The organism is Paraburkholderia fungorum, from assembly GCF_900099835.1.
GTDB lineage: Bacteria > Pseudomonadota > Gammaproteobacteria > Burkholderiales > Burkholderiaceae > Paraburkholderia > Paraburkholderia fungorum_A.
On record NZ_FNKP01000001.1, the window covers coordinates 3394942 to 3510284 of the forward strand.

The following is a 115343-nucleotide window of genomic DNA, read 5'->3' on the forward strand; positions in this document are numbered from 1 at the left end:
ACGAAGCGGCCCTGACGGTCGCAACGCCCGTCGTTGACTCGCGTATGCAGGCCCGGTTCGACATCGACGACAGGACGGATTTCGCCGGTCGTCAGATTGAAAAACGCCAGTTGCGACGCGAGACCGAGCAGCACAAAACGCGGGTCTGCGCACAACGCGAAGCAGGCGAGCCGCTCGGGCATCGGCCACGACGCGTTGGTGCCGTCGACCGGATCGTAGCGCCACAAACGCGCGCCCTCGATATCCGTCCAGTAGAAGCGATCCGTGCTCGCGCACCAGGTCGCGCATTCGCCAAGCGTGCATTTCGTATCGAGCAGCAGCGTCGCCTTTTGCGAGGTCGAGCTGGAAGGCACGCCCGAACTCACGCCCAGCCTCCGTCGACCACGACGTCCTGCGCGGTGATCATGCGGCTGTCGTCGGCCGCGAGGAACAGCGCCATGCGCGCGAGGTCGGACGGCTCGAGTTCGGCGTCGATACACTGCCCTTCCTTGATCTGACGACGCCCTTCGTCGTCGAGCCACAGGCGCTTCTGCTTCTCCGTGATCACCCAGCCCGGCACCAGCGTATTCACGCGGATATTGAAATGGCCGAGGTCGCGGGCGAGACCGCGCGTCAAACCTTGCACCGCCGATTTCGACATCACGTAGACCGGGTAACCGCCGTTCTTCAGCATCCAGCTAATCGAGCCGAGATTGATGATCACGCCGCTGTTGGCCGCCTTCATGTCTTCCATCACCGCTTGTGCCGCGAAGAACTGGTGACGGATGTTGACCGCGATACCCGCGTCGAAAAACTCGCGCGTCACGTCGCCGATCTGATGACGCTTGTCGTTCGCGGCGTTGTTCACCAGCACCTGGATCGGGCCGAGCGCGGCCTTCACGTCGGCGATGGCTTTTTGCAGCGCGTCGATATCGGTCAGATCGCACGTCAGGAACAGCGGCTTGTGCTTCGAATCGCCGAGCTGGTCGGCGAGCGCTTCACCGGCGCTCGCGTCGATGTCGAAGAACGCGACGCGTGCGCCTTGCGCCGCGAAATGCTCGACGAACGATGCGCCGATTCCGGTCGCGCCGCCCGTGATCAACACCGTGCGGTCGACGAGACTCGGATAGCGCGCGAACGCGGTATCCGCGAGACGGGCGTTTGCATTGGCCGGAGACGACATCGTTCGATTCCTTTAAGAGCGGTTAGATAAGTGACGAGGTTCGGGGATCAGTCCCGCGAGCCACGGTTCTTCAACTGGTCGAGCAGCACGGCGGCGAGCAGGATCGCGCCACGCACGAGGTACTGATAGAACGCGTCGATGTTCAGCAGGTTCATCACGTTCTCGACCGTGCCCATGATCAGCACGCCGATCACGACGCCGGAAATCGTCGCGCGTCCGCCGAGCAGCGACACGCCGCCGAGCACACACGCCGAGATCACGTTCAACTCGAAACCTTCAGCGGCATTCGGCTGACCCGACGTAATACGCGACGCCAGAATCACACCGGCCAGCGCGGTCACCGCCCCCTGAATCAGGAAGATGTAGACGCGCGTGCGTTCGACGTTGATACCGGCCAGACGCGATGCTTCCGGGTTGCCGCCGATCGCCAGCGTGTTGCGGCCGTACACGGTCTGGTTGAGCATCACGCCGAACACGATGAAGCACAGCAGCGTGACCCAGATCGGCAGCGACACGCCGAAGAAGCTCAAACCGCCCAGCGCGATAAACGTATCCGACGACACGCCGACTGCCTGGCCGTGCGACACGATGAAACCGAAACCGCGCACGATTTCCATCGTCGCGAGCGTCGTGATCAGCGCGTTGATGCGCAGATACGCGATCACCGCGCCGTTGACGAAACCGATCACCGCACCCGCTGCAACAGCAGCAATGATCGCAATGAAGGTGTTGCCGGTCGCGTTCAGCACCATCGCGCACAGCACGCCCGCAAACGCGACCGTCGACCCTACCGACAAATCGAAATCGCGTGACGCCAGGCAGAACATCATCGTGCACGCGACCATGCCGATCTGCGAGATCGACAGTGCGAGGCCGAGCATGTTCTCGATCGAGAAGAAGTGATCGACGGTCAGCGACATCGTCACGAACATCACGACGAAAATCACGATCAGGCTGTACTCGGTGATCTGCTGCCACCATTTCGTCTTGTCGTTCGACGCTGGAATCAGCGCTTCCGCCGCGCCTTTGGCGGCTTGCTGCGCGAGGTTTTCTCTAGCTTGCATGATGAAGACTCCTCCCGTTCCCCACGGGTTGCCGGACTTGCGTCCGAATAATGTTCAGGCCGCCTGCTGGGCAGCGGTTTCAGTTCCGGTACCGGGCAGTGCAGTCGAGCTTTGCGGCAACGCGAGGCTCAACACCGCTTGTTCGTTTGCATCCTTGCGCGACAGTTCGCCGGAAATCCGGCCCTGACGCATCACGACGATCCGGTCGGATACGCCGAGCACTTCCGGCAACTCCGACGAAATCATCACGATTGCGCAGCCGCGTTCGGCAAGCTGATAGATCACGTTGTAGATTTCGTGCTTCGCGCCGACGTCGATCCCGCGCGTCGGTTCGTCGAGAATCACGACCTTCAGATCCGGTTCCGCGAGCCAGCGCGACAGAATCGCCTTCTGCTGATTCCCGCCCGACAGGAAGCGGATTTTCTGGCGACGGCTCGGCGTCTTGATCTTCAGCAGCTTGATGAAACGGTCGGCGGTTTCCGCTTCTTTCTTGCGATTGAGGAACATCCCTCCGCGCAGATAATGACGGCGGCAACTGATGTTGATGTTCTCCGACACCGTCGCCATCGCAACGATGCCCTCTTCCTTGCGGTCTTCCGGGCACAACACGATGCCGTGCCGGATCGCTTCGCCCGCGCTGCGCACCTTGATCGGCTTGCCGTCGAGCAGCAGTTCGCCGCCCTTCTTGCGATCCGCGCCATACACGAGGTGCATCAGTTCGCTGCGGCCTGCGCCAACCAGGCCGAAGAAGCCGACGATCTCGCCGCGCCGCACTTCGAAGCTGGCCGGTTGCGCGAGCGCGTGACCTTCGATCGCTTTCGCCGCGAAACGCACTTCGCCGAGCGGCCTTGGCGAATAGCTATAGATGTCCGAAATTTCCCGCCCCACCATCTCGCTGACGATGGTGTCGCGCGACACGCCTTCGAGCGTCGTGTGCGAAGCGATCTTGCGGCCGTCGCGGAAAATCGTGCAGGCATCGCACAACTCGTAGATCTCGTCCATCCGGTGCGAGATGTAGATCATTGCGCGGTTGTCGGCGCGCAGGTCGCGCACCAGCTTGAACAGCACTTCGGTCTCGCGGTGCGACAGCGAACTGGTCGGTTCATCGAGCGCGATCACGCGTGCATTGCGCAAAAGCGCCTTGCAGATTTCGACCATCTGCCGTTGTGCGATCGAGAGCTTGCGCAGCTTGGCGTTCGGATCGAGTCCGACGCCCATCGCTTCGAGGCGTTCGCGCACGAAGCGTTTTGCCTCGCGCTTGTTGACCCAGCCGAGCGAGTTGGGCAACTGGCCGAGCAGCAGGTTTTCCGCGACCGTCAGATCGGGGACGTACTGCAATTCCTGGTGAATCACCGCGATTCCCGCCGCGATCGAAGACGCCGCGCTCGTGAAGCGCACCTCGTTTCCGTCGATCATCACGCGGCCCGAATCGGGCTGATATTCACCGCCGAGAATCTTCAGCAGGGTCGACTTCCCTGCGCCGTTTTCGCCCATCAGACCGTGAACCTGGCCGACGTTGACGTCGAAGGACACACCGTCGAGCGCACGCACGCCTGGAAAGACTTTGCCGATATTGTCAAAACGTAGCGTCGCTGACACTTCGCCTCCTAGTAGACCGGAGTTTCTGGTGCGAAAGCACTGACTCCAATCCCATGCAGTTATTGCTGCTTCATATGAACCGCGTTGTGAAACGCCTCGTGGACGCACTCAACCCGGCCTGTCTCTACTGCTTCTTTTATTCCTGCCACCGACGCGCCGCTTTCAGAGATGTCCCCTGAAAATGACGCGCCGGCAGTTCACTTCATCTGCATTACAACCGCGTTACCCACCCGCTTAGTTCGCAGCCAGACCCATCTTCTGACGAACGTCGGCCACGTTGTCACGCGTCGCCAGCATGCCGGTGGTCAGCGTGAGCATCGGCGGTTCCTTGCCTTGCGTGATCCAGTCGTACATCAGCGTCGAAGTTTCTTCGCCGTGACGCTTCGGGCTGATGATGACCGTGCCGTAGAAGCCCGTCGGCGTCGGCTTCTTGAACTCGTTGAGTGCCGAGTCCGAACCGCCAATGCCGATACCGATCATGTTGTCCGCCTTAAAGCCGCGGCCTTCCGCTGCGCGCACCGCGCCGAGCACGCCTTCGTCGTTCAGCGCGTAAGCAACCCAGTGCTTGTACTGCGGGTTCTTCGTCAGCGCGATGTTGGCTGCGTTGAACGCGTTTTCCGTGTCGGTCTTCGCTTGCGGCGCCATGATGATGTTCGCCTTCGGGAAGCCGGCGGCGACCAGTGCGTCGGTCGCGCCCGACGTACGGTCATGCGCGGTCGGCAGTTGCTCGTAGGTCACGTCGATCGCGCCGACGTCCTTCATGTCCCAGCCGCGCTTCTTGATTTCCGCCGCCAGGCCGTCGCCGACCTGCTTGCCGATGTTGTACGCGGAGATGCCCATATGCGGCACCGAAGCGATCGGCTTGCCCGCGCCGTCGACCAGGCGGTCGTCGACCGTCATCATCTTCAGGCCGTCAGCTTTCGCTTTCGCAACGATGCCCGGCCCGAGCTTGACGTCCGGCGTGCAGATCACGAAGCCTTGCGCCTTCTGTGCCGACAGGTTGTCGATTGCGCTCATTACCTTCTCGCCCGACGGCGCGCCGATCTTCACCAGCGTGAAACCCTTCTCCTTGGCGGCGATTTCGGCGAACTTCCATTCGTCCTGGAACCACGGTTCTTCCGGCTGCTTCACGAGGAAGCCGATCTTCACCGGATCAGCAGCTTGCGCGGCCGTTGCGTTGAACAGCACACCCGTTGCGGCTGCCATCAGCGTGAGGAAAATTCTACGTTTCATGATGCTTGTCTCCTGACTAATTGATAACGAGAAGGTATCGGCCGCGTCTTCTTGTACCGGGTATGACACACGCGGCCAGCGCGTCGTCCGGTGTACTTTTTTGCCCTTCTACTTTCTTGTTGCGTGAAACGTGCTGCGTGAATCTGGTGCTTGAATCTGCTGAATGAATCAGTCGTGGTACAGCGCGGAGCGGCCGCCGTCCACGGTAATGCAACTGGCGTTGATGAACGGCGCTTCGTCCGATGCGAGGAACACCGCCGTCATCGCCACTTCTTCGGGGCGGCCGATACGCTTCATCGGCGGCAGAGCGAGTGTGGCCAGTTTCGCGGCGGCCGGATCGGGCTGCTCGTTCCACCAGTCGTGCGTCAGTTGGGTTTCGATATAGCCTGGCGCGATTGCGTTGACGCGCACGTTGCGCGGCGCGTATTCGATGCCGAGCGCGCGCGTCAGACCGATCACGCCATGCTTCGCCACCGGATACGGAAAGCAGCCCGGAATGATCTTGAACGAATGTGTCGACGCGATGTTCACGATGCTGCCCGCGCCACGTTCGACCATGCCCGGCAATGCCGCACGGCAACCGTTCCACACGCCGTCGAGATCGACCGCGAAGCAGCGCCGCCAGTCGTCGTCGGTCATGGTCAGCGGATCGCAGAACACGTTGATGCCAGCGTTGTTCACGAGCACGTCGAGCGGACCGAGGTTTTTTTCGGCCTCGCTCACGGCCTGCTGAACCGACGCCGACTGCGTCACGTCGGTATGCACCGCGAGCACCCGCGCGCCGGTTTGCGCGCGGATCGACTCGGCCGTTTGCTGCGCGGTGTCGATATCGAGTTCCGCCAGCACGACCGACGCGCCTTCACGCGCAAACGCAAGCGCGATCGCCGCGCCGATGCCGCGCCCGGCACCGGTGACCAGCGTGGTTTTGCCGGCGAGCCGCTTCATTTCTTCGCGCCCGCGCGGGCGATCCGCAAGCCGTTGATGTACGCCTTCGCATGCGACGCGGTCACGGCTGCGCTCTGACCCGGCTTGTACAGCGCCGAGCCGAGGCCGAAGCCATTCGCGCCCGCGCTGAGGAACGGCCCCATGTTGTCCGGCGTGATACCGCCGACCGGCACCAGCGGCACCTCGGCAGCGATCACCGCGCGCCATGCTTTCACGACCTGGCAGCCGAGCTGTTCGGCGGGGAACATCTTCAGCACGTCCGCGCCGTTCTTCAACGCGATGAACGCTTCGGTCGGCGTGGCGACGCCCGGCGCACAGGCCATGCCTTGCGCCTTGGCGGCGGCGACGACTTCCGGATCGCTATGCGGCATCACGATCAACTCGCCGCCCGCCGACTTCACATCGTTGACGAAGCTCGGATGCAGCACCGTGCCCGCACCGACGATCGCATCCGCCGGCAGCACCTTGCGGATCGCGGCGATGCTGTCGAACGGTTGCGGCGAATTCAGCGGCACTTCGACGATGCGAAACCCGGCTTCGTACAGAGCCTGGCCGTGTTCGGCGGCATCGGCGGGCGTCACGCCGCGCATGATCGCGACCAGCGGACAGGCTTCGAACGCCGCGATCAGACCCGCGTGCGGCATATACGGAGCGGGCAGATTGATGTGAGGTTGCATGTCGGTTCCTTGTTTCATAAGCGGCGGTGCGGCCGGTTAGCGGGCGAGCGCCGGTTGGGCGGCCGGATTGACGAGCCCCGCCTGCGAGGCGACGCGCCACAGACCGCGCTCGGTCGCCTGTTTGACCAGTTCAGTCTGCGTGCAGCCGAATTGCGCGAGCGCGAGGCGATAACGCTCGCACAGCGCTTCGTTGCCGATCAGACGCAGGCTTTGCCCGGCGAGTGAATCCTGTTGTTGCGCCAGCACGGCGTCGAGACCGGCCAGTTCGTGGCCGATCAGCAGGCCCGACAGATAATCCGGCTGCTTCTGCCCCGGCAACTGTCCGGTGAGACCGAGCGAGCGGGCGCTGAAAATGGTCGCCAGCACGCCAGCCTGGCCTTTTTCCCGCGCGATGTTCACGCCGTGCAAAAACGCTTCGGCATCCGGACGATCGGGCGTGACCATCGTGCGGCCGAGAATCGTGTGTTCGCGTAACGCCGCGAACACTTCGCCGGTCATGAAGGTATGAAATCGTTCGATCCGCCCTGCCTGCACCACCGCCCATTTCGCGTGGGTGCCGGGCAGGCCGATCAGTGCGCGGACGTTGCTGTCGGCGGGGTCCACTTCATTCGCGGCCTCGCCGAGCGCGCCAAAAATCTGCGTTTCTTCGCCACGCATCACATTGGGCAACTCGCCGCGTTGCAGCACGCCCGGCACGATATGCAGCGTCGCGCCGCACGCCGCCTTCACGCGGACAATACCCGCGACCAATGCGTCGGCATTGGCGGGCGCATCGACATACGGTGCTTCCAGCCAGCCTTGCGCGCTGCCGACCATGCCCGCAGCGATGGCCGGTACGTTCGGCGCGTCTTTGAGCCACTGGCCGCAGACGTCGTCGAACGCTGCATCGAAACCGCCCTGCTCGGCGCTGCGCGGCAAATTCATGATGCCGGCCGGCGACGAGCGCGTGGCCAGCACCTGGCCCGCTGCGTCGAACAGATACGCGCGCAGCGAACTCGTGCCCCAATCGAGCGCGATCAGCGCGGCGTCCGGGAAATGCGCGACGGCGTCGTTGGCGAGAGAAGTCGTTACCATTTGAGAAGAACCCGCTTGTGTCATCGTTTGATCCTGCGGGTTGCCGGTTGCGGTGCGCGCCAACCGAGTTCCTCCGAAATCGCGCGCGCTTCGCGCTGCACGACCGGAATCAGTTCGTCCATCCGTTCGAGCGACATGTACGGAATCGTGCTCGCCACCGACAGCGCCGCCACCACCGCACCCGACGCATCGCGCACGGGCGCCGCGACGCAACGGATCGCCGCTTCGTTTTCTTCGAGATCGAAGGTGTAGCCGCCGGCTGCATAGCCCGTCATGCGCTGCATGAAGGTCGGTGCGTCGGGACGGTTATCCGGCTTGAACGTGACGCCGGCCAGTGCGCGGCGCGATGCATCGAACAGCGACTGCCAGGTGTCCGGCGTGAGATCGAGCATCATCGCCTTGCCGATTCCCGTCGACGCCAGCGGCATCCGGTGACCGACGCGCGAGCGCATTTCGAGGCCACGTGTGCCCGGGATCTTGTCGATGTAGAGCACGTCGTCGCCGTCGCGCACGCCGAGGTGGATCGTGTCGAGCGTCTGCTCCGCCAGCGACTCGAGGTGCGGACGGGCAACCGCCGTGAGCGGCATCTGTTCGAGCGCGATGGTGCCCAGTTCGATCAGCTTCGGTCCGAGCAGATATCCGCCCTGCACCTGCCGCAGATAGCGCGCCTGCACGAGGCTGCTGACTAGCCGATGCGTGGTGCTGCGAGTCGTGCCGAGTGCCGCGCCGAAGGTGCGGAGATCGCGCACGCCGGCGGCGGCGGCTTCGAGAATCGCCAGGCCGCGCAGCAGCGTTTGCGTGCCGGCTTGTTGCGGCGTGATGTCCAGCAGGGTGCTCGGCAGCGCGATGGAGTCGACGGAAGCCGGTTGGACGCTGGCTCGCGGTGCTTTGACCGCGGAAACCGGACGCGGCGTGGCGCTAGTCGCGTGATCAGCTTCGGACGCGCTCGCGGCGTGGGTGGGCATCGCTTTGTTCATGGCGATTGGCTTTTGGATGGGTTTTTTGCGCTTACAGCGCGGGGCCGGAGATGCGGCTCGGGCTCGATGTGCTCGCGATGCTGCGGGCGCGGGGGTGCTGCCTCAAGCTATTGGGCATGGTTGGCCTTGTCTCCGATTTTTTTGCATGCGCTGTTTTTTCCGCGCCCTTTGATGCGCGCTTTTTTATGGCGCTGCTGGGGGGCGGTGCGTATTGGATTGGATTGTAGGAGGGTTTGTGAGAAATCACCAATATGTGAATGGTGGATTCATATATTGGGATTTTTGGTTGGCGTGGCTTGGGGTTGGGTGTGCTCTGTGCGGTTTTGGCCTTTCCTTGATGTCACGGTGGTCTATTAGCTCTGCCCCTGTGCGGGGCGGCACTCACTTTCTTTGCCGCCGCAAAGAAAGTAAGCAAAGAAAGCGGGCTCACACCGCTAGCTATGAAGTGGGTCCCCTGGCTTGGAGGGGGCAGTGGTGCATCTGGAATCGGTGCCTTCGCACACTCCGCGTTCGTGACAAGGCAGTCATGCTTCCCGACTCGCACTAGTGCTCGCCGGAATGGGTCGGTCCCCGCGTTGGTTGGTGTGCGATCGGGTTGCCTCGTGATGCTCTGCCGAATGCTTGTTCGATCAGGAACGCAGTGCGCCCCGTGCCGAAACGCGGGGGGCGCATAAACCACAATTCGATTGGATAGCGTGCCCTCAGAACGAGGTTGCACGAAGCATGAGCGCGGGGGTTTGATAACTACCGCGACGGCGCGCGAAGCGCCGCCGGAAGAATGACTGCCTTGTCACGAAGGCGGAGTGTGCGGGAGCACCGATTCCAGATGCACCACTGCCCCCTCCAAGCCAGGGGACCCGCTTAAGAGCTAGCGGTGTGAGCCCGCTTTCTTTGCTTACTTTCTTTGCGGCGGCAAAGAAAGTGAGTGCCGCCCCGCACAGGGGCAGAGCTAATAGACCACCGTGAAAACAAGGAAAGGCCAACATCGACAGAACACAGCCAACCCGCCGCAAAGGCAAAGACAAAAGCAAAAGCACCACCCTGCAAGGGCAAAACCAACCCCTTTAATCCGGCAATTCCGCCGCCCCCATCCGCCGCGCAATCACCCTCGCCCTCTGCACGAGATAAGCCGACCCGCGATGATCATCGAAATACTTGGGCCTCGGCAGCATCACCGCCAGGCGGGCCGACTGCCCCGCAGTCAACTTACCGGCCGACGTCTTGAAGTAATACTGCGCCGCCGCCTCGGCGCCATACACCCCATTACCCCACTCAACGGAATTGAGATAAATCTCAAAGATCCGCTCCTTGTCCATCAACGTCTCAAGCATCCACGTGATGATCAGTTCCTGGCCCTTGCGGATATAGCTCTTCTCACGCGATAAAAACAGATTCCGCGCGAGCTGCTGCGTAATCGTCGACCCGCCTCGGACAATCTTGCCCTTGGCTTTGTTGCGCTCCCAGGCCTGCAGGATCGCATCGGTTTCGTAGCCGTTGTTGTTGACGAAATTCGCGTCTTCGGAGGCGATGATCGCTCGCTTCAGGTTGTGCGAGATCTGGTCGTACGGCACCCACGTATGCTGCAACGAGATACCGGGCCGGTCTTTCGGCAAAGTCCACGCGTCCGAGCGCATGAACGCGGTCGACTGCGGATTGACGTAATTCCACACCGCGATCTGCGCAAAGTAATAAGCCTGCGTGGCAAGCCACGCAATCACCAGCATCGCGCCGAAGTAAAACACCCATCGCACCGGAGCCGGCCGGTTCGCACGCCGTGTCGCTGTCATCGTGCTTCCAGTCCTCGAATCGGAGAGTTCGGCCAGGTCGGAGATTTACGCGTGAGACGGCGCCGTCAGCAGCGCACGCAATTCGGCCAGCACTGGCGCGCCGTCGGGCCGCACGCCGCGCCACACGTAGAACGATTCGGCCGCCTGCTCGACCAGCATGCCCAAGCCGTCCGCACCGCGCGCGCCAAGCTTGCTCGCGTGCTCCATGAAAACGGTGGGATGCGCGCCGTACATCATGTCGTACGCGAGCGTGCCGTTGCCGAACGCGCGGTCGTCGCACTCGGGCAACGACGCGTCCAGACTGCCCGCCGTCGCGTTGACGATCACGTCGTAGGTGCCCGCGTCGATCGCGCGCGCGCTGCCGCCGGTCAACCGGCATGCGGCGTCGCGAGCGGCTTGCGCGAACTGGTCGACCAGCGCTTCAGCCTTCGCCGCCGTGCGATTGACGATAGTCAGCGTATGCGGCGCCCGGTCGAGCATCGGCAACACGACGCCGCGTGCCGCACCGCCCGCGCCCAGCAACAGAATGCGAGCGCCCTTCAGCGACACGCCGAGATTCACTTCGATATCGCGCACCAGGCCGAAACCGTCGGTGTTGTCGCCGTAAATTCCGGTCGAATCGATCCGCAACGTGTTCACCGCACCCGCCGCTGCCGCGCGCGGCGACAACGTGTCGGCAAATGCATGCGCGTCGAGCTTGAACGGTACGGTCACGTTCAGGCCGCGCCCGCCCGCGTCGATGAAGGCACGCACGTGCGGCACAAACGCATCGACGGGAGCCAGCAGGTGGCCGTAGTCGACCGGCTCACCGGTTTGCGCGGCAAAGCGTCCGTGGATGAACGGCGATTTGCTATGGCCGACCGGATTACCGATGACCGCATAGCGGTCGCGTGTTGCGTTCGTGCTCATCGTCCCGGCTCCGCGATGTGCTGATCGGCGGCGGCGCTCGTGGTGTCAGTGTCGGCTTCTTCGACTGCACCCGCCTCACCGTCGAGGTCGGCTTCGGCCTGCGCCTCGGCTTCGCCTTCGGCGCTGTCGTCGGCGGCGTCGATCAGCTCTTCTTCACTTTCGTCCGCTTCTTCAGCTTCTTCCGCTTCGTTGCCGCTCGTCACGGTCGGCGCGTCGAGCACGTGCAACAGACGAACGGAGGCTTCGACGGTCAACTCGTCGATCGACATCACTTCCATCTGCAAACGCGTGCCGCGTGCGTGTACGCCGAGGCCCGGCACATGCAGCAGCAGCGGAATCTCTTCGAGGCGCACCAGATCGCCCTTCACCACCGACGCCACCACCTGCTTGCGGTTTTCCTGTTTCAGCCAGCGCAGACACCAGAAATACTCCATGCGGCGCTGATGATCGGCATACGCGGTGTAGGTATCGTCGAAACCTTGCACGACGGCGAACAGGTCGGCGTCTTTCGGCTTGAACGGCGCGGCCAGCTTCGCGGTCACGCCATGCTGCACGCAGGCGATCAACTGCCACTGGTTCACGAGGTCGGTATAGCGGCGCAGCGGCGACGTGCTCCACGCGTACTGCGTGACGCCCAGGCCTTCGTGCGGCGCGGCGTTGGTCTGCATGCGGGTGCGCTTCGGACCGGTCGGAGCGCCGAACGCGCGCTGCGTGCGGTAGATGCCCGGCACGCCGTGGTCGTGCAGGAATGCGCCCCACGACGAGTTCGCGAGAATCGCCAGTTCGGCGACGATCGTGTCGAGCGGCGAACCGCGCCGACGCGGCGTGATCGTGATGTGCTCGCCTTCCACGTAAAAGTTGAAGTCGGTATTGCGCTGCACTTCGCGTCGCAGGCCGTAACCGGCGCGCGCGGTCTGACGCTTTTCGAACAACGCCTGCGCGAACGGCCACAACACGGCGATGTCGTCCTTGTGCGGATATTCGCCGGTGCCGTTGGCCAGAGCCTCTTCGGTGACGAGTTCGTCGAGCGTGTTGTGACGCAGATTATTCGCGACGAACACACGCTCGGCGCGCGTTTCGCTCGCGACGATCTCCTGCGTCTCGCGATTGATGATCACATACAGCGACAGCGCGGGACGCAAGCCGCCTTCGGCCAGCGTGAACGCCTCGACGACACTGTCGGGGAGCATCGTGATCTTGTCGCCGGGCATATACACGGTGGACAAACGCGTGCGCGCAATTGCGTCGACTTCGTCGCCGCGTTGAATGCCGAGCGCCGGTGCCGCGATGTGCACGCCGATCCGCACGCGGCCATCGGCCAGATGCTCGACGGAAAACGCATCGTCGATCTCGGTCGTGGTGATGTCGTCGATCGAGAACGCCTGCACGTTGGCTTCCGGCAGATCGTCCGGCAGGCTGCCCGCGGTGACTGCCGGGAAGCCGGTGCCGTGCGGGAAGAATTCGGAGAGGAATTTCGCCTCATGCAAAGCCCGCGCGGACGGAATCGCGCCGCATTCGAGCATCAGACGCGCCTGCGAAATGCCACGCGCGGCCGCCGCGTTTTCGAGCGCCTTGTATTCGATCGTGTTCTTGTCCGGCTTCGTCAGCAACGTGAGCGCGGTTTTACCGGCCAATGCGTCGGGCAGACGGCCAGCCTTCAACTCATCTTCGTAGCCCTGCTGCACCAGCGCCTGCTGACGCTTGCGCTCGAGCCCGGCCAGCGCCATCTTCAACTGTTCCTGCGGCGCGCGCTGATACATGCCGCGCCCCTTGCGGCGGAAATACACCGGCGCGCCATGCATGCGCAGCACCAACGCCGCACGCTCGATCGAACCGAAGCTTTCGCCGAAGTACTCGGCACCGAGTGTCGCAAACGGGAATTCATCTTCCGGCGCGCATTCCCACAGAAAGTCCAGATCGATGTCCTGCGCGATGGTGTCGGCCTGCTGCATCAACTCGGCCGCGCTCGGCTTTTCGAATTCGATCAGCACGTCTTTCGCGCGCACCTTGGCACGGCGGCCGCCCGGCAACTCGACCTGAAAAGCATCGCCCTGGCGCGACAGCACGCTGCCCGCCTTGAAACTGCCCGATTCCTCGAAGAAAACGTTCACTCAATACTCTCGTTCTGTCTTGCATCTGCCGGCGCGCCCGATCCTGTTCGGCGATCGGTCACTGCGTGCGCGGCACGGCAACGTGTTCGTGGTAGTGGATCCGCGGCGCGATACGCGCGCCTGCGGGTTGAATCTGGTGACGGGTGACAGATGACGGCTGGCTGGAGGCGGCTTGTGGTCGCTTCAATCACCATCAGTCATACCGATCTGGGTCCTTTTCTCATGTCGCACCCAGGTCGTCACCGGCTGCATCCAGGCCGTTCTGTTGTCCGTCAGCCGACGAAAACCGCTGAGGCCGTCTTTACCGCATGGCCACTCGTGTCGTCTTTCGTCGCCTTATGGTGTCTTTCGTCGCTTAAGGCTGCTTCACGCTGCTTCGCGCGGCGCGGGCGGCTCGACGTCTTCGGCGTCGCAAAACGCCAGGACGTCGTCGACGTACTGCGCGAATTCGCTGATCGCGTGGTCACTCCCTTCGATCAGCGTAGTGCGTGCGCCCGGATAGTGCGCGAGCATTTCGCGATAATCGAGCACTTCGTCGCCGGTGGCGGCCATCAAATAATAGCGTTCGGGCCGCGTGACCGACGCGACGCTCAACGCCCGCAGTTCGTCCAGATGATGCGGCTCGACGACGATACTGCCGCCGCCGTGCCACAACGGCTGCTCGCCGAGATACGCGCTCAGATCGCGCTGCGGCACGACCGCCGGGTTCAGCAGCACAGCCGGCCAGCCGTGCTTTTCGGCCAGATAGGTCGCGAAGTAGCCGCCGAGCGAACTACCGATCACCGTCACGTTCTTCGGTTTGGCTTGCGCCACCAGCGATTCGGCGAGCGCCACCGTTTCGAACGGCGAAACCGGCAGCATCGGGCAACACCATTCGTCGCCGCGCCCCAGTTCCAGCAGACGCGCCGCCAGCACGCGCGCCTTGAACGAATTCGGCGACGAGCGGAAGCCGTGCAGATAAAGAATCACGAAGCGCCTCGCGCGGAAAGGGCGTCGAGCAGTTTCTGATGCACGCCGCCGAAGCCGCCGTTGCTCATCACCAGAATCTGGTCGCCGGGGCGCGCTGCATGGACCACGGCTTTCACCAGCGCGTCGAGATTGTCGAAGGCTTGCGCTTTGCCGCCGAGCGGCGCGAGCGCTTCGCCGAGGTTCCAGCCGAGCGCGTCGCGGCCGTTCGGCGCGCCGTAGCCGAATACCAGGTCGGCGTCGGCGAGGCTGGCGGGCAGTTGCGCTTTCATCACGCCGAGCTTCATCGTGTTCGAACGCGGTTCCAGCACGGCGAGAATCCGCGTATTGTCGCGGCCGACGCGCGCGCGCAAGCCCGCCACGGTGGTGTCGATTGCGGTGGGATGATGCGCGAAGTCGTCGTACACGGTCACACCGTCGACGCTGCCGCGCACTTCCATGCGGCGCTTCACGTTGCGGAAGCTCGCCAGCGACTTCGCGGCCTGCGCGGGCGGTACGCCGACATGACGCGCGGCGGCGATTGCAGCGAGCGCGTTCATGCGGTTGTGCTCGCCCTGCACCTGCCAGTCGACCACGCCTACCCGCTCGCCGTTGTGATACACGGCAAATTGTTCGTCGACGGGAACGCCGTCTTCGGCGGGCTGGGTTTCCCAGCCGCCCTGCACGCCGAAACGCTCGACTTCGCTCCAGCAACCGCGCGTCAGCACGCGCTCGAGCGCGCCTTCACGGCCATTCGTCACGATCCGGCCGATGCCCGGCACCGTGCGGACCAAGTGATGAAACTGCGTCTCGATCGCTGCAAGATCCGGGAAGATGTCAGCGTGATCGAACTCGAGGTTGTTCAGCACCGCCGTTTTCGGCCGGTAATGGACAAACTTCGAGCGCTTGTCGAAGAACGCGGTGTCGTACTCGTCGGCTTCGATCACGAAGAAGCTCGAATCGGTCAGCCGCGCCGACACGCCGAAATTCAGCGGCACACCGCCGATCAGGAAGCCCGGATTGAGACCGGCGTCTTCGAGCAGCCAGGTCAGCATCGAACTGGTGGTGGTCTTGCCGTGCGTGCCCGCCACCGCCAGCACCCATTTGCCGTTCAGCACATGCTCGCCGAGCCATTGCGGGCCGGACACATACGGCAGACCGCGGTCGAGAATCGCTTCCATCAGCGGGTTGCCGCGTGAGACCACGTTGCCGATCACGAACAGGTCGGCGTTCAGGCCGTTTAGCTGATCGGCGTCATAACCTTCGATCAGACGAATGCCTTGTGCCTCGAGCTGCGTGCTCATCGGCGGATAGACGCCGGCGTCGCAGCCCGTCACGGTATGACCCGCGCCGCGCGCGAGAACCGCGAGACCGCCCATGAACGTGCCGCAGATACCGAGGATGTGGATATGCATAAGCCTGTCGTGCCGCGCGGGCGTTTTTTGCGAGGGATGGAGGTGCAAAAGCGGCCGGAACGACCGTCTGCAAAGGACGTTATTGTAACCGAGCCGCCCGGCTCTCCCCATCGAGCGTTGTCCACGCTGCGCCCGGCCTGTGGGTCGGGCGGCCCGCCTGGAAAGGCCTGTCATCAATCTCTAGTATGATTGGCGGATGGTTCGCAAATCACATTTCGATCCGCAGCGCGTGCGCGAGGAAATCGCCATAGCAGCTGCGCGCATGATCGCCGAAGACGGTCTGGACTACGCCACGGCCAAGCGCAAAGCGGCCCGACAGGTTGTCGGCGAGACGCGCGTTGCCGGCGAATGGCTGCCGGATAACGACCAGATAGAAGAAGAAATCCGCGAATATCAGACGCTCTTTCAGGGCGACAGCCAGCCGGCGCTCCTGCGACGGCTGCGCTGCATCGCGATTGACTGGATGGAGCGGCTCGCGGCCTTTCATCCCTATCTGACCGGCGCCGTGCTGGGCGGAACGGCCGGCGAGCATTCGGACATTCATCTGCAAGTGTTCTGCGACAACCCGAAAGAAGTCGCGATCTACTTTCTGAACGCCAACATTCAATATGACGTGTCCGAGACCCGGCATTTCGCGGGACGCGGCTACGTCGAAACGCTGAGCTTCCTGTGGCGCCCCCTGAACGAAGGGCGCGACGCCGAACCGGCGGGCATCCACGTCGCGCTGTACGAATCCGACGACCTGCGCGGCGCAGTCAAGGCCGACGCGCGCGGCCGCACGGCGCGGGCGAATCTGCAGGCGGTTCAGGCGCTGCTCGATAGCAGCGAAGCTGCCTCCCCCACTAATTAGACCGACCGACAATGAATACGAGACGGATTCTGGCAGGCGCAGTTGTGGCGATCGTCGCGGCGGGCGGCGGTGTGCTGGCCAATCACTGGATGAATGGCGACGCCGAAATTGCGCACGCCGCGCAGCCCGCTTCCCAGCAGAGCGCGGTCGACCAGCTGTGGGCCGCGGCAGTCACGAACGTGGACGGTAAGCCGCAATCGCTGAGCATGCTCAAGGGCCACCCGATCGTCGTCAACTTCTGGGCGTCGTGGTGCGGGCCGTGTGTCGAAGAAATGCCTGCTCTCTCGCAACTTCAACGCGAGTACAAGAAGAAAGGCATCCAGTTCGTCGGACTTGGTGTCGATTCGGACAAAAACGTACAGGCTTTCCTGCAGAAGGTGAAAGTGGCCTATCCGGTCTACGTCACCGGTTTCGGCGGCGCCGACCTTGCTCGCGCGTTTGGCAACAATGCAGGCGGCTTGCCCTTCACGGTTGTGATCGACGCCAAGGGTAACGTTCGGTCGACAAAATTGGGACAAATCGACCCTGCGACCCTTCGACAGACGCTCGACGCGCTTTAAATATCACATTCTTTTGACGCTCAGTTACCGTCGGAACGAGCAAAAATGCGCGCAAATCGCGCGAATTTGAGGGAAGATGCACGCCCGGCGACGTGACACGGTTATCGCATTAATGTTCCTTACCTCCGGAAAACTAGACAAGTTTCTCTAATCAGCGCTAAAGTGCGCCCAATTCCACGGAAAAAGAAGCGACCATGACGCGACTGCTGGTACTGCACGGACCCAACCTCAACCTTCTCGGCACCCGGGAACCCGAGGTCTACGGTCGCGTGACCTTGCCGCAGATCGATCAGGCGCTGGCGGACCGCGCAGCGGACGCAGGCGTCGAACTGGCGTCGTTCCAGAGTAACCACGAAGGCGCTCTGGTCGATCGCATCCAATCCGCCCGGACTGAACAAACCGATTTCATACTGATCAATCCCGCCGCGTACACGCACACCAGCGTGGCCATTCGGGACGCACTGGCGGGGGTCGGCATCCCGTTCGTCGAGATTCATCTGTCGAACGTGCATCGTCGCGAACCGTTCCGGCATCACTCGTATTTCTCCGACCAGGCTGAGGGCGTGATTTGCGGCCTCGGCTGGAAGGGATATATGTACGCGCTCGAATTCGCGCTCGACCGGCTCGCCGCCGGCTCGTCGCGCGGCTGAATCCAAACACGACTAATTTGAGCCGGCTCTCGCAAGCGCCGGCACTTTTTGCATTGAAAGGGGCTTCCTGATGGATCTTCGTAAACTGAAAACTCTGATCGACCTCGTCTCGGAGTCCGGTATTTCCGAACTCGAAGTGACCGAGGGCGAAGGCAAGGTGCGTATCGTCAAGAACGCGCCGCCGGTTTACGTCCAGCCGTCCGCCTCGTACGCGCCGCAATACGCGCAACCGGCCCCGCCGATGGGCGGCGAAGCGCCGGCTGCTGCGGCTCCGGCTACTCCGGCTGTCGCCGCGCCGCAAGGCCACGTGGTGACCTCGCCGATGGTCGGCACGTTCTACCGCGCGCCGTCGCCAGGCGCGGAGCCGTTCGTCCAGGTGGGCGACACGGTCAAGGAAGGCCAGACGATCTGCATCATCGAAGCGATGAAGCTGCTCAACGAAATCGAGTCGGACAAGTCCGGCGTGGTGAAGGAAATCCTCGTCGAAAACGGCCAGGCGGTCGAGTACGGCCAACCGTTGTTCGTGGTCGGCTAACGCGGCACGCTTTGCGCTTTTTGCGCCTGCCGCCCGCGTGCCCGCTGTCCGGGGTGCGCGACCGATCCTCAGAGGCAGCCGGTGTTGCATTCAACCCGGCGCCCATTGATGAGTCGAAAAACCGCTATGTTTGAAAAAATTCTCATTGCCAATCGTGGCGAGATCGCGCTTCGTATCCAGCGCGCCTGCCGCGAACTCGGCGTCAAGACGGTTGTCGTCTATTCAGAAGCCGATAAAGAAGCCAAGTACGTAAAGCTCGCCGACGAGGCGGTCTGTATCGGCCCGGCTCCGTCGAATCTGAGCTATCTGAACATGCCCGCGCTGATCAGCGCGGCTGAAGTGACCGACGCCGAAGCAATTCACCCCGGCTACGGCTTCCTGTCGGAGAACGCCGACTTCGCCGAGCGTGTCGAGCAGTCGGGCTTCACCTTCATCGGCCCGCGCCCGGAAACCATCCGCATGATGGGCGACAAGGTCACGGCCAAGCAGACCATGATCAAAACCGGCGTGCCTTGCGTGCCGGGTTCGGAAGGCGCGTTGCCGGAAGATCCGAAAGAGATCGTGAAGATTGCCCGCCAGGTCGGCTATCCGGTCATCATCAAGGCCGCCGGCGGCGGTGGTGGCCGCGGCATGCGCGTGGTCCACACGGAAGCGGCGCTGGTCAACGCGGTCAACATGACGCGCGAAGAAGCCGGCCGTGCGTTCGGCAACCCGCAGGTCTACATGGAGAAATTCCTGGAGAACCCGCGGCACATCGAAATCCAGATTCTGGCCGACTCGTTCAAGAACGCGATCTGGCTCGGCGAGCGCGATTGCTCGATGCAGCGCCGTCACCAGAAGGTGATCGAAGAAGCGCCGGCGCCGGGTATCGCGCGTCGCCTGATCGACCGTATCGGCGATCGTTGCGCGGATGCGTGCAAGAAGATGGGCTATCTTGGCGCGGGTACGTTCGAGTTCCTGTACGAAAACGGCGAGTTCTACTTCATTGAAATGAACACGCGCGTGCAGGTCGAGCATCCGGTGACCGAACTGATTACGGGCGTCGACATCGTTCAGGAACAGATCCGCATCGCGGCTGGCGAGAAGCTCGCCTTCCGTCAGCGCGATATCCAGTTCAAGGGTCATGCGATCGAATGCCGGATCAACGCTGAAGATCCGTTCAAGTTCATTCCGTCGCCGGGCCGTTTGACGTCGTGGCATATGCCGGGCGGCCCCGGCATTCGCGTCGACTCGCATGCCTACAATGGCTATTTCGTGCCGCCGAACTATGATTCGATGATCGGCAAGCTGATCGCTTACGGCGCCACGCGCGAACAGGCGATCAAGCGGATGCGCATCGCGTTGTCGGAAATGGTGGTGGAAGGCATTCAGACCAACATCCCGTTGCACCGCGAACTGATGCTGGACGCGAAGTTCGTCGAAGGCGGCACCAGCATTCACTACCTCGAAAACCGGTTGGCCGCGAAGCTGCAGGCCGCGCCGGAAGAAGCGTAAGTCATGAGCTACCGGGAACTGATCGCCGAGCTGGCACGCGAGCACGCGGAAGAATTCTCCGACGCGTTGCTCGAGTTGGGCGCGTTGTCCGTGTCGGTTGAAGATGCGGACGCCGACACGCCCGACGAACAGCCGTTGTTCGGCGAGCCCGGTCTCACGCCGGATCGCACGGCGTGGCAGCGTTCGCGCGTGATCGCCTTGGTCGCGCCGGAACAGGAGCCTGCCGTGCTGCTGACTGCCGCGGCCAACGAGATTGGTCTGGAGAACGCACCGACGTTCACCGTGCGCGTCGTCGAAGACCAGGATTGGGTGCGGCTCACGCAGTCGCAATTCGATCCGATTCCGATCGGCGAACGCATCTGGGTCGTGCCGTCCTGGCACGACGCGCCGGACCCCGAAGCACTCGTGCTGGAACTGGACCCGGGCCTCGCGTTCGGCACCGGCAGCCATCCGACTACGCGGCTGTGCATGGAATGGCTCGAGCAATCGGTCAAGCCGGAACAGTCGGTGCTCGATTACGGTTGCGGCTCCGGCATCCTCGCGATCCTCGCGAAGAAGTGCGGCGCGAATCCGGTGTACGGCATCGATATCGACCCGCAAGCGGTCGAATCGGCGCGTCACAACAGCGAGCGTAATCGCGCTGACGTCACGTATGGTTTGCCTGACGAATGCCCGGCCGGCGAGTTCGATATCGTGGTCGCCAATATCCTGTCGAATCCGCTCAAACTGATGGCGTCGATGCTGGTGTCGAAGGTCAAACCGGGTGGACGAATCGCACTGTCCGGCATCCTGGCGCGCCAGGCCGACGAAGTCGCGCAGGTCTACGCGCAGTGGATCGATATCGGCGTATGGCGCGAACACGAAGGTTGGATATGTCTAACGGGAACGCGCCGCGAAAGCCATTAGAATAAGGCGTATTGTCAAACCACCGGCCTTCTGGCTTACCGGCTCAATATGCTCCTGGCGACGCGTTGCCCCTTTTGTGAAACCGTCTTTCGCCTGCAACCGGCGCAGCTCGCGCTGCGCCGCGGTCTTGTACGCTGCGGGCATTGCCAGGAAGTGTTCGATGCGTCGAGCAGCCTGTTCGATGTAACCGAAGGCGGCGACTTCTCCACCGCCAAACCGGTCGCCGCAGCCGCGGCGATCGAAGCGCTTTCCGGCGTCCGTCCGAAAGGTCCTGACTTCAGCGCCGAAGCGTGGGACCCCTGGGCTCCCGCCACCGACGCCGCGATCGACAACCGTCTGCGGCACAACGCCGGCAACCTCCCGCTCTCGCCTGTTTCCACCGACGCGGGCGTTGCCGTCACCCCGCGCCATGCTACTGAGCCGGAACTGCCGGCCAGCGCTTTCACTACACCTCCGCCCGCCGACGAAGAACCGGTACTGGCAGATGCACCGCTCGACCCCTTCGCCTATCCGGCCGACGAAGAGCCGCCCGCAGAGCCGTCCATCGACGAAGCGCCGCGTGTCTGGCACCGGACCGAGCGTCCTTCAGAAACGCCACCGGATGAGCCTTTGCTGAACCCGTCCGCGACATTCCACGGCATTGCCGATAACGAACCGCATTTCGGTGCTGCGGCCGCAGCCACTGCGGCTGAAATGGGTGGAGCGACAGCCTTCGGCGCCGCAGCTGCCGGTCTGGGCCCGACCGATCCCGCCGCGCGTACGGCCGCGTCGGGCGGAAGCGGCGGCAGTGGCGCAGGATTTCCTCCGTCTCCGGTTGCAGCCGGCGGCGAGCCCTTCTCCGTCAACCCGGTGAACGACGGCGACGATCCGTTCCCCGTGGTGCGCGAAACCCGTCCCGCCAAACCCCGTCGGATGGGCTGGGCGATTGCCGGCTCGGTGCTGCTCGTTCTGCTGCTCCTCGCTCTGCTCGTGCAACTCGCGTGGTGGCAGCGCGAAACAGTGCTTGTGTATGTTCCGCGTTCGCAGGCGCTCTACGTGAAAGTCTGCTCGGAGCTAGGCTGCCAGATCACGCCGCCGCATAACATCGAAGGATTGCTGGTCGAGCCGTCCGATCTGCGGCAGATCGACGGCCCGCACAAGCTCGAACTGAAGATGCCGCTGCACAACCGTCTCAACATCGCGCTCGCGTATCCGGCCATCGAACTCACCCTTCTCGACGACCAGAACAACGTAGCGATCCGGCGCGTGCTGTGGCCGCAAGACTATGTGCCGCCCGGCACGCTGATCGCGGCGGGTCTGCCAGCGCATGCCACGCAAACCATGATCGTGCATCTCGACACGGGCGCCGCGGTCGCTTCCAATTTCCGCGTACAGATTTTTTATCCGTAACGCATCCTCGCGCGCCCGGCGACGACCGGGCGCGTTCACCGTCATTCCTGACGAATTTTCGGAGCACATCAACATGAGCCAAGTCACGCTGGGTGGTAACCCGATCGAAGTAGCCGGCACGTTCCCGTCGGTTGGCAGCAGCGCCCCTGCTTTCTCCCTGGTGGGTAAGGATCTGAAGCCGCTGTCGCTCGCCGATTTCGCCGGCAAGCGCAAAGTGCTGAACATCGTGCCGAGCCTCGACACGCCGACCTGCGCAACGTCGACCCGCAAGTTCAACGAAGCCGCTGCGAAGCTGACCAACACGGCTGTCATCGTCGTGTCGGGCGACCTGCCGTTCGCGGCATCGCGCTTCTGCACGACCGAAGGCATCGAGAACGTCGTCACGGCCTCCACGTTCCGCGGCCACGAGTTCGCGCAGGCGTACGGCGTCGACGTGACGAGCGGCCCGCTGACCGGCCTGACGGCGCGCGCCGTCGTGGTCGTCGACGAAAACGACAAGGTCGTGCACGCTGAGCTCGTCAGCGAAATCAAGAACGAACCGAATTACGACGCAGCACTCGCCGCGCTCAAGTAAGCCCTTCCGGGCGAACGCGGCGCCGCGCTTCGCGTGCGGCGCCGCCTGATCGCCACTCTTTTCCCTTCATTGTTTTTTACAGGAACGTTCGCCTTGGCTACGCTCATTTGCGGCTCGCTCGCCTACGACAACATCATGACTTTCGAGGGCCGCTTCCGGGAGCACATCCTGCCGGATCAGGTCCACATCCTGAACGTGAGCTTTCTCGTACCGACCATGCGCCGCGAATTCGGCGGCTGCGCGGGCAACATCGCCTACTCGCTGAAGCTGCTGGGCGGCGACGCGCGCATCATGGGCACGCTCGGCTCGGTCGACGCGCAGCCGTACATGGACCGCTTCGAGAAACTCGGCCTGTCGACGGAAAGCGTGCTGGTCGTGCCCGACACCCACACGGCGCAGGCAATGATCACCACCGACCTGGAAAACAATCAGATCGCCGCGTTCCACCCGGGCGCGATGATGCAGTCGCATCTGAACCGCGCCGACGAAGCGAAGGGCATCACGCTCGGCATCGTCGCGCCGGACGGCTACGACGGCATGATTCAGCATTCCGAACATCTGGCGGCGGCTGGCATCCCGTTCATCTTCGACGTAGGCCAGGGCTTGCCTCTATTCGACGGCGACACGCTGCGGCGCATGATTGAACTTGCCACGTATGTAGCTGTCAACGATTACGAAGCCAAGCTGGTGAGCAACAAGACCGGCTGGTCGATCGAAGAGATCGCCGGCAAGGTCGACGCGCTGATCATCACGCTCGGCGAGCAAGGCGCACAGATCCATCACGCCGACGGCATCGAAGAGATTCCGGTAGTGAAAGCGAAGCAGGTGCTCGATCCGACAGGTTGCGGTGACGCGTTCCGCGGCGGTCTGCTGTACGGCATCGAGAACAAGCTCGGCTGGGCGACCACGGGCCGTCTTGCGAGTCTGATGGGTGCGTTGAAGATCGAGCAACAGGGGCCGCAAAATTACGCGCCCACCCGGGCGGAGATCAACGAACGGTTCAAGCAGGCGTTCGGATACGACCTGCCGTGAGCTGAGCAATGGGAGCGAAGTAATGAGAACGACGAGTCGCCTGATAGTAGCCACCCTGATTGCCGGTTCAGTGGCCATGACGGGGTGCGCGGTTAACAGTAGTTCTCCCGACGTCTTCACTTCGTCGCAGGCACAGCGCGAACAGACGGTGCGTATGGGCACCGTCGACAGCGTGCGCATGGTGCGAATCAGCACCAACAACGGCCAGCCTAGCGGGCTGGGCGCGGTTGGCGGCGGTGCGCTTGGTGCGCTGGCGGGCAGTTCGATCGGCGGCGGCCGCGGCTCGGTGGCCACGGGCATCATCGGCGGTATCGGCGGTGCGGTCGCGGGTAACGCGATCGAGAACAACGTCGCGATGCGCGACGGCCTCGAAATTACCGTGCGGCTCGACAATGGCGACCTTCGCGCGATTACCCAAACCGCCACCGGCGAAACCTTCCGTGCCGGCGACCGTGTGCGGATTCTGTCGAGCGGCGGCGTCTCGCGTGTCACGCGATAGTCGCGCGCAGATCACGCTCTAACCATTTCCCCTCTCGCGCGGCCGGCTGAAACGCCACCGCGACGACCTCAGACGCATGCCCTCCCCTGTGCATGCGTCTTTTTTCGTCTGCAGGTTTTGTGCGCTCTGCACTCTTCGCGCTTTGTCCGCGCGCCTGCAACTCGATCCTTCCTGAACAACATGCGTCGTCGCGATATATGACGCCTGACGCTATGTAAGCACCGCGCAAAAAAAATCCCGTCGCCGGAAACCAGCAACGGGATCATGACCGGGTAGCGCTCGCTAAGACGGGAGTGCTACCCGGTCATCGGACACATCGTGCGACGTGTCGAACTACTTCTACTGCTAACTACTGCCTGACTAAGGCTTACGGACGGCTGCCCGTCGGGAACGGCCATGCCGCTGCCGGGTTCAGCGCGGTCTTCACCGTTGCTGCCGGTGCGCTCGAGACAGAAGTCGCAGCGGGTGCAGGCGCAGCCTTCTTGGCAACAGCCTTCTTCGCAGGTGCAGCCTTCTTGGCAGGTGCAGCAGCCTTCTTCGCCGGAGCAGCAGCTTTCTTCGCGGGAGCAGCAGCCTTCTTCGCAGCAGGAGCCTTCTTTGCAGCAGGAGCCTTTTTCGCAGCGGGCGCAGCCTTCTTCGCAGCAGCCTTTTTCGCAGGCGCAGCCTTCTTGGCAGCAGCCTTCTTGGCCGGTGCTGCCTTCTTAGCCGGTGCTGCCTTCTTCGCTGCAGCCTTCTTTGCCGGCGCTGCCTTCTTCGCCGCAACCTTCTTCACTGCAACTTTCTTTGCAGCGACTTTCTTCGCCGGAGCGGCCTTCTTGGCCGGTGCTGCCTTCTTCGCCGCGACCTTCTTCACTGCGACTTTCTTGGCTGCAACCTTCTTAGCCGGAGCAGCTTTCTGCGCTGCAACCTTCTTCGCCGGTGCTGCCTTCTTTGCTGCAACCTTCTTCACTGCGACTTTCTTGGCAGCGACTTTCTTAGCCGGAGCGGCCTTCTTTGCCGGCGCAGCTTTCTTAGCTACAACCTTCTTCGCTGCGGGCTTCTTAGCGGCGGCTTTCTTTGCAGTTGCCATCATTTTCTCCTTCAGGTTTTCAGATGAGAGTCAGTTCAAACTACACCCTTCGTCAAAACCCGCTTCCCGCGGACGCTTCTCAGGGCGCGCGCTACGAAGCGGGCTATTCATCGGCGTACGCAGGTGCCGCGCGCTTACGCTAATGAATGCGGTAAGGCGCGCCGTGCCACAAGGCACCGCGCGCCAGATCTGTTCGGCATCGAATCTCAATGCCGGCAATTGCTTGATCGAGCCGCTGGCGACAACGCCAACGGCTTTTTCCGGGGGGAAGTTTGCCCATCCCACTGAAGGGTCCGCAAAGTGCCAGTCATATTTGTGGGCCGCGAAGGCACGCGACGCACCGGGCAAGCTTTGCATCAGGCGGTTAAGCTCCTAGCCAAAATTGCCGCGGCCGAAGCCGACGGCATCCCCATCGATATTGCGTCTGCGACACGAACCCGGATCACTCCCAGGTCAGCGCGCCGCCAGTTTGATATTCGATCACTCGCGTCTCGAAGAAGTTGCGTTCCTTCTTCAGGTCGATCATCTCGCTCATCCACGGGAACGGGTTTTCCTCGTTCGGGTACAGCGGATCGAGACCGATCTGCTGGCAACGGCGGTTGCAGATGAAGCGCAGATAGCTCTTGAACATCGACGCGTTGAGGCCGAGCACCCCGCGCGGCATCGTGTCTTCTGCGTAACGATATTCAAGTTCGACCGCTTGCTGGAAGATCTCGCGGATTTCCGCGCGGAACTCAGCCGTCCAGAGTTGCGGGTTTTCGAGTTTGATCTGGTTGATCAGGTCGATGCCGAAGTTGCAGTGCATCGACTCGTCGCGCAGGATGTACTGGTACTGTTCCGCCGCGCCGGTCATCTTGTTCTGACGGCCGAGCGCCAGGATTTGTGTAAAGCCGACGTAGAAGAACAGGCCTTCCATCACGCAGGCGAACACGATCAGCGAGCGAAGCAGCGTCTGGTCAGTCTCGAGCGTGCCGGTCTTGAAGCCTGGATCGGTCAGCACGTTGATGTACGGAATCAGGAATTCGTCTTTCGCGCGGATCGAGGCAACCTCGTGATACGCGTTGAAGATTTCGCCTTCGTCGAGACCCAGCGATTCGACGATGTACTGGTAAGCGTGCGTGTGGATCGCCTCTTCGAACGCCTGGCGCAGCAGGAACTGACGGCATTCGGGCGCCGTGATGTGGCGGTAGGTGCCCAGCACGATGTTGTTGGCGGCGAGCGAGTCGGCCGTCACGAAGAAGCCCAAGTTGCGCTTGACGATGCGGCGCTCGTCTTCGGTCAGACCGTTCGGGTCTTTCCAGAGGGCGATGTCGCGCGACATGTTCACTTCTTGCGGCATCCAGTGGTTGGCGCAACCAGCCAGATACTTTTCCCAGGCCCACTTGTATTTGAACGGCACCAACTGATTGACGTCGGTCTGGCCGTTGATGATGCGCTTGTCGGCGACATTGACTCGCGCTTCAGAAACCGCTGCCGTTCCGGCAGCGTGAGCAGCGGCAATGCCTTTTTCGAAAACGTCTTGAGACGCGAAGACGTTTCGGTCCGAGGGAGCATGAGGAGCGGAACGCGTTCCGATTTGCGAACCGACAGCCGGTCCCGCTGCGTTGCGCAACGCATTCTGTTGCGCGCCGCTCGAGGGAGTTACGGCAGTGATCTCGTCATCCCAGTTGAGCATAAATGTCACCATCAATTTAGAACGGTTTGTACCATCTTTTCACGAGCGATAAAAGAGTTCGTTCGCGAAAAATCCTGTTTTCGATTCGCGTTGCTACGTTCATACAACACTTTGTTCAACCTACTGTGTGTGACGCCTCAGATGAAGCGTGTTGAACGTGTGTCGTCGACGTGCTTCGCGAGCTCGAAGAGCAACGTGTCGCGATGACGTTTCGCTGCTCTATCTATCTGTATTGCGGAGCGTGTTCGCAACGTCTTGCGATTGCTGGAGCGTTGCGTTTGCGATGCTCTGCGCGGTGGTCCGCGCTCGCTTCGCAGTTGCTTTGCGTTGCCTGACACATGCCTCGCGTTTGCCTGTTCGTCAGTGGAAGCGAGGTGAAGTTCAATGTCATGTCGAGCGATGCTTGCGGTCGATTCCGTTGATCGACCCACCACTCGAAGCGTTTGCTGAGCGCCCTGTGTCGCGCGCTTGGTAGTGATGCCGGCTGCTGACTGCGTGCTGCTGCTCTGCGTCGCTGATGTCGCTACCGACGATGAACGGCGCGCTTCCAATTCCACTCGCCGTTCATCGTCTTCCCTTCTTCCACTACGACCAACTTTTGCTGATCGTTACCTGCGGGTACTGCTGCGGGTCATTACCTACACCCGTCAGCAAGCAGCGATCCTGCTGCTCGCTGACTGCTTGCCGACAACTTACTGGCAAGCCTCGCACTCTTCGAAACCAGGATCGCCCGGACGCATCATGCAGACCGGACCATCCGCTTCCGGCGCTGCTTCAACCCCGACTGCTGGCGTGGACGCTGAAGCCTGAAAGCCGCCTGCGGCACCACCAACCGCGCCGTTGTTCGTACCGAATCCACCCGCCGCGCCACCTGCTGCACCGCCCGAACCTTCGCTGCCACCTGAGCTCACCGCGTTCAGCGCGCCGTGCGCAACCGTCGACTTCTCGACGTGCGTCGCCGCCATCGTGCGGAGGTAGTACGTAGTCTTCAGACCGCGCACCCATGCGAGCTTGTAGATCTCGTCGAGCTTCTTACCCGACGCACCGCCCATGTAGATGTTCAGCGACTGAGCCTGGTCGATCCACTTCTGACGACGCGACGCAGCTTCCACCAGCCATACCGGATCGAGTTCGAACGCGGTCGCGTAGATCGCGCGCAGGTCGGCCGGAATGCGGTCGATGCGCGACAGCGTGCCGTCGAAGTACTTCAGGTCGGCGACCATCACTTCGTCCCACAGACCGCGTGCTTTCAGGTCGCGCACCAGGTAGTCGTTGACCACCGTGAATTCGCCCGACAGATTCGACTTCACATACAGGTTCTGGAACGTCGGTTCGATACAGGCCGACACGCCGATGATGTTCGAGATCGTCGCCGTCGGCGCGATCGCCACGCAGTTCGAGTTGCGCATGCCGTACTGGGCGATACGCGAACGCAGTTCGGTCCAGTCCATCGATTCGCTCGAATCGACTTCGACGTAACCGCCGCGTGCATCGGCCAGCAGTTTCACCGAGTCTTGCGGGAGGATGCCGCGATCCCACAGCGAGCCGCGGTAGGTGGAGTAACGGCCGCGCTCCTGCGCCAGTTCCGTCGACGCGTAGTAGGCGTAGTAGCAAACCGCTTCCATCGACGTATCGGCGAACTTGACCGCTTCTTCCGACGCGTACGGCGTGCGCAGCAGGTGCAGGCAATCCTGGAAGCCCATGATGCCCATGCCGACCGGACGATGCTTCAGGTTCGAGTTACGTGCCTTGGCGACCGCGTAGTAATTGATGTCGATCACGTTGTCGAGCATGCGCATTGCCACGCTGATGGTGCGCTTCAACTTGTCGTGGTCGAGCACGAGCGTGCCGTCGGCCTGTTCCTTCAGGTGAGCGACGAGGTTCACCGAACCCAGGTTGCAGACGGCGATTTCGGCGTCGCTGGTGTTCAGCGTGATTTCCGTGCACAGGTTCGACGAGTGGACGACACCGACGTGCTGTTGCGGCGAACGCACATTGCACGGATCCTTGAACGTGATCCACGGGTGGCCGGTTTCGAACAGCATGCCCAGCATCTTGCGCCACAGTTGCGCCGCCGGCACCTTCTTGAACAGCTTGATCTCGCCGCGCGCGACCTTCGCTTCGTAAGCCGTGTAAGCCGTTTCGAATTCCGCGCCGAACAGGTCGTGCAGATCCGGGCAGGTGGACGGCGAGAACAGCGTCCAGTCGCCGCCTTCCATCACGCGCTTCATGAACAGGTCGGGAATCCAGTTCGCCGTGTTCATGTCGTGCGTGCGGCGACGGTCGTCGCCCGTGTTCTTACGCAGCTCGAGGAATTCTTCGATGTCCAGGTGCCACGTTTCCAGGTACGCGCACACCGCGCCCTTGCGCTTGCCGCCCTGGTTCACCGCGACTGCCGTGTCGTTGACGACCTTCAGGAACGGTACGACGCCTTGCGACTTGCCGTTGGTGCCCTTGATGTGCGAACCGAGTGCACGCACACGCGTCCAGTCGTTGCCCAGACCGCCGGCGAATTTCGACAGCAGCGCGTTTTCCTTCAGCGCTTCATAGATACCGTCGAGGTCGTCTTCGACCGTCGTCAGGTAGCACGACGACAGTTGCGAGCGATGCGTGCCCGAGTTGAACAGCGTCGGCGTGGACGACATGAAGTCGAAGCTCGACAGGATGTTGTAGAACTCGATGGCGCGCGCTTCGCGGTCGATCTCGTTCAGCGACAGGCCCATTGCGACACGCATAAAGAATGCCTGCGGCATTTCGATGCGGACATTGTCGTGATGCAGGAAGTAGCGGTCATACAGCGTTTGCAGACCGAGGTAGCCGAATTGCAGGTCGCGGCTGTTGTCGAGCGCAGCGCCCAGGCGCTTCAGGTCGAATTGCTGGAGCTTGTCGTCGAGCAGGCCGGCGCCGATACCGCGCTTGATGAACTTCGGGAAGTACTCGGCGTAGCGCTCGGCCATTTCGCCTTGCGTGACTTCTTCTTCGAGGATCTCGCGGCGGATCGTGTGCAGCAGGATGCGCGCGGTGACCTGGCTGTACGCCGGGTCTTTTTCGATCATCGTGCGGGCAGCGAGAATGGCCGAGTCGTAGACCTGCGTCATCGGCACGCCGTCGTACAGGTTCTTCACCGTTTCCGCGATGATCGGGTCGGCGCTCACCGCGTCGCCCAGGTTCGCGCAGGCGGATTCGATCACGTTGCGCAGTGCAACCAGATCGAGCGGACGCGTGACGCCGTTGTCGGTTACGTTCAGACCCGGCGCGCTGGCCGCGACGAGCTCGTCATGACCGCGAGCCTGCGTACGCTTCTCGCGATACAGCACGTAAGCACGCGCGACGTTGTGCTCGCCGCCGCGCATCAGCGCGAGTTCGACCTGGTCCTGAATGTCTTCGATATGGAACGTGCCGCCGTTCGGACGGCTGCGCAGCAGCGCGCGCACCACGCTCGCCGTGAGTTGTTCGACCAGTTCGCGCACACGCGCCGACGCCGCACCTTGACCACCGTTGACGGCCAGAAATGCCTTCGTCACAGCGATGGCGATTTTCGACGGTTCGAACGACACCACGCTGCCGTTACGACGGATCACCTTGTAGTCGGCGTAAGTCGCCTGCGGCGCGAGCGACTGGGCGTCTTGAGCCTGGCCGAACGCCTGGCCAGTCGATGAGCCCTCGTAGCGGGTCGTCGCGTTGTCGGTGGTTTGCATGTGCAAAGCTCCTGGTTCTGGAAATGGTGCGGCGAGTGCCGCGGATTAAAACGAACGCTGCGCAGACATGTACGCAAGCAATGGGGCGCGGGAAAAAGGCCGGCTGGGCCGGGTGGCGGGATGCGACTGCGATGAAGCCTGATTCGAATTGAAAACGGTCTTCATGGTGTGTGTCGCGATCACTTGCTGTGCCCTTTTCCCGAATGTTGCTGGATGACGCCGGAGGTCTCTACCGGCTCCACCACAGGGATATTTCACTGCCTTGGAATGCTTGCGGCGCCATGCTCGGAGAGCGGGGCGCCGCGGACTTATACACTCGGTTATTCACAGAGTTATGCACAGACCACACAAGATATAGTGCACAACCCGGTTTGTGGCACCAAGTATAGTGGAGAATCAAAACAGATCAAATGGTTTTATTTGCTCTGGAAGTCTTGACTTTTCGGATCGCACGGCGCGAAGCGGCCTCCCCGAAGAACACGGCTGCGCCGCGCTTTCGTCGGGTTCTGCGATATCACGCAAAGGGGTGTTTACCGCGTCCCGGAAAACTTGAGATAGGGGAAGTACCGAGCGTCGAGCGTGGTGTCGGCCTGCAGACGCGACCACTCGAAATGGGGTCCGGGATCGGTCTTGCGACCAGGTGCGATGTCCGAGTGACCGGCCAGCGCTTCGACCGGATAGCGCGCCTTCAACGCGCTCACGAGTGCCGCGAGCGTGCGGTATTGCGCCGCGTCGAAGGCAGTGGTGTCGCTGCCTTCCAGCTCGATGCCGATCGAGAAATCATTGCAGCGCTCGCGGCCGAAGAAATTCGACGCGCCCGCATGCCACGCGCGTTCGTTGCACGACACGAACTGTTCGAGCGTGCCGTCGCGAAGAATCACGAAATGCGCGGACACCCGCACGCCGCGCAGATGCGCGTCGTAGTACGGATGCGCGTCGCAGTCGAGCGTGTTCTGGAATAGCTCGGCGATCGCCGTGCCGCCGAACTCATTGGGCGGCAGGCTGATGTTGTGGACCACGACCAGCGTCGGCACGACCCCTTCGGGCCGCGCTTCAAAATTCGGCGATGGCAGTTTGCGTGCGGCGGCGACCCAACCGTCTGCATCGACGGTGAATTCGACCCTCATCGAGCGTCGCGGCCCGACGGACGCGCGCCGTGACGTTGCGCATGCGCGGCGCTGCAGAACGGCTGGCCGGCTACCACAACGGAGTCGCTCTTCGGCGCATGCACGCCGCACTCGACGCAACGGATCATCGGCTCGGCGAGCTTCGGTGCTTCCGCCGGACGCGCGCCGCCATTTGCACCTTTGGCACCCGCGCCGTTCGCATTGTTCGCGCCGGCGCTCCCGGTGCGTTGCGCGGATTGTGCGTCATGACGACGCAGTGCCTTCACCAGCCATTGGCCGACGATAAACAGGAGGATCAGCAGAAAAATTTGTCGCATGGGGACACGCTCACACTACAGCACGGTGCAACAGCACCTCGAAAACAAAACGGCTGCCGACGTACGCCAGCAACAGCGCGACGAACGACGCCAGCACCCAGCGCAATGCCGCACGGCCGCGCCAGCCGGATACCTTGCGCGCAGTCAGCAGCGCGCCGAACATGACCCACGAAAGAATCGCGAACACGGTCTTGTGATCGAGCCGCAACGCGCGGTCGACCAGTTGCTCGCTGAACAGGATGCCCGATACGAGCGTCAACGTCAGCAGAACAAAACCTGCGCCGATCAGACGGAACAGCAGTTTCTCCAGCGTCAGCAGCGGCGGCAGCGTATCGAGCCAGCTCGACAGCCAGCCGTTGCTCGCGGCGGCCACGTTTCGTTGCGCGAGCCCCCCGCGCATGGCATGCAGACGACGCTCGACCAGCAGCATCAGGATTGCGTGCAGCGCCGCGATCGCGAACAGACCATACGCGATGTTGGCGATCAGGAAGTGCAGCTTGAACATCGGCGCGGCCGAATACGGCAACACGCGGACGCCGCCGAACGCGAGCGGCATCAGCGAGGCGATGCAGGCGAGCGGCAACACCAGCAGACGCAAGCCGTCGAGCGGAAAGAAAAAGCTCTCGATCCAGTAGATGCCCGAGCCGAGCCAGAACATCGCCGACAGCGCGAACGCGAAGCCGAACACCATCGCGTTCTGCGGAAAGATGGTGGTGTGCAGCAGCACGCCATGCGCAAGCAGCGCGACGAATAGCAACGCGCGTCCCGGCGTGCTCATGCCCGACGCCGCGGAAACCGATGTCGGGTCCGTCGCGGCGGGCACCGGCGGCACGCTCTCGAGCATGGGGCGCACGGCGGCGTGCCGGTGCGAGCGCCAGCCAGCCACGGCGAGACCGCCATAGAGGAGCGCAGTGAGGGCATACAGTACAATATCCATATTCGAAGTTTACACTAGGCCCCTACTCCACGACGTCTCCTCGTCGCGTGCTGCGCGGGCCGCACCACCGTTCATCGCTCCCCATGCTCGACAATCTGACTCAACGGATGGCGCGCGTCGTCAAGACGCTGCGCGGCGAAGCCCGGCTCACCGAGGCGAACACCCAGGAAATGCTGCGCGAAGTTCGCCTCGCGCTCCTCGAGGCCGACGTGGCGCTGCCCGTCGTGCGCGAGTTCATCGCCAAGGTGAAGGAAAAGGCCCTCGGTGAGGAAGTCATCAGCAGCCTGTCGCCGGGTCAGGCGCTGGTCGGCGTGGTGCAGCGCGAGCTGACCGCGGTGATCGGTGGCGACTACGAAGGCAAGGCCGTCGAACTGAATCTCGCCGTCACGCCGCCGGCCGTCATCCTGATGGCGGGTCTGCAAGGCGCCGGTAAGACGACCACGGTCGGCAAGCTCGCGAAGCTGCTGCGCGAAAAGTACAAGAAGAAGGTTCTGACCGTTTCGTGCGACGTCTACCGCCCCGCTGCTATCGCGCAGTTGAAGACGGTGACCGAGCAGGTCGGCGCAGACTTCTTCCCGTCGGAACCCGATCAGAAGCCGGTCGACATCGCGCGCGCCGCGGTGGATTGGGCCAAGCGCCACTACCACGACGTGCTGCTGGTCGACACGGCCGGCCGTCTCGGTATCGACGAAGCGATGATGGCGGAAATCACCGCGCTGCACGGCGAACTGAAGCCGGCGGAAACGCTGTTCGTGGTCGACGCGATGCTCGGTCAGGACGCGGTCAACACCGCGAAAGCGTTTAGCGACGCGCTGCCGCTCACCGGCGTGGTCCTCACCAAGCTCGACGGCGATTCGCGTGGTGGCGCGGCGCTTTCCGTGCGTCACGTGACGGGCAAGCCGATCAAGTTCGTCGGTGTCGCCGAAAAGCTCGACGGTCTCGAGATTTTCTACCCGGACCGGATGGCGAACCGGATTCTTGGCATGGGCGACATTCTCGCCCTCGTCGAAGAAGCGCAGAAGGGCGTCGACGTCCAGGCCGCGCAGAAGCTCGCCGACAAGGTCAAGAAAGGCGGCGACTTCGATCTGAACGATTTCCGCGCGCAACTCACGCAAATGAAGGGCATGGGCGGTCTGTCGTCGCTGATGGACAAGCTGCCCGCGCAATTCCAGCAAGCCGCCGCCGGTGCCGACATGGGCCAGGCCGAAAAGCAGATGCGCCGCATGGAAGGCATCATCAATTCGATGACGCCACTCGAGCGCGCGAAGCCCGATCTGATCAAGGCCACCCGCAAGCGCCGTATCGCTGCGGGCGCGGGCGTGCAGGTGCAGGAAGTCAACCGCATGCTGAACCAGTACGACCAGATGCGCACCATGATGAAAAAGCTCAAGGGCGGCAATCTGCAGAAGATGATGCGCGGCATGAAGGGCATGTTGCCCGGCATGCGCTAAGCTTGAACAGGATGGCGGACGCGCGTTCTGGTAGATGCATCACGGAACGCGCGGCAACTTTCAGATTCATGCGGGTTTGTTCTGTACCGCGTGCCGCCCTTCTCACCCACACTATGTATACAGTCACCGCCCGTCAGACGTCATGAACCGCGAAGAAGCTCTCCACATTTTTAGCCACTCCGAAGAAATCGTTTCGGCCGACGACGTCAACGCGTCGATCAGCGGCATGGCGTCCGCCATCCGCGACGAGATGAGCGAGGACTTCCCGCTCGTGCTGTCGGTCATGGGCGGAGCGGCGGTGTTCACCGGCATGCTGTTGCCGCACCTCGATTTCCCGCTCGAGTTCGACTACATCCACCTGACCCGCTACCGCAACACCACCAAGGGCGGCAACGAGATGCAATGGCGCGTGGCGCCGGCCGAGTCGGTGAAGGATCGCGTCGTGCTGGTGCTCGACGACATTCTCGACGAAGGCGAGACAATGGCCGCGATCCGCGACCGCATCATGGCCATGGGCGCGAAGCGTTTCCTGAGCGCGGTGCTGTGCGAGAAGATCATTCCGAAGGCGAAGCCGCTGCGTCCGGATTACTGCGGTTTTGAAGTGCCAGACCGCTATGTGTTCGGCTGCGGGATGGACGCGAAGGGTTACTGGCGCAACCTGCCGACTATCCGCGCGCTGACCGAAGGCGCGTGAAGTTAAAGCGTCTACGCGAGTAGCGATAGATGTAAAAAAGCGGCCCAGATGGCCCGCTTTTTTATTGGTCGCGTTGCTCTCGATTCAAAGCTGATGCACGAAGGAGCGGATGCCGCCGAGCATCATTTCCACTGCGATCGCCACCAGCACCAGGCCCATCAGGCGTTCGAACGCGGCCATCGCACGCTCGCCCAGCCACGCCTGAATGCGCTCGGCCAGCATCAGTACGATCGCGCAGACAATCATCGTGACGGTCAGCGCACCGATCCATTCGAGCGTCTTGCCGGGCGCCTGCGACGTCAGCAGCATCACCGTTGCCAATGCCGACGGACCCGCGAGCGCGGGAATCGCGAGCGGCACGATCAGCGGCTCGCCGCCGCGTGAATCGCCGCCAAACGGACCGTCCGGATGCGGAAACACCATCCGCAGCGCGATCAGAAACAGCACGATCCCACCACCGATCCGCAGCGACTGGTCGGTCAGGCTCATTGCGCGCAAAAAGCCCTGACCGAGCACCATGAACACCAGCAGGATCGCAAACGCGATCGCCACCTCACGGAGAATGACGATCGTGCGACGCTCCGGCGACACGCTGCGCAGGCAGCTGATGAACAGCGGAATATTGCCGAGCGGATCAGTGATCAGAATCAGCAGGATGGTCGCGGACAGGAAGGTGTACTCCACCGTCCGCTCCGCTTAGCGAGCCAACGCTGCGCGGACTTTTCCGATCACCGTTTGGGCGGCGTCTTCGACCGGCAGCAGCGTTGCTTCAGCGTCGCGACGGCCCTGGTATTCAAGCTTGCCGTCCTTCAGCCCGCGGTCGCCGATCACCAGACGATGCGGCACGCCGATCAGTTCCCAGTCGGCGAACATCACGCCGGGGCGCTCGCCACGATCGTCGAGAATTACGTCGACGCCCGCTTCGACCAGTTCCGCGTACAGCTTGTCGGCCTGCTCGCGCACGGCTTCGCTGCGGTCATAGCCCATCGGGCACAGCACGACTTCGAACGGTGCAATCGATTCCGGCCAGATGATGCCCTTGTCGTCGAAATTCTGTTCGATCGCGGCGCCGAGAATGCGCGTGATGCCGATGCCGTAGCAGCCCATTTCCATCGGCTTCGGCTTGCCGTTCTCGTCGAGGCAATTCGCGTTCATCGCTTCTGAATACTTCGTGCCGAGCTGGAACACGTGGCCCACTTCGATACCGCGGCAGATGTCGATCACGCCCTTGCCGTCCGGCGACGGATCTCCCTTCTTCACGTTGCGGATGTCGGCGACGACCGGTTCCGGCAGATCACGGCCCCAGTTCACACCGGTGATGTGGAAATCCACCTCGTTCGCGCCGACCACGAAGTCGCTCATGTTCGCGACGGTGCGATCCGCGACGACCTTGACCGGCTTTTTCGTGTTGATCGGGCCGAGGTAACCCGGCGGCGTACCGAACGTCTCGACGATTTCGGCTTCGGTTGCCATGCGGAAGTCGGCCAGACCCGGCAGCTTGCTTGCCTTGATCTCGTTCAGATCGTGGTCGCCGCGCAGCATCAGCAACCAGATGGTCGGCTCGGCGCCTTCGTTTTCGGTAGCGAGGATGATCGACTTGATCGTGCGTTCGAGCGGAATGTTCAGCAACTCGGCGACAGCCTCGCACTTCGCCTTACCCGGCGTGGCAGTCTTCTTCATGTCTTCGGCAGCGGCCGCACGTTCCGCGTACAGCGGCAGCGCTTCAGCCGCTTCGACGTTCGCCGCGAACTCCGACGTCGGGCAATAGGCGATCGCGTCCTCACCGGTATCGGCGATCACGTGAAACTCATGCGAACCGCTGCCGCCGATCGAACCGTTGTCCGCCGCCACCGCACGGAAGTCCAGACCGAGGCGCGTGAAAATACGCACGTACGCGTCGTACATCTTGCGATACGACTCGCGCAGACCGTCCGCGTCCTTGTCGAACGAGTACGCGTCTTTCATGATGAACTCGCGGCCGCGCATCACGCCGAAACGCGGACGGATTTCGTCGCGGAACTTGGTCTGCACCTGGTAGAAGTTGACCGGCAACTGACGATAGCTCTTGATCTGGTTCCGCGCGATGTCCGTCACCACTTCTTCGTGCGTCGGCCCGAGCACGAAGTCGGATTGCCTGCGGTCCTTGAAGCGCAGCAGTTCAGGACCGTATTTTTCCCAGCGGCCCGATTCCTGCCACAACTCGGCCGGCTGCACCGACGGCATCAGCAGTTCGATCCCGCCTGCCCGGTTCATTTCTTCGCGCACGATGTTTTCCACCTTGCGGATCGAGCGCAGGCCGACCGGCAGGTAGTTATAGATACCGCCGGCCACGCGACGGATCATGCCGGCGCGCACCATGAGCTTATGGCTGACGATCTCGGCGTCGGCCGGAGCTTCTTTCAGGGTGCCGATAAAGAAACGGGAAGCTTTCATTCAGATTTTCCAAAAGCGGCGGCTCCGGAGGGACCGCCCGAAAGGTGAAAACGGTGGGGAAATCGACACAGACCCGGCGCGAGCCGGCACGGTTTGTCCGACAACCGGTACGCATACCGTTCGCGGCGCCGCTGGCTGGACAAACCGCGCCGCGCAAAGCCTTTTGCACAAGGGATAAGGCACGGAAAGACTGACAGGCTACCGCAAACGCTGCCCTTTTGCGGCGAATCGTTCCATTCTGGGCCGATTCGGTGCGTCGGGACCGTTATCTGTTTATAATCAAAGCAATTTTAAAGGATTCGAAGGTGGTTGTATGCTGGATCGTGAAGGCTTTCGCCCGAACGTCGGCATCATCCTCTTGAACGCGCACAACGAGGTGTTTTGGGGCAAACGGCTCCGTGAACATTCCTGGCAGTTTCCGCAAGGGGGCATCAAGTACGGAGAGACCCCCGTGCAAGCGATGTATCGGGAGTTACACGAAGAAACCGGGCTGCTTCCTGAGCACGTCAAGGTGATCGGTCGCACGCGCGACTGGTTGCGTTACGAGGTGCCTGACAAGTTCATCAAGCGCGAAGTACGCGGTCATTACCGCGGCCAGAAACAAATCTGGTTCTTGCTCCGGATGGTAGGACGCGATTGCGACATCTGCTTGCGCGCCACCGACCACCCTGAGTTCGATGCCTGGCGTTGGAACGAGTACTGGGTGCCGCTCGACTGTGTGATCGAGTTCAAGCGGGATGTGTATCAGTTGGCGCTGACGGAGCTATCCCGTTTCATGCGCCGGGCTGCGCCGCGTGCGGAAAAACCTGGCGGGCACCATGGGCCTCGTTATCCCCGGATAGCGTCGTCAATGGAAAGTCCACCGGATTCCACGGTAATGACGGTGACTTCGATAACCACCGTCAGCATCGAAACATCGGTTCACGTCACGATCGCATCCGATTGCGGTCCGGGCTCCGGGTCAGCGGCTGAAGTAGACGCCGAGTCGGAACACGAAGACGAATCGGCCAGCGAAACCCTCGGCTCGCTGTACCGCCCGGGCGTGCGCAATTAACAACTTCATGCGGCTGTCCAGGCCGTCTCTGCTGGCGCGGCTCCTCGAGCCGCGCCAGTATTTCGAGGAAACCATATTGAAAGCAATTGCACTCGTCGTGGCGTGCGTCGCCACCGGCGCCCTGCTGGCTGGTTGCGCCAGCAAACCCACCAATAAAGACGACAGCACATTCGTTTATCTGCTGGACCGGAAAGGCACCTGGGTTGAAAACAAGGTGGACACGTTGCCGCCGCTGCCGCAAGAATCGAATTTGCTGCCTTTCGAAGTGTCGGGCAATACGCCGCTGCAATTCGCAATCGACCGGACCTCAGTTAGCGTCGGTTCCGACGGCGTGGTGCGCTATGTCGTGGTGGTGACCAGCCCGAGCGGCGCGCGCAACGTGAATTACGAAGGGATTCGCTGCGATACGTATGAGACACGTCAGTACGCGGGTTTGAACGCGGACCACGATGGCTGGGACACGACCGTCGCGAACGAATTCAGGCGCATTGAGAACGGCACGCTGAATGCATATCAGGCGTCGCTCTATCAGGATTACATGTGCGCGAACAAGATGCCGACAGGCAACGCGCAGCAGATCGTTGAGAACATTCGCTACAAACGCACGGCAGCTTCGTTGATCCATTGAGACGCCGGCAGGTTGGCCTGATGCGAATCCGAACACGCGTTGAATATAAAAAAGCCGCTCCACCGAAAGTTGGAGCGGCTTTTTTTACGTACTCTTCGCGAGGGTCAGGCAGTGACTAAACCAGTACCAGGTTGTCGCGATGGATCAATTCAGGTTCCAGCATGTAGCCGAGCACCGATTCAATCTCGCCACTCGGACGCCGTTGGATCAGCTTCGTCTCCGCGCTGCTGTAGTTGGTCAGGCCGCGCGCCACTTCGAGCCCCGCCGCGTTCAGGCAGGCAATAACCTCACCGCGCGCAAACGCGCCATGCACGCCGACAATACCGATCGGCAGCAAACTCTTGCCACCACCGGTCAGCTTTTCAACCGCGCCGTCGTCGATAACCACGTGGCCGCGCACCTGCAGGTGGTCGGTCATCCATTGTTTGCGGGCGGCCATCCGCGCCGTGCGTGCAATCAATTGCGTGCCGATTGCTTCACCCGATGCGAGTCGGGACAACACATCCGCCTCACGCCCACTCGCTATCACCGTATTCGCGCCGCTGTGAGCGGCGCGTTTGGCGGCGAGAATCTTGGTCAGCATGCCGCCCCGGCCAAGGCTCGAACCCGCACCACCCGCCATGGCTTCGAGTTCCGGCGCACCAGCATCGGCCTCCTGAACCAGCGTGGCGTTCGGATCCTTGCGCGGATCAGCGGTGAAAAGACCTTGCTGATCGGTAAGGATGATGAGCGCATCGCCTTCGATCAGATTGGCGACCAGCGCACCTAGCGTGTCGTTGTCGCCGAACTTGATTTCGTCGGTAACGACCGTGTCGTTTTCATTGATGATTGGCACCACGCCGAGACGCAACAGCGTCAGCAACGTGGAGCGCGCGTTCAGATAACGTTCGCGGTCGGCAAGATCGGCGTGCGTCAGCAGAATCTGCGCGGTTTGAATGGAGTGTTCGGCAAAGCGGCTTTCGTAGACCTGCGCGAGGCCCATTTGACCGACAGCCGCGGCCGCCTGCAATTCGTCGATTTCGCGCGGCCTTTTGGTCCAGCCGAGCCGCTGCATTCCTTCAGCGATGGCGCCCGAGCTAACCAGCACCACTTCCTTGCCTTGTGCACGCAGCGCGGCAATCTGCGCGGCCCAGCGGCCGATCGCAGCATGATCGAGGCCGCGCCCGTCATTCGTGACAAGGCTCGAACCGACTTTCACTACCAATCGCCGTGAATCTGCGATGACGGAACGCATTGTGCGCAGTCTCCCAAGATAACGCGTGATGCAAGCCGGCAGCACGCAGAGGCTGCCGGCGCTCGAGCTTTTTATTCCTGCGGATCGACGCTGGACTCGTCTGCCGCAGCCGCTGCTTCCGGCTTTTCGCGGAAACGCACGTCGGCGGCGAGATCTTCGGCTTCCGCCTGGCGCTGTGCATCCGAATGCGCGGCGATGTGGTCGAACACTGCATAGCAAAGGTTTTCACAACCCTGGCCGGTCAGCGCCGAGATTTCGAACACCGGACCTTCCCAGCCGAAGCCTTCGAGGAACGCCGAAACACGTGCTTCGCGTTCGTCTTCGGGCACCATATCGAGCTTGTTCAGCACGAGCCAGCGCGTTTTTTCATACAGCAGTTCGTCGTACTTGCGCAGTTCGTTGACGATCGCCTTGGCTTCCGCGACCGGATCGACCGCCTCGTCGAACGGTGCGAGGTCGATGATGTGCAGCAACAAGCCCGTGCGTTGCAGATGTCGCAAGAACTGGTGACCAAGACCCGCGCCTTCTGCCGCGCCTTCGATCAGACCAGGAATGTCGGCGATCACGAAGCTGCGGCTCGGCCCGACGCGAACCACGCCGAGGTTCGGCGCAAGCGTCGTAAACGGGTAGTCGGCGATCTTCGGCTTCGCATTCGACACCGACGAAATGAAGGTCGACTTGCCTGCGTTCGGCATGCCGAGCAGACCGACGTCGGCCAGCACCTTCAACTCGAGGCGCACCATGCGGCGCTCGCCCGGCTTGCCGTCGGTCTTCTGACGCGGCGCGCGGTTCGTACTGGATTTGAAATGCAGGTTACCGAGACCGCCCGCACCGCCTTGCGCGATTTGCACGCTCTGGTTGTGCTCGGTCAGGTCGGCGATCAGCTCGCCCGTTTCCATGTCGGTGATGGTCGTGCCAACCGGCATGCGCAGCGTGATGTCATCACCGCCCTTGCCGTAGCAGTCCGCGCCACGGCCGTTTTCGCCGTTGCGCGCCAGATGTTTTTTCGCGTACCGGTAGTCGATCAGCGTGTTGATGTTGCGGTCTGCGATCGCGATCACGCTGCCGCCCCGGCCGCCATCGCCACCATCAGGGCCGCCGAACGGAACGAACTTCTCGCGGCGCATCGACGCGCTGCCATCCCCTCCGTCGCCGGCGATGACTTCAATCCTCGCTTCGTCAATGAACTTCATGCGTAACTCCGTCCCGTGGTGTACTGCCAGATGGTGCTGCTAGATTTAATGCTGCTTTGTGTTGCCAGATGCTTGAAATGCTATTTTGCCGCGCCCGCCGCACGTTGATCAATTGGCCGAACGGCATAGGACCGAAGGCAATCGACCGTCGCGAATCCGGCAAAGCGCTGCAATAAAAAAAAGCCCCGCTAACTTCGCGGGGCCTTTTTTCGGTCCTGAAGCCCGTGCCTGACTAAACTCAGACTGCTGCCGGGACGACGTTGACCATGTGCTTCTTCGCTGCGCCTTTCGTCGAGAAATTGACGTGGCCGTCCGTCAGCGCGAACAAGGTGTGATCCTTGCCGATGCCGACGTTTTCGCCCGGGTGCATACGCGTGCCACGTTGACGAACGATGATGCCGCCAGCGTTGATAGCCTGACCGCCATAAACCTTCACGCCGAGACGCTTCGATTCAGAGTCGCGGCCGTTGCGGGATGATCCGCCTGCCTTTTTGTGTGCCATTTGATTTGCTCCTTAACCGGTGCGCTTACGCGTTGATCGCGTCGATGCGCAGTTCGGTATAGTTCTGGCGGTGGCCGCCATGCTTCTGGTAGTGCTTCCGGCGACGCATCTTGAAGATGGTCACTTTTGCGTGACGACCTTGCGACACGACGGTAGCCTTGACGGAAGCCCCACTGACCAGCGGCGTACCGAACTTAATCGATTCGCCTTCGCCCACTGCGAGAACCTGGTCGAGCGTGATTTCAGCGTCAATGTCTGCCGGTATCTGTTCTACTTTAAGTTTTTCGCCGACGGCAACTTTATACTGCTTGCCACCGGTTTTTATGACCGCGTACATTGAGAACCTCACTCTGTGTTCATTTTTTCCACGCACCGCGCGCGGAAACCCGTGATTATACATAGAGTTAGCTGCTCGGTCAAAACTCATTGCAAGCCGCCGTGCATAATGCCCGCACCCTGCCGCACAGCCCGGCGCGCGGGTTCTGACGCGGCTTCGAACGCACCGCGCCGCAGCCTGCGACCCGGAACTGTCGCGATTCGCCTTATAATTCGCGGCACTACCCAATTCAGCCATCATGTCGTCGACTGCCACCCCCTCCTCAAACGCCGCCAGCCTGCTCGCTCCGATCGCCGAAGACATGCAGCAGGTCAATCGCGTCATCAGGCACCGTCTCGCGTCCGACGTGATGCTGATCAATCAGATTTCCGAGTACATCATCAGCGCCGGCGGCAAGCGGCTGCGGCCAGCGCTGCTGTTGCTGGTGGCCGGTGCGCTGGGTGAAACCACGGGACATCGCCATGAACTGGCCGCTGTCGTCGAATTCATTCACACGGCGACTCTGCTGCACGACGACGTTGTCGACGAATCCGATCTGCGGCGCGGCCGTCAGACCGCCAATGCGCTGTTCGGCAACGCCGCGAGCGTGCTGGTCGGCGACTTTTTGTACTCGCGCTCCTTCCAGATGATGGTCGGCGTGGGCAAGATGCGGGTCATGGAGATTTTGTCCGAGGCGACCAACGTCATCTCCGAAGGCGAAGTTCTGCAACTGCTGAACATGCATGACGCCGATGTCGACGAAGCCCGCTATATGCAGGTGATCCGCTACAAGACTGCCAAGCTGTTCGAGGCCGCGGCCCAACTCGGTGCGGTGCTGGCCGGTTCGGACGCGAAAATCGAGGCAGCCGCAGCGGAGTTCGGCCGCCGGATCGGTACAGCTTTCCAGATCATGGACGACTGGCTCGACTACACGGGCACGGCTGAATCCATGGGCAAGAATGCCGGCGACGATCTTCGTGAAGGCAAACCCACGCTCCCGCTGATCTATCTGATCGAACGCGGCACGCCGGAACAGTCGGCGCTGGCGCGCGAAGCCATCGAACAAGGCGGCACGGATCGCTTCGACACGATTTTCGAGGCGATCACCCGTTCAGGCGCCCTGGATCACACGCTCGAATGCGCAAAACAGGAAGCTCAAGCAGCCGCAGCAGCAATTTCTTCATTTCCTGATTCCATTTTTAAAGATACCCTGCTAGAATTATGTTCTTACTCGACGGCAAGACAGTCTTGAACGAGACTGAAACACCGTAAGAGTCCAGCAGTAGAAATCGGGGTGTAGCTTAGCCTGGTAGAGCGCTACGTTCGGGACGTAGAGGCCGGAGGTTCGAATCCTCTCACCCCGACCAGATTTTCCTTGTTAGTTCAAGGCTCGAAAAACCGCCCAGCTTGCTCGGCGGTTTTTTGTTTTTCAGCGCAGCTTTTGCGTCGGCCGCACATGCGCTCGGCGAGCAATGCTGTTTGGCCGCCGCCGCCCGCTCAGGCGGCTCGCGCAGCCCCCTCTGCTATATTCTCTCCATCCTCTCCCCTATCCTTCACGACGCGTGGAACAACTTCCCTTATGGGCGCAGATTGGCGCCGTCTTTCTGCTGCTTGTCTGTTCGAGCTTCTTCTCGATTTCCGAAACGGCGATGATGGCGATCAACCGCCATCGCCTGAAACACCTTGCAAGTAAGAACGCACTTGGCGCCAAGACCACTCAAGGTCTGCTTGCGCATACCGATCAACTGTTGAGCGTCGTGCTGATCGGCAACAATCTGTTCAATACGATCATTCCGGTACTGACTACGTCGATCGCATTGCATACGTTCGGACGCAACAACGTAGTGCTGTCGATCGCGACCGGCATCGTCGCGTTCCTGATCATCGTGTTCGCGGAAATCACGCCGAAGATCGTCGGCGCAACGTTCCCTGAGAAAATCGCGCTGCCGGCGAGCCTGTTGATCGCGCCGATGATGCGAGTCGCCAAACCGCTCGTCTGGATCGTCAATCTGTTCGCGAACGGCATTCTGCGTGTGCTGCACATCAACACGAAAGGCGCACGCGACCAGCGTCTCTCGACCGAAGAATTGCGCTCCATCGTGCTCGAATCCGGCAGCTTCATGCCGACCAAGCACCGCAGCATTCTGCTGAACCTGTTCGACCTCGAAAACATTTCCGTCGACGACGTGATGATTCCGCGTCGCCGTATCGAGGCACTCGATTTCGATGCGCCGTTCGAACAGATCCTCCATCAACTCGAAACCTGCTATCACAACAAGCTGATCGTCTATCAAGGCGACATCGACCGGGTGCTGGGCGTGCTGCATGTTCGCAAGACGTTGGCCGCCTTGCATAACCAGGAGCTTGAGCGCGAAACACTGCGCGAACTATTGGCCGAACCGTATTTCGTTCCGTCCGGCACGCCCGTATTCCAGCAACTTCAATACTTCCAGGAGAGCCGTCATCGCACGGCGCTGGTCGTCAACGAATATGGCGAACTTCAGGGTCTCGTCACGCCTGAAGACATCATCGAAGAACTGATCGGTGAGTTCACGACGTCGATTCCCCGTAGCGCCAATTCACGCGGCGGCTGGAACGAGAGCGGCGAATGCATCGTCGCGGGCAGCATGCCGTTGCGCGAACTGAATCGCTGGCTGCAAATCACGCTGCCGACCGACGGGCCGAAAACGCTCAACGGCCTGATCCTCGAAATTCTCGAAGACATTCCCGACGGTGACGTGTGCGTGCAGATCGGCGATATCAAACTCGAAGTCATGCGCAGCGACGATCAGGCGATTCGCACCGTCAAGCTGTTCAAGCCGCCGGCACGCGCAAAGGCCGGTAAGGCGCTGCTGGGCTAGCTTCCCGGCTTGGGGCCACGACTGATTCGCCCAGCTTCGCATAGCGGCGAGACTCGCGCCATTAGCCGAATGGCCGAGTGGCACTAAGCCACCTCCTCGCCGGAAGATGACGCCATCGTGTTCAACAGGCGGCTCATCACCGGTCTCTCATGCAAACGTCTTTTCCTAACGCAGCTGCCTCGCCGCGGTCGAGCGCGCTCGACCGCGAAGGCGCGGCCAGGCCGAAACCCCATGCGTTCGCGGGCGAGGCCAATGCGGCGAATCCTGCCGCGAATCGCGCCGTAGCCAACCCATCCGCCAATTCAGCTAGCAACGCGGACCCCGACAACGCCCCCGCCGTCCGTCTCCTGACCGACACCTTGCAGGAAGCCACCCGTCGCAACGCATCCGATCTACATATTGAACCGGCGGAACACGGCTGGCGCGTGCGCCTGCGAATCGACGGCGTGCTGCATGAAATTCCGCAGCCGCCCGCGCATCTGCGAGACGCATTTATTACGCGTGTGAAAGTGCTGGCGCGCATGGATATCGCCGAGCGGCGAGTGCCGCAAGACGGGCGGTTGCGCATCGCCACGTCGCCGGGTCGCGTCGAGGACTATCGTGTCAATTCGCTGCCCACGCTGTTTGGTGAAAAGCTGGTGTTGCGCCGTCTCGACGCACTACCGGCAGATCTTTCACTCGACACGCTCGGTCTGAATCCGCGCCAACGCGAGACGCTTGATGCCGCGATTCGTGCGCCTCACGGTCTGGTGCTAGTCACTGGCCCTACTGGCAGCGGCAAAACGTTGTCGTTGTACTGCTTCCTGAATCTTCTGAATGGTGAAGCGACCAATCTGTGTTCGGTGGAAGATCCAGCGGAAATTCAGCTCGCCGGCATCAATCAGGTCAGTGTGCGCGAAAAGGCCGGACTGACTTTCGCGGTAGCGCTCCGCGCGTTTTTGCGGCAGGACCCCGACGTGATCATGGTCGGCGAAATCCGTGACCACGAAACTGCGGACGTCGCCGTAAAAGCCGCTCAAACCGGCCACCTCGTGCTGTCGACTTTGCATACGAACGACGCACCCGCAGCGGTCGCCCGTCTGATCGATATCGGCGTCGAACCGTACAACCTGGCGGCCGCACTGAGGATGGTGACGGCGCAGCGGCTGGTCCGGCGCCTGTGCGTCGCTTGCCGTGCGCCCGCGTCACAATCGTCGGCCGCGCTGCGAGCGGCAGGCTTCGACGAAGACCAGCTCGAAGGCTGGCAGCCCTACGCGGCGGTCGGCTGCGCGGCCTGCCACGGTATCGGCTACCGTGGACGCATCGGCGTTCATCAGGTGATGCCCGTCTCCGATGCCATGCGTGAACTGATCGTGGCAAGCGCCGGCTCGCATGAGCTTGCACGGCTCGCCCGAACCGAACAGGTCGACACTTTGCGCGACGCCGCGTTGGCGCGAGTGCGCGACGGCACTACCAGTCTCTCCGAGGCATTGGCTGCCACCGAGGTCGCATGAGCCCAACGACAACACATCGACCGTCCATTGCCGATACGCACTTCAAATGGCGAGGCGCCAACGCTGACGGCATCCACAAGAACGGCACGCTCATAGCGCCGGACGCTGCCGCCGCGCGCGCCATGCTCAAGCGCGACCATCTGTTCGTCATTGAACTGACCGCGCACGGAACGGCATCGAGTCCGAAAGCACGCGCCACAGAGGTCACCCTGTTCACGCATCAACTCGCGAGTTTGTTGCGAGCGGGTTTGCCGCTTGCGCCCGCGCTGGATCTGCTAGCGCAAGCGCAGTCTTCGAACCGGCAAGGCATGCCGCGAATAGTCGGCGCGTTGGCCCGCGACATCACCGGCGGCTTGCGTTTCTCGGCGGCATTGCAGCGGCACCCGGGGCAATTCAACGTGCTGTATTGCCAGCTTGTCGAAGTTGGTGAAGCAGCCGGCGCACTCGCCGCCGTTCTCGCCCGTATCGCGGAAGACCGCGAGCGCGCCGCCGCGCAACGCGCAAAAGTGCGCGCGGCACTCACCTATCCTGCTGCGATTCTGTTGCTGGCAATGGCGATTACCGCGGCATTGCTCGTGTGGGTGGTGCCGACTTTCAAACAGATCTTCGACGGATTCGGCGCAAAGCTTCCGGCGCCGACACAGTTCGTGCTCGCGTTATCGGCGGGCGCGGCGCGCTGGAGCGTGCCGTTGTTCGTCATGATCTTCGCATTGTCTTCGGCCGTGACGTTTCTGCTCCGGCGTTCCGAAATGGCACGTATCCGGTTCGCGCGTCTGTCGCTCAAAATGCCTGTTGCTGGCCCGTTGCTGAGCACGTTGTGCGCGGCACGCTGGAGCCGCGCGCTGGGCACGTTGCTGTCGGCGGGAACGCCTTTGGCCGATGCATTCGACTCGTTGACTCATGCCACCGGCAACGCTTTTTTCGATCGCGCCACCACGGAAATCGCCGCGCGCTTGCGGCGCGGCGAGCGGCTAGCTGCAGCGATGCGTGCGGAGCGCTGTTTTCCGCCGGAGGTCGTGCAGCCGGTCGCCGTCGCCGAAGAGTCCGGTGCGCTCGACACCATGCTGATCGACATAGCATCGCTCGCAGATCGTCAGGTAGATGAAAAGATTGGCACACTGGCCAGCTTGTGCGAACCGCTTGTCATCGTGGTGCTGGGCGCGCTGGTCGGCGGGCTTGTAATCGCGATGTATCTTCCCATTATTCAACTCGGCAACGTGGTGTAGGATCGCAGCCGAATCCATCCCTTATCTATGCGGGCTCCTCTTTCATTCGTGCCAGAAACCTCTTCCAGCCTGCTCTCGGGCTTATTGCCCGAGCACTTCACAAGCGCTCTCGGCGCGGCGTTCGGCAGCTTGCCTAGCGGCCTGCAATTTGCGTTCGCGATCGTGTTCGGCCTTGTGATCGGCAGCTTCCTGAATGTGGTCGTGCATCGTCTGCCGATCATGCTGGAGCGTGCCTGGCGCGATGAAATCCGCGAGTCCACTGAACAGCCGCCCGAAGACGACGGTCTGCCGGAGCGTTATAACCTGTCTGTGCCGCGCAGTGCATGTCCTCATTGCGGCCACGTTCTGAGCGCGTGGGAAAATTTGCCGGTACTGAGTTACGTGCTCTTGCGCGGGCGTTGCTCGGCTTGCAAAACACGCGTGAGCCTGCGCTACCCGTTGCTTGAAATCGCAACCGCAGCGCTTGCCGCCGGTTCGCTCGTGACGTTCGGTCCAACTCTAACCGCGCTCGCCGCTTTCGGCCTCTGCGCGACGTTGCTTGCGATGAGCGCGATCGATATCGACACCCATCTGCTGCCCGACTCGATGACGCTGCCACTCCTCTGGGCTGGTCTCATCGTCAATTTCGGCGGCACGTTTGCGAACCTGCACGATGCCGTGCTCGGCGCTATCTTCGGCTACCTGGTGCTGTGGGCCGTGCATTGGCTATTCAAGCTGGTGCGTGGTGTTGAAGGCATGGGTTATGGCGACTTCAAATTACTGGCGGCACTCGGCGCGTGGCTCGGTTGGGCCGCGCTCCCGCAGATAGTTCTGGTCGCGGCAGTGACCGGCGCAGTCGTGGGCCTCGCGGCAACATGGAGAGGCCGCATGCGCTTCGAAGAACCGTTGCCATTCGGACCGTTTCTCGCTGCGGGTGGCGCGCTCACGCTGTTCTTCGGCACGCCGCTTTACCTGGCTCTGGGAGGCTGAACCATGTTTGTCGTGGGACTGACCGGTGGCATCGGCAGCGGCAAATCGACCGTTGCAGACCTGTTCGCCGCGCGCGGTGTACCGCTCGTCGACACCGACCTGATCGCGCATCGCATCACCGCGCCGCGTGGTCTTGCAATGCCGCAGATTGCCGCCGAATTCGGCGAGGCGTTCGTTGCTCCAGACGGCTCGCTCGATCGCGCCCAGATGCGTGCGCTTGTCTTCAGCGACGAGGGCGCGCGCAAACGCCTCGAAGCCATCACACATCCACTGATTCGTGCAGAGACCGAACGCGAACAGCACGAAGCGCAAGGACCGTACGTGATCATCGTGGTGCCGCTGCTGGTCGAATCCGGTAGCTGGAAAAATCGCGTGAACCGCGTGCTCACCGTCGATTGCAGTGTAGAAACACAAATTGCGCGCGTGATGAATCGCAACGGCTTCAGCCGCGAACAGGTGCTAGCTATCATCGCCCGTCAGGCTACACGTGAAGCCCGTCTCGCCGCCGCCGACGACGTGATCGATAACGACAACGCCCCGCTCGAATTGCTGGAAACGCAGGTCGAAGCGCAGCATCGCGTGTACCTGTCGCTCGCGAATACGTGAAAGCCGCTGCTGCGTTTTGCGACAGCGCACGAATCGAAAGGTGAATCGAAGCACGCGCCGAAGCACGCAGAAACCGCTAGAAACAGGAGAAAAAAGTTGCAAAAGCGCGCGGAAAAAGTGCGTGATTGCTAGGGTAGTCTCACGGCATTAGAATGTTCTGCATTCCCGTCACCGACCACGCCCGAGGCGAGCCCGCTTGATCCTTTACGAGTATCCCTTCAACGAGCGAATCCGGACGCTATTGCGCCTCGAAGACCTGTTTGAGCGCTTCACGTTCTTTCTGACTCAGGAAGACGCCAGAGAGCATCACGTCGCACTGACAACGTTGTTCGAAATCTCAGAGGTCGCGGGTCGCGCAGATCTGAAGTCCGATCTGATGAAGGAACTCGAGCGTCAACGGCAAACACTGGCGCCGTTTCGCGGCAATCCGGGAATCGAGCAGAACGCCCTCGAAGCGGTGCTCGGTGAAATCGAACAGACCCTGGCGGGACTTTCGCAGATGCAGGGCAAGACCGGCCAGCATCTTGCAGACAACGAGTGGCTCGCCAGCATTCGCAGCCGCGCAATTATTCCCGGTGGCACCTGCAAGTTTGACTTGCCGTCCTACTACGCGTGGCAGCAGATCCATCCCGATCAGCGTCGTCAGGACATCGCGAAGTGGGTCACTCCGCTTCTGCCGTTGCGCGACGCGGCCATCATCGTGCTGCGGCTCGCGCGTGAGTCCGGTCAGGCGTCGAAAGTCATGGCAATGCAGGGCAGCTATCAGCAAATGCTGTCCGGCCGCTCGTATCAACTGATGCAGGTTCGCGTGTCGCCCGAGTTGCGGGTGATTCCCGAGGCAAGCGCCAACAAGTACATGCTGTGGGTGCGTTTCACTGTGCAGGACGGCGATCTGCGTCCGCGTGCCGTGGATGTCGACGTGCCTTTCCAGCTCACGCTTTGTAGCCTGTAAGCTGGGCGTCAGCGCGCGCCGCAGACTCGCTTCGCATGGGGCGCGCCTTTAAACCGACGCGAAAAGCCCCTATATTCGTTACTTGTTCCGTTTGCGATTGATTGCCTGACCGTATGCCTACTGTCGTCAAATGCCCTACATGCGGCAAGGATGTCCGCTGGACCCCTGAAAACCGCTTTCGTCCGTTCTGCTCCGACCGTTGCAAGCAGATCGATCTCGGCGCCTGGGCCGCTGAGAAATACAAGATTGGCGGGACCGATCAGGAAGCGTCGTCGGATGAGACGCCTGATGGGGATTTCCACCCGCATTGAGTTCGGCCCTGATCTGGCTGCTACCGTGGCAGCCAGATACCGTGCGGGCAGGCGCTGCTGATGCATGCGCCAGCAAACGCCCACTACCGCGCGGATCAACCTTTCAGCTTTTTTCAGCCGCGAGCCATTCCAGCACAGGAATAGTCGCCGGCAATAGCGGCTCGACGTCCGCCGGCAACGTCTGCCAGACAAAAGCCTGACCTTCGCGACCGTGCGGCTCGCCGGACCACTGCGTCACCTTGCAGAAAAACAGCCGCACATACGCGTGCGGGTAATCGTGTTCGAGCGTATGCCACAGGTGGCTCGCCTTCACGTCGATACCCAGTTCCTCGTGCAACTCACGAGCAAGCGCGGCTTCGACTGACTCGCCCGCCTCCAGCTTGCCGCCCGGAAACTCCCAGTAGCCTTCATATGGCTTGCCAACCGGGCGCTGCGCCAACAGATAGCGCCCATCCGGCTGAACCAGCACGCCGACAGCCACTTCCGTCACCTTGCGGCCGGCGGCGTTTTTCTGCGTGTCGCTCATACCGGGTTCTTCCGGCCGGACCAGTCGCGTGCGAACTGCCACGCCACGCGCCCCGAACGCGAACCGCGTTCGAGCGCCCATACCAGCGCATCGCCGCGCGCCGCTTCGACTTCAGCGTCGTCGCAACCAAAATGCTTCAGCCAATGGCCGATGATCGACAGGTAATCGTCCTGCTTGAACGGATAGAAGCTGACCCACAGCCCGAAGCGCTCGGACAGCGAAATCTTTTCTTCGACCAGTTCGCCAGGGTGAATTTCGCCGTCTGACGTGTGCTTGTACGTCTCGTTGTCGCTCATGTATTCGGGCAACAGGTGACGGCGGTTCGATGTCGCGTAGATCAGCACGTTGTCGGACTGCGCGGCGATCGAGCCGTCGAGCGCGACCTTCAGCGCCTTGTAGCCCGACTCGCCGTCTTCAAACGACAGGTCGTCGCAGAACACCACGAAGCGCTCCGGCCGCTGCGCGATCAGATCGACGATATCGCCGAGATCGTGCAGATCGTCTTTATCGACTTCGATCAGACGCAGGCCGTCTTTCGCGTACGCGTTCAGGCACGCCTTGATCAGCGACGACTTGCCGGTACCGCGCGCACCCGTCAGCAGCACATTATTGGCCGGCTGCTTGTGCACGAATTGACGCGTGTTTTGCTCGATCAGACCTTTCTGGCGATCGATGTTCTGCAGGTCGTCAAGCGTGATCGACGAAATGGCGGGTACCGGTTGCAGGTAGCCCCGCCCTTGGCGCTTGCGCCAGCGAAACGCCACCGCCGCCGACCAGTCGATTTCCGGCGCGGCAGGCGGAAGCATCGCTTCCAGGCGGACGAGCACAGCTTCGGCCCGGGTCAAAAACTGTTCGAGTTTGTCCATGACAGTGAAGTAAGCGGCCGAAGCCGCGTATTAAACCTGATTACGAACGATAGTCGGCGTTGATGCTCACGTAGTCGTGCGACAGATCGCAAGTCCAGATCGTGGCTTGCGCATCGCCGCGGCCGAGTACGACGCGAATGCCGATCTCGCTCTTCTTCATGACGCGCTGACCGTCTTCTTCACGGTAGGCCGGATTGCGGCCGCCAGCAGTGGCAACCAGCACGTCGTCCAGATACAGATCGATCTTGCCGACGTCGAGATCGTCCACGCCGGCATAGCCGATGGCCGCCAGAATGCGGCCGAGATTGGGGTCCGATGCGTAGAAGGCCGTCTTCACGAGCGGCGAGTGGCCGATCGCATAGGCGATCTTGCGGCATTCGTCCACGTTCGAGCCGCCTTCGACATGCACGGTCATGAATTTCGTCGCGCCTTCGCCGTCGCGCACGATCAGCTGAGCGAGGGTCTGGGCGACGTCGGTCACCGCGTCGCGCAACGCTGCATAAGCGGGCGAATCGGTGGAGGTGATCGCCGGCAGGCTCGATTTGCCCGACGCGATCAGGATGAACGAATCGTTGGTCGAGGTATCGCCATCGATCGTGATGCAGTTGAACGAGCGGTCCGCGACGTGCTTGACCAGCGCGTCGAGCACCGGCTGCGCGACAGCCGCGTCGAACGCGAGGAAGCCGAGCATGGTCGCCATGTTCGGCTTGATCATGCCCGCACCCTTGCTGATCCCGGTCAGCGTGACCGTGTGGCCGTCGATCGTGACCTGACGCGAGGTGGCTTTGGGCAGCGTGTCCGTGGTCATGATCGCCTGCGCGGCGTCGTACCAGTTCGCTTCCTTGCGGTTAGCCAGCGCGGCCGGCAAACCCGCCTTCAGACGGTCGACCGGCAGCGGCTCCAGAATCACGCCTGTCGAAAACGGCAGCACCTGTTCCGGCGCGATGTCCGCGAGACGTGCGAGTTCGGCGCAGGTTTCGCGCGCCGCCAGCATGCCCGGCTCACCCGTGCCCGCGTTCGCGTTGCCGGTGTTGATCACCAGCGCGCGGATCGGCTTGCCGCCCCCGCGCACGCGCTCCAGATTCTCACGGCAAACCGTCACCGGCGCCGCGCAAAAACGGTTCAACGTGAACGCACCGGCTACGGTCGCGCTTTCGTCGACGGTAATGACGAGCACGTCCTTGCGGTTCGGCTTGCGGATATTCGCCTCTGCCCAGCCAAGCGAAACGCCGGCGACAGGGTGGAGTTGAGCGGGATCGATCGAAGGGAAATTGACAGCCATGGTCGCGACCTGTCGAAGAAAATGCCGGCAGGCGCCGGCATTAGGGAAACGGAAACTGATGGCTCGGGCAGGTTGCCGAACCACCGCGAAATCTGATGCGAAACTACAGCGAAGCACAGGATGAAACGACGCGGCGCGCTCGGGAGCGCGCCGCTTTCGGCATTACACGATCTTGCCGTGGCACTGCTTGTACTTCTTGCCGCTGCCGCATGGGCACGGGTCGTTACGGCCGACCTTCGGCACGTTGTCCGCGCTCACGTTGGCTGTGACTTGCGACGACGAGCCGTGGCTCATCGCGTCGCCGATCATCGCAGCGGTCGCTGCTTCTGCCGCAACCGGCACGGCCGCTGCGGCTGCCGCTTCAGCGAACTCGGCGTGGCGAAACTCGACGTTCTCGAGATGGCCGCCCTGCTCTTCCAACTGATCGGCTACGTCTTCCAACTGTTCCGGCGACTGGATCTGCACGTTCATCACCACGCGGGTGACTTCGAGCTTCACGGCGTCGAGCATCGCGGCGAACAGTTCGAACGCCTCGCGCTTGTATTCCTGCTTCGGATTCTTCTGCGCGTAACCGCGCAGATGGATGCCCTGACGCAGGTGGTCGAGCGCAGCCAGATGTTCGCGCCAGCTACGGTCCAGCGTTTGCAGCATGATCGAGCGTTCGAACGAGCTGAACGACTCGCGGCCGACCAGTTCGACCTTTGCTTCGTACGCTTCGTCCGCTGCGGCTTCGACTGCTTCGAGAATTTCGTCCGCGCTGATCGAATTCGACTCGTTGATCATTTCCTGGATCGCGAGGTCGAGCTGCCATTCGTTGCGCAGCACTTCTTCGAGTTCAGGCACGTCCCACTGTTCTTCGATGCTGCCTGCCGGCACGAACTGATGAACGATATCGGCGATCACGCCATGACGCATTGCGCCGATGGTTTCCGTGATGTCGTTCGCTTCGAGCAATTCATTGCGCTGCTGGTAGATCACCTTGCGCTGATCGTTCGACACATCGTCGTATTCGAGCAATTGCTTGCGAACGTCGAAGTTGCGCGCTTCAACTTTACGCTGCGCCGATTCGATGGAGCGCGACACGATGCCCGCTTCGATCGCCTCGCCTTCCGGCATCTTCAGGCGATCCATGATTGCGCGCACGCGGTCGCCCGCGAAAATGCGCAGCAGCGGATCTTCCAGCGAAAGATAGAAGCGCGACGAACCCGGGTCGCCCTGACGGCCGGCACGGCCGCGCAGCTGGTTGTCGATGCGGCGCGATTCGTGACGTTCGGTGCCGATAATGTGCAGACCGCCAGCGGCCTTCACCTGATCGTGCAGCGCTTGCCACTCGTCGTGAATCTTCGCGATACGGCGCTGCTTTTCGTCGTCGGAGAGCGTTTCGTCCTTTTCGAGGAACGACGCCTGCTTTTCTGCATTGCCGCCGAGCACGATGTCCGTACCGCGACCGGCCATGTTGGTAGCGATCGTGATGCGTTTCGGACGGCCCGCTTCGGCAACGATTTCCGCTTCACGTGCGTGCTGCTTCGCGTTCAGCACCTCGTGCGACAAACCGGCCTGCTTCAGCAGATGCGACAGCAGTTCCGAGTTTTCAATCGACGTCGTACCGACCAGCACCGGCTGACCGCGCTCATAGCAGTCGCGAATGTCGCGGATCACCGCGTCATAACGCTCTTTGGCGGTCTTGTAGATCTGATCCTGCTTGTCGATCCGCTTCGGAGGACGATTGGTCGGGATCACGACCGTTTCGAGACCGTAGATCTCGTTGAATTCGTACGCTTCCGTATCCGCCGTACCGGTCATGCCGGACAGCTTCGCGTACATGCGGAAGTAGTTCTGGAACGTGATCGACGCGAGCGTCTGATTCTCGCTCTGGATCTTGACGTGTTCCTTCGCCTCGACGGCCTGGTGCAGGCCATCCGACCAGCGACGACCCGACATCAGACGGCCGGTGAATTCGTCGACGATCACCACTTCGTTGTTCTGCACCACGTAATGCTGGTCTTTGAAGAACAGCGTGTGTGCGCGCAATGCTGCGTACACGTGGTGCATCAGCGTGATGTTTTGCGGCGCGTAAAGGCTCTCGCCTTCGCCGATCAGGCCCCACTCGGCGAGCAGACGCTCGGCCTTTTCGTGGCCCGATTCGGTCAGGAAAACCTGACGGCCTTTCTCGTCCAGCGTGTAATCGCCCGGCTTTTCGACGCCGGTGCCGTCCGCCTTTTCTTCGCCGATCTGGCGTTCGAGCAGCGGCGGCAGCGCATTCATGCGCACGTAGAGTTCGGTGTGATCTTCGGCCTGGCCGGAGATGATCAGCGGCGTACGGGCTTCGTCGATCAGGATCGAGTCGACCTCGTCGACCACCGCGAAATTCAGCGCTCGCTGCACGCGCGCGTCGGTCTCGTAGACCATGTTGTCGCGCAGGTAGTCGAAGCCGAATTCGTTATTCGTGCCGTACGTGATGTCGGCAGCGTAGGCCTGCTGCTTCGCCTCGTGGTCCATCTGCGACAGGTTGATACCCACCGACAGACCGAGGAAGTTGTACAGACGCGCCATCCATTCGGCGTCGCGCTGTGCCAGGTAATCGTTGACCGTGACGACGTGCACGCCGCGGCCCGACAACGCATTCAGATACACCGGCAGCGTAGCGACAAGGGTCTTGCCCTCGCCCGTGCGCATTTCGCCGATCTTGCCGTAGTGCAGGACCATGCCGCCGATCAGCTGCACGTCGAAGTGGCGCATTTTCAGCACCCGCTTGCTGGCCTCGCGGCAGACCGCAAAGGCTTCCGGCAACAGCTTGTCGAGCGATTCGCCGCTCGCGACGCGCTGGCGGAATTCACCCGTTTTGGCGCGCAGTTGATCGTCCGTCAATTGCTCGATCTGCGGTTCGAGCGCATTGATCGCCGCGACGGTCTTTTGATATTGCTTGACTAGCCGCTGGTTGCGGCTGCCAAAAATCTTCTGTAGAAAACCGGTGGTCATCGGATCGGTGTCTGCGTCGCGGCTTCGGCTGGGTTGCGCGGTGCCGATCGTACGGATCATGCACTGCGCTCCGGGGTCGGAAGGGCCTCGGCGGCTTAGTCCAAGAGTGAATTCGAATCGGGCATTTTAGCACGCGCCCCCGGCCGCGCCTGTGTCAGAGGCGCTACGTTGGCCTTGTGGACAATGCCCGCTGCGTCGGCTTGTGACCGTACGACTCGAGCCGGGCTGGCGTGCATCCCGCGCGGTACAATCGCGGCGTGAACGCGCAATAGGGTGCGAACACGCCCTTATTTACAAACATGAGCCGTTTTCCGTCCTTTTCAAGGCCGCCGCCGCAGCAGTTCAAAGCGCGCCGCCCGCAGCCCGTCGCCGAAGTGCTGAATCGCACGGATGCGTACGCGGCGCTGCGCGCGGGCGTCGAGCAAATTGCCGCGCTGGAAAAGGATTTGCGCTCGCTGCTGCCCGATTATCTGGCGACGAGCGTGGAGCCGGGCTTTATCAAGGACGGCGTGCTGGCGCTGTTTGCCGCGCACAACGCGCTCGCTGCGCGGCTGCGACATCTTGAACCACGGCTGCTGTCGGATTTGCAGCAGCGCGGCTGGCCGGTCAATGCGCTGCGAATTCGCGTGCGGCCTCAGCCGGTCAAGGAGCCGCCGCCGGTCAAGCAGGCACGCATGACGCCGGTCGGTGCCGATGCGCTGCATGCGTTGAGCGAATCGCTCGAACCGTCGCCGTTGCAGGAGGCGCTGGCGCGAATGGCGGCCCGGCATCGGAGAAATCGCTAAGGTTGTCGAAGTCGCGCTGAAAACAAAAACGGCCCCTAAGGGCCGTTTTTTCATGCTTGCTACTACCTGAAGACGTTACGCAAACGCCGTTTGCGTCTCGTACGCAAAGCCGCGCGGTGCCTTCTGCGTGTCGTCGAACGTGACGATTTCGTACGAATCTTCGTGCGCCAGCAGTTCGCGCAGCAATGCGTTGTTCAGACCGTGGCCCGACTTGTACGCGTCGTACGATGCCAGCAACGGATGACCGACCACATACAGGTCGCCGATCGCATCGAGCATCTTGTGCTTCACGAACTCGTCGTCGTAACGCAGACCATCGTTGTTCAGAATGCGGTATTCGTCGAGCACGATCGCGTTGTCCATGCTGCCGCCGCGTGCCAGACCGAGTTCACGCATCATTTCCACTTCGTGCGCGAAACCGAACGTGCGAGCGCGGGCAATTTCGCGCACGTAAGACGTGTTCGCGAAATCCACTTCCAGCGCCTGGCCGGTCTTATCCACAGCCGGATGACGGAAGTCGATCGTGAACTTGAGCTTGAAACCGAAGTACGGGTCCAGACGCGCGAACTTGTCGCCGTCACGAATTTCGACCGGCTTGGTGACCTTGATGAACTTCTTCGCAGCGTTCTGCTGCTCGATTCCGGCCGACTGGATCAGGAACACGAACGAACCCGCGCTGCCGTCCATGATCGGAATTTCTTCAGCGGTGACGTCGACGTAAAGATTGTCGATGCCAAGACCGGCGCAGGCGGACATCAAATGTTCGATGGTCGACACGCGCGCGCCGTCTTTCTGCAACACGGAAGCCAGACGCGTATCACCAATCGCCATCGCCGACGCAGGAATGTCCACCGGCGTGGGCAAATCCACGCGCGAAAAGACGATGCCAGTGTCTGGCGCCGCCGGGCGAAGCGTCAAATTGACCTTCCGACCCGAGTGCAGGCCGATGCCAACTGTCTTGACGATTGTTTTGATAGTGCGCTGCTTCAGCATGGTGATCTTCTATTCGATTGAAAATCCCAATCGGGACTTTTTATTCCATAGCACGAATTATACTCCAATACCCTTGGGGTCGTCGTTGCACGGAACGTATCAATCTGTTTCGCTACATTACCCAATGGGCGCCCGTCAGGGAAAGCGTGACGGGCCGACGTCCCGGAACGGAGGCGTTTCCGGTCGTCGGCCCGCGTAACGGCCTGTCACAAAAGCGTCTTACCACCCGTTGCCCTCGTACAACGCGACAAAACCGCGCGCTGCCAAGGTGAAGGGCGACGCCCGCGCAACTAGCTCAACGTGGCAAGAACGCTTGCTGCATCGCTCACTTCGAATTTGCCGGCAGCCTCGACGTTCAACGTCTTGACCACGCCGTCGTCGACCACCATCGCGTAGCGCTGGGAACGGATTCCCATGCCGCGCGCCGACAAATCCTGCTCCAGACCAAGCGCCCGTGTGAAAGCCGCACTGCCGTCCGCCATCATGCGCACCTTGCCCGAGGCGTGCTGATCGCGTCCCCACGCGCCCATTACGAACGCGTCGTTGACGGACACGCACCAGATCTCGTCGATGCCCGCAGCGCGCAACTGCCCGGCGTGCTCGATATAACCCGGTACATGTTTGGCCGAACAGGTCGGCGTGAACGCGCCCGGCAATCCGAAGATCACCACGCGCCTGCCCGCCGTCTGCTCGCGCACGTCGAAGCTGTTCGGCCCCAACGTGCAGCCCGCCCGCTCATCTTCGACGAATTCGAAGAGCGTTGCGTCGGGCAGCTTGTCACCTGCTTGAATCATGCTCAGTCCTTTGCATCGATGCGAAGCACGCTCGCACGTCGTCGTGTCGCAGTGAAATTGGCATGCAGCCCGTTAAGGCTACGCCGTTCGGCGACAGTCGCCCAATCCGCTTCGCGAATCCGAAGAGGGCAGTTGTCCTTGCCGCGAATCTGACGATACGCGACCTGTTCGCCGTTCACCCGCCACGCTCGTGCATTCGTCCGCCAGCGCTGCACTGCAAAACAACTGCAGCGCGGCAACGAAAGCCTGCTCGCGCGCTCAGTCCGCCTGCTTGCGCAGGAATGCCGGAATGTCGTACGTGTCGACGCCCTTTTCCTGCAGCGCCTGCACATGCGACGCAGCCGTATCGCGCGACGTGCGCCACACAGCCGGCGTGTCCAGCGCGCCGTAGTCGGCCGTAGCCGCGTGCGACGTTGCCGGTGCGTAAGCCGCGTGTTGCATCGTGCCGATCGGCTGATTGTCGGTGCCGGTGCGCAGCAGCGTCATCGGTGCCGATTGCTGCTTCTTCGCCGCACGGCCCAGACCCGTTGCGACGACCGTCACGCGCAGCGCGTCGCCCATTGCATCGTCGTACACCGCGCCGAAAATCACCGTTGCGTCTTCTGCTGCGTAGCTCTTGATCGTGTTCATCACTTCGCGCGTTTCCGACAGACGCAGCGAACGGCTCGACGTGATGTTCACCAGCACGCCACGCGCGCCCGACAGATCCACACCTTCCAGCAGCGGGCTGGCCACAGCCTGCTCGGCGGCCAGACGCGCGCGATCGACACCGGCAACCGTCGCCGTGCCCATCATCGCCTTGCCTTGCTCGCCCATCACCGTTTTCACGTCTTCGAAGTCGACGTTCACCAGACCGTCGACGTTGATGATTTCCGCGATACCGGCCACTGCGTTGTTCAGAACGTCGTCAGCGCACTGGAAGCACTTGTCCATCTCGGCGTCGTCGCCCATCACCTCGAACAGCTTGTCGTTCAGAACGACGATCAGCGAGTCGACGTGATCCTCCAGTTGCTGCGAACCGGCTTCTGCAACGCGCATGCGCTTGCCGCCTTCGAATTCGAACGGCTTGCTGACCACGCCAACAGTCAAGATACCCATTTCCTTGGCGATCTGCGCGACCACGGGTGCTGCGCCCGTGCCCGTACCGCCGCCCATACCGGCCGTGATGAAGACCATGTGCGCGCCGCGCAGTGCGTCGGCGATGCGCTCACGTGCTTCTTCCGCTGCGGCGCGGCCCATTTCCGGCTTGGCGCCAGCGCCCAGACCCGTGTTGCCGAGCTGGATCACCGCGGTGGCGCGCGAACGCGACAGAGCCTGCGCGTCCGTGTTCATCACGATGAAGTCGACGCCTTGCACGCCTTTGTTGATCATGTGCTGAACGGCATTGCCGCCAGCGCCACCTACTCCGACCACCTTGATGATGGTGCCGTTCGTTTCGGTTTCCAGCATCTGGAATTCCATGTTGCCTCCGTCAAGATAGAAAAGTACAGCCACTCGGCCGTTATCCGGCAGGAGATCGGGCAACCTCCTGTCGCGCGCTGGTCGCCGGCACCTGCGCGTGTTTGTTCAAACCTGCTTTGAATCCGACTGCTTGTTTCACTGCTTGTTCGATTGCTTATCCGACTACTTGTGCCACTGCAAAACCGTTAGAAGTTGCCGAGGAACCAGTCTTTCATGCGCGTGAAAACCTGTCCCATCGAGCCCGACTGCACCGCGACCTTGCGGCCACGCATACGTTGCGAGCGTCCTTCGACGAGCAGGCCCATTGCCGTCGAATAACGCGGATTACGCACGACGTCCGCAAGGCCGCCCGCGTATTCCGGCACGCCGATTCGCACCGGCTTCAGGAAAATGTCTTCACCCAGTTCGACCATGCCGAGCATCATCGACGCGCCGCCGGTCAGCACCACGCCGGAACTCAGCAGTTCCTCGTAACCCGACTCGCGCACCACCTGCTGCACGAGCGAGAACAGTTCTTCGACACGCGGCTCGACCACTGCCGCCAGCGCCTGGCGCGACAACGTGCGCGGACCGCGCTCGCCGAGACCCGGCACTTCGATCATCTCGTCCGGATCGGCAAGCGCCTGCTTGGCGATGCCGTAGTCGACCTTGATGTCTTCGGCATCCGGCGTCGGCGTGCGCAACGCCATCGCGATGTCGCTCGTGATCTGGTCGCCGGCAATCGGAATCACTGCCGTGTGACGGATCGCGCCTTCGCTGAAAATTGCGATGTCGGTCGTGCCGCCGCCGATATCGACCAGCACCACGCCGAGTTCCTTCTCGTCTTCCGTCAGCACCGCGAGCGACGACGCGAGCGGCTGCAGAATCAGATCGTTCACTTCGAGCCCGCAACGGCGCACGCACTTCACGATGTTCTGCGCCGCGCTCACCGCGCCGGTGACGATATGTACCTTCACTTCGAGGCGGATACCGCTCATACCGATCGGCTCGCGCACATCTTCCTGACCGTCGATGATGAATTCCTGCGTGAGGATATGCAGCACCTGCTGATCGGTCGGGATGTTGATTGCCTTCGCCGTTTCGATCACGCGCGCCACGTCCGTCTGCGTGACTTCCTTTTCCTTGATCGCCACCATGCCGCTCGAATTGAAGCTGCGGATATGGCTGCCGGCGATTCCGGTGAACACGTTCGTAATCTTGCAGTCGGCCATCAGCTCGGCTTCTTCGAGCGCGCGCTGAATGGACTGCACGGTGGCTTCGATATTCACCACCACGCCTTTCTTGAGCCCCTTCGATTCGCTCTGGCCAAGGCCGATCACCTCGTAGTGACCTTCGCCCTTCAACTCGGCGACGATGGCCACGACCTTCGACGTCCCGATGTCGAGGGCGACCAGCAGATCTTTATAGTCTTTACTCATAGAGTGCTCATTGCGTGTGATGTCCGTTTACTTCTTGCCCTTGTCGGGTTCGCTGATAAAGCGCATGCCAGCGGCACGAATCGCGAAACCGTTCGGATAGCGCAAGTCCGCATACTCGATATCCTTTCCCCAACGTTGCGTCACTGCGCCCCACGCCGCCGTCAGGCGCTTGCTGCGATCCAGCAGCGTGTCCTGATTGCGTTCGCGCCCAAGTTCAACCTGCGTACCGTTCGACAACTTCACCGTCCACGCGTAACGCGGCGACAGCGTCACTTCGTCGGGCGTCGCGCCCAGCGGCGCAAACCACTTCTGAAAGTCGTGATAACGCGCGACCACTTCTTTCGCCGAACCGTCGGGGCCGTCGAACGCGGGCAGATCCTGCTCGAGTTCGCCCTGATTCGCGGTGAACAGCTCGCCATCGGTGCTCACCAACTGATCGCTGCCCCACGTTCCCAGCGGTTTGTACTCCTCCAGCGTGACAGCCAATGCATTCGGCCAGACCCGGCGCACACTTGCATGACGCACCCATGGCATCTGCTCGAACGCCTGACGCGCAACGTCGAGATCGACCGTGAAAAAGTTGCCCTTCAACCGCCCTACTACACCGGCGCGCACCGTCGGCGAATTGATGTGCTCCGTATCGCCGCCGATCTGGATTTCGCGCAGTGCGAAATTCGGACGCTGGATCAGCCAGTCAGCGCCTGCCGCCAGCAGCACGAGCACCAGCAACACATGCAATGTGTTGGCGGCGAGATTGAGCTGGCGAACGTTGTTCCACATGGTGTTGCTTTCGGGTCACCCCGGTTAGTCCTTAAGCGTCAGCGCCAACACGCCGACAACCAGTTCCTGATAGCTGATGCCCACCGCGCGCGCCGCTTTCGGCGGCAGCGAGTGATCGGTCATGCCAGGCGCCGTGTTCACTTCCAGGAAGTACGGGTTGCCGTCTGCGTCGAGCATGAAATCGGCACGGCCCCAGTCGGTGCAGCCGAGCACCTCGAACGCGCGGCGCGCCAGCACTTTCAGACGCGCTTCTTCTTCCGCCGCGATACCGCACGGAATCAGATACTGCGTGTCGTCGGCGATGTACTTCGCGTGATAGTCGTAGAACTCACCGGCCGGCACGATGCGGATCACCGGCAGGTCCAGATCGCCCGCGATGCACGCGGTAAATTCGCCGCCGCCTTCGATGCTCTTTTCGACCACGACGATCTTGTCGAACTTCGCGGCTTCGATCAGCGCAGCCGGCAACGCGTCGGCCGTCTTCACCTTGATCACCGCCACGCTCGAGCCTTCGCTCGCGGGCTTCACGAACAGCGGCAAGCCGAGCTTCGCGACGATGTCTTTCGCGCGCGCTTCGTAGTCGTCGCCACGCATGACCGCTTCGAACGGCGGCGTCGGAATACCGAGTTGCTGCCACACGAGCTTGGTGCGGAACTTGTCCAGACCCAGCGCCGAACCGAGCACGCCGCTGCCGTTGTACTTGATGCCGTAGAAATCGAGCGCGCCCTGAATCTGGCCGTTCTCGCCATAGCCGCCATGCAACGCGATGAACGCGCGATCGAAGCCTTCCGCCTTCAACTCAGCGAGCGGACGCTCGGACGGGTCGAACGGATGCGCGTCGATGCCGGCGTCGCGCAGGCCTTGCAGCACGAGGCGGCCGGACGTGAGGGACACCTCGCGCTCAGCGGATTCACCGCCGAGCAGCACTGCTACCTTGCCGAATTGTTTTGGATCAATACTGCTCATCTCACACCTTGGTTTCCTGCGCGAGGCGACCCGGCACGCCGCCGATCGAACCCGCGCCCATCGTAATCACCACATCGCCGTCGCGCACCACTGCTGCGAGCGCGTCCGGCACTTCATCCACCGTATCGACAAATACCGGCTCGACCTTGCCCGCCACCCGCAGCGCGCGCGCCAATGCGCGGCCGTCAGCGGCGACGATCGGCGCTTCGCCGGCCGAATAGACTTCCGTCAGCACAAGAGCGTCGACGGTCGACAGCACTTTCACGAAATCTTCGAAGCAGTCACGCGTGCGCGTGAAGCGGTGCGGCTGGAACGCCAGCACCAGACGACGCCCCGGGAATGCACCGCGCGCCGCCGCGACCGTCGCCGCCATTTCGACCGGGTGATGACCGTAGTCGTCGACCAGCGTGTAGGCGCCCGTCGCTTTGCCTTCGGCCGCGACCGGCACTTCGCCGTAACGCTGGAAGCGTCGGCCAACACCGTTGAAATCCGCCAGCGCTCGCTGGATATCGGCATCTTTCACTTCAAGTTCAGTCGCAATCGCGATGGCGGCCAGCGCGTTCTGCACGTTGTGCTCGCCCGGCAGATTCAACACGATGTCGAGCGGCGCCGCGTCTTCGCGCAGCGCGGTGAAGTGCATCTTGCCGTCCTGCGCTTTCACGTTGACCGCGCGCACCTGCGCGTCCGCTGCGAGACCGTAGCGGATGATCGGCTTCGACACGAACGGCAGGATTTCCTTCACGTTCGGATCGTCGACGCACAGCACCGCGATGCCGTAAAACGGCAAACGATGCGTGAATTCGATGAACGCCTGCTTGAGCCGCGCGAAGTCGTGGCCATAGGTGTCCATGTGATCGGCGTCGATGTTCGTGATGACTTCGATCACCGGGAACAGGTTCAGGAACGACGCGTCCGACTCGTCTGCTTCGGCGACGATGAAATCGCCCGTGCCCAGCCGCGCATTCGCACCCGCGCTGATCAACCGGCCGCCGATCACGAAGGTCGGATCGAGGCCGCCCGCCGCCAGCACGCTCGCTACCAGCGAGGTGGTCGTGGTCTTGCCGTGCGTACCGGCAATCGCGATGCCCTGCTTCAGGCGCATCAATTCCGCGAGCATCACCGCGCGCGGCACGATCGGAATGCGGCGATGACGCGCGGCCAGCACTTCCGGGTTGTCGCTACGCACTGCCGTGGAAACGACCACTGCGTTCGCGCCTTCGATGTTCTCCGCCGCGTGACCGATCGCGATCCGCGCGCCGAGTTTCGCGAGACGGTCGGTGATTGCGTTGCTCGACAGATCCGAGCCGCTCACCTGATAGCCGAGATTGACCAGCACCTCCGCGATGCCGCTCATGCCGACACCGCCGATGCCGACAAAATGAATATGTTTGACGATGTGTTTCATTGCTTTCCTTCTGGGCTCGCGCCCGAAATCGAACCCGCCACGGTGGCGCAAATCTGCGCCACCTGTTCCGTGGCGTCGGGTTTCGCGAGCGAGCGCGAACGCTCCGCCATCTCCGCGAGAGTTTCTCGCGTCTGGCTGCGCAACCAGTCAGCGAGTTTTTCCGCCGACAGGTCACGTTGCTGCACGACCAGCGCCGCGCCGTTGTCGGCGAGGAACGCTGCATTGGTTGTTTGATGATCGTCTACTGCATACGGGAACGGCACGAAAAACGCTGCCACGCCCACCGCCGAAATCTCCGACACCGTCATCGCGCCCGAGCGGCAGATCACCAGATCGGCCTTCGCGTACGCGCTCGTCATGTCGTCGATGAAAGGCACGAGTTCAACATCCGCGCCCGTTTGCAAACCCGCTGCCGCGTAGTTCTCGCGCAGCGCCTCAATATGCTTCGCGCCCGCCTGATGCACGATGCGCGGACGTTCGTTCGGCGCGAGCATGGCGACGGCACGCGGCACCACTTCGTTCAGTGCAGCCGCACCGAGACTGCCGCCCACGACGAGCACATTTAGCGGACCGTTGCGTTGCGCGTAGCGTGCTTTGGGTGCAATCGCGCGCGCAAGTTCCTCACGAATCGGATTACCGGTCCATTCACCGTGCGGCAGTGCATTCGGAAACGCGACCAGCACGCGCTTCGCGACTTTCGCGAGCACCTTGTTCGCGAGACCTGCAATCGAATTCTGCTCATGCAGCACCAGCGGACGGCCGCTCAACGCAGTCATCAAACCCGCCGGGAACGTGATGTAGCCGCCCATGCCGAGCACCACATCCGGCTTCACGCGACGCAATACCGACAGGCTCTGCGTACACGCACGCAGCAGATTCAGCGGCAGCATCAGCTTGGTCTTCATGCCCTTGCCGCGCAGTCCGCCGAAACGCACGTACTCCATCGGAATGCCGTGCTTCGGCACCAGCGTGGCTTCCATACCGGCAGGGTTGCCGAGCCAGACGACCTTCCAGCCCCACGCCTGCATCAGATGAGCGACCGCAAGCCCCGGGAACACATGTCCCCCGGTGCCACCAGCCATCACCATCAGCGTGCGTTGCGGCACAGCGGTCATACCTTGCCTCCGCGCATCAGCAGAAAGAAAAATCGGTTTTGGCTTCGGCCGCTGCGCTTAACTTCGTGCGCGTTGCGCACGAAGTTAGCCTTCGCCGAAATCGTGTACCGCTGCGTGGGGGTCATACCTTCCCCCCACGCATCAGCACACGATTTTCATAATCCACGCGCATCAATACCGCCACCGCGACGCAGTTCAGCAAAATGCCCGAGCCGCCGTAACTCACCAGCGGCAACGTGAGACCTTTGGTCGGCAACAAACCGAGGTTCACGCCCATGTTGATGAAGGTCTGCGCGCCGAACCAGATGCCGACGCCCTTCGCCACCAGACCCGCAAACGTGCGATCGAGTGCGAGCGCCTGACGGCCGATTTCGAACGAACGGCGCACGATCCAGTAGAACATCAGGATCACGACCAGCACGCCGACAAAACCGAGTTCCTCGCCGATCACCGCGAGGATGAAGTCGGTATGCGCTTCCGGCAGATAGTTGAGCTTCTCGACGCTGCCGCCGAGACCCACGCCGAACCACTCGCCGCGGCCGAATGCGATCAGCGAGTGCGTCAATTGATAGGCCTTGCCTTGCGCGTAACGGTCGTCCCACGGATCGAGGTAAGCGAAGATCCGCTCGCGACGCCACGGCGATGCCCACACCAGCAAGCTGAACGTGCCCACTGCGGTGGCCACCAGCCCGCCGAACAGCTTGCCGTTCACGCCGCCGAGGAACAGCACGCCCATCGCGATCGCTGCGATCACCATGAACGCGCCCATGTCAGGTTCAAGCAGCAGCAACGCGCCGACCACGCCGACGGCAAACGCCATCGGCAGAAAGCCTTTGGCGAAGCTGTGCATGTATTCCTGCTTGCGCACCGTGTAGTTCGCCGCATAGATCGTCACGGCGAGCTTCATGATTTCCGACGGCTGCATGTTCGTGATGCCGAGCGGAATCCACCGACGCGCGCCGTTCACGCCCTTGCCGATGTGCGGGATCAGCACGATCACGAGCGCGACGAGCGAGATCAGGAACAGCTTGGGTGCGTACTTGTCCCACGTCGAAATCGGAATCCGGAACGACACGACGCCGACCACCGCGCCCATGGTCACGAAAATGATCTGGCGCACGAGGAACGCCCAATCACGATACGACGAGTACTTCGGCGAATCGGGCATCGCGATCGACGCCGAATACACCATCACGACGCCGAGGCCGAGCAGCGCGACGACCACCCACAGCAGCGAGTGATCGTAGTCGAGCATCCGCGAGCGCAACGGACGCACGCCGTTGACCGCGCTCGCCAGCCCGCTGCCGCCCGTGCGGCCACTCGAGACGCGCGCGCCGCCGCCCGCATCGCCTGCGGTTGCCTCGCGCGAACCGAAACGTTCCGACCAGCTCATATCATCGTCCCCCGTTCGGCCGCGATATCTTCGACCGTGCTGCGGAATACGGCCGCACGGTGCCCATAATTCTTGAACATGTCGAAGCTGGCGCAAGCCGGCGACAGCAGCACGGCGTCGCCCGGTTCAGCCAATGCGGTCGCTGCGCGCGTCGCTTCTTCGAGCGTCGCGTGATCGGTCATCGCGACGCCGCTATGTTCCAGCGCCGCGCGAATCAATGGCGCGTCGCGGCCGATCAACATCACGGCGCGGCACCAGCGCGTAACCGGCGCGGCGAGCGGGTCGAAATCCTGGCCCTTGCCTTCGCCGCCGACGATCAGCACCACGCGTTGCGCGAGGCCGTCGAGCGCGGCGACCGTGGCGCCGACATTGGTGCCCTTGCTGTCGTCAACGTAATCGACGCCTTCGATCGACGCGATCAATTCCACGCGATGCGGCTCGCCATGGTATTCACGCAAGCCGTGCAACAACGGTGCGCCGGGCAAACCAACTGCGCGGGCCAGCGCATACGCGGCCAGCGCGTTTGCCGCGTTGTGCAGGCCGCGTATGCGCAGCGCGTCCGCCGGCATCAGGCGCTTGAACGCGATGTCCGGCGCGCTCACCACTTCATTCTTCCGGCGACGTTTCGGCGCAGGTTCGTCGCTCGCGTCACGATCGTGCGCTTCGACGAGCCACACCATGCCGTTATCGCGCAGCAAGCCGTAATCGCCGTCGTTCTTCGGCTCGGTGACGCCGAACGTGATGACTTCCGCTTCCGCATCCGCCGAGTTGGCGAGCGACATGACCCGCGAGTCGTCGCGATTCAGCACACGCACGGTCTGTGTACCGAAGATGCGCCCCTTCGCGGCCGCATATGCATCGAGCCCACCGTGCCAGTCGAGGTGATCTTGCGTGATGTTCAGCACCACGGCTGCATCCGGTGCAAACGTGTGTGCGGTTTCAAGCTGGAAGCTCGACAGTTCGAGCACCCAAACGTCCGGCAGTGCGGTCTGATCGATGGCTTCGGTGAGCTTGTCGAGCAGCGACGGGCTGATATTGCCCGCTACCGCCACCTTCTTCCCGGCGCGTTCGCACAGCAGGCCGGTCAGGCTCGTCGTCGTGGTCTTGCCGTTGGTGCCGGTAATCGCGATCACCTTCGGCGCGTAGCCGCTTTCGCCGAGCGTCTTCAATGCCTGCGAAAACAGTTCGAGTTCGCCCCACACCGGAATGCCCTGCTCGCGCGCTGCCGTAATCAACGGCAGTAAATCGGCGGCAAGCGGCGACAAACCCGGGCTGATCGCCACGAGTTCGACGCCTTCGAGCAGCACCGGCGAAAACGGTCCGCCGACGAAATCGGCTGCGACGCCGTGCGCTTCGAGCGCGGGCAGATTCGGCGGCACCTCGCGCGTATCGGCCACACGCAGCCGACAGCCGTGCCGCGCGCACCAGCGCGCCATCGCGAGACCGGATTCACCCAGTCCCAGCACGAGCACCATCGGCTTTTGCCGATCCCGAAACTTCTCGCCGAACATCGCTTGCTTTCCTATTACCCGTTTAACGCAACTTGAGCGTGGACAAACCGAACAGACACAACATCAACGTGATGATCCAGAAACGCACGACCACCTGCGTTTCCTTCCAGCCCGACAATTCGAAATGGTGATGCAACGGCGCCATCTTGAAGAGACGCCGCCCTTCGCCGAAACGGCGCTTGGTGAACTTGAACCAGGTGACCTGCAACATCACCGACAACGTCTCGGCGACAAAAATGCCGCCCATGATGAACAGCACGATTTCCTGACGCACGATCACCGCGACTGTGCCGAGCGCGCCGCCGAGTGCGAGCGCGCCGACGTCGCCCATGAACATCTGCGCCGGGTGCGTGTTGAACCACAGGAATGCGAGCCCTGCCCCGCCCATCGCCGAACAGAAAATCAGCAATTCGCCGGCGCCCGCGATATGCGGGAACAGCAGATATTTCGAATAGACCGAACTGCCCATCACGTACGCGAACACGCCGAGCGACGCGCCGACCAGCACGACCGGCATGATCACGAGACCGTCGAGGCCATCGGTGAGGTTGACTGCGTTGCTCGCGCCGACGATCACCAGATACGTCAGCACGATGAAGCCCCACACGCCGAGCGGATAGCTGATCGACTTGACGAACGGCAGCATCAGGTCGGCGCGCGCGGGCAGACTCATCGACAAACCGCTCTTCACCCACGCCATGAACAGGTCGAACACGCGCACGTTGGTCGCTTCGGACACGCTGAACGCGAGATACACCGCAGCGAACAGGCCGATCACCGACTGCCAGAAATACTTCTCGCGCGAGGACATGCCACGCGGGTCCTTGTAGACCACCTTGCGGTAATCGTCGACCCAGCCGATCACGCCGAAGCCGAACGTGACGAGCATCACGATCCAGATAAAGCGATTGGTCAGGTCGGCCCACAACAGCGTCGCCACGGCGATGCCGAGCAGAATCAGCACACCGCCCATGGTCGGCGTGCCCGACTTGACGAGGTGAGTTTGCGGTCCATCTTTACGGACTGCCTGGCCGACCTTCATCGCGGCCAGCTTGCGAATCACCGCCGGGCCGCAGACGAGCCCGATCAGCAGCGCAGTGATGGTCGCCATCACTGCACGGAATGTCAGATAACTGAACACGCGCAAGAAGCTTGCGTCATTCTGCAGCCATTGCGCCAGCGCCAGTAGCATGCTTCGGTCCTTCTATTTCAATGTGCGGCGGGCGTCGAGCCCGCTGCGTTGGGTTGTGGACTCGTTACGGCGTCCACCACGCGCTCCATTTGCATGAAGCGCGAGCCTTTCACGAGAAGCGTTGCAGCAGCACCGAAACCGGCCTGCTGCAATTGCGCGATCAGCGTGCCAACGTCGGCCACGTGATGCGCGCCCGCGCCGTAAGCGGTGCAGGCGTCGCGAGATGCGTCGCCCAGCGCGTACAGCGCGTCGATACCGCGCTCCTTGGCGTAGGCGCCAATTTCGCGGTGGAATACGGGACCGTTGTCGCCGACTTCGCCCATGTCGCCCATCACCAGCACGCGCGGTGACGTGCGCGACGCGAGCACGTCGATTGCGGCGCGCATCGAGTCGGGATTGGCGTTGTAGGTGTCGTCGATCACGGTCGCGCCAGCGAGCGTGCCGAGCACGGCCTGCTTCACCTGCAAGCGGCCTTTGACTGCACCGAACGATTCGAGACCGCGTTTGATCGCGTCGAGCGACACGCCGGCTGCCAATGCCGCCGATGTCGCGGCCAGCGCGTTGTGCGCGTTGTGGTCGCCGAGCACTCGCAGCGTGACGTCGATGTGGCCTTCCGGCGTGTCGATGGCGAGCTGGTTGCCGTCGAACGTGCCGGTGACTGCGGCTTCCGTGACCCGGTCGTCGTGATTCAATGCGAAGTCGATGATGCGATTGCCTGTTGCCGCCACGCGCCAGATGCTCGCGTACGCGTCGTCGGCGGGAAATACGGCGATGCCTTCCGGCGTCAGTGCATGAATCACGCTCGCATGTTCGAGCGCGACCGCTTCGACGGTCGCCATGAATTCCTGATGCTCGCGCTGCGCGTTGTTCACCACGGCCACCGTCGGCTCGGCGATTTTCGCGAGCAACGAGGTTTCGCCGGGATGGTTCATGCCGAGTTCGACCACGGCCAATTCATGCGCAGCGTGCAGACGGAACAGCGTGAGCGGCAAGCCAATGTCGTTGTTGAAATTGCCAGCGGTTGCAAGACGCGCTTCCGCACCGACCGCGGCGGCAAAGATCGACGCGATCATTTCCTTGACCGTGGTCTTGCCATTGCTGCCCGTCACGGCGACCAGCGGCATGCTGAACCGACGACGCCAGCCGCGAGCCAGCGCGCCCAATCCGACGCGCGTGTCGTTCACGCGAATCGCGGGCACGTTCCAGCCTTCCGGCGTACGCGTGACGATTGCAGCGGCGACATTGCGCGCCGCGACTTCCGGCAAAAAGTCGTGCGCGTCGAAACGATCACCCTTGATCGCGACGAACAGATCGCCGGGACCTGCACTGCGGCTGTCGGTCGACACGCGATCGAATGCAATGCTGTCGTCGCCGGTCACGGTTGCGCCGGGAATCAGTGCGGCGGCATCACGCAGCGTGAACATGCTCATTCGCCACCTCCGCGTGTGTGCGTCGCACGCGCGGCGAGCGCGAGGCGGGCGTGATCCTGATCGGAGAAAGCGCGTTTCTTGCCCATGATTTCCTGTGTTGCTTCGTGCCCCTTGCCGGCCAGCACGATGACGTCCTCGCGCGCGGCGCCGCGAATGGCCTGCAGAATCGCGCTCGCGCGGTCTTCGATACGACGCGCCTTCGACGCGTCTTTCATGCCGCCCGCAATCTGCTCGATGATCGATTGCGGATCTTCGCTGCGCGGGTTGTCGCTCGTGACGACCACGCCGTCCGCAAGCTTTTCGACAATCGCGCCCATCAACGGACGCTTGGTCGCGTCGCGATCGCCGCCGCAACCGAACATGCAGATGAGTTCGCCGCCGCGTGCTTCCGCCATCGGGCGCAGTGCTTCGAGCGTCTTTTCCAGCGCATCGGGTGTGTGGGCGTAATCGATTACAACCAGCGGCTCGTCGTTCTGCAGACGGCCACCGAGACGTTGCATGCGGCCGTTCACCGATTCGAGCTTCGCCAGTTCGGCGAGTGCGGCGTGGAACGGCACGTCGGCGGCGAGCAATGCGCCAAGCACGCCCAGCAGATTGCTGACGTTGAACGCGCCGAGCGTTTGCACTTCGACGTCGGCGTCGCCCCAATCCGATGTGCTCAAATGAAACGCGGTGCCCGTGGCCGTTGCCCGCACCTTCGACGCGAGCAGCAACGCGTCGGCTTGCGGCGCGTCCTGCAAGGTTGCGTCGAGGCCGTAAGCAATGGTGCGCGCGTGGCCTTGCGTGCTTTCCAGCAAACGGCGGCCAGCGGCATCGTCGCGATTGATCACGGCTGCGCGCAGTTCCGGCCACGCGAACAGACGCGCTTTGGCCGCTTCATACGCGTCGAACGTACCGTGGTAGTCGAGGTGATCCTGCGTGAGATTCGTGAACACGGCGATGTCGAACGCGGTGCCGTTCACGCGCCCCTGATGCAACGCGTGCGACGACACTTCCATTGCCACCGCCTGAGCACCCGCGTCGCGCAATTGGGCGAGACTGCGTTGCAGTTGCGGCGCGTCGGGCGTCGTGAAACCGGTGTGCACGAGTTGACCGGGCAAGCCGGTGCCGAGCGTGCCGATGATCGCGCAACGCTTGCCCAGCGCGGTCAGCGCTGCCGAAATCCACTGGCTGCACGAGGTCTTGCCGTTCGTGCCGGTGACGCCGACCGTCAACATGCTGTCGCTCGGATCGTCGTACCAGCCGCTCGCAATCGAGCCGGCGAGTTCGTTCAACGCCGGCACGGCGAGCGTGTTCGACGGATCGATTGCACCGTTGAAGCCCTCGGGCTGAACCAGCACCGCCGCCGCGCCACGTTCAAGCGCGCCGTCGATAAACGCGCGGTTATCTGCGCCATCGACCGCGTAGGCGAAAAACACATCGCCTGCTGCGAGCGAGCGGGTGTCGGCGTGCAGATGCGCACCTGGCTGCACGCGAGCGTGCAGCCAGGTGAGGGCGTCGGCGATCTGCCGGTGCGCGGGATGTTGCTTGCGCAGCGCGCTCATCGCACCACTCCGGGGTGATTCCTGGCGTCGGCGGAAATCGTCAACTTCTTCGCGCTGGCGCTGGTGGAAAGTTTCTTTGCGGCAGTCGGCGTGGACGGCGTGGCTGAATTGCCGGCGCCGCCTGGCGCAGCGTTTGCCGAATCGTCCGACACGACCATCTGCTTGACCGGCATGTCGGGCGGCACGTTAAGCGAGCGCAGCGTATCGCCGACGATGCTGGAGAACACCGGACCCGACACCTGACCGCCGAAGTGGCTACCCGCCGTCGGTTCATCGACCGACACGGCCACGACGATGCGCGGATTCGGCATCGGCGCCATGCCGACGAACGAAGCGCGGTATTTGGAGTGGTCGTACCCGTGAGCGCCGTGTTTATAAGCCGTACCGCTCTTGCCGCCGACGCGATAACCCGGCACGGCCGCATCCGGCGACGTGCCGCCAGGCGCGACCACGGTTTCGAGCATCGCGCGCACTTCGCGCGCGGTAGTCGGCGCGAAAATTTGCGGACCGGTAGCCGGTTGATCGCCAGGCGTGCGGAAAATCGACACCGGCATGATCTCGCCGTCGTGCGCGATCGCGGTGTACGCGCGGCCCAGCTGGAACAGCGACACCGACAGACCATAGCCATACGACATGGTGGCCTGCTCGATCCGGCGCCAGCTTCTCCACGGACGCAAGCGGCCCGCCGCCGCGCCGGGGAACCCGACCTTCGGCGCCTGACCGAGACCGATGCTGGTGTACATGTTCCACATCTCTTCGGGCTTGAGCTGCATCGCGATCTTCGTCGCGCCGATGTTGCTCGACTTCTGGATCACGCCGCCCACCGTCAACACGCCGAAGCCGCTGTCGTCGGTAATCGGTGCACCGTCGAGCACGAAGCGGCCGCCCCCCGTATCTACCAGTGTAGTCGGCGTGACGCGGTGCAGATCGAGCGCGAGCGAAACCGTGAACGGCTTCATGATCGAGCCGGGCTCGAACGTGTCGGTCAGGATGCGGTTGCGCAACTGGTCGCCGGTCAGGTGCGAGCGGTCGTTCGGGTTGTAGGTCGGGTAATTGACGAGCGCCAGCACTTCACCGGTACGCACGTCGATCACCATCGCCGCCCCGGCCTTCGCCTTGAACTTCTCGACGGCGGCTTTCAGGTTCGTGTAGGCGATGTACTGGATCTTGCTGTCGATAGAAAGATCGACGTCCTGGCCGTTATGCGGCACGACCTGCTCGTCCACGTCCTCGATGATGTGGCCCATGCGGTCTTTAATTACGCGGCGGCTGCCCGACATACCGGCGAGCAGCTTCTGGTCGCCCAGTTCGACGCCTTCCTGGCCCTCGTCTTCGACGTTAGTGAAGCCGATCAGGTGAGCCGTGATCTCGCCTTCCGGGTAGAAGCGCTTGTACTCGTCGCGCGCATAAATGCCGGGGATGTCGAGCGCGGCCACTTTCTCGGCGACGTCGACCGGAACCTGGCGCTTCACGTAGACGAAGTTTTTATCTTCGGACAGCTTCGTGCGCAGTTCCTTGTTGCTCATGCCGAGCAATTGCCCAAGCGAATTCAGCTTGTCTGCGCCGAGGTCGTCCGGCACCGATTCGGGAATCGCCCAGATGGCGCGCACCGGCAGACTCGTGGCGAGCACGAGACCGTTGCGGTCGAGAATCTTGCCGCGCGTGGCCGGCAATTCAAGCCGGCGCTGATAGCGGATTTCGCCCTGCTTCTGATAGAACGCGTTGCCCGGCCCCTGAATCCAGAACGCGCGACCAGCCAGCGCGAGGAACGCCATGAACAGCAGGAACACGACGAGCTTGGAGCGCCACATCGGCAGACGCACCGACAGGATCGGATTGGCCGAAAAAGCCACGCTCTTGCGAGCCGACGATTTTTTCATCGCACGCCTCCGCGACCTTTCGCTGCCGGTGCCGACGCCGGAGCGGACGTGGGGATCGGCGCATCTTCAGCCTTCACGGCGCCCGGGTCGAGCGTCAGGTATTGGGTGCGGCCGGTGGTGACCGATTGCATCTTCAGCGAGTCGGTGGCGAGTTGCTCGATACGCGAGGTTTTCGACAGCGCGCTCTGCTGATATTGAAGCTGGGAATAGTCCTGCTGCAGCTGGCGCTCCTGCGATTGAGCGCGCTGCAACTGGATAAATATCTGCCGCTGCTGATTGGTCGCGTTAACGACCGACAAAGCACAACCCATCACGATAATCAGCAGGAAGATGTTGAGGCGATTCATGGCGCGATTCGCTCCGCCACACGCATCACGGCAGAACGGGCGCGCGGATTCGCGGCGACTTCAGCGTCGCTCGCGAACACACGGCCGATGATTTTGAGCGGAGGGCTCGGCAGGTCGACGGCGCGAATCGGCAGACGACGATCGATTGCAGGCGTACTGGCGTGCGCCTGCAGGAATCGTTTGACGATCCGGTCTTCGAGCGAATGAAAGCTGATGACCACCAGCCGCCCCCCTTGCTCCAACAGCGACAACGCTGCTTCTAAAACGACTTGCAGCTCCGCAAGCTCTTGATTGATGTGAATCCGTATAGCCTGAAAGGTGCGGGTTGCCGGATCCTTGCCCTTCTCACGGGTTTTGACGACGTTAGCCACGATTTGGGCAAGCTCGCCCGTGCTGACGAGAGGCCCAAGACGGTCGGACTCTGCCCGGCGAGCAACAAGCGCCTTTGCAATCTGAAAAGCAAACCGTTCTTCCCCATAATCTCGTATCACCTCCGTCAGTTCCTGCACCGTGGCCCGCGCCAGCCAGTCAGCGGCAGACTCGCCGCGCGTCGGGTCCATCCGCATGTCGAGCGGGCCGTCGGCGCGGAAGCTGAAGCCCCGCTCCGGATCGTCGATTTGCGGCGACGAAATGCCCAGATCCAGTAACACGCCCGACACCCGCCCAACTCCACGCTCGTCGATTGCCGAGCGCAGTGAAGCAAAACTCTCGTGCACGATCTCGAAGCGCGGATCGGCGATCTGCTGAGCCGTGGCGATGGCGAGCGGGTCTTTGTCGAACGCGATCAGACGCGCCGATTCACCGAGCTTCTCCAGCACCAGGCGGCTGTGACCACCGCGCCCGAACGTACCGTCCACATAAACGCCGTCCGCGCGATTAACCAGCGCGTCGACCGCTTCATCCAGCAGCACCGTGCGATGCTGCAATTCGTTTCCCATCGCAGGTGCCATATATGTATGCCGCGATCAGAACGTGAAATTCTTCAGCGCTTCGGGCATGCCCTCGGCGATCGCCGCCTGTTCCTTCGCGGCGTAAGTTTGTGCGTCCCATAACTCGAAGTGACGGCCCATTCCGAGCAGGTTCACTTCTTTTTCCAACCCACCAGCCATGCGCAACTCCGGCGACACCAGCACGCGGCCTGCGCCGTCCATATCTACATCCATTGCATTACCGAGAAAAATGCGTTTCCACCAAGCCGCGTTCATGGGCAGCTTGTCGACTTTGTCGCGAAAGATTTCCCACTCCGGGCGAGGAAAGAGCAACAGGCAGCCGTCCGGGTGCTTGGTGATCGTCACCCGGCCCTCTGCCTGTGTTTGCAGCGCATCCCGATAGCGAGAAGGGATCGACATCCGCCCTTTCGCATCGAGCGTCAGCGCCGACGCCCCTTGGAACACTTCGCTCTCCCCTGTCGACCGGATTCGGCGCTTTTAGCGCCTGCTCCGCTCCCCATGCATCTGGTTGCTCGCGGCACGTTTTGCGCCGGCTGCCCGATTCGTGAAAATCTACCCGAAACTGCTTGTGAGATCACACAAAAATACACTTTCTCACACTGTCTCCCACTTTAGAGTAACGCTAAACAGGGGTCAAGGGAGACCGGCGCTTTTCGAGAGGATTTTGTTTGTTAGAACAAGGACTTAGCGCGACTCCTTCACATCATGCATAAAACGGAAAACCGTTATAAATGAATGAGCTAGTGCAACTTGTGAAGGTGATACGTGAAAAGTGCGGGGGAACAGCGCGGAATGAAAGAGATCGTTAAGCGGATTTAGGAAATGCTTGAGGGTATTTGAGGGGCATTGAGAGGACGACGCACGCGGCGCCGTCCCACTTGAGAATAGATAAGAACGAGCGGGTTAAACGCTATATGTAATAGGCGGTTTTCGTCATCACTTTCGATACAGCACGCATCAACGCGCGCGCCGGAAACGGCAGTTCGATACCGCCCGCGTCGATCGCGGCTTTGCCGTGCTCCGCTTCGTCCGTCCGCATTTGCTGGACGATGGCGCGCGACTCGTGGTCGGCGGCCGGCAACTCATCCAGATGACTGTCGAGATGCTGCTCCACCTGACGCTCTGTTTCAGCCATGAAACCGAGGCTGACACGGTCGCCCAAACGCCCTGCAGCGAGACCAATGGCCAGCGCGCCGGAATACCAGAGCGGGTTCAGCAGACTGGGACGCGAGTCGAGTGCTTCGAGGCGTTTCGCGGTCCACGCGAGGTGATCTTCTTCTTCAATGGCGGCATGATTGAAAACGGCGCGCAGCGAAGGAGATTTCGTGGCGAGTTTCTGAGCCTGATAAAGCGCCTGTGCGCAAACCTCGCCGACATGGTTCACGCGCATCAAACCTGCGGAATGCGCGCGCTCGGCTGGCGACAATTCGGGCGCCTCCGCCGTTGCCGCCGATTCTTGCGGAACCGGCAACGGTCGACTCATTCGCGACACGCCGGTCATTGAGCGTAAACCCCGATCAAACTCGCTAATCAACTCGTCCAGAAACATTAAGCACTCCCTGATTCAACAACTGCCTCGCCGAACCGGCAGGTCCGCGCGACAAGGCTTTGCGACGCAAAACCGGCTTCGCGAGAGCCTCTATTTCGCATGAAATCGGCAGCTAATTCAAGATTTTAGACCATGTTGCGTAAACGAAACAGGAGCCTTCCAGGCCATCTCCTTTTTCTTTGTGCCATGTATGCCTTTTGTTACATTACGTGCAACTTCTCGCGAAGTTGGAATAGCAAGGCCCCTAGAGCCACACAAAATATTCGCCTTGTATAAAAGATTCGTAATCCTTGGAGATCATTCGATGAAAAAGTCGCTTCTCGCTCTCGCAGCACTGGGCGCATTCGCGGGCGTCGCACATGCTCAGAGCAGCGTGACCCTGTACGGCATTATTGATGTTGGTATCAACATGAATACCAACGCAGGTGGCTATCACAAGTACGACATGTCCAGCGGCGTGCTGCAGGGTTCGCGTTTCGGCCTGCGCGGTACGGAAGATCTGGGCGGCGGTCTGAAGGCAATCTTCGTGTTGGAAAACGGCTTTGACGTCACGAACGGCAAGCTCGGTCAAGGTGGTCTGATGTTCGGCCGTCAGGCTTACGTCGGTCTGTCGAGCCAGGCTGGTACGGTCACGTTGGGTCGTCAGTACGACTCCGTCGTCGACTACGTCGGTCCGTTTGAGGTAGGTGATCAGTGGGGCGGCTACATTGCCGCTCACCCGGGCGACCTCGACAACTTCAACAACGCATACCGCACGAACAACACGGTCAAGTACACGAGCAGCAACTACGGCGGCCTGACGTTCGGCGGCACGTATAGCTTCGGCGGCAAGGCTGGTGACTTCACGAGCAACCAGATCTGGTCGTTGGGTGCTGGCTACAACAACGGCCCCCTGGCATTGGGCGTCGGTTATTTGAACGCACGCACGCCGGCAGCTTCGGGCGGCCTGTTCAACAACGGCGGCTCGATCGCAACGAACACGCCGGCGACGGGCACGGCCGCTGCCAGCTACGCAGTGACGTCGGCGATCTACACGGGCTTCGCGTCGGCGAACACGTACCAGGTCGTTGGCGCAGGTGGCGCTTACACGCTGGGCGCAGCAACGATCGGTGCAACGTACTCGAACGTTCGCTTCGGCAACCTGGGTGCGTCGTACGCATCGCCGTTCGCAGGCCAGACGGCTACGTTCAACAACGGCGAAATCAACTTCAAGTATCAGTTGACCCCGGCATTGCTGGTCGGCGCAGCGTATGACTACACGCGCGGCACGCAAATCGAAGGCAACTCCCGCGCTCAGTACCACCAGGGCGCAGTGGGCGTGGACTACTTCCTGTCCAAGCGTACCGACGTGTACATCACCGGCGTGTATCAGCACGCTGTTGGCGACACGCTGAACGCAGCAGGTCAGGTTGTCGAAGCACACGCAGCGATCAACGGTCTGTCCAATTCGTCGACGAACAATCAGTTCACGGCGCGCGTTGGTATCCGTCACAAGTTCTAATAAGTCGTAAAAAAGCAGTTTGTCTCAAAGGCGCCTTCGGGCGCCTTTTTTTGCCTATCGCTGCTCCACCTCTTCAGTTGGCTCAGCGCATTCAATAAAGCAAAAGGCCCCGGCAAACTTCCGTTTGCCGGGGCCTTCTTCACTTTGTGGCTACTGCTTACACGCGTCCGTCACGCAGTTCGCGGCGCAAAATCTTGCCGACATTGCTCTTCGGCAGCTCCGTGCGAAATTCGACGATTTTCGGTCGTTTATAGCCGGTCAATTGCGTCTTACAGTAAGCGAGGATATCGGCGTCGGTCAGCGCCTGATCTTTCTTCACAACGAAGATCTTCACCGCTTCGCCCGAGTGCTGATCCGGCACGCCCACCGCGGCAACTTCAAACACGCCCGGCAACTTCGCGACCACGTCCTCGATTTCATTCGGATAAACGTTGAAGCCGGACACCAGAATCATGTCCTTCTTCCGGTCGACGATTTTCACGTAGCCGCTTTCATTCATCAGGCCGACATCACCGGATTTGAAGAAGCCGTCCGGCGTCATCACCTTGGCGGTTTCGTCGGGTCGCTTCCAGTAGCCCGCCATCACTTGCGGTCCGCGAATGCAAATCTCGCCAGGCTGGCCGAGCGGTACTTCGTTGCCTTCGTCGTCGCGGATCGAAATTTCGGTGGACGGCAGCGGCAAGCCGATCGTCCCGCTGTACTCGGTGACCGTGGCCGGATTGCAGGTCACGCACGGCGACGTTTCCGACAGACCGTAGCCTTCGATAATCGGCGTATGCGTCTGTTCGAACCAGCGTTTGGCCACCGCTTCCTGCACGGCCATGCCGCCGCCGTTCGCGGCGAGCAGCTTCGAGAAGTTGAGCTTGTGGAAGTCCGGGCTATTTAGAAACGCGTTGTACAGCGTGTTCACGGCCGGAAAGGTGGTGATCGCATAACCCTCGAGCGCCTTGATCGTGCCGGGAATGTCACGCGGATTCGGAATCAGCACGCCGAGGCCGCCGGTACGCATGGTCAGCAGCCCGCACACGGTCAGCGCAAACACGTGATACAGCGGCAACGCGACCACGGTGATGAACTGATCGATGTCAGGACGATTCGCGCGAACCGGATTGAGCCAGACTTCAGACTGCAACACGTTCGCGATCAGGTTCCGATGCAACAGCGTCGCGCCCTTCGCCACGCCGGTTGTGCCGCCCGTGTACTGGAGAAACGCGACGTCGTCCGGACCTTGCTGGACCGGCTTGAAACTCTGGCGCGCGCCCTCGGCAATCGCGGTGTTGAACGGCACGTGACCCGGCAGGCTCCACGCCGGCACCATTTTCTTCACCTTGCGCACGACGAAGTTCACGAGCGCGCCCTTGACGCCCATCAGGTCGCCCATCGCCGCCACGACGACATGCTTGACCGACGTGTTGCGCACAATCTGCTGCAACGTCACCGCGAAGTTTTCGAGCAGGATGATCGCTTCCGCGCCACTGTCCTTGAGTTGATGTTCAAGCTCGCGCGGCGTGTACAGCGGGTTCACGTTCACCACCACATAACCCGCGCGCAGGATGGCGGCGATCGCCACCGGATATTGCAGCACGTTCGGCATCATGATCGCGATGCGCGCGCCGCGGGCGATTCCCTTTGACTGGAACCAGGCTCCGAGCTTCTGCGACAACGTGTCGAGTTCACCGTAGCTGATTTCCTTACCCATGCAGACGAACGCCGGTTTCGCGCGATGTTCGCGGAAAGCTTCCTCGAGCAGTTCGGCAACCGAGGAATAGCGATTCGTGTCGATTTCTGCGGGAACGCCGGGCGGATAAGATTTCAGCCAGATTTTGTCCATGCAGCGTCTCCTGATTTATTTTCGAATGGTCGTGCTAAAAACGCATCGTAGCATGGGCACCTCATTGCTATTCGCGAAAAGCAGCTTGGTTAGACTGCAGCCTCGAACCGGCCCCGGACGAGCGCTGCAGGGATTTTTTCCGTCTTTTCAAACGCGTTCGACTTCGACGAGGCAGTCGTAGAAAGTCGCCGATCCGCCGAGGTCGGTCAGCGCCTGACTCGTCACCTGATTGGCGTTGCGGCCGTCCGGCGCAAGTTTCTTCCACCAGATCGACAGCCCGACAACGAGCCCTTCACGTGCTTTATCGGTGACCCGAGCGCGCGCCTGCATCGAACCGCGATCATTGAAAATACGCACCTGGTTTCCGTCGACGATCTCGCGTGAATGCGCGTCGGCCGGATGAATATCGAGGTGCGGCTCGCCTTCCGTCGAACGCAGGCTCTCGATATTCACGAACGTGCTGTTCAGGAAATTGCGGGCGGGCGGCGAAATCATCGCGAGCGGATAGCGGGCCGCGAGTTCGGGCGCGCCGTCTGCGGATTCGTACGGCGGCAGATAGTCCGGCAGCGGGTCGAGGCCCTGCTGCGCGAGGCGCTCGCTGTAGAACTCACACTTCCCCGACGGCGTTCTGAAGCCGCCCTCCGCGAACGGTGCGTCGGGCAGGTTCAGCTGGATCCAACCCGTGTTCTTTAGCGTGTCCCAGTCAGCGCCTTCGAGCGTTTTGTCTTCCCAGCGGAATGCGGCCTGCGCGACGGCTTCGTCCGTTTCGAACAGCGCGGGTTCGTCGAGTCCCATCTGACGCGCAAGGCCGCGGAAAATCTCGGTATTCGCACGCACGTCGGCAGCGGGGGCGATGGCCGGCTGGTTGAGCATCACGTGCGTGTGTCCGTATGATTTGTGCACGTCGAGGTGTTCGAGTTGCGTCGTCGCGGGGAGCAGCAGGTCGGCGTAGTCTGCGGTATCGGTCTGGAAATGTTCGAGGACGATCGTGAAGAGATCGTCGCGCGCGAAGCCTGCCGCGACCCGTTCCGAATCCGGCGCGACGGCGACGGGATTCGAGTTGTAGACGACGATCGCTTCGACCTTGGGTCCGAACGCCGCGTCGCCCGGATGCAGCAACGCATCGCCAATCGCATTCATATTGATGACGCGGCTGAGCTTGGATGGCCAACCGGGCATCAGATCCGGGCGCTGAAGCGCGTGCGAGTCGACCGGCGCCCAGCCCCCCGACGACAGCAGCGCACCGCCCGCCCGATCCCGCCATGCGCCGGTCAGCGACGGCAGACAGGCGATTGCGCGCACGGCATTGCCGCCGCCGCGAACCCGTTGCAGCCCGTAGTTCATGCGAATCGCGGCTTTTTTCGTGCTGCCGTAAAGTCGTGCAAGTTCGATGATTTCCTGCTCTTCGACACCGCAAATTTCACTAACACGCGACGGCGAATAGCTCAGCGCACGCTCCTTCAATTCGTCGAAGCCCAACGTGTGGTCGGCAATGTACGCGTGATCCAGCAGATCCTCATTGATCAGCACATTGATCATGCCCAACGCTAAAGCGCCGTCCGTGCCGGGTTTCGGCGCAATATGCTGGTGGCATTTTTCAGCGGTCAACGAGCGATACGGGTCGATTGCGATCAGACGCGCGCCGCGACGTTTGGCTTCCTGCGCGCGCGTCCAGAAATGAAGATTCGACGCGATCGGATTCGATCCCCAGATCAAAATCACTTCGCTCTCGGCAAAAAACTCGGTGAGCATGCCGACGCTCGCGCCGTAGGTGTACTTCAGGCCCGCAGCACCCGCCGCAGCGCAGATCGTGCGATCCAGTTGCGACGCGCCGAGCTTGTGAAAAAACCGTTGCGCGATGCTGTCACCTTGCACGAGACCCATCGTGCCGGCGTAGCTGTACGGCAGGATCGCTTCCGGCGCGCGGCTCGCGATCTCCGATAGACGCGTTGCCGCCAGTTCCAATGCCTCATCCCAACTGATCGGCTCGAAGCGGCCCTCACCCTTTTTGCCGACCCGCTTCATCGGCGTAGTCAGCCGGTTCGGATGGTACACACGCTCGGGATAGCGCGTAACTTTGGTACACAACGCACCTTGCGTCGGCGGATGATCGGGATCGCCGGCGACCTTGATCGCGCGTCCATTCTCGACGGTCACACGCATCGCGCAGGTATCAGGGCAATCGTGCGGGCACACAGCACGCGCGAATTCAGTCGGAGCATTCATGGGTATGGATCAGCGGGAGCGAGAAGCGGTGGAGCAATGCGGGATTTTACGTCCATTGGGGTTCGGCCTGGACGGTGCCGCCAAAAAGGCCTTCGGCGTAGAATCGATTATCACGTGCCCGGGTCAATGTGACCCCGAGCGATCCCTCGCAAGTCAAAGCACCAGCGCATCAATCACTCCATCATGAAACTGATTCCCGAAATTCAAGCCGCTCACGGCGAAATTCAGACCCTTCGACGAACGATCCACGCTCACCCGGAGTTGCGCTACGAAGAAACGGCGACGTCCGATCTTGTTGCTAAAACCCTTGAGTCGTGGGGTATTGAAACTCACCGCGGATTGGGCAAAACGGGCGTTGTCGGCGTGCTGAAACGTGGCAATAGTTCGCGCTCTATCGGCCTTCGCGCCGACATGGATGCGCTGCCAATCCAGGAGCTGAACAGTTTCGAACATCGGTCGAAAAATGACGGCAAGATGCACGCGTGCGGCCACGATGGCCATACGGCCATGCTCCTCGGAGCGGCTCGGCATCTGGTTAAACATGGCGAATTCGACGGCACGATCGTGTTCATTTTCCAGCCGGCCGAGGAAGGAGGCGCCGGCGCTCAGGCCATGATCGACGATGGCCTGTTTGTGAAATTTCCGGTTGATGCGGTGTTCGGTATCCACAATTGGCCCGGTATGCCCGCTGGACACTTTGGTGTGACCGAAGGTCCGATTATGGCGTCGAGCAATGAATTTCGCATTGAAATCAGCGGCATAGGATCACACGCAGCACTACCTCACAACGGCCGCGATCCGGTTTTCACCGCGGTGCAGATTGCCAACGGGTTACAGGGCATCATCACGCGGAATAAAAAGCCGCTCGATACCGCAGTGTTGTCGATCACTCAGATTCACGCGGGCGACGCGTTGAACGTCGTCCCGAACGACGCATGGATTGCGGGCACGGTGCGGACATTTACCACCGAAACGCTCGATCTTATCGAAACACGCATGCGCAAGATCGCGGAGAGCACCGCCGACGCTTACGACTGCTCGGTCAATGTCCGTTTCCACAGAAACTATCCGCCAACGATTAACAGTAGCAAAGAGGCTCGCTTTGCGGCGACGGTAATGAAGGAGATCGTGGGCGCCGAAAATGTCGACGACGCGGTGGAACCGACAATGGGCGCCGAAGATTTTTCGTTCATGCTGCTGGCAAAGCCTGGCTGCTATGCGTTTTTAGGCAATGGCGACGGTGGCCATAGGGATTTGGGACATGGCGCGGGTCCGTGCATGCTGCATAACGCAAGCTACGACTTCAACGACGAGTTGCTGCCGATTGGTTCGACGTATTGGGTACGGTTGGCGCAGCGCTTTCTTGGCGAGGGGAGATAAGCCCTCGTTGTAAGGTGTTAAGGCTAGGGACGGGGACACGACCGGGTGGCTGGCGGTGCGCAGTCATCTAGCGAATCAGGAGAGAAGCGCTGATTGTTAGCGCTGAGGGATTGGCAACTGCGTCTAGGTTTTTTGAGGTTCCGTGCCAGACCACAGCGCTAACAGACTTGCCAGATAACTACGTCGACTAGCGCGTTGGCATGTGCGCCTGGATAAAGTGCTCGATGCAAGATGCCGAGAGCCGTCAGGAATTTAGCCGCGCTTATTGCTAGCGTTTTTTTTGCTTGCAGCGTTTGCCCCCCGGTGCATTGCACTGACGCAAGACCGACGACTACGCCCTACCTGGGCCCCACCACTTTCGTATCTCAGGATGCGGACACGATCAAGTGTTGAGGTGAGCGGATGGGTATCAACACCCGAATGCTCTGGTGAGTATCTACGCGGGAGACAGAGTGGAGCTTCGGCGTTTGGCTAGGGCTTCGTGTTGGCGAAGCGACAGCCACATTAGCGCTCGATGCCAGTTTCGGACATAACCGCTGAACAACGTTTATCAAAGTTCAGGCGCGTTTATCACGCTATTCCGGAAGACGATGCTCGGTAATAAGCCGCAGCGGCTTCTGGGACGGAACAAGGCAGAGGACTGCTTTCGATGGGCCGGCCGCACGTGTCAGGACATGGCTACTATGGCAGTCCCCTGCCATGGCCGGGATTCCTCTGCAGCCTGCGGGATGCGCCCCCCCCCCCGACGCTTTCAGGATGGTGAATCGGTGCGTGTAAACGCAGAAACCCCACCTTTGCGGGGTGGGGTTTCTGATGCTGCTGGGGAGCCTGACGATTACCTACTTTCACACGGGCAATCCGCACTATCATCGGCGTGGAGTCGTTTCACGGTCCTGTTCGGGATGGGAAGGGGTGGTACCGACTCGCTATGGTCATCAGGCATGACTTGTTGTCGCACTGCTCGTGGAGCAATACAACCAATCTGGAAGAAGTAGTTTCTGGTGATGCTCACCAGAGAAGCTTTTGGGGTTGTGCTGTTTCTGGCACAACACTGATCACTCAACCGTGCGTCTCGTGTCCCTTTGCGGGAGCAAGACACACCTGTTATAGGATCAAGCCTTACGGGCAATTAGTATCAGTTAGCTTAACGCATTACTGCGCTTCCACACCTGACCTATCAACGTCCTGGTCTTGAACGACCCTTCAAGGGGCTTAAAGCCCCGGGGATATCTCATCTTAAGGCGAGTTTCCCGCTTAGATGCTTTCAGCGGTTATCTCTTCCGAACATAGCTACCCGGCGATGCCACTGGCGTGACAACCGGTACACCAGAGGTTCGTCCACTCCGGTCCTCTCGTACTAGGAGCAGCCCCCTTCAAATATCCAGCGCCCACGGCAGATAGGGACCAAACTGTCTCACGACGTTTTAAACCCAGCTCACGTACCTCTTTAAATGGCGAACAGCCATACCCTTGGGACCGGCTACAGCCCCAGGATGAGATGAGCCGACATCGAGGTGCCAAACACCGCCGTCGATATGAACTCTTGGGCGGTATCAGCCTGTTATCCCCAGAGTACCTTTTATCCGTTGAGCGATGGCCCTTCCATACAGAACCACCGGATCACTATGACCTGCTTTCGCACCTGCTCGACTTGTCGGTCTCGCAGTTAAGCACGCTTATGCCATTGCACTATCAGCACGATTTCCGACCGTACCTAGCGTACCTTCGTACTCCTCCGTTACACTTTGGGAGGAGACCGCCCCAGTCAAACTGCCTACCATGCACTGTCCCCGACCCGGATAACGGGTCAAGGTTAGAACCTCAAACAAACCAGGGTGGTATTTCAAGGTTGGCTCCACGCAGACTGGCGTCCACGCTTCATAGCCTCCCACCTATCCTACACAGATCGGTTCAAAGTCCAATGCAAAGCTACAGTAAAGGTTCATGGGGTCTTTCCGTCTAGCCGCGGGGAGATTGCATCATCACAAACACTTCAACTTCGCTGAGTCTCGGGAGGAGACAGTGTGGCCATCGTTACGCCATTCGTGCAGGTCGGAACTTACCCGACAAGGAATTTCGCTACCTTAGGACCGTTATAGTTACGGCCGCCGTTTACCGGGACTTCAATCAAGAGCTTGCACCCCATCATTTAATCTTCCGGCACCGGGCAGGCGTCACACCCTATACGTCCACTTTCGTGTTTGCAGAGTGCTGTGTTTTTATTAAACAGTCGCAGCCACCAGTTTATTGCAACCCCTTCACCCTTTGCCCGCAGGGGCATCAAGCTACAGGGGCGTACCTTATCCCGAAGTTACGGTACCAATTTGCCGAGTTCCTTCTCCCGAGTTCTCTCAAGCGCCTTAGAATACTCATCTCGCCCACCTGTGTCGGTTTGCGGTACGGTCTTGTTAAACTGAAGCTTAGAGGCTTTTCTTGGAACCACTTCCGATTGCTTCTTCACCTAAGTGAATGGCCTCACACCCTTGAATTCCGCGCCCGGATTTGCCTAAGCGCCTTCTCCAATGCAAGGACCGGGACTTCCAACACCCGGACAACCTTCCGCGATCCGTCCCCCCATCGCATTTAACAATGGTGCAGGAATATTAACCTGCTTCCCATCAGCTACGCATTTCTGCCTCGCCTTAGGGGCCGACTCACCCTACGCCGATGAACGTTGCGTAGGAAACCTTGGGCTTACGGCGAGGGGGCTTTTCACCCCCTTTATCGCTACTCATGTCAGCATTCGCACTTCCGATACCTCCAGCACACTTTTCAATGCACCTTCGCAGGCTTACGGAACGCTCTCCTACCATGCACATAAATGTGCATCCGCAGCTTCGGTATATTGCTTAGCCCCGTTACATCTTCCGCGCAGGACGACTCGATCAGTGAGCTATTACGCTTTCTTTAAAGGATGGCTGCTTCTAAGCCAACCTCCTGACTGTTTTAGCCTTCCCACTTCGTTTCCCACTTAGCAATATTTGGGGACCTTAGCTGGCGGTCTGGGTTGTTTCCCTCTTGACACCGGACGTTAGCACCCGATGTCTGTCTCCCGTGATTGCACTCTTCGGTATTCGGAGTTTGCTATGGCGTAGTAATCCGCAATGGACCCCACAACCATGACAGTGCTCTACCCCCGAAGGTGATACACGAGGCACTACCTAAATAGTTTTCGGAGAGAACCAGCTATTTCCAGGTTTGTTTAGCCTTTCACCCCTATCCACAGCTCATCCCCTAACTTTTCAACGTTAGTGGGTTCGGACCTCCAGTACGTGTTACCGCACCTTCATCCTGGCCATGGATAGATCACCTGGTTTCGGGTCTACACCCAGCGACTGAATCGCCCTGTTCGGACTCGCTTTCGCTACGCCTGCCCTAATCGGTTAAGCTTGCCACTGAATGTAAGTCGCTGACCCATTATACAAAAGGTACGCAGTCACCCCTTGCGAGGCTCCTACTGTTTGTATGCATGCGGTTTCAGGATCTATTTCACTCCCCTCCCGGGGTTCTTTTCGCCTTTCCCTCACGGTACTGGTTCACTATCGGTCGATCACGAGTATTTAGCCTTGGAGGATGGTCCCCCCATCTTCAGACAGGATTTCACGTGTCCCGCCCTACTTGTCGTACACCTAGTTCTTCCATAATGTTTTCGTCTACAGGGCTATCACCTGCTATGGCAGCACTTTCCAGAGCTTTCGACTAACACTACAGATAAAGAGTACAGGCTGGTCCCATTTCGCTCGCCACTACTCTGGGAATCTCGGTTGATTTCTTTTCCTGCGGTTACTTAGATGTTTCAGTTCACCGCGTTCGCTTCTCATGACCTATGTATTCAGTCATGGATACTCCATAAGGAGTGGGTTTCCCCATTCGGATATCGGGGGATCAAAGCTCGTTTGCCAGCTCCCCCCCGCTTTTCGCAGGCTACCGCGTCCTTCATCGCCTGTGATCGCCAAGGCATCCACCACATGCACTTGTTCGCTTGACCCTATAACGGGTGTGTCTCCCGATTCCCGAAGGAATCCGTCCACTCACTCGCTACAGGTTGAGTATTCGTGTTGCGCCGTATTCCAAGGCAATCTTTCGATCACCTTTTCATACATTGATACAATCACAACCCTGATCCACCTACTCACACACCCATCTCTAGATATGCTTTCGTGAATCTCTTTACTACTTCTTCCTGATTGTTAAAGAACGACAGCCGATATCGCGATTGCTATAACCGCGTATCCCTACTGACTGGCTCAATCGCCAATGCATAACATTCTGTGCACTCACAGAACACTAGGCATTGAAGATTGGTGGAGGATGACGGGATCGAACCGACGACCCCCTGCTTGCAAAGCAGGTGCTCTCCCAGCTGAGCTAATCCCCCAGTCATACAGATATCACAGAGGTTTTTATCGATTAGTGCAGCCACCGCAGAAACAGTGGTGGGTCTGGATGGATTCGAACCATCGACCCCCGCCTTATCAAGACGGTGCTCTAACCGACTGAGCTACAGACCCCTGAGTCTGTCTTGATTTACAGCCGATAAGCGTGAGCGCTCAACACTTGATGCGTTAGCTCGAGAAAGGAGGTGATCCAGCCGCACCTTCCGATACGGCTACCTTGTTACGACTTCACCCCAGTCATGAATCCCACCGTGGTAAGCGCCCTCCTTGCGGTTAGGCTACCTACTTCTGGTGAAACCCACTCCCATGGTGTGACGGGCGGTGTGTACAAGACCCGGGAACGTATTCACCGCGGCATGCTGATCCGCGATTACTAGCGATTCCAGCTTCACGCACTCGAGTTGCAGAGTGCGATCCGGACTACGATCGGTTTTCTGGGATTGGCTCCCCCTCGCGGGTTGGCGACCCTCTGTTCCGACCATTGTATGACGTGTGAAGCCCTACCCATAAGGGCCATGAGGACTTGACGTCATCCCCACCTTCCTCCGGTTTGTCACCGGCAGTCTCCCTAGAGTGCTCTTGCGTAGCAACTAGGGACAAGGGTTGCGCTCGTTGCGGGACTTAACCCAACATCTCACGACACGAGCTGACGACAGCCATGCAGCACCTGTGTTATGGCTCCCTTTCGGGCACTCCCACCTCTCAGCAGGATTCCATACATGTCAAGGGTAGGTAAGGTTTTTCGCGTTGCATCGAATTAATCCACATCATCCACCGCTTGTGCGGGTCCCCGTCAATTCCTTTGAGTTTTAATCTTGCGACCGTACTCCCCAGGCGGTCAACTTCACGCGTTAGCTACGTTACCAAGTCAATGAAGACCCGACAACTAGTTGACATCGTTTAGGGCGTGGACTACCAGGGTATCTAATCCTGTTTGCTCCCCACGCTTTCGTGCATGAGCGTCAGTATTGGCCCAGGGGGCTGCCTTCGCCATCGGTATTCCTCCACATCTCTACGCATTTCACTGCTACACGTGGAATTCTACCCCCCTCTGCCATACTCTAGCCCGCCAGTCACAAATGCAGTTCCCAGGTTAAGCCCGGGGATTTCACATCTGTCTTAGCGAACCGCCTGCGCACGCTTTACGCCCAGTAATTCCGATTAACGCTTGCACCCTACGTATTACCGCGGCTGCTGGCACGTAGTTAGCCGGTGCTTATTCTTCCGGTACCGTCATCCTCCCCGGGTATTAACCAGGAAGTTTTCTTTCCGGACAAAAGTGCTTTACAACCCGAAGGCCTTCTTCACACACGCGGCATTGCTGGATCAGGCTTGCGCCCATTGTCCAAAATTCCCCACTGCTGCCTCCCGTAGGAGTCTGGGCCGTGTCTCAGTCCCAGTGTGGCTGGTCGTCCTCTCAGACCAGCTACAGATCGTCGCCTTGGTAGGCCTTTACCCCACCAACTAGCTAATCTGCCATCGGCCGCCCCTGTAACGAGAGGTCCTAAGATCCCCCCCTTTCCTCCGTAGAGCGTATGCGGTATTAATCCGGCTTTCGCCGGGCTATCCCCCACTACAGGACACGTTCCGATGTATTACTCACCCGTTCGCCACTCGCCACCAGGGTTGCCCCCGTGCTGCCGTTCGACTTGCATGTGTAAGGCATGCCGCCAGCGTTCAATCTGAGCCAGGATCAAACTCTTCAGTTCAAACCTGTTACTGTTTTTCGGTTCCGTTAAGAACCGGTCGCTCACTCAACGTACTGACGAATGATTATCTGTCCGAGGACAGAAAAACCTTCCTTTCATTACTGTGTGAGACTTGATACTTTTGCTTTGCAGCAGACCCCGAAAGATCCACTCGCACCGCGCATCAAGCGCCCACACTTATCGGCTGTTAATTTTTAAAGATCGATCCGCTCACAAAACTGCGCCCACTCCAACCACCCGGCACCGCTTCGTTCTGCGTCGCTGCGTCTGCAGCAGAGAAACGAGATTATGAAGAACTTTCGCAGCGTCGTCAACAGGTTTTTATCACTTACCAAACCTGCCTACTTCGCTGGAAGCCTTGCCACTGCTGGCTTTCCCGCTCCCCCGTGCTCCGGTATCCGAAGCACGAAAGAGCGAGATTCTAGCGAGCCGCGCAGGCACTTGCAAGCGTTATTTTGACAAGCGTATTAACGGTTCTTAAAAACCGGTTTGCGCTTCTCGACGAAGGCGGCCATGCCCTCTTTCTGATCTTCGGTCGCGAAGAGCGAATGGAACAGGCGGCGCTCGAAATGCACGCCCTCGGCCAGCGTCGTTTCATATGCGCGATTGACCGACTCCTTCACCATCATCACCGCGGGCAAGGGGAATTCGGCGATGGTCGCGGCTGCCGCGATCGACTCGTCAATCAGAGAGGCCGCCGGAATAACTCGCGATACCAACCCGGCCCGCTCGGCTTCGGCTGCATCCATGAAACGGGCGGTCAGGCAAAGATCCATTGCCTTGGCCTTTGACACGGCACGCGGCAATCGCTGCGTACCGCCAGCACCAGGCATTACGCCGAGCTTGATTTCCGGCTGCCCGAACTTCGCGGTGTCTGCAGCGAAGATGATGTCGCACATCATTGCCAGCTCACAACCGCCGCCCAGAGCGAAGCCGGCCACCGCGGCAATGATCGGCTTGCGGATGGAACGCACTGTCTCCCAGTTGCGGGTGATGTAGTCGCCCTTGTAGACATCCATATAGGAGTACGTCGCCATCATGCCGATGTCGGCCCCGGCGGCAAACGCCTTTTCGCTGCCGGTCACGACGATCGCACCGATCGCGTCGTCCGCGTCGAACTCGCGCAGCGCGGCGCCCAACTCGTCCATCAGCGCGTCGTTCAGCGCGTTCAGCGCTTTCGGACGATTCAATGTGACCAATCCAACCCGCCCTCGCGTCTCAACCAGAATGTTCTCGTACGCCATGCCGCCTCCTTCCTAATGGTTAATCACACGCGAAAACGCTTCGCGTGGCTCGATTAATGATGCTACCATTCACCAACCAACCGGTCGGTCAATTATTAGACAGGCTTTTCCCCAACGTACAGCCAAGCCCCTCTGCCATGACACATCAGCTATTCACCAAGCACGAAGACACGCTGCAAAAGGCACTCACCGCGGTCGAAACGCGAGGTTACTGGAGCCCGTTCGCTGAGATGCCCAGTCCAAAAGTGTACGGGGAAACAGCTAACGCGGACGGTGAAGCCGCATTCAAAGCGCTTCTCAACACGACATTCGATCTGGATCAACCATCGACCGGGGAAACGATCGGCGCCGAAGTCTCTCCGTTCGGCTTCCCGCTCGGCATTCGCTACCCGAAAGCCGACCCCGACGCGCTAATCGCAGCCGCCGCTGCCGCCCAGCGCGACTGGCGCGCCGCCGGCCCGCAGGCGTGGATCGGCGTGAGTCTCGAAATTCTCACGCGAGTAAATCGAGCCAGCTTTGAAATTGGCTACAGCGTCATGCATACGACCGGCCAGGCATTCATGATGGCCTTTCAAGCCGGCGGCCCGCATGCTCAGGACCGGGCGCTTGAAGCCGTCGTCTATGCATGGGACCAGTTGCGACGAATCCCCTCCGACGCTCACTGGGAAAAGCCCCAAGGCAAAAACCCGCCACTCGCCATGCGCAAGCGCTACACGGTGGTGCCGCGAGGAACCGGTCTTGTACTCGGCTGCTGCACGTTCCCGACATGGAATGGCTACCCCGGCCTCTTCGCCGACCTGGCCACCGGCAACACAGTCATCGTTAAACCGCACCCGGGCGCGATTCTTCCGCTCGCGTTGACGGTGCGAATTGCACGCGACGTATTGCGCGAAGCCGGCTTCGATCCGAACGTCGTCACGCTGCTCGCCACCGAACCGAACGACGGCGCACTCGTTCAGGACCTGGCTTTGCGGCCAGAAATCAAACTCATCGACTTCACGGGCAGCACACAGAACGGCACCTGGCTCGAGCGCCACGCGCACCAGGCGCAGGTCTATACCGAGAAAGCCGGCGTCAACCAGATCGTGATCGATTCGGTCGACGACATCAAAGCTGCTGCCCGCAACATTGCCTTCTCGCTCGCGTTGTACTCGGGCCAGATGTGTACCGCTCCGCAAAATATTTACGTGCCGCGCGACGGCATCCGCACGACTGACGGCACGCTCGGTTTCGACGAAGTCGCTCAGGCCATTGCCGGCGCCGTGCAAAAACTCGTGGCCGACCCGGCCCGCGCGGTGGAACTGCTGGGCGCGATTCAGAACGAAGGCGTCACGCAGCGCATTGACGAAGCCGCGAAGCTCGGTCGCGTTCTCGTCGAAAGCCAGACGCTTGAGCACCCTGCCTTTGCCAATGCTCGTGTGCGCACGCCGCTCGTTCTGCAACTCGATGCCGCTAACGACCACGCACAGTTCACCCGCGAATGGTTCGGCCCGATCTCTTTCGTCATCGCGACAGATTCGACTGCGCAGTCACTCAACCTTGCGGGCGCAATCGCCGCCGAGCACGGTGCGCTGACGTTGTCGGTCTACAGCACCGATGAAGCTGTGCTCGAAGAAGCACACGAAGCGTCGATTCGCGGCGGCGTAGCGCTCTCCGTCAATCTGACTGGCGGGGTATTCGTCAACCAGTCCGCTGCATTCTCCGATTTCCACGGCACGGGCGCCAACCCGGCTGCCAATGCCGCGCTGGCCGATGCGGCCTTCGTCGCAAACCGTTTCCGCGTAGTGCAAAGCCGCATTCATGTTGAACCGAAAGCGGCCCCAGCGGTAGCTGGCTGAACGTCATAAGACAAAGCACGGCTTCGTCCTATGCCATTTGGCCGAATGGACCGGGCCGTGCACCCCAACTAACATGAGACATCGGATCGGCATTGCTCGCTGATCCGTTTTTAGCGGGAACTCCAATGAACGACGCCTTCATTTGCGATGCGATTCGCACTCCAATCGGCCGCTATGGCGGCGCCCTGAAGGACGTCCGCGCGGACGATCTCGGCGCCGTTCCAATCCGTGCGCTGATCGAGCGCAATCCCGGCGTGGACTGGCGAGCGCTCGACGACGTGATCTACGGCTGCGCCAATCAGGCCGGCGACGACAACCGCAACGTAGCGCGTATGTCCGCGTTGCTGGCCGGCCTGCCCACCGACGCACCGGGTGCAACCATCAACCGCCTGTGCGGCTCGGGCATGGACGCGGTCGGCACGGCCGCGCGTGCGATCAAGTCGGGCGAGGCGCGCCTCATGATTGCGGGTGGCGTCGAAAGCATGACGCGCGCACCGTTCGTCATGGGCAAGGCGGCCAGCGCGTTTTCGCGTCAGGCTGACATTTACGACACGACTATTGGCTGGCGCTTCATCAATCCGTTGATGAAACGTCAGTACGGTGTCGACTCGATGCCGGAAACAGCAGAAAACGTCGCAGTAGAGTTCGGTATCAGCCGCGCAGATCAAGATCTGTTCGCGCTCGCGAGTCAGCAGAAAGCGGCCCGCGCACAGCGCGACGGTACCTTGGCCCACGAAATTGTCGGCGTAGAAATCGCTCAGAAGAAAGGCGACCCGGTGCGAGTCACTCTCGACGAACACCTGCGGGAAACGTCGATCGAAAGCCTGGGGAAACTCAAGGGCGTGGTTCGTCCGGACGGCAGCGTAACGGCGGGCAATGCGTCCGGTGTGAACGACGGTGCCTGCGCGCTGCTGCTCGCGAATCAACAGGCGGCTGATCAATACGGCCTGCGTCGCCGTGCACGAGTTGTCGGCATGGCTACAGCGGGCGTCGAGCCGCGCATCATGGGAATTGGTCCCGCGCCAGCAACGCAAAAACTTCTGAAGCAACTCGGCATGACGCTCGAACAATTCGACGTGATCGAACTGAACGAGGCATTCGCATCGCAAGGGTTGGCCGTGCTGCGCACACTCGGTCTGCGCGATGACGATCCGCGAGTGAATCCGAATGGCGGCGCCATCGCGCTTGGTCATCCGCTGGGTGCATCGGGGGCGCGTCTGATTACGACCGCGTTGTACCAGTTGGAACGAATCAACGGCCGTTTCGCGCTTTGCACGATGTGTATCGGCGTGGGTCAGGGTATTGCGTTGGTCATAGAGCGGATCTGACAGCAACGCTGGCGCGCCTTTCGGCCAGATGAGACTTTGAGGAGACACCCAATGTCATATGAAGCGATTCGCCTGGACATCGATCCATCGAGCCATGTGGCGACTATCACACTGAACCGTCCGGATAAGCTCAACAGCTTTACGCGCGCGATGCATCAGGAACTGAGCGCAGCGCTCGATCAGGTCGAAGCGTCCAATGTCCGCGCACTCGTGCTTACCGGTGCCGGTCGCGGATTTTGTGCAGGACAGGATCTCGCCGACCTCGATTTCACGCCGGGCGACATGACCGATCTGGGCGATCTGATCGACGAGCACTTCAATCCGCTGATTCGCCGGCTGCAAGCGCTGCCTCTTCCTGTCATTGCGGCGGTCAACGGTACGGCTGCGGGCGCCGGCGCCAATCTCGCGCTCGCTTGCGACCTCGTGCTCGCGGCTCGAAGCGCCAGTTTCATCCAGGCGTTCGTGAAAATCGGCCTCGTGCCGGACTCCGGTGGCACCTGGTTCCTGCCGCAGCGTGTCGGCATGGCGCGCGCGTTGGGACTCGCCATTACCGGGGACAAACTCAGCGCGGAAAAAGCCGAAAGCTGGGGCTTGATCTGGCAAGCGCTCGACGACGCGGAACTCGCGCCCACCGTAGCCAAGCTCGCGGCCCAACTCGCGCAGCAACCCACCCGCGCGATCGCCGCGATCAAGCAGGCAATGCGTGCCGGCGTCACGCAGACGCTCGACCACCAACTCGATTTCGAACGCGATTTGCAACGCCAACTCGGTGCGTCTCACGATTACGCCGAAGGTGTACAGGCGTTCGTCGAAAAACGCGCGCCGCGCTTCGAAGGTCGCTGATATGTCCACCCAAACTAACCACGCCACCCAGATGACGCCCGACGAACTCGCCCGCGCAACCGCCGCGGCAATGTATGAGAACGACGCTTGCAGCCGGGCGCTCGGTTTGGAAATCCTCGAAGTACGCGCCGGCTACGCGCGTTTGCGCATGGCCGTCCGCGACGACTTCCTGAACGGCCATCAGATTTGCCACGGCGGCCTTATTTTCACGCTCGCCGATTCGACGTTCGCGTTCGCCTGCAATACCTACAACATCAACACGGTCGCGGCGGGATGCTCGATCGAGTTCCTGAAGCCGGTACCGCGCGACGAAGTGCTGACAGCTGAAGCCATGGAGCAGACGCTGAGTGGGCGCACTGGCATTTACGATATTCGCGTCACGAACCGCGCGGGGGAAACCGTCGCGATGTTTCGTGGCAAATCGGCACAGATCAAAGGCAACCTGATTCCCACCGGCGACTGAAAGACGGTAAAGCAGCAAGCGCAGCACATATATATATGCAGCCCTACGGCGACATGGCGACGAATGTCGCAACAACGCCGTGGTGAAAACGCAGTGGCGCCTCAACGGCATCACGCAAAAATTTCAGACAGTCCCCGGTTTTGCGCACAAGCGCACCGTATATCAGACACAAGCATTGAGCCAGCAAGGAGACATTCGATGACCACCGACCTTCCGCTCGACCCGATCGAGACCGCCAGCCGCGACGAACTTGTCGCGCTTCAACTTGAACGGCTCAAATGGTCGCTGACACACGCTTATGAAAATTCGCCGGTCTACCGACGCAAGTTCGACGAAGCCGGTGTTCATCCAAGCGAGGTGAAAACTCTTGCCGACCTCGCGCGCTTTCCGTTCACCACGAAGAAGGATTTGCGCGATAGCTACCCGTTCGGCATGTTCGCCGTCCCGCAGGAACAGGTTTCGCGGATTCACGCGTCGTCCGGCACGACGGGTAAGCCGACCGTCGTGGGCTACACGGCGCGCGATATCGACACGTGGGCAAATCTCGTCGCGCGCTCGATCCGCGCCGCCGGTGCGAAGCGCGGCGACAAGGTCCACGTGAGCTATGGCTATGGGCTTTTCACCGGCGGCCTCGGTGCGCACTACGGTGCCGAGCGCGCAGGGCTGACCGTGATTCCGTTCGGCGGTGGCCAGACCGAAAAGCAGGTGCAACTCATCCAGGATTTCAAGCCGGACATCATCATGGTCACGCCGAGCTACATGCTCTCGATTGCGGACGAACTCGAGCGACAAGGCATTGATCCGGCCAGTTGCTCGCTGCGTCTCGGCATTTTCGGCGCGGAGCCGTGGACCAACGACATGCGTCAGGCAATCGAAAAGCGCATGGGCATCAATGCGGTCGACATTTATGGACTGTCCGAAGTGATGGGCCCCGGCGTGGCGTCTGAATGTGTGGAGACGAAAGACGGCCCGACCATCTGGGAAGACCACTTCTATCCCGAGATCATCGACCCGGACACAGGTGAAGTACTGCCGGACGGCGAACTTGGCGAACTGGTGTTCACGTCGCTGACCAAGGAGGCACTGCCCATCGTCCGCTACCGCACGCGCGATCTCACGCGTCTGTTGCCCGGCAGCGCGCGCACCATGCGCCGGATGGAAAAGATCACCGGCCGTTCGGACGACATGATGATCGTGCGCGGCGTGAACGTGTTCCCGACGCAGATTGAAGAACTGCTGCTCAAGCAGCGCGCGCTCGCGCCTCACTATCAGATCGTGCTGACCAAGGAAGGCCCGCTCGACGTATTGACGCTGAACGTCGAACCATGTCCGGAAAGCGCACCGGATTCAGGCGCATTGAACACCGCAAAGCAGGCGCTTGCCTATGACATCAAGGCGCTGATCGGCGTGAGCGCGGTAGTGAACGTGTTGGGCGTGAACGGAATCGAGCGTTCGGTGGGTAAGGCGCGACGTGTGGTGGACAAGCGTAGATCGGGCCTTTAACTACGCGTAAAAAGTAAAACGGCGTCACGTGTGGATTTAAATCCACACGTGACGCCGCTTTTTCATTTCAGCTATTCCTCTGAGGTGCCACAGGCTGGCGGTCAAACCCGGCTTTGCCGCTAACTGTGCTTTGCAAATCTATAAATCCGCAAATCGCATGGCGGCCACTTCGACTTCGAAATTAACAGAAGTACGGAAAGCAGCCGCCTCACCAGGCCTTCACGAATTCGGCAGCAACAACCACATCCGGCCACCCTGCTTCATCTTCCCGGCAAGATCGCCCGCATCGTCGCCCAAGCCCCAGAAGTAATCGGCACGCACGCCACCCTTGATCGCCGAACCCGTGTCCTGCGCGAACACGAGGCGATTCATCGGCGAGTTCGTCAACGGACGCGTGGTCTGCAAAAACACCGGTGTACCAAGCGGAATCGAACTCGGATCGACAGCGATCGACCGTTCCGGCGTCAACGGCACGCCGAGTGCGCCGATAGGACCATCGGCGCCGCCACTCGGCACACTCTCACCAGCCGGCATCTCGCGGAAAAACACGAATCGCGGATTCGTATCGAGCAGCATATCGACACGCGTCGGATTCGCGCGCGCCCATGCCTTGATGCCTTGCATGGTCGCCTGCGAAGGCGTCAGTTCGCCTCGATCAAGCAGCCAGCGTCCGATCGACTTGTACGGTTGATTGTTCGTGCCACCAAAACCGACGCGCATCACGCTGCCGTCTTCCATCACGACCCGGCCAGAACCCTGCACCTGCAGGAAAAACGCCTCAATCGGATCGTCGACCCAGACAAGTTCGTTGCCGGTGAGCACACCTGCACGCTCAAGCTGCGCACGCGCCGGCATCGCCGCGCCTGCGCGATAACCGGACGGCCAGCGATACAACGCCGTCTGATACACGCCATGCCGCGTGCGCGATCCGCGCAGCAACGGCTCGTAGTAGCCTGTGACGAGTCCGTCGAGCGTGCCGTCGGTATTGGCCAGTTGGAACGGGGTGAAATAGGCTTCGAAGAAAGCCCGCGCACTGGTGACGTCGAGGTCGTCGATTTGCGCGGCTGCAGCACACGCGCGGGACCAGTTAGGTTGACGCGCCAGCCTCACGCAGTTTTGCCGCAACGCAGCCGTCGCCCCGATCAGCGAGTCATCCTGCCAACCCGGCACCTGTTGCCAGGCAACGGCCGTGAGCCGCGTGGCGGCAATCTGGCCAGGAATGATCGCGGCGCCCGTGGGTGGCGAAACCGTCGACCGGACCGCGCCGCCGCCCCCGCAGGACGCCAGCATTACCGCTACCGAAAGCGCTCCGAGCCATGCTCCGGCCGTGCGGACAAAACGCATACAATGTTCGTTCTTGATGGAAACCGCCATGTCTGATCTGTTCGACGAATACCCGATGCTCATCTTCGCGCTGGAGTCGCTCATCGCGCTCTTCCTGCTCGTCTTCATCGTCGTATGGACGTCGTCCGGCAAGAAGAAAACGGCGCGCGCCAAAGCCAATGAACAGCAGAAGCAGCAAAAACCACAGTGACGCAAGGCGCTCCACTTCACGCTTAATAGTGAATCAACCGCTCGTTCAACCGTTTTAAAGACCGCGGACCAACGCCCCAGTTCAATGCAACGTACGCGGCATGCGCAAAATGAACTCCGACACCGGCGCATCAAAACGCTCGCCGTCTTCTGCCACGCAAAAATAAGCGCCACGCATGGTACCGACCGGCGTGGCAATCACCGCCCAACTCGTGTACTCAAAGTGCTCGCCTGGTTTAAGCAGCGGCTGATGCCCTACCACGCCCAAGCCCTTCACTTCCTGAACATTGTTATCGCTGTCGGTAATCACCCAATGACGCGCGATTAACTGCGCAGGCACCTGACCGGTGTTACGAATGGTCAGCGTGTATGCGAACGCATACTGGCGGCGCTCCGGGTCCGACTCTTCGGGCAGAAACTGCACCTGCGCCGACACGCTGAATTCGTACTGGCTCATCCTGATTCCGGTCTGATCAAACTGCTATGGAAAATCGCGGGAAAGCCCGAACGCCAATGGTTTGCGGCGTACCGGCGATGCGGCGCGTATGGATTGGCATTCTGCTTGATGCGGGGGATGCCCGCAACCGGACAAATCCTCGAGCCAAAGGCCATTAAGGCGATTTGTGATTTCGTCGCAAGAACTTGGGGCGCAGGCTTATAACCTTTGGCCAGGCGGTTCTGAGGCGAACAAAACGGTAAAATGACGCTTTCCCGCTTGCATCCTCCCCCACCATGACGCAATTCCGCATTTCTCCCAGCATTCTGTCCGCTGATTTCTCCCGCCTGGGCGAAGAAGTCCGCAACGTCGTCGCCGCCGGCGCCGACTGGATTCACTTCGACGTGATGGACAACCATTACGTGCCGAACCTGACCATTGGTCCGCTCGTCTGCGAGGCGATCCGCCCGCACGTCGACGTGCCGATCGACGTGCACCTGATGGTGCGCCCGGTCGACCGCATCGTGCCGGACTTCGCGAAGGCCGGCGCCAATATCATCAGCTTTCACCCGGAAGGCTCGGACCATATCGACCGCACGCTCTCGCTGATCCGCGATCACGGCTGTAAGGCCGGCCTGGTGTTCAACCCGGCCACGTCGCTCAGCCATCTGGATTACGTAATGGACAAGGTCGACCTCGTGCTGATCATGTCGGTGAATCCGGGCTTTGGCGGCCAGTCGTTCATTCCCGAGGCGCTGGTCAAGCTGCGCGAAGCCCGCAAGCGGATCGACGCTTACAAGGAACGCACAGGCCGCGAGATCCATCTGGAAGTGGACGGTGGCGTGAAAGTCGACAACATCGCGGAAATTGCGGCGGCTGGCGCGGACACATTCGTGGCAGGTTCTGCAATCTTCGGCCAGCCCGATCACAAGGTCGTGATCGACAAGATGCGCGCCGCGCTCGCCAACGTTCAGCACTGATTACCCGCACGCAATATGACCACTCCGTTCCCTGCCCCGACCTTCACCGGCCCGCGCCTGCAAGCCGCGATCATCGACCTCGACGGCACGATGATCGATACCGCCGACGACTTCACAGCCGGCCTGAACGGCATGCTCGCGCAACTCGACGCGACGGAAACATCGCGCGAGGAGGTGGTCGGTTACGTCGGCAAGGGTTCGGAGCATCTGATCCGCAGCGTGCTCGCGCCGCGCTTCGAGACGGAGCACGCGCAAGACCGCTTCGACGAGGCGCTCGCGATCTATCAGGCCGAATACGCGAAGATCAACGGTCTGCACACACGGCTTTACCCCGATGTCGAGGCTGGTTTGCGCGCCATGCGCGACGCCGGCCTCAAGCTCGCCTGCGTGACCAACAAGCCGCATCGGTTCGCGGTCGAATTGCTTGAACAGTACGGGCTTGCCCAATACTTTAGCGTCGTGCTCGGTGGCGACAGTCTGCCAAAAAAGAAACCGGACCCGTTGCCCATGCTTACCGCTGCGACGCAACTGGGCGTCGAACCGCAGGCTACGGTGGCCATCGGCGATTCGGAAAACGACGCGCTGGCGGGCCGCGCGGCGGGCATGGCGACGCTCACCGTGCCGTACGGCTACAACCACGGCCAAGCTATACAAACAATAAAATCCGATGGTATAGTTGCCTCGCTGTCCGATGCCGCCAAGGCGATCGCAGCGCACCATTCCACGACTTGAAAAGTCCTTCAACCTCATGTTTCTGAATAAAAAACGGAGTCTGATTAGCATCGACCGGGGAGCCTGGCCCTGGCGTCGCTGGTCGCGCTAACCTCGCCTGAGGTACGCTGAAGCTCGTCTTCGGCAACCGTTTTTTACTTCGCTGCGCTCACGCGTTTTTTCCATCATCTTGTTTCGCTGCATCGGTTGATTCGGCCTGCATGTGCCCGCAAAGTACATCTGTGCGCTGAAACCCTTTGCACGCGTCGATGGGAAACTCGCGCCGGTCGGTATCATCATCGTGTTGAGTAGTCCACGAACACCCTGACCGGTTGCGCTACGCCCCGCTTTGTCCGACGCACCCTGCTGCCGGACCACCGTACAGGATCGGAACATGACCGAACTCGAATTCCAGTCCCTCGCCAACGAGGGTTTCAACCGCATCCCGCTGATCGCCGAAGCGCTGGCCGACCTCGAAACGCCGCTTTCGCTGTATCTGAAGCTGGCGCAAACCGAGCGCAACGGCGCGAACTCGTTTCTGCTGGAATCGGTGGTGGGTGGCGAACGTTTCGGCCGCTACTCGTTCATCGGACTGCCGGCGCGCACGTTGCTGCGCACCCGCAACGGCGTGTCGGAAGTGGTGCGCGACGGCAAGGTCGTCGAAACGCACGAGGGCGATCCGCTCGAGTTCATTCAGCAATTCCAGGGGCGCTTCAAAGTGGCGCAGCGCCCGGGTTTGCCGCGATTCGCAGGCGGTCTCGCCGGATATTTCGGCTACGACGCAGTGCGTTATATCGAGAAAAAGCTCGCGAACAGCGCGCCGAAAGACGATCTGAACCTGCCGGACATCCAGTTGCTGCTCACCGAAGAAGTCGCGGTGATCGACAACCTCGCGGGCAAACTTTATTTGGTGGTCTACGCCGATCCGGCGCAGCCCGAGGCGTACGCGAAGGCCAAACAGCGTCTGCGTGAATTGCGTCAGCGTTTGCGGACGACCGTGCAGCCGCCGGTCACGTCGGCCAGCGTGCGCACCGAGACTTACCGCGAATTCGCCAAAGACGACTATCTGGCAGCCGTGCGCAAGGCGAAGGAATACATCGCAGCCGGCGAACTGATGCAGGTTCAGGTCGGCCAGCGTCTGACCAAGCCGTATCGCGACAATCCGCTGTCGCTGTATCGCGCGCTGCGCTCGCTGAATCCGTCGCCGTATATGTATTTCTACAATTTCGGCGATTTCCATGTGGTCGGGGCGTCGCCGGAAATTCTGGTGCGTCAGGAAAAGCGCGGTGAGGATCGTATCGTCACGATCCGGCCGCTGGCGGGCACGCGTCCGCGCGGCAATACGCCGGAACGCGACGCGGAACTCGCGACCGAACTGCTGAACGACCCGAAGGAAATCGCCGAACACGTAATGCTGATCGACCTCGCGCGCAACGACGTGGGCCGTATCGCGCAAATCGGCTCGGTGGTCGTGACCGACAAGATGGTGATCGAAAAGTACTCGCATGTTCAGCACATCGTGAGTTCGGTCGAAGGCAAGCTGAAGCCCGGCACCACCAATTTCGACGTGCTGCGCGCGACCTTCCCCGCCGGCACGCTGTCCGGCGCGCCGAAGGTTCGCGCGATGGAACTGATCGACGAACTGGAACCGGTGAAGCGCGGTCTGTACGGCGGAGCAGTCGGCTACCTGTCGTTCACTGGCGAAATGGATCTCGCCATCACGATCCGCACCGGCGTGATCGCGAACGGCAATCTGTATGTGCAGGCGGCTGCTGGCGTAGTCGCGGATTCAGTGCCCGAATCCGAATGGCAAGAGACCGAGAACAAGGCACGCGCCGTGTTGCGCGCCGCCGAACAGGTTCAAGACGGCCTCGATAGCGACTTCTGACCGGAGATACACCATGCTGCTCATGATCGACAATTACGACTCGTTCACCTACAACCTGGTGCAATACTTCGGCGAACTCGGCGAAGACGTCCGCACCTACCGGAACGACGAAATCACGCTGGACGACATCGCGAAGCTCAACCCCGAGCGCATCTGCCTGTCGCCCGGTCCGAGCAACCCGCAGCACGCGGGCATTACCCTCGACGTGCTGCGCGAATTCGCCGGCAAGACGCCGATTCTCGGCGTGTGCCTCGGCCATCAGGCCATCGGCGAAGCATTCGGCGGACGCGTGGTGCGCGCGCAGACCATCATGCACGGCAAGGTCAGCACGATCGAAACCGACTGCAAAGGCGTGTTCGCCGATCTGCCGAAGCATTTCGTCGTGACCCGCTATCACTCGCTCGCGATCGAACGCGAATCGCTGCCCGATTGCCTCGAAGTGTCCGCGTGGACCGAAGATGGCGAGATCATGGGCGTGCGTCACAAGGAACTGGCGGTTGAAGGCGTGCAGTTCCACCCGGAATCGATCCTGTCCGAACACGGCCACGCGTTGCTCGAAAACTTCGTCAAACAATCGAAGCTCGCGAGCAGCCAGATGGCGGCTCAATCGAACCGCAACGCTTGATGAAGAGAGACGAAATCATGTCGATTACGCCCCAGGAAGCGCTGCAACGGACCATCGAGCACCGCGAGATTTTCCACGACGAAATGCTGCATCTGATGCGGCTCCTCATGCGCGGCGAGCTTTCGCCCGTGATGTCGGCGGCGATCATCACCGGTTTGCGCGTGAAGAAAGAGACGATCGGCGAGATCACGGCCGCGGCCACGGTCATGCGTGAATTCGCGCGCCACGTCGAGGTGCAGGACAACTCGAATTTCGTCGATATCGTCGGCACCGGCGGCGACGGCGCGCACACCTTCAACATTTCCACGGCGACGATGTTCGTCACGGCCGCGGCTGGCGCGAAAGTCGCGAAGCACGGCGGCCGCAGCGTGTCGAGCAAGTCGGGCAGCGCCGACGTGCTCGAAGAACTCGGCGTGAATATCGATCTGCAACCGGACCAGGTCGCGGCGTCGATTGCGGAAACCGGCATGGGCTTCATGTTCGCGCCGAACCATCACCCCGCGATGAAAAACATCGCACCGGTGCGCCGCGAACTCGGCGTGCGGACCATCTTCAACATTCTCGGCCCGCTGACCAACCCGGCCGGCGCGCCGAACCAGTTGATGGGCGTGTTCCACGGCGACCTCGTCGGCATTCAGGTTCGCGTGATGCAGCGCCTCGGCGCGAAGCACGTGCTGGTGGTGTACGGCATGGACGGCATGGACGAGGTGTCGCTCGGCGCGGCTACGCAGGTCGGCGAATTGCGCGACGGCGAGATTTTCGAGTACGAGATTCACCCGGAAGATTTCGGCATGCAGATGGTATCGAACCGTTCGCTGAAAGTGGCCGACGCGAGCGAATCGAAAGCGATGCTGCTCGACGCGCTCGACAACAAACCGGGCGTCGCGCGCGAAATCGTCACGCTGAACGCGGGCACGGCGCTGTATTCGGCGAACGTGGCGTCGTCGATTGCGGACGGCATCCAGTTGGCGCGCGAAGCGATCGCGAGCGGCAAGGCTCGCGCGAAAGTCGACGAGTTGGTCCGCTTCAGCCAGCAATTCAAGAAGTGATCCACCAGTCATCAACGTAGCGAGACACTTATGAGCGACATCCTCGACCGCATCATCGCGGTCAAACGCGAAGAAGTTCGCGCGGCCGAACAGAGCGCGCCGCTTGAAGAACTGCGCCTCGAAGCGTCGTCGCGCGATATCCGCGATTTCGTCGGCGCATTGCGCGCCAAACACGCCGCCGGCCTGGCCGCGGTGATTTCCGAAGTGAAGAAGGCAAGCCCGTCGAAAGGCGTGTTGCGCGAAAACTTCGTGCCGGCCGAGATCGCGCGTTCGTACGAGAAGCACGGCGCAGCCTGTCTGTCCGTGCTGACCGACGTGCAATTCTTCCAGGGCAGCGTCGCGTATCTGCAGGAAGCGCGCGCGGCTTGCAATCTGCCGGTGCTGCGCAAGGACTTTATCGTCGATCCGTATCAGATCGTCGAAGCCCGCGCGATGGGCGCCGACGCGATCCTGCTGATCGCCGCCGCGCTCGACACCTCGCAAATGCAGGACCTCGAAGCGCTTGCTCATTCGCTGGGCCTGGCCGTGCTGGTCGAAGTGCACGACAGCCGCGAGCTGCAGGAAGCGCTCACGCTGAAAACGCCGCTGATCGGCATCAACAACCGTAATCTGCGCACGTTCGAAACGTCGATCGACACGACCATCGGCATGCTCGAATCGATTCCCGACGACCGGATCGTCGTCACGGAATCGGGCATTCTGGCGCGCGCCGATGTCGAGCGTTTGCGTGCGATGAACGTGCACACGTTCCTCGTCGGCGAGGCGTTCATGCGCGCGGACGAGCCGGGCGTGGAACTTGCGCGGATGTTTTTCTGATCACGGTTTAGCGAACAGCGAACGCAGCGGAGCAGTACATGGGCATGGAACGCGAAATCAAACTGGCATTGCCGGTTGAGCAGGTGCAATCGGCAGCGCAATGGTTCGTCGCGCGGACAAAAGTCGATGGGCAGCCGGTCAAGCTGGTGAACATTTACTTCGACACGCCGCAGCTCACGCTGGCAAGCTCGAAAAGCGCGCTGCGTCTGCGTCAGACGCCGGACGGCTGGTTGCAAACATTCAAAACCGTGGGTCAGGCGAAAGACGGTTTGCATAGCCGGCACGAGTGGGAAATGCCGGTCGCCGGTCAAAAGCTGGAGATCGACGCGTTGCTGCGCGAATGCGACGAACCCGCTGCCGCTGACGCGTTGCGTCAGGCGGCCCCCGCGTTGATCGAATTGTTCCGCACGAATTTCACGCGGACGCTGTGGCATGTCGAATTCGACGGCTCGGAAATCGAAGCTGCGATCGACCAGGGCGATGTGCTCGCCGAAGTAAATGGCGAAAACCGTCGCGCGCCGATTTCGGAAGTCGAACTGGAACTGAAGTCCGGCGACGAAGCTGCGCTCCACTCGCTCGCGGCGGAACTCGGCAAGCAAGTCAAAGGCCTCGCGCCCGACAACGTCAGCAAGGCGCAGCGCGGGTATCAGTTGCGGGCCGGTTGAGCCGGACCGCGTTTGCTGCGACACTCCCCCGCCATGACCTCCGCCTCCCGTACCCGCTCCAGTTCGTCGCAAGCTTCCTTGTTCGACGACGCCTCCGCCGCGCCGGCCAATGCAGATGCGCAACCGCAGTCGTCTGCGGCCGCTGGTTCGCCGCCGCCCACGCTCGAAGCCCAATTCGCCGCGCTGCCGCCCGCTTGGCGCGCGCATCTGAAGCCGTTCATCGACAGCGATGCGTACGCGCCGCTGTGCCGTTTCGTCGACGGTGAGCGCGCGGCCGGCAAAACCGTTTATCCCGCCGATGTTTTCCGCGCGCTGCGCCTGACCAGCCCCGACGAAGTGAAAGTGGTGATCCTTGGCCAGGACCCGTATCACGGCGAAGATCGCGGCACGCCGCAAGCGCACGGACTCGCGTTTTCCGTCGCGCCGAACGTGCGCACGCCGCCGTCGCTGCGCAACATCTTCAAGGAAATCGCCGCGACTCTCGGCCACGAAACGCCGCGCCACGGTTGTCTCGACACGTGGGCCAAACAGGGTGTGCTGCTGCTGAACACAGTGCTGACCGTCGAACGCGATAGCGCGGCGAGTCACGCGAAACGCGGCTGGGAAAAATGCACGGACACGCTGATCCACGAACTGGCGATGCGTCACGACGGCCTCGTGTTCATGCTGTGGGGCGCGCATGCGCAGGCCAAGCGCGCGCTGCTCGGCGGGAAATCGCATTACGTGCTGGAGGCGCCGCATCCGTCGCCGCTGTCGGCGCACCGAGGCTTTCTCGGCTGCGGGCATTTTGTGAAGGCTAACGACTATCTCGTCGAGCATGGCCGTCAGCCAATCGACTGGCGTCTGCCCGACGAAGCGCAAATGCTCGCGTAACTGCACCTTCGCGAAACCCAGCCCGGCACCCATCGCGCCGCAAAAACAAAACGCCACGAATTCACATTCGTGGCGTTTTTTCATTCAACCGCAAATCGAACGCCGTCCGCCGCGTCGACGCGCCGGCCGGTGGATCAGAACTTACGCGGCGGCGATCGCTTCACGCGCGGCAGCCAGAGCGGCGCCAGCAGCGTCCGGGCCCATGTTCAGGCCTTCAGCGTAGATGAAGTTCACATCGGTCATGCCGAGGAAGCCGAGGAAGCTCGTCAGATACGGCGTCTGGCTGTCGTTCGGCGTGCCGAGATACTTGCCACCGCGTGCCGACACGACGTAGACCTTCTTGCCCTTCACGAGACCTTCCGGGCCGTTCGCCGTGTACTGGAACGTGATGCCGGCACGCGCGATGAAGTCGAAGTACGTCTTCAGTTGCGACGAGATGCCGAAGTTGTACATCGGTGCGCCGATCACGACGATGTCGGCGGCTTGCAGTTCGGCGATCAGCGCTTCGCTGCGGGCAGCGATCGCAGCCTGTTCGGCCGTGCGCTGGTCTGCCGGCGTGAAGAACGCGCCGAGCACGGCGTCGTCCAGATGCGGCAGCGGCTCAGCTTGCAGATTGCGGACGACGACTTGCGCGCCCGGATTCGATTGTTGCAGCTTTGCGGTCAGCTCGTTGACGAGCAGCGTCGAGTTCGCGCCTTGCGAGCGGGCTGCCGAGTTGATTTGCAGGATCGTGGTCATGGTTGACTCCAGAGTGGGGCGCGCAGTGTTGCGCGAGTGGAGCCATTGTGTTTTTTTACCGATCCGGGAAAAAGCCATCCGGCGGCGACGGATTGTTGCACTGGTAGGACAATCCGCCGCCGTCGCCGCTAATGAATAGCGGCCGGAATGACGGTCAGCTTGCCAGCCACGCGTCGCGAGCCTTGCGCGCCGCCGCCCGTTTGTCGCTGACGGCGAGCTTGTAGCGCTGTACTTCAGGCCCGTCCAGCTTGACTTGTGCGGTACGCAGCTCGTCGCGGCGGAACGCGTGAATCTCCACTTTCGCACCCGGCTGATAACGCGACAGCAGTCCGTCAAGATTCGAGCCGGTCACGCGCAGGCCGTCGAGCGCGATCAGCACGTCGCCCGCCGACAGCCCGGCTTTTTGTGCGGCGCTGCCTTCGTGGACAGCGGCCAGCGTGCAATCCGCGCCGCCGCGCAGACGCGCGCCGAGCGTCGGCTTGCCGCTCTTGTCGAACTCAGGCGTCAGCGAAACGCCGAGCGGTGCGAGCAATGTGTCGAGCGGCAGATCGCGCGTGCCGTGCACGCCTTCGGCGAACAGTTCGCCGAGCTCCGCGCCGGTTGCTTCGGCGAACAGCGCCTCGATCTCGCTTTCTTCGACGCCGACCGGCTTGCCGCGATAGAAGTCGCGGCCAAAGCGCTGCCACAGCAGACGCATCACGTCATCGAGCGATTTGCGGTTGTTGGTTTGCGCGCGAATCGTCAGATCGAATGCGAGCGCGACCAGCGAGCCTTTCGTGTAATAGCTGACGATCGCGTTCGGCGCGTTTTCATCCTGCCGATAGTATTTGACCCACGCGTCGAACGAGCTTTCGGCGACGGTCTGCTTCAGACGGCCGCTGCCGCGCTGCACGCCGCCCACCACCTTGCCGAGCAGGCCGAAATAGTCGTCCTGCGAGATCAGGCCGCTACGCACGAGGATCAGGTCGTCGTAATAAGACGTGAAGCCTTCGAACAGCCACAGCAGCGACGTGTAGTTTTCGACGCTCAGGTCGTACGGCGCGAACACGGCGGGCTTGATACGCTTCACGTTCCACGTGTGGAAGTATTCGTGGCTGCACAGGCCGAGGTAAGTCCGGTAGCCTTCGCTGGCGGCGTCGCGGCCCTGCACCGGCAGGTCGCCGCGATTGCAGATCAGCGCGGTGGATGCGCGATGCTCCAGCCCGCCGTACCCATCGGTCACGGCTTGCGTCATGAACACATAGCGGTCGACCGGCGCTTTCTTCGTCTTCGGTTCGAACAGCGCAATTTGCGCTTCGCAAATACGCTTCAGGTCGGCGGACAAGCGCGCCATATCCAGCCCGACCACCCGTCCGGCGATCACGATATCGTGCGGCACACCATGCGCGCTGAACGTCGCCAGAGCGAATTCGCCGAGTGTCACCGGATGGTCGATCAGTTCGTCATAGTTCTGCGCGCGATATTCACCGAAGCCGTAGCGCTTCGTGCCGCGCGCTTCCGGCAATGCGGTCGCCACACGCCAGCCGCGATACGCCGCGCCTTCCGGCTTCTGAATATCCACGACGCACTGCGCCTCCTCATGACCGAGCGGCGACAGAAACACGCTCGTGCCGTTGAAAAAGCCGGTCGTATCGTCGAGATGCGCGGCACGCACCGACATGTCCCATGCATACACCTCGTAGCGCAACGTCAGCGCGCCTTTGACCGGCGCGGCCTGCCACGTGTGCTTATCGGTCTTTTCGACGCGCACCTTGCGGCCCGCTTCGTTGGTCGCGCGCAGCGTGACGATGTTGCGCGCGAACTCGCGCACCATGTAGCTGCCTGGAATCCACACCGGCAGCATGAAACGCTGACCGGCCGGATCGGGATCGGCGACGGTCACGATGACTTCGAACAGATGGGCGGCAGGTTGCTTCGGAACGATGGTGTAGCGGATCGGCTTCATCGGCGGCGGAATTGGATGTTGAGAGATTGACTTGAGGCGGGGAGATTCGGAGTCTTGATGCGAAAGGAGGCGCCCTGCGCGCCTCCTTGTCCTCACTATGTACCGCGTGCTCAATGCACCGCGGACATTTCCTTGTCCAGACGGTCGGCCGGCACCGCGCCCGGCAGACGGCGGCCGTCGGCGAGGAACACGGTCGGCGTGCCGTCGACGTTCATCGCGTGGCCGAGCGCGAGGTTCTTGTCGATCGCGGCGGTGTCGCACGTGCCGGCGGCGGTCGGCGCCTGATGGTCCTGCATCCACGATTCCCAGGCCTTCGCGCGATCCGTCGAGCACCAGATCGACTTCGACTTGGCGGTCGAATCCGGCGACAGAACCGGGTACAGGAACGTGTAGACCGTCACGTTATCGAGCGATTTCAGCGACGTTTCGAGCTGCTTGCAATACGGGCAGTTCGGATCGGAGAACACGGCGATCTTGCGCGCGCCGTTACCCTTCACGACCTTCACCGCATTCGCGAACGGCAGGCTCGCGAAGTCGATGCGGTTGGTTTCCGACAGACGAGCTTCGGTCAGATTCTTGCGGGTCTTCGCGTCGACCATGTCGCCGAGCAGCAGGTAATCGCCGTTGGCGTCGCTATAGACGATTTGCGTGCCGAGGTTCACTTCATACAAGCCGGCAATCGGCGACTTCGTGATGCTCTTGATCGTCACGTCAGACAAACGCGTTTGCAGCGTGGCTTTGAGCTTGTCGGTGGCCTGGTCGGCCTGGGCGGAGCAGCCCAGCGTGACGGCAGCGATCGCCAGCGCGGCGGCTACCATGCGGAAGGTCTTTTTCATGCTGAATTCCTGAGTTCAATCGCGTGAATTACGCGTTTTCAGACGTTTCCGATCTGACCGGAACGGCGTCGATCCGTTCATGATACCTGTGTCGCCAGCCGCGGCTGACGCGCCTCTGGTTTATCCCAACGCAGCCGACACCAGCCAGCGCTTGATGAACGGCTGCGCGCCGACGAAGGCCATGCCCGTGTTGCGCAGAACCTTCGCAAACGGTCCGGGGACGGAGAAGAGTTTTTGCAGACCGTCGGTGGCGACCATCAGCGCGCGAATGTCTTCGCGGCGCGCGCGTTCGTAGCGGCGCAGCAGCACCGTGTCGCCGAGATCGCGGAACGACTCCTTGCCCGCGACCGTTTCGGCAAGCGCGGCAACATCGCGCAAACCGAGGTTCATGCCTTGCCCCGCCAGAGGATGAATCAGATGCGCGGCATCGCCGACCAGCGCGACACGCGGCGCGACCAGCCTGTCCACCGTTTGCAACGCGAGCGGGAAACCTTGCGCGGGCGTCACGCATTCGAGCGCGCCGAACTGCTCGCCGGTCACGCGTTCCACCTCGGCGGCAAGCTGCGCGGGATCGAGCGCGAGCAGTTGCTCGGCGTGCTCGGTACGCGCCGACCAGACTAGCGACAGATGGCCATCCGGCATAGGCAGCAGCGCGATGATCTCGCCGTCCTTGAACCATTGGTAGGCGGTTTCGCCGTGCGGCCTGCCCGCCTTGAAATTGGCGACCACGCCGGTTTGCTTATAGTCGCGCCGATCCATCTTCGAGCCGATTTGTGCGCGCACCCATGAATGGGCGCCGTCCGCGCCGACCAGCAGATCAGCTTCGATCACGTTGCCGTTGGCGAGGCCGACGCTCGCGCTTTCCGGCGTGAAGTCGAGCGCCTGAGCGCGGGTGTCGATCCAGGTGAGATTCGGCTGAAAGCGCAGCGCGGCGTCGAGCGCGCGTTCGATTACCGACGACTCGACGATCCACGCGAGTTGCGGCACCGAAGCCTGAAAGGCGGAAAAATGCAGTTCGGCGTGCGCGTCGCCGTAGACGCGCATGTCGTAGACCGGGCCGAGCCGTGGCAGATCGAGCGCCTGCCAGACCCGCAAGCGTTCGAGCAACGCCTGCGAACTCGACGACAACGCGTAGACCCGCGAATCGAAAGACGCGCCGGCGGGCAACGGTGCGCAAGCTTGCGCGAGCAGCGCCACGCGCAGTCCGCCTTGCGTGAGCGCCAGCGCCGCGGTCTTGCCGACGAGCCCGCCGCCGATCACGGCGGCATCAAAGGTCTGGTGATGTGCGTTCATCCGCGCATTATAGCTGCGGGGGGTGCGAGGGACGGATCGACCCACACGCCATTTGCGCGTTCGCAAATGGCGTGTGGGCGTGCAACGGAGCCTTTAAATGCGGGACTTGCGGCGAGGTCCCGCAACGGCCGCTAATGCGAGCCCGCTGCCATCGCTGCATTCGATTCGCGCAGCCTCGCGAAATCGGGATCGGCTTGCAAGGTGCGCCAGGCGCTCGCTTCGAGTTCGGTTTTGCGATCGCGCTGATCGCCCCGCACGGCGCAGTCCGGGAAATAGCGGTCGTAGACATGCCACAGCGTGTCGAGATCGTTCCTGTCGGCGGATTGGGCGATGGTCGCCCGATCTTCTTTCGTCAGACGGCCTGTCAGGCAATCGACCGTTTGCCGGTCCGAATTCGCCTGGGCCTCGTCGAAGCCCGTCGACAGCCACGTCGCGGCCGCGCTGGCGACTATCACGACGGCCAAACCAACCCCCACCCATCCGATGATTTTCACGCTGCGCCCCCCTGTAAAGGGCTCTGGCGGCCCCGGTTCGGCGATTCTACAGGGGTCGCACGAAATCGTCAGAAGGATGCAATAAGGTTCCGGCGACGATCCGGGCGGCCTTGTCGGCGCTGCGCCCCGCCGCCGGTTCGCGCCCATTCGGGCGCAATGCGCGCGAGTTCCTCGCCGGGCACCGGCCAGCCGATCCGAACGGGTTACAATTGCGCTTTCCGTGACAAAACTCGCACTCAATCGTTGAGCCAACGCCCCGATTCGGTGACTTGTCCCGCTCCGCTGCGTTTGCCGCCGCCACGCCACCGCGAAGGCTTTTCGAATCCCGCACACAGCGTCGAGCACATCACGCAACTTACTGATTCATCGAAGGATTTCCATGAGCCTCAAATGCGGCATCGTCGGCCTGCCTAACGTCGGCAAGTCCACCCTGTTCAATGCGCTGACCAAGGCGGGCATCGCCGCCGAAAACTATCCGTTCTGCACGATCGAGCCGAATGTCGGCATCGTCGAAGTGCCGGACGCGCGTCTGAAGGCGCTCGCCGAAATCGTCAAGCCGGAGCGCATCCTGCCGGCCGTGGTGGAATTCGTCGACATTGCCGGTCTGGTCGCGGGCGCGAGCAAGGGCGAAGGGCTCGGCAACCAGTTCCTCGCGAACATCCGCGAAACGGATGCGATCACGCACGTGGTGCGCTGCTTCGAAGACGACAACGTGATTCACGTCGCGAACAAGGTCGATCCGCTGTCGGACATCGAAGTCATCAACACCGAACTCGCGCTGGCCGACCTCGCCACCGTCGAAAAGGCTTTGACGCGCTACTCGAAGGCCGCCAAGTCGGGCAACGACAAGGAAGCCGCGAAGAACGCCGCCGTGCTGGAAAAGGTCCGCGCGCAACTCGACCAGGCCAAGCCGGTACGCGCGCTCGATCTGTCGGATGAAGAAAAAGCCACGCTCAAGCCGTTCTGCCTGATCACCGCGAAGCCGACCATGTACGTGGCGAACGTCAAGGACGACGGTTTCGAAAATAACCCGCACCTCGACGCCGTAACGAAATTCGCCGCCGCCGAAGGCGCGCCGGTCGTGGCCGTGTGCGCGGCGATCGAAGCCGAAATCGCCGACCTCGACGAAGCCGACATGGAAGTGTTCCTCGCCGACATGGGCATGGAAGAGCCGGGCCTGAACCGCGTGATCCGCGCGGGCTTCAAGCTGCTGGGCCTGCAAACCTACTTCACCGCAGGCGTGAAGGAAGTGCGCGCATGGACGATCCATATCGGCGACACGGCACCGCAGGCGGCCGGCGCGATTCACACCGACTTCGAGCGCGGCTTCATTCGCGCGCAGACCATCGCGTTCAACGACTTCATCACCTACAAGGGTGAACAAGGCGCGAAGGAAGCGGGCAAGATGCGCGCGGAAGGCAAGGAATACGTCGTTCACGACGGCGACGTGATGAACTTCCTGTTCAACGTCTAAGCCGCGTGATTGCGCGACGGCCAACGGGTCGTCGCAGCAAATTGTGCGTTCAGAAAGCCCGCTTTTATAGCGGGCTTTTTTCATTTCCGGCGCAGCGCCCGCCCGTTCCCCGTCATTTCCGTTTCCTGACAGCCGATGCTACATTGCGGCTTCCGATGACCGCCGTCGTACTGTCATCGAGCATAAATAGAATCGCGCGATCCGCATTCGCGCCCGTTCCGATCAGGAGACACAACGATGAGTTGCAAGCCGCTGTTCCGTTCACTTTCCGTCGCTGCCGTGTTGAGCTTCGGCATCAGCCAGGCGGCTCATGCCGCGACCGAAATCCAGTTCTGGCACGGCATGGAAGCCGCGTTGGGCGAACGTCTGAACGACATTGCCAACGCGTTCAACGCATCGCAGAGTGACTACAAGATCGTCCCGGT

100 protein-coding genes, 3 tRNA genes, 3 rRNA genes and 1 pseudogene (2 of these 107 only partly in view) are annotated in these 115343 nt (G+C 61.4%); 43 read left to right on the forward strand and 64 right to left on the reverse strand.

The window, feature by feature from the left end; translation table 11 throughout:
• The 14 genes from BLS41_RS15050 to mpl all read right to left on the reverse strand — a co-directional run.
• A protein-coding gene (locus BLS41_RS15050) for an SMP-30/gluconolactonase/LRE family protein (RefSeq protein WP_436971985.1) crosses the window boundary here: on the reverse strand, positions 1–365 show its 5' portion. It extends 550 nt beyond the left edge of the window; the window shows 365 of its 915 coding nt (coding positions 1–365); it begins with the start codon at positions 363–365; the stop codon falls past the left edge of the window.
• Positions 362–1162, reverse strand: coding sequence for an SDR family NAD(P)-dependent oxidoreductase (locus tag BLS41_RS15055; protein WP_074765796.1), 801 nt, complete (start codon positions 1160–1162; stop codon positions 362–364). Before BLS41_RS15055 ends, BLS41_RS15050 begins: the two co-directional genes overlap by 4 nt.
• A gap of 47 nt (positions 1163–1209) precedes the next feature.
• Positions 1210–2226, reverse strand: a complete 1017-nt coding sequence (gene araH / locus BLS41_RS15060) for an L-arabinose ABC transporter permease AraH (protein ID WP_074765799.1) — start codon at positions 2224–2226, stop codon at positions 1210–1212.
• Between the two features lie 54 nt (positions 2227–2280).
• The gene (gene araG, locus BLS41_RS15065; RefSeq protein WP_074765801.1) at positions 2281–3825 is read right to left on the reverse strand and encodes an L-arabinose ABC transporter ATP-binding protein AraG; all 1545 of its coding nucleotides are present in this window, start codon (positions 3823–3825) and stop codon (positions 2281–2283) included.
• 234 nt (positions 3826–4059) lie between these two features.
• Entirely contained in the window at positions 4060–5058 is a 999-nt protein-coding gene (locus tag BLS41_RS15070; protein WP_074765803.1) for an arabinose ABC transporter substrate-binding protein, read from the reverse strand.
• A gap of 168 nt (positions 5059–5226) precedes the next feature.
• Positions 5227–6003, reverse strand: coding sequence for an SDR family oxidoreductase (locus BLS41_RS15075; RefSeq protein ID WP_074765806.1), 777 nt, complete (start codon positions 6001–6003; stop codon positions 5227–5229).
• Positions 6000–6680, reverse strand: coding sequence for a 2-dehydro-3-deoxy-6-phosphogalactonate aldolase (locus BLS41_RS15080; RefSeq protein ID WP_074765808.1), 681 nt, complete (start codon positions 6678–6680; stop codon positions 6000–6002). Before BLS41_RS15080 ends, BLS41_RS15075 begins: the two co-directional genes overlap by 4 nt.
• A 36-nt stretch (positions 6681–6716) precedes the next feature.
• Positions 6717–7754 (reverse strand): 2-dehydro-3-deoxygalactonokinase, encoded by a 1038-nt coding sequence (locus BLS41_RS15085; protein ID WP_074766571.1) that lies wholly within the window; start codon positions 7752–7754, stop codon positions 6717–6719.
• A 20-nt stretch (positions 7755–7774) separates the two neighbouring features.
• A complete protein-coding gene (locus BLS41_RS15090) occupies positions 7775–8731 on the reverse strand; it encodes an IclR family transcriptional regulator (RefSeq protein WP_074765810.1) in 957 nt (318 codons plus the stop codon).
• A gap of 1064 nt (positions 8732–9795) precedes the next feature.
• Positions 9796–10518, reverse strand: a complete 723-nt coding sequence (gene mtgA / locus BLS41_RS15095) for a monofunctional biosynthetic peptidoglycan transglycosylase (RefSeq protein ID WP_074765812.1) — start codon at positions 10516–10518, stop codon at positions 9796–9798.
• 45 nt (positions 10519–10563) lie between these two features.
• Positions 10564–11427 (reverse strand): shikimate dehydrogenase, encoded by an 864-nt coding sequence (gene aroE / locus BLS41_RS15100; protein ID WP_074765814.1) that lies wholly within the window; start codon positions 11425–11427, stop codon positions 10564–10566.
• The gene (locus BLS41_RS15105; RefSeq protein WP_074765816.1) at positions 11424–13538 is read right to left on the reverse strand and encodes a ribonuclease catalytic domain-containing protein; all 2115 of its coding nucleotides are present in this window, start codon (positions 13536–13538) and stop codon (positions 11424–11426) included. Before BLS41_RS15105 ends, aroE begins: the two co-directional genes overlap by 4 nt.
• Before the next feature lie 366 nt (positions 13539–13904).
• The gene (locus BLS41_RS15110) at positions 13905–14507 is read right to left on the reverse strand and encodes a YqiA/YcfP family alpha/beta fold hydrolase (protein ID WP_074765818.1); all 603 of its coding nucleotides are present in this window, start codon (positions 14505–14507) and stop codon (positions 13905–13907) included.
• Positions 14504–15898 carry a UDP-N-acetylmuramate:L-alanyl-gamma-D-glutamyl-meso-diaminopimelate ligase gene (gene mpl / locus BLS41_RS15115; RefSeq protein ID WP_074765820.1) on the reverse strand — a complete coding sequence of 465 codons (1395 nt, stop codon included), beginning with the start codon at positions 15896–15898 and terminating at the stop codon, positions 14504–14506. The genes BLS41_RS15110 and mpl overlap by 4 nt, the downstream gene beginning before the upstream one ends.
• Before the next feature lie 196 nt (positions 15899–16094).
• Between mpl and BLS41_RS15120 the strand changes: the two genes are divergently transcribed.
• The 10 genes from BLS41_RS15120 to BLS41_RS15165 all read left to right on the forward strand — a co-directional run bounded on the left by BLS41_RS15120 (position 16095) and on the right by BLS41_RS15165 (position 24387).
• Complete coding sequence (locus BLS41_RS15120; protein WP_074765822.1) at positions 16095–16748, forward strand: UDP-N-acetylmuramate--alanine ligase; 654 nt, start codon at positions 16095–16097, stop codon at positions 16746–16748.
• Positions 16749–16759: 11 nt separating this feature from the next.
• Positions 16760–17308: a TlpA family protein disulfide reductase gene (locus BLS41_RS15125; RefSeq protein WP_074765824.1), complete on the forward strand. Its 549-nt coding sequence runs from the start codon at positions 16760–16762 to the stop codon at positions 17306–17308.
• Between the two features lie 194 nt (positions 17309–17502).
• The gene (aroQ, locus tag BLS41_RS15130; protein ID WP_074765826.1) at positions 17503–17958 is read left to right on the forward strand and encodes a type II 3-dehydroquinate dehydratase; all 456 of its coding nucleotides are present in this window, start codon (positions 17503–17505) and stop codon (positions 17956–17958) included.
• Positions 17959–18028: 70 nt separating this feature from the next.
• Positions 18029–18493 carry an acetyl-CoA carboxylase biotin carboxyl carrier protein gene (accB, locus tag BLS41_RS15135; RefSeq protein WP_074765828.1) on the forward strand — a complete coding sequence of 155 codons (465 nt, stop codon included), beginning with the start codon at positions 18029–18031 and terminating at the stop codon, positions 18491–18493.
• A gap of 126 nt (positions 18494–18619) precedes the next feature.
• A complete protein-coding gene (gene accC, locus BLS41_RS15140) occupies positions 18620–19987 on the forward strand; it encodes an acetyl-CoA carboxylase biotin carboxylase subunit (protein WP_074765830.1) in 1368 nt (455 codons plus the stop codon).
• A 3-nt stretch (positions 19988–19990) separates the two neighbouring features.
• The gene (gene prmA, locus BLS41_RS15145) at positions 19991–20893 is read left to right on the forward strand and encodes a 50S ribosomal protein L11 methyltransferase (RefSeq protein ID WP_074765832.1); all 903 of its coding nucleotides are present in this window, start codon (positions 19991–19993) and stop codon (positions 20891–20893) included.
• Positions 20894–20941: 48 nt separating this feature from the next.
• Positions 20942–22282 (forward strand): zinc-ribbon and DUF3426 domain-containing protein, encoded by a 1341-nt coding sequence (locus BLS41_RS15150; RefSeq protein WP_074765833.1) that lies wholly within the window; start codon positions 20942–20944, stop codon positions 22280–22282.
• A 73-nt stretch (positions 22283–22355) separates the two neighbouring features.
• Complete coding sequence (gene tpx, locus BLS41_RS15155) at positions 22356–22856, forward strand: thiol peroxidase (protein WP_074765835.1); 501 nt, start codon at positions 22356–22358, stop codon at positions 22854–22856.
• Positions 22857–22949: 93 nt separating this feature from the next.
• Positions 22950–23888 (forward strand): carbohydrate kinase family protein, encoded by a 939-nt coding sequence (locus tag BLS41_RS15160; RefSeq protein WP_074765837.1) that lies wholly within the window; start codon positions 22950–22952, stop codon positions 23886–23888.
• A 22-nt stretch (positions 23889–23910) separates the two neighbouring features.
• On the forward strand, positions 23911–24387 hold the full coding sequence (locus BLS41_RS15165) for an outer membrane lipoprotein (RefSeq protein ID WP_074765838.1): 477 nt from the start codon (positions 23911–23913) through the stop codon (positions 24385–24387).
• A 367-nt stretch (positions 24388–24754) separates the two neighbouring features.
• On the opposite strand, the gene BLS41_RS15170 is transcribed toward BLS41_RS15165, so the two are convergent.
• The 7 genes from BLS41_RS15170 to BLS41_RS15200 form a co-directional block, all read right to left on the reverse strand.
• Entirely contained in the window at positions 24755–25456 is a 702-nt protein-coding gene (locus tag BLS41_RS15170; protein ID WP_074765840.1) for a histone H1-like DNA-binding protein, read from the reverse strand.
• A 30-nt stretch (positions 25457–25486) separates the two neighbouring features.
• The gene (locus tag BLS41_RS15175) at positions 25487–25813 is read right to left on the reverse strand and encodes a hypothetical protein (protein ID WP_074765841.1); all 327 of its coding nucleotides are present in this window, start codon (positions 25811–25813) and stop codon (positions 25487–25489) included.
• An 85-nt stretch (positions 25814–25898) separates the two neighbouring features.
• Positions 25899–27131: a ribonucleotide-diphosphate reductase subunit beta gene (locus BLS41_RS15180; protein WP_074766576.1), complete on the reverse strand. Its 1233-nt coding sequence runs from the start codon at positions 27129–27131 to the stop codon at positions 25899–25901.
• A 692-nt stretch (positions 27132–27823) separates the two neighbouring features.
• The gene (locus tag BLS41_RS15185; RefSeq protein WP_074765842.1) at positions 27824–30829 is read right to left on the reverse strand and encodes a ribonucleoside-diphosphate reductase subunit alpha; all 3006 of its coding nucleotides are present in this window, start codon (positions 30827–30829) and stop codon (positions 27824–27826) included.
• 530 nt (positions 30830–31359) lie between these two features.
• Positions 31360–31956 (reverse strand): 1,6-anhydro-N-acetylmuramyl-L-alanine amidase AmpD, encoded by a 597-nt coding sequence (gene ampD / locus BLS41_RS15190; protein WP_074765844.1) that lies wholly within the window; start codon positions 31954–31956, stop codon positions 31360–31362.
• Positions 31953–32273, reverse strand: a complete 321-nt coding sequence (locus tag BLS41_RS15195; RefSeq protein ID WP_074765846.1) for a PP0621 family protein — start codon at positions 32271–32273, stop codon at positions 31953–31955. The genes ampD and BLS41_RS15195 overlap by 4 nt, the downstream gene beginning before the upstream one ends.
• Positions 32274–32283: 10 nt before the next feature.
• The gene (locus BLS41_RS15200) at positions 32284–33210 is read right to left on the reverse strand and encodes a cytochrome C assembly family protein (protein WP_074765847.1); all 927 of its coding nucleotides are present in this window, start codon (positions 33208–33210) and stop codon (positions 32284–32286) included.
• An 83-nt stretch (positions 33211–33293) separates the two neighbouring features.
• Between BLS41_RS15200 and ffh the strand changes: the two genes are divergently transcribed.
• Both ffh and BLS41_RS15210 read left to right on the forward strand, forming a co-directional pair.
• A complete protein-coding gene (gene ffh, locus BLS41_RS15205; RefSeq protein WP_074765849.1) occupies positions 33294–34661 on the forward strand; it encodes a signal recognition particle protein in 1368 nt (455 codons plus the stop codon).
• 142 nt (positions 34662–34803) lie between these two features.
• Positions 34804–35355 (forward strand): hypoxanthine-guanine phosphoribosyltransferase, encoded by a 552-nt coding sequence (locus BLS41_RS15210; RefSeq protein WP_074765851.1) that lies wholly within the window; start codon positions 34804–34806, stop codon positions 35353–35355.
• Positions 35356–35439: 84 nt separating this feature from the next.
• On the opposite strand, the gene BLS41_RS15215 is transcribed toward BLS41_RS15210, so the two are convergent.
• Positions 35440–36039 (reverse strand): MarC family protein, encoded by a 600-nt coding sequence (locus BLS41_RS15215; protein WP_074765855.1) that lies wholly within the window; start codon positions 36037–36039, stop codon positions 35440–35442.
• 12 nt (positions 36040–36051) lie between these two features.
• Positions 36052–37788: a proline--tRNA ligase gene (locus BLS41_RS15220; RefSeq protein ID WP_074765857.1), complete on the reverse strand. Its 1737-nt coding sequence runs from the start codon at positions 37786–37788 to the stop codon at positions 36052–36054.
• A 313-nt stretch (positions 37789–38101) separates the two neighbouring features.
• Here BLS41_RS15220 and BLS41_RS15225 point away from each other — a divergent pair, with 313 nt between their 5' ends.
• Entirely contained in the window at positions 38102–38842 is a 741-nt protein-coding gene (locus BLS41_RS15225; RefSeq protein ID WP_074765860.1) for an RNA pyrophosphohydrolase, read from the forward strand.
• A gap of 76 nt (positions 38843–38918) precedes the next feature.
• On the forward strand, positions 38919–39470 hold the full coding sequence (locus BLS41_RS15230) for a CNP1-like family protein (RefSeq protein ID WP_074766578.1): 552 nt from the start codon (positions 38919–38921) through the stop codon (positions 39468–39470).
• Between the two features lie 115 nt (positions 39471–39585).
• Here BLS41_RS15230 and proB read toward each other — a convergent pair whose 3' ends face one another.
• The 4 genes from proB to rplU all read right to left on the reverse strand — a co-directional run bounded on the left by proB (position 39586) and on the right by rplU (position 42736).
• Positions 39586–40704 carry a glutamate 5-kinase gene (gene proB / locus BLS41_RS15235; RefSeq protein WP_074765862.1) on the reverse strand — a complete coding sequence of 373 codons (1119 nt, stop codon included), beginning with the start codon at positions 40702–40704 and terminating at the stop codon, positions 39586–39588.
• Between the two features lie 71 nt (positions 40705–40775).
• Entirely contained in the window at positions 40776–41897 is a 1122-nt protein-coding gene (cgtA, locus tag BLS41_RS15240; protein WP_074765864.1) for an Obg family GTPase CgtA, read from the reverse strand.
• 238 nt (positions 41898–42135) lie between these two features.
• On the reverse strand, positions 42136–42399 hold the full coding sequence (rpmA, locus tag BLS41_RS15245) for a 50S ribosomal protein L27 (RefSeq protein WP_007180330.1): 264 nt from the start codon (positions 42397–42399) through the stop codon (positions 42136–42138).
• Positions 42400–42424: 25 nt separating this feature from the next.
• Complete coding sequence (gene rplU / locus BLS41_RS15250; RefSeq protein ID WP_007180329.1) at positions 42425–42736, reverse strand: 50S ribosomal protein L21; 312 nt, start codon at positions 42734–42736, stop codon at positions 42425–42427.
• A gap of 238 nt (positions 42737–42974) precedes the next feature.
• Here rplU and BLS41_RS15255 point away from each other — a divergent pair, with 238 nt between their 5' ends.
• From BLS41_RS15255 to yacG, 9 genes are all read left to right on the forward strand, one after another.
• Complete coding sequence (locus BLS41_RS15255) at positions 42975–43967, forward strand: polyprenyl synthetase family protein (RefSeq protein WP_074765866.1); 993 nt, start codon at positions 42975–42977, stop codon at positions 43965–43967.
• Between the two features lie 38 nt (positions 43968–44005).
• Positions 44006–44082: transfer RNA gene (locus BLS41_RS15260), tRNA-Pro, on the forward strand.
• 195 nt (positions 44083–44277) lie between these two features.
• Entirely contained in the window at positions 44278–45576 is a 1299-nt protein-coding gene (locus BLS41_RS15265) for an HlyC/CorC family transporter (RefSeq protein ID WP_074765868.1), read from the forward strand.
• Between the two features lie 149 nt (positions 45577–45725).
• Positions 45726–47069: a GspE/PulE family protein gene (locus BLS41_RS15270; RefSeq protein ID WP_074765870.1), complete on the forward strand. Its 1344-nt coding sequence runs from the start codon at positions 45726–45728 to the stop codon at positions 47067–47069.
• Entirely contained in the window at positions 47066–48295 is a 1230-nt protein-coding gene (locus BLS41_RS15275; protein ID WP_074765873.1) for a type II secretion system F family protein, read from the forward strand. The genes BLS41_RS15270 and BLS41_RS15275 overlap by 4 nt, the downstream gene beginning before the upstream one ends.
• A gap of 27 nt (positions 48296–48322) precedes the next feature.
• Positions 48323–49264, forward strand: a complete 942-nt coding sequence (locus tag BLS41_RS15280) for a prepilin peptidase (RefSeq protein ID WP_074765875.1) — start codon at positions 48323–48325, stop codon at positions 49262–49264.
• 3 nt (positions 49265–49267) lie between these two features.
• The gene (gene coaE, locus BLS41_RS15285; RefSeq protein WP_074765877.1) at positions 49268–49870 is read left to right on the forward strand and encodes a dephospho-CoA kinase; all 603 of its coding nucleotides are present in this window, start codon (positions 49268–49270) and stop codon (positions 49868–49870) included.
• A 196-nt stretch (positions 49871–50066) separates the two neighbouring features.
• Positions 50067–50822, forward strand: coding sequence for a cell division protein ZapD (zapD, locus tag BLS41_RS15290; RefSeq protein ID WP_074765879.1), 756 nt, complete (start codon positions 50067–50069; stop codon positions 50820–50822).
• 113 nt (positions 50823–50935) lie between these two features.
• A complete protein-coding gene (gene yacG / locus BLS41_RS15295) occupies positions 50936–51133 on the forward strand; it encodes a DNA gyrase inhibitor YacG (protein ID WP_074765881.1) in 198 nt (65 codons plus the stop codon).
• Positions 51134–51236: 103 nt separating this feature from the next.
• Here yacG and BLS41_RS15300 read toward each other — a convergent pair whose 3' ends face one another.
• From BLS41_RS15300 to argJ, 3 genes are read right to left on the reverse strand one after another with little or no spacing between them, the layout of a single operon-like run.
• Positions 51237–51659: an NUDIX domain-containing protein gene (locus BLS41_RS15300; RefSeq protein WP_074765883.1), complete on the reverse strand. Its 423-nt coding sequence runs from the start codon at positions 51657–51659 to the stop codon at positions 51237–51239.
• A complete protein-coding gene (locus BLS41_RS15305; RefSeq protein ID WP_074765885.1) occupies positions 51656–52525 on the reverse strand; it encodes an ATP-binding protein in 870 nt (289 codons plus the stop codon). The genes BLS41_RS15300 and BLS41_RS15305 overlap by 4 nt, the downstream gene beginning before the upstream one ends.
• 40 nt (positions 52526–52565) lie before the next feature.
• A complete protein-coding gene (gene argJ / locus BLS41_RS15310; RefSeq protein ID WP_074765887.1) occupies positions 52566–53807 on the reverse strand; it encodes a bifunctional glutamate N-acetyltransferase/amino-acid acetyltransferase ArgJ in 1242 nt (413 codons plus the stop codon).
• 95 nt (positions 53808–53902) lie between these two features.
• Between argJ and BLS41_RS40085 the strand changes: the two are divergent.
• Positions 53903–53986: pseudogene (locus BLS41_RS40085) on the forward strand (hypothetical protein); the annotation flags it as partial.
• Here BLS41_RS40085 and secA read toward each other — a convergent pair.
• Positions 53970–56786, reverse strand: a complete 2817-nt coding sequence (gene secA / locus BLS41_RS15315; protein WP_074766580.1) for a preprotein translocase subunit SecA — start codon at positions 56784–56786, stop codon at positions 53970–53972. The pseudogene BLS41_RS40085 and the gene secA sit on opposite strands and share 17 nt — an antisense overlap.
• Positions 56787–57085: 299 nt before the next feature.
• Between secA and BLS41_RS15320 the strand changes: the two genes are divergently transcribed.
• Positions 57086–57571, forward strand: coding sequence for a DciA family protein (locus tag BLS41_RS15320; RefSeq protein ID WP_074765888.1), 486 nt, complete (start codon positions 57086–57088; stop codon positions 57569–57571).
• Between the two features lie 75 nt (positions 57572–57646).
• Here the strand turns inward: BLS41_RS15320 and lpxC are convergent, their stop codons facing one another.
• From lpxC to coq7, 18 genes are all read right to left on the reverse strand, one after another.
• The gene (gene lpxC, locus BLS41_RS15325; RefSeq protein ID WP_074765890.1) at positions 57647–58564 is read right to left on the reverse strand and encodes a UDP-3-O-acyl-N-acetylglucosamine deacetylase; all 918 of its coding nucleotides are present in this window, start codon (positions 58562–58564) and stop codon (positions 57647–57649) included.
• A 290-nt stretch (positions 58565–58854) separates the two neighbouring features.
• On the reverse strand, positions 58855–59358 hold the full coding sequence (locus BLS41_RS15330; RefSeq protein WP_074765892.1) for a peroxiredoxin: 504 nt from the start codon (positions 59356–59358) through the stop codon (positions 58855–58857).
• A gap of 258 nt (positions 59359–59616) precedes the next feature.
• On the reverse strand, positions 59617–60819 hold the full coding sequence (gene ftsZ, locus BLS41_RS15335) for a cell division protein FtsZ (protein ID WP_074765894.1): 1203 nt from the start codon (positions 60817–60819) through the stop codon (positions 59617–59619).
• 185 nt (positions 60820–61004) lie between these two features.
• A complete protein-coding gene (gene ftsA / locus BLS41_RS15340; protein WP_007180311.1) occupies positions 61005–62237 on the reverse strand; it encodes a cell division protein FtsA in 1233 nt (410 codons plus the stop codon).
• 27 nt (positions 62238–62264) lie between these two features.
• Complete coding sequence (locus BLS41_RS15345) at positions 62265–63017, reverse strand: cell division protein FtsQ/DivIB (protein WP_074765895.1); 753 nt, start codon at positions 63015–63017, stop codon at positions 62265–62267.
• A gap of 24 nt (positions 63018–63041) precedes the next feature.
• Entirely contained in the window at positions 63042–63983 is a 942-nt protein-coding gene (locus tag BLS41_RS15350) for a D-alanine--D-alanine ligase (protein WP_074765897.1), read from the reverse strand.
• A gap of 1 nt (position 63984) precedes the next feature.
• The gene (gene murC, locus BLS41_RS15355; RefSeq protein ID WP_074765899.1) at positions 63985–65388 is read right to left on the reverse strand and encodes a UDP-N-acetylmuramate--L-alanine ligase; all 1404 of its coding nucleotides are present in this window, start codon (positions 65386–65388) and stop codon (positions 63985–63987) included.
• Positions 65385–66503, reverse strand: a complete 1119-nt coding sequence (gene murG / locus BLS41_RS15360; RefSeq protein ID WP_074765901.1) for an undecaprenyldiphospho-muramoylpentapeptide beta-N-acetylglucosaminyltransferase — start codon at positions 66501–66503, stop codon at positions 65385–65387. The genes murC and murG overlap by 4 nt, the downstream gene beginning before the upstream one ends.
• Positions 66504–66624: 121 nt before the next feature.
• The gene (gene ftsW, locus BLS41_RS15365; RefSeq protein WP_074765903.1) at positions 66625–67896 is read right to left on the reverse strand and encodes a putative lipid II flippase FtsW; all 1272 of its coding nucleotides are present in this window, start codon (positions 67894–67896) and stop codon (positions 66625–66627) included.
• Positions 67893–69407 (reverse strand): UDP-N-acetylmuramoyl-L-alanine--D-glutamate ligase, encoded by a 1515-nt coding sequence (murD, locus tag BLS41_RS15370; RefSeq protein ID WP_074765905.1) that lies wholly within the window; start codon positions 69405–69407, stop codon positions 67893–67895. The genes ftsW and murD overlap by 4 nt, the downstream gene beginning before the upstream one ends.
• A gap of 22 nt (positions 69408–69429) precedes the next feature.
• Positions 69430–70599 (reverse strand): phospho-N-acetylmuramoyl-pentapeptide-transferase, encoded by a 1170-nt coding sequence (gene mraY, locus BLS41_RS15375; RefSeq protein ID WP_074765907.1) that lies wholly within the window; start codon positions 70597–70599, stop codon positions 69430–69432.
• Between the two features lie 17 nt (positions 70600–70616).
• On the reverse strand, positions 70617–72029 hold the full coding sequence (locus tag BLS41_RS15380; RefSeq protein WP_074765909.1) for a UDP-N-acetylmuramoyl-tripeptide--D-alanyl-D-alanine ligase: 1413 nt from the start codon (positions 72027–72029) through the stop codon (positions 70617–70619).
• Positions 72026–73573 (reverse strand): UDP-N-acetylmuramoyl-L-alanyl-D-glutamate--2,6-diaminopimelate ligase, encoded by a 1548-nt coding sequence (locus BLS41_RS15385; protein ID WP_074765911.1) that lies wholly within the window; start codon positions 73571–73573, stop codon positions 72026–72028. The genes BLS41_RS15380 and BLS41_RS15385 overlap by 4 nt, the downstream gene beginning before the upstream one ends.
• Positions 73570–75453, reverse strand: coding sequence for a peptidoglycan D,D-transpeptidase FtsI family protein (locus BLS41_RS15390; RefSeq protein WP_074765912.1), 1884 nt, complete (start codon positions 75451–75453; stop codon positions 73570–73572). The genes BLS41_RS15385 and BLS41_RS15390 overlap by 4 nt, the downstream gene beginning before the upstream one ends.
• Positions 75450–75800 carry a cell division protein FtsL gene (ftsL, locus tag BLS41_RS15395; RefSeq protein WP_074765914.1) on the reverse strand — a complete coding sequence of 117 codons (351 nt, stop codon included), beginning with the start codon at positions 75798–75800 and terminating at the stop codon, positions 75450–75452. The genes BLS41_RS15390 and ftsL overlap by 4 nt, the downstream gene beginning before the upstream one ends.
• Complete coding sequence (gene rsmH / locus BLS41_RS15400) at positions 75797–76738, reverse strand: 16S rRNA (cytosine(1402)-N(4))-methyltransferase RsmH (RefSeq protein ID WP_074765917.1); 942 nt, start codon at positions 76736–76738, stop codon at positions 75797–75799. The genes ftsL and rsmH overlap by 4 nt, the downstream gene beginning before the upstream one ends.
• A gap of 27 nt (positions 76739–76765) precedes the next feature.
• A complete protein-coding gene (gene mraZ, locus BLS41_RS15405; RefSeq protein ID WP_074765919.1) occupies positions 76766–77194 on the reverse strand; it encodes a division/cell wall cluster transcriptional repressor MraZ in 429 nt (142 codons plus the stop codon).
• Between the two features lie 466 nt (positions 77195–77660).
• Complete coding sequence (gene coq7 / locus BLS41_RS15410; protein WP_074765921.1) at positions 77661–78299, reverse strand: 2-polyprenyl-3-methyl-6-methoxy-1,4-benzoquinone monooxygenase; 639 nt, start codon at positions 78297–78299, stop codon at positions 77661–77663.
• A 304-nt stretch (positions 78300–78603) separates the two neighbouring features.
• Between coq7 and BLS41_RS15415 the strand changes: the two genes are divergently transcribed.
• Positions 78604–79800 carry a porin gene (locus BLS41_RS15415; protein ID WP_074765924.1) on the forward strand — a complete coding sequence of 399 codons (1197 nt, stop codon included), beginning with the start codon at positions 78604–78606 and terminating at the stop codon, positions 79798–79800.
• A 157-nt stretch (positions 79801–79957) separates the two neighbouring features.
• Here BLS41_RS15415 and BLS41_RS15420 read toward each other — a convergent pair whose 3' ends face one another.
• Positions 79958–81631: a long-chain fatty acid--CoA ligase gene (locus BLS41_RS15420; RefSeq protein WP_074765926.1), complete on the reverse strand. Its 1674-nt coding sequence runs from the start codon at positions 81629–81631 to the stop codon at positions 79958–79960.
• A 147-nt stretch (positions 81632–81778) separates the two neighbouring features.
• Entirely contained in the window at positions 81779–83857 is a 2079-nt protein-coding gene (locus BLS41_RS15425) for a molybdopterin-containing oxidoreductase family protein (protein WP_074765928.1), read from the reverse strand.
• Between the two features lie 183 nt (positions 83858–84040).
• Between BLS41_RS15425 and BLS41_RS15430 the strand changes: the two genes are divergently transcribed.
• The gene (locus BLS41_RS15430; protein ID WP_074765930.1) at positions 84041–85237 is read left to right on the forward strand and encodes a M20 aminoacylase family protein; all 1197 of its coding nucleotides are present in this window, start codon (positions 84041–84043) and stop codon (positions 85235–85237) included.
• A gap of 826 nt (positions 85238–86063) precedes the next feature.
• On the opposite strand, the gene rrf is transcribed toward BLS41_RS15430, so the two are convergent.
• The 6 genes from rrf to BLS41_RS15460 form a co-directional block, all read right to left on the reverse strand.
• Positions 86064–86177: ribosomal RNA gene (gene rrf, locus BLS41_RS15435) — 5S ribosomal RNA — on the reverse strand.
• A gap of 168 nt (positions 86178–86345) precedes the next feature.
• Positions 86346–89225: ribosomal RNA gene (locus BLS41_RS15440) — 23S ribosomal RNA — on the reverse strand.
• A gap of 314 nt (positions 89226–89539) precedes the next feature.
• Positions 89540–89615 (reverse strand) — tRNA-Ala (locus tag BLS41_RS15445).
• A gap of 56 nt (positions 89616–89671) precedes the next feature.
• A tRNA-Ile gene (locus BLS41_RS15450) sits at positions 89672–89748 on the reverse strand.
• Positions 89749–89812: 64 nt separating this feature from the next.
• Positions 89813–91343: ribosomal RNA gene (locus BLS41_RS15455) — 16S ribosomal RNA — on the reverse strand.
• Together the 16S, 23S and 5S rRNA genes with 2 tRNA genes alongside form the textbook arrangement of a ribosomal RNA operon.
• A 467-nt stretch (positions 91344–91810) precedes the next feature.
• A complete protein-coding gene (locus tag BLS41_RS15460) occupies positions 91811–92587 on the reverse strand; it encodes an enoyl-CoA hydratase (RefSeq protein WP_074765932.1) in 777 nt (258 codons plus the stop codon).
• Between the two features lie 137 nt (positions 92588–92724).
• Between BLS41_RS15460 and paaN the strand changes: the two genes are divergently transcribed.
• The 5 genes from paaN to paaK all read left to right on the forward strand — a co-directional run bounded on the left by paaN (position 92725) and on the right by paaK (position 98562).
• Positions 92725–94425 (forward strand): phenylacetic acid degradation protein PaaN, encoded by a 1701-nt coding sequence (paaN, locus tag BLS41_RS15465; protein WP_074765934.1) that lies wholly within the window; start codon positions 92725–92727, stop codon positions 94423–94425.
• Positions 94426–94550: 125 nt separating this feature from the next.
• Positions 94551–95753, forward strand: a complete 1203-nt coding sequence (gene pcaF, locus BLS41_RS15470; RefSeq protein ID WP_074765935.1) for a 3-oxoadipyl-CoA thiolase — start codon at positions 94551–94553, stop codon at positions 95751–95753.
• 51 nt (positions 95754–95804) lie between these two features.
• Positions 95805–96596: a 2-(1,2-epoxy-1,2-dihydrophenyl)acetyl-CoA isomerase PaaG gene (gene paaG, locus BLS41_RS15475; RefSeq protein WP_074765937.1), complete on the forward strand. Its 792-nt coding sequence runs from the start codon at positions 95805–95807 to the stop codon at positions 96594–96596.
• Between the two features lies 1 nt (position 96597).
• On the forward strand, positions 96598–97059 hold the full coding sequence (paaI, locus tag BLS41_RS15480; protein WP_074765939.1) for a hydroxyphenylacetyl-CoA thioesterase PaaI: 462 nt from the start codon (positions 96598–96600) through the stop codon (positions 97057–97059).
• Positions 97060–97257: 198 nt separating this feature from the next.
• Positions 97258–98562 carry a phenylacetate--CoA ligase PaaK gene (gene paaK, locus BLS41_RS15485; RefSeq protein WP_074765941.1) on the forward strand — a complete coding sequence of 435 codons (1305 nt, stop codon included), beginning with the start codon at positions 97258–97260 and terminating at the stop codon, positions 98560–98562.
• 219 nt (positions 98563–98781) lie between these two features.
• Here the strand turns inward: paaK and mltA are convergent, their stop codons facing one another.
• Positions 98782–99906: a murein transglycosylase A gene (gene mltA / locus BLS41_RS15490; protein WP_074766582.1), complete on the reverse strand. Its 1125-nt coding sequence runs from the start codon at positions 99904–99906 to the stop codon at positions 98782–98784.
• A 16-nt stretch (positions 99907–99922) separates the two neighbouring features.
• Here mltA and BLS41_RS39605 point away from each other — a divergent pair, with 16 nt between their 5' ends.
• Complete coding sequence (locus tag BLS41_RS39605) at positions 99923–100096, forward strand: hypothetical protein (RefSeq protein WP_253189685.1); 174 nt, start codon at positions 99923–99925, stop codon at positions 100094–100096.
• Between the two features lie 81 nt (positions 100097–100177).
• Here BLS41_RS39605 and apaG read toward each other — a convergent pair whose 3' ends face one another.
• On the reverse strand, positions 100178–100552 hold the full coding sequence (gene apaG / locus BLS41_RS15495) for a Co2+/Mg2+ efflux protein ApaG (protein WP_074765943.1): 375 nt from the start codon (positions 100550–100552) through the stop codon (positions 100178–100180).
• Positions 100553–100827: 275 nt separating this feature from the next.
• Between apaG and rpe the strand changes: the two genes are divergently transcribed.
• The 8 genes from rpe to BLS41_RS15535 all read left to right on the forward strand — a co-directional run bounded on the left by rpe (position 100828) and on the right by BLS41_RS15535 (position 108138).
• Complete coding sequence (gene rpe, locus BLS41_RS15500) at positions 100828–101511, forward strand: ribulose-phosphate 3-epimerase (RefSeq protein WP_074765945.1); 684 nt, start codon at positions 100828–100830, stop codon at positions 101509–101511.
• Between the two features lie 15 nt (positions 101512–101526).
• Positions 101527–102243: a phosphoglycolate phosphatase gene (locus tag BLS41_RS15505; RefSeq protein WP_074765947.1), complete on the forward strand. Its 717-nt coding sequence runs from the start codon at positions 101527–101529 to the stop codon at positions 102241–102243.
• A gap of 373 nt (positions 102244–102616) precedes the next feature.
• Positions 102617–104110 (forward strand): anthranilate synthase component I, encoded by a 1494-nt coding sequence (gene trpE / locus BLS41_RS15510; RefSeq protein WP_074765949.1) that lies wholly within the window; start codon positions 102617–102619, stop codon positions 104108–104110.
• Between the two features lie 13 nt (positions 104111–104123).
• Complete coding sequence (locus tag BLS41_RS15515) at positions 104124–104735, forward strand: aminodeoxychorismate/anthranilate synthase component II (protein ID WP_074765951.1); 612 nt, start codon at positions 104124–104126, stop codon at positions 104733–104735.
• Positions 104736–104752: 17 nt separating this feature from the next.
• Positions 104753–105784, forward strand: a complete 1032-nt coding sequence (gene trpD / locus BLS41_RS15520) for an anthranilate phosphoribosyltransferase (protein WP_074766585.1) — start codon at positions 104753–104755, stop codon at positions 105782–105784.
• A 30-nt stretch (positions 105785–105814) separates the two neighbouring features.
• Positions 105815–106600: an indole-3-glycerol phosphate synthase TrpC gene (trpC, locus tag BLS41_RS15525; protein ID WP_074765953.1), complete on the forward strand. Its 786-nt coding sequence runs from the start codon at positions 105815–105817 to the stop codon at positions 106598–106600.
• Between the two features lie 38 nt (positions 106601–106638).
• Positions 106639–107265: a CYTH domain-containing protein gene (locus BLS41_RS15530; protein WP_074765955.1), complete on the forward strand. Its 627-nt coding sequence runs from the start codon at positions 106639–106641 to the stop codon at positions 107263–107265.
• 33 nt (positions 107266–107298) lie between these two features.
• Positions 107299–108138, forward strand: a complete 840-nt coding sequence (locus BLS41_RS15535; RefSeq protein ID WP_074765957.1) for a uracil-DNA glycosylase — start codon at positions 107299–107301, stop codon at positions 108136–108138.
• Between the two features lie 141 nt (positions 108139–108279).
• Here BLS41_RS15535 and BLS41_RS15540 read toward each other — a convergent pair whose 3' ends face one another.
• From BLS41_RS15540 to BLS41_RS15560, 5 genes are all read right to left on the reverse strand, one after another.
• Positions 108280–108876 (reverse strand): FMN-dependent NADH-azoreductase, encoded by a 597-nt coding sequence (locus BLS41_RS15540; protein ID WP_074765959.1) that lies wholly within the window; start codon positions 108874–108876, stop codon positions 108280–108282.
• A gap of 154 nt (positions 108877–109030) precedes the next feature.
• Positions 109031–110821 (reverse strand): M61 family metallopeptidase, encoded by a 1791-nt coding sequence (locus BLS41_RS15545; RefSeq protein WP_074765961.1) that lies wholly within the window; start codon positions 110819–110821, stop codon positions 109031–109033.
• Positions 110822–110931: 110 nt separating this feature from the next.
• Entirely contained in the window at positions 110932–111657 is a 726-nt protein-coding gene (locus tag BLS41_RS15550) for a DsbC family protein (protein ID WP_074765964.1), read from the reverse strand.
• Between the two features lie 120 nt (positions 111658–111777).
• Positions 111778–112950 (reverse strand): UbiH/UbiF family hydroxylase, encoded by a 1173-nt coding sequence (locus tag BLS41_RS15555; RefSeq protein ID WP_074765966.1) that lies wholly within the window; start codon positions 112948–112950, stop codon positions 111778–111780.
• Positions 112951–113081: 131 nt separating this feature from the next.
• A complete protein-coding gene (locus BLS41_RS15560) occupies positions 113082–113444 on the reverse strand; it encodes a hypothetical protein (protein WP_074765968.1) in 363 nt (120 codons plus the stop codon).
• 379 nt (positions 113445–113823) lie between these two features.
• On the opposite strand from BLS41_RS15560, the gene ychF reads away from it, so the two are divergent.
• Complete coding sequence (gene ychF / locus BLS41_RS15565; RefSeq protein WP_046567635.1) at positions 113824–114918, forward strand: redox-regulated ATPase YchF; 1095 nt, start codon at positions 113824–113826, stop codon at positions 114916–114918.
• 237 nt (positions 114919–115155) lie between these two features.
• Positions 115156–115343: the 5' end (the start) of a sn-glycerol-3-phosphate ABC transporter substrate-binding protein UgpB gene (gene ugpB, locus BLS41_RS15570; RefSeq protein WP_074765970.1), read on the forward strand. The gene runs 1138 nt beyond the window's last position; the window shows 188 of its 1326 coding nt (coding positions 1–188); the start codon lies at positions 115156–115158; the stop codon falls past the right edge of the window.

Coding starts and splice junctions, on each gene's coding strand:
- BLS41_RS15055 (WP_074765796.1), bottom strand. CDS start 1,162: ATGTCGTCTCCGGCCAATGCAAACGCCCGTCTCGCGGATACCGCGTTC.
- araH (WP_074765799.1), bottom strand. CDS start 2,226: ATGCAAGCTAGAGAAAACCTCGCGCAGCAAGCCGCCAAAGGCGCGGCG.
- BLS41_RS15070 (WP_074765803.1), bottom strand. CDS start 5,058: ATGAAACGTAGAATTTTCCTCACGCTGATGGCAGCCGCAACGGGTGTG.
- BLS41_RS15075 (WP_074765806.1), bottom strand. CDS start 6,003: ATGAAGCGGCTCGCCGGCAAAACCACGCTGGTCACCGGTGCCGGGCGC.
- BLS41_RS15080 (WP_074765808.1), bottom strand. CDS start 6,680: ATGCAACCTCACATCAATCTGCCCGCTCCGTATATGCCGCACGCGGGT.
- BLS41_RS15085 (WP_074766571.1), bottom strand. CDS start 7,754: ATGGTAACGACTTCTCTCGCCAACGACGCCGTCGCGCATTTCCCGGAC.
- BLS41_RS15090 (WP_074765810.1), bottom strand. CDS start 8,731: ATGAACAAAGCGATGCCCACCCACGCCGCGAGCGCGTCCGAAGCTGAT.
- mtgA (WP_074765812.1), bottom strand. CDS start 10,518: ATGACAGCGACACGGCGTGCGAACCGGCCGGCTCCGGTGCGATGGGTG.
- aroE (WP_074765814.1), bottom strand. CDS start 11,427: ATGAGCACGAACGCAACACGCGACCGCTATGCGGTCATCGGTAATCCG.
- mpl (WP_074765820.1), bottom strand. CDS start 15,898: ATGCATATCCACATCCTCGGTATCTGCGGCACGTTCATGGGCGGTCTC.
- BLS41_RS15120 (WP_074765822.1), top strand. CDS start 16,095: ATGGTTCGCAAATCACATTTCGATCCGCAGCGCGTGCGCGAGGAAATC.
- BLS41_RS15125 (WP_074765824.1), top strand. CDS start 16,760: ATGAATACGAGACGGATTCTGGCAGGCGCAGTTGTGGCGATCGTCGCG.
- aroQ (WP_074765826.1), top strand. CDS start 17,503: ATGACGCGACTGCTGGTACTGCACGGACCCAACCTCAACCTTCTCGGC.
- accB (WP_074765828.1), top strand. CDS start 18,029: ATGGATCTTCGTAAACTGAAAACTCTGATCGACCTCGTCTCGGAGTCC.
- accC (WP_074765830.1), top strand. CDS start 18,620: ATGTTTGAAAAAATTCTCATTGCCAATCGTGGCGAGATCGCGCTTCGT.
- prmA (WP_074765832.1), top strand. CDS start 19,991: ATGAGCTACCGGGAACTGATCGCCGAGCTGGCACGCGAGCACGCGGAA.
- BLS41_RS15150 (WP_074765833.1), top strand. CDS start 20,942: ATGCTCCTGGCGACGCGTTGCCCCTTTTGTGAAACCGTCTTTCGCCTG.
- tpx (WP_074765835.1), top strand. CDS start 22,356: ATGAGCCAAGTCACGCTGGGTGGTAACCCGATCGAAGTAGCCGGCACG.
- BLS41_RS15165 (WP_074765838.1), top strand. CDS start 23,911: ATGAGAACGACGAGTCGCCTGATAGTAGCCACCCTGATTGCCGGTTCA.
- BLS41_RS15170 (WP_074765840.1), bottom strand. CDS start 25,456: ATGGCAACTGCAAAGAAAGCCGCCGCTAAGAAGCCCGCAGCGAAGAAG.
- BLS41_RS15175 (WP_074765841.1), bottom strand. CDS start 25,813: ATGCAAAGCTTGCCCGGTGCGTCGCGTGCCTTCGCGGCCCACAAATAT.
- BLS41_RS15180 (WP_074766576.1), bottom strand. CDS start 27,131: ATGCTCAACTGGGATGACGAGATCACTGCCGTAACTCCCTCGAGCGGC.
- BLS41_RS15185 (WP_074765842.1), bottom strand. CDS start 30,829: ATGCAAACCACCGACAACGCGACGACCCGCTACGAGGGCTCATCGACT.
- ampD (WP_074765844.1), bottom strand. CDS start 31,956: ATGAGGGTCGAATTCACCGTCGATGCAGACGGTTGGGTCGCCGCCGCA.
- BLS41_RS15195 (WP_074765846.1), bottom strand. CDS start 32,273: ATGCGACAAATTTTTCTGCTGATCCTCCTGTTTATCGTCGGCCAATGG.
- BLS41_RS15200 (WP_074765847.1), bottom strand. CDS start 33,210: ATGGATATTGTACTGTATGCCCTCACTGCGCTCCTCTATGGCGGTCTC.
- ffh (WP_074765849.1), top strand. CDS start 33,294: ATGCTCGACAATCTGACTCAACGGATGGCGCGCGTCGTCAAGACGCTG.
- BLS41_RS15210 (WP_074765851.1), top strand. CDS start 34,804: ATGAACCGCGAAGAAGCTCTCCACATTTTTAGCCACTCCGAAGAAATC.
- BLS41_RS15220 (WP_074765857.1), bottom strand. CDS start 37,788: ATGAAAGCTTCCCGTTTCTTTATCGGCACCCTGAAAGAAGCTCCGGCC.
- BLS41_RS15225 (WP_074765860.1), top strand. CDS start 38,102: ATGCTGGATCGTGAAGGCTTTCGCCCGAACGTCGGCATCATCCTCTTG.
- proB (WP_074765862.1), bottom strand. CDS start 40,704: ATGCGTTCCGTCATCGCAGATTCACGGCGATTGGTAGTGAAAGTCGGT.
- cgtA (WP_074765864.1), bottom strand. CDS start 41,897: ATGAAGTTCATTGACGAAGCGAGGATTGAAGTCATCGCCGGCGACGGA.
- rpmA (WP_007180330.1), bottom strand. CDS start 42,399: ATGGCACACAAAAAGGCAGGCGGATCATCCCGCAACGGCCGCGACTCT.
- rplU (WP_007180329.1), bottom strand. CDS start 42,736: ATGTACGCGGTCATAAAAACCGGTGGCAAGCAGTATAAAGTTGCCGTC.
- BLS41_RS15255 (WP_074765866.1), top strand. CDS start 42,975: ATGTCGTCGACTGCCACCCCCTCCTCAAACGCCGCCAGCCTGCTCGCT.
- BLS41_RS15270 (WP_074765870.1), top strand. CDS start 45,726: ATGCAAACGTCTTTTCCTAACGCAGCTGCCTCGCCGCGGTCGAGCGCG.
- BLS41_RS15275 (WP_074765873.1), top strand. CDS start 47,066: ATGAGCCCAACGACAACACATCGACCGTCCATTGCCGATACGCACTTC.
- BLS41_RS15280 (WP_074765875.1), top strand. CDS start 48,323: ATGCGGGCTCCTCTTTCATTCGTGCCAGAAACCTCTTCCAGCCTGCTC.
- coaE (WP_074765877.1), top strand. CDS start 49,268: ATGTTTGTCGTGGGACTGACCGGTGGCATCGGCAGCGGCAAATCGACC.
- yacG (WP_074765881.1), top strand. CDS start 50,936: ATGCCTACTGTCGTCAAATGCCCTACATGCGGCAAGGATGTCCGCTGG.
- BLS41_RS15300 (WP_074765883.1), bottom strand. CDS start 51,659: ATGAGCGACACGCAGAAAAACGCCGCCGGCCGCAAGGTGACGGAAGTG.
- BLS41_RS15305 (WP_074765885.1), bottom strand. CDS start 52,525: ATGGACAAACTCGAACAGTTTTTGACCCGGGCCGAAGCTGTGCTCGTC.
- argJ (WP_074765887.1), bottom strand. CDS start 53,807: ATGGCTGTCAATTTCCCTTCGATCGATCCCGCTCAACTCCACCCTGTC.
- secA (WP_074766580.1), bottom strand. CDS start 56,786: ATGACCACCGGTTTTCTACAGAAGATTTTTGGCAGCCGCAACCAGCGG.
- BLS41_RS15320 (WP_074765888.1), top strand. CDS start 57,086: ATGAGCCGTTTTCCGTCCTTTTCAAGGCCGCCGCCGCAGCAGTTCAAA.
- lpxC (WP_074765890.1), bottom strand. CDS start 58,564: ATGCTGAAGCAGCGCACTATCAAAACAATCGTCAAGACAGTTGGCATC.
- BLS41_RS15330 (WP_074765892.1), bottom strand. CDS start 59,358: ATGATTCAAGCAGGTGACAAGCTGCCCGACGCAACGCTCTTCGAATTC.
- ftsZ (WP_074765894.1), bottom strand. CDS start 60,819: ATGGAATTCCAGATGCTGGAAACCGAAACGAACGGCACCATCATCAAG.
- ftsA (WP_007180311.1), bottom strand. CDS start 62,237: ATGAGTAAAGACTATAAAGATCTGCTGGTCGCCCTCGACATCGGGACG.
- BLS41_RS15345 (WP_074765895.1), bottom strand. CDS start 63,017: ATGTGGAACAACGTTCGCCAGCTCAATCTCGCCGCCAACACATTGCAT.
- BLS41_RS15350 (WP_074765897.1), bottom strand. CDS start 63,983: ATGAGCAGTATTGATCCAAAACAATTCGGCAAGGTAGCAGTGCTGCTC.
- murC (WP_074765899.1), bottom strand. CDS start 65,388: ATGAAACACATCGTCAAACATATTCATTTTGTCGGCATCGGCGGTGTC.
- murG (WP_074765901.1), bottom strand. CDS start 66,503: ATGACCGCTGTGCCGCAACGCACGCTGATGGTGATGGCTGGTGGCACC.
- ftsW (WP_074765903.1), bottom strand. CDS start 67,896: ATGAGCTGGTCGGAACGTTTCGGTTCGCGCGAGGCAACCGCAGGCGAT.
- murD (WP_074765905.1), bottom strand. CDS start 69,407: ATGTTCGGCGAGAAGTTTCGGGATCGGCAAAAGCCGATGGTGCTCGTG.
- mraY (WP_074765907.1), bottom strand. CDS start 70,599: ATGCTACTGGCGCTGGCGCAATGGCTGCAGAATGACGCAAGCTTCTTG.
- BLS41_RS15380 (WP_074765909.1), bottom strand. CDS start 72,029: ATGAGCATGTTCACGCTGCGTGATGCCGCCGCACTGATTCCCGGCGCA.
- BLS41_RS15385 (WP_074765911.1), bottom strand. CDS start 73,573: ATGAGCGCGCTGCGCAAGCAACATCCCGCGCACCGGCAGATCGCCGAC.
- BLS41_RS15390 (WP_074765912.1), bottom strand. CDS start 75,453: ATGAAAAAATCGTCGGCTCGCAAGAGCGTGGCTTTTTCGGCCAATCCG.
- ftsL (WP_074765914.1), bottom strand. CDS start 75,800: ATGAATCGCCTCAACATCTTCCTGCTGATTATCGTGATGGGTTGTGCT.
- rsmH (WP_074765917.1), bottom strand. CDS start 76,738: ATGGGAAACGAATTGCAGCATCGCACGGTGCTGCTGGATGAAGCGGTC.
- coq7 (WP_074765921.1), bottom strand. CDS start 78,299: ATGTTTCTGGACGAGTTGATTAGCGAGTTTGATCGGGGTTTACGCTCA.
- BLS41_RS15415 (WP_074765924.1), top strand. CDS start 78,604: ATGAAAAAGTCGCTTCTCGCTCTCGCAGCACTGGGCGCATTCGCGGGC.
- BLS41_RS15420 (WP_074765926.1), bottom strand. CDS start 81,631: ATGGACAAAATCTGGCTGAAATCTTATCCGCCCGGCGTTCCCGCAGAA.
- BLS41_RS15425 (WP_074765928.1), bottom strand. CDS start 83,857: ATGAATGCTCCGACTGAATTCGCGCGTGCTGTGTGCCCGCACGATTGC.
- BLS41_RS15430 (WP_074765930.1), top strand. CDS start 84,041: ATGAAACTGATTCCCGAAATTCAAGCCGCTCACGGCGAAATTCAGACC.
- BLS41_RS15460 (WP_074765932.1), bottom strand. CDS start 92,587: ATGGCGTACGAGAACATTCTGGTTGAGACGCGAGGGCGGGTTGGATTG.
- paaN (WP_074765934.1), top strand. CDS start 92,725: ATGACACATCAGCTATTCACCAAGCACGAAGACACGCTGCAAAAGGCA.
- pcaF (WP_074765935.1), top strand. CDS start 94,551: ATGAACGACGCCTTCATTTGCGATGCGATTCGCACTCCAATCGGCCGC.
- paaG (WP_074765937.1), top strand. CDS start 95,805: ATGTCATATGAAGCGATTCGCCTGGACATCGATCCATCGAGCCATGTG.
- paaI (WP_074765939.1), top strand. CDS start 96,598: ATGTCCACCCAAACTAACCACGCCACCCAGATGACGCCCGACGAACTC.
- paaK (WP_074765941.1), top strand. CDS start 97,258: ATGACCACCGACCTTCCGCTCGACCCGATCGAGACCGCCAGCCGCGAC.
- mltA (WP_074766582.1), bottom strand. CDS start 99,906: ATGCGTTTTGTCCGCACGGCCGGAGCATGGCTCGGAGCGCTTTCGGTA.
- BLS41_RS39605 (WP_253189685.1), top strand. CDS start 99,923: ATGGAAACCGCCATGTCTGATCTGTTCGACGAATACCCGATGCTCATC.
- apaG (WP_074765943.1), bottom strand. CDS start 100,552: ATGAGCCAGTACGAATTCAGCGTGTCGGCGCAGGTGCAGTTTCTGCCC.
- rpe (WP_074765945.1), top strand. CDS start 100,828: ATGACGCAATTCCGCATTTCTCCCAGCATTCTGTCCGCTGATTTCTCC.
- BLS41_RS15505 (WP_074765947.1), top strand. CDS start 101,527: ATGACCACTCCGTTCCCTGCCCCGACCTTCACCGGCCCGCGCCTGCAA.
- trpE (WP_074765949.1), top strand. CDS start 102,617: ATGACCGAACTCGAATTCCAGTCCCTCGCCAACGAGGGTTTCAACCGC.
- BLS41_RS15515 (WP_074765951.1), top strand. CDS start 104,124: ATGCTGCTCATGATCGACAATTACGACTCGTTCACCTACAACCTGGTG.
- trpD (WP_074766585.1), top strand. CDS start 104,753: ATGTCGATTACGCCCCAGGAAGCGCTGCAACGGACCATCGAGCACCGC.
- trpC (WP_074765953.1), top strand. CDS start 105,815: ATGAGCGACATCCTCGACCGCATCATCGCGGTCAAACGCGAAGAAGTT.
- BLS41_RS15530 (WP_074765955.1), top strand. CDS start 106,639: ATGGGCATGGAACGCGAAATCAAACTGGCATTGCCGGTTGAGCAGGTG.
- BLS41_RS15535 (WP_074765957.1), top strand. CDS start 107,299: ATGACCTCCGCCTCCCGTACCCGCTCCAGTTCGTCGCAAGCTTCCTTG.
- BLS41_RS15540 (WP_074765959.1), bottom strand. CDS start 108,876: ATGACCACGATCCTGCAAATCAACTCGGCAGCCCGCTCGCAAGGCGCG.
- BLS41_RS15545 (WP_074765961.1), bottom strand. CDS start 110,821: ATGAAGCCGATCCGCTACACCATCGTTCCGAAGCAACCTGCCGCCCAT.
- BLS41_RS15550 (WP_074765964.1), bottom strand. CDS start 111,657: ATGAAAAAGACCTTCCGCATGGTAGCCGCCGCGCTGGCGATCGCTGCC.
- BLS41_RS15555 (WP_074765966.1), bottom strand. CDS start 112,950: ATGAACGCACATCACCAGACCTTTGATGCCGCCGTGATCGGCGGCGGG.
- ychF (WP_046567635.1), top strand. CDS start 113,824: ATGAGCCTCAAATGCGGCATCGTCGGCCTGCCTAACGTCGGCAAGTCC.